We start from the raw sequence: 114,115 nt of genomic DNA on the forward strand, positions 1-114,115 counted from the left end.
CCTATAACCAGTGTGTTTTAGCCTGGTGGGTCGATCGCCTTGTGCCGAGCGATACAGCACAACCCAAGACTACAGAACTACATCCCGAATTGGTGGCGTTGGACGAACTGCCCAGCGCCACAACCCCTTATGCCTGGTGACCATAGCGAGTTGGAACCACCCCTTCCCATCCCGAACAGGTCCGTGAAACGACTCCGCGCCGATGATAGTGCGGATTACCCGTGTGAAAGTAGGTCATCGCCAGGCTCTTACAATGCAAAACCCCTCGACAGCGTGTGCTGCGAGGGGTTTTTGCTTTGGGGCATCGCGTTTGCGATGCCTCCGCGAAGACAGGCTGCATTTTTTCGCCAGCCTGTTCCACAGGGCCACAGGTCGGCGTAATCGAGCTTCGGAAAACTCTCCAAACCTGTCCTATAATAATTGACATTACAACGATTGATCGAGCAACAACATGACGCCAAAGGCACAGCCAGGGCATGGCAGCGGTCAGGTCCTCCCGTTCCGCGAGTCGCTGCTCGCCATGCTGGGCGTTGCCTTCGTGTCGATGCTGGTGGCGCTGGACCAAACCGTGGTTGGCACGGCATTGCCGACTGTCGTTGCCGAGTTGCAGGGCTTCGAGTACTACGCCTGGGTGGCCACGTCTTACCTGCTGTTATCCGTCATCACCGTGCCGATCTTCGGTCGTCTTGGTGACTACTACGGCCGCAAGCCTTTCGTGCTGGCATCCATCGTCGTGTTCTCGGTGGCCTCGGCCTTGTGCGGAATGGCGACGAGCATGCCGTTCCTGGTGGCGGCGCGCGGATTGCAGGGGATCGGTGGCGGCATGTTGGTGGGTACCGCCTTCGCGTGCATTCCAGACCTGTTTCCGGATTCGCACGTCCGGCTGCGCTGGCAAGTGCTGATGAGCGCGGCGTTCGGCGTGGCCAATGCCGTCGGACCTTCGCTGGGCGGCATCCTGACCGAACTGTATGGCTGGCGCGCCGTCTTCTATGTGAATCTGCCGGTGGGCGCGCTGAGCCTGTGGTTCGTATGGCGCTACCTGCCGCATCTGCGCCAGCAATCGCACAGCGGGCCGATCCGGGTCGACTGGCTCGGCGCCTTGCTGATCGGCGTGGGGCTGGGCGGCATGCAGATGAGTGTCGAACTGCTGCCGCAGCGCGGCGTCGACTGGCTGACCGCCGGGCTGCTGGTCGCGGCGATGGCGGCGCTGATCGGGCTGTGGCAATGGGAGCGCCGCTGCGCCAATCCGATCCTGCCGCTGGACATGTTCCGGCATCCGGGCGTGGCACCGCTGTTTCAACTTGCGGTGCTGGTCGGTTTCGCCATGTTCGCGCTGCTGATCTACGCGCCACTGCTGCTTCAGGGCGGGTTCGGATACTCGCCGCGCGAAGCGGGATTGCTGGTGACGCCGCTGGTGGTCTGCATCACGGTCGGCAGCATCGTGAACGGGCGCATCATCACGCGCATCCGCCATCCGAATGCCATGCTGTTTGCCGGCTTCGGCATGCTGGCCGCCGGATGCCTGGCGCTGTCACAGGCCACGCGTAGCATGTCGCATCCGTTGCTGCTGACGATCATGCTGCTGGCAGGGTTCGGACTCGGCTTCATCATGCCGAACCTGACGGTGTTCGCCCAGCAGACGGTGGGCCGGGAACACCTGGGCATTGCCACGGCGATGCTGCAGTCGCTGCGGATGGTTGGCGGCATGGTCGGTACCGCGATGGTTGGCACGATGGTGACGCGTTCCTATACCGCTGGCGTGGAGCATTCGCTGGCGACAGCCAATGCGCTGGACTGGCTCGGCCGCATGTCGGACCCGCAGGTACTGATCGACAAGGCCGCGCAGGCCGGGTTGCTGACCGAACTGCAGCAGGCGGGGCACAATGGCGCCTTGCTGCTGGAGCAGGCGCGTGTTTCGCTTGTAACGGCAATCCATCTGGGGCTTGTCATTGCCGCAGTCGCCGCGCTGGTGGGACTGTGGCGCGCACGACGCGTGCCGCCGGTTAGGCTGGTGCGCGCCGGCCAGCAACCGGCCATGGCGGCCGACTGAAACGGCCGCCGGACGGCGAGCAGCATGCCGGGGCCTTGGAAACGGGAGAATGGATGGAACTGGAGCGACAAAGCCTGGCGGTGCTACAGCAGTTCGGGCGGACCTACCGCGCCTATGCGTCGGCGTTCGAGCAGCGTATCGGGCTGCCGTTGCCGCGCTGGCGCATCTTGTTTGCGCTGCAGACGCAGGAGGATGCGATCGCGCAGAAAGCATTGGCCGAGCGCGTAGGCATGGACCCGGGCGCACTGACTCGGCAGCTCAAGGCGATGGAGGAGCTGGGCTGGGTCCTGCGCAATACTTCCGAGCGCGACAACCGCGTCACGCATGTCACGTTGTCCGCGGCGGGCAGGACCATGGTGGAAGACAAGATGCCCCGGCGATCGGCCTTTCTCCAGGACGTGCTCGAGAACGTCCCCGAGTCGACCATGCTCGAACTGTCGAGAGGCCTGGCCCAGCTGGAGGCCGGCATCGCCGGTGCCGTCGCCCGCGCGACGGAACTGGCGGACGCCGACTGAAGGCATCGCGCGACCGATTTTGCTAAGTCGGCAGCAAGATGCCCTGGCGCGCCGCGCATTCGAATAGCTCGCGATCATTGCTGGCCCCGAGCTTTTGCATCGCGCAATTCTTCTGGCGGCTGATGGTCTTGACGCTGCGGCACAGGATGATAGCGATCTCGCTGACCGAGCGCCCGCTCAGATAGAGCCGGATGACTTCGGTCTCGCGCACCGACAGGCGTTGCGCAATCTGCTGGCCGGGTTCGTGCGGACTGTCCAGGCTGGTCTGCGACAGGATATCGAGCGCCGACTTGCCAGTGTAGTGAAAGCCTCGCTGGATGCGGGCGACGACCGTGATCAGTTCGGACAGCGGTGCGTCCTTCAGCATGAGCCCCTGCACGCGTGCATTGAGAATCGAGCGCAGGATCAAAGGGTTGGTGATCATGGTGAGCACAATCACGCTGACCGAGGGGTAGTGCCGCCGCAGCGTGGAGATCAGCCGGATGCCATCCGAGTCCCTGTGGCCCGGCATGTGATAGTCGGTGATCACGATGTCCGGGCGCAGGGTTTCGACGCTGCTCAGTAGTTCGGTGGCGCTGTTGACCATGCCGCAAACCACCCAGCCCGGCTGCGTCTGCAATTGGTCGCGGACGGCAGCGCAGACGACCGGGTGGTCGTCGGCCAGCAGGATTCTCAGTGTCATGGCGCGGTCCTTGTCGTGGAGATGGCAGCTGTGCTGCGCCCCAAAAAATCGCCGCACGCCATGGCGGCGCGCGGCGCGAAGGACGCATCAACATCTGCGCACGTGCCAGGGTCTCGAGCCAAACGGGAGGCGGCCGCGACACGGCTAGTGCGAGCCCAGAATACTGGCCCGGCAGCCGCGGCGGACTGAGAAAGTTCGCAAAAATTTGCAGACAAACGTTGCGGTGCCGTCGGCGGGATGGCACGGCGATGCGCGTGTGGCGGGGTACGGGCGGATAGCAGGCGTGCGCGCGAAACGGCTCTTACGCGAACGGTGTTTGCGCTACCGCAAACGGATGCGTGCCGGACGCCGCTGCCTGTCCTGCTGGTCGCCGCTCAGGCCGCGGCGGCGTGCCGTGGCGACTCCTGCCGGCTCTTGCGCCGGCCGTCGATGGCCTTGAGCGGATCGCGCAGCACGGCATTGCCCACGTCCATGATGTCGCGCAGCGCGCTCTTGTCGTGTGCGCGTTCAGGGGCCCAGAAATGCAGCGCGGCCCATTCCGGGAAGCTGCTCGGCGGGGCCAGCAGGCGCGTCTTGCGATCACGCGTGACCAGCGGCACGTTGAAATCCAGCACGGGGCAGATACCGCCGGCCGAATGCAGTAGCGTGATCTGCGTATGCCAGGACGGCACCACCGTTTCACGATGTCCCGGCGTGCTGGCCTGGCGTGCGAGGAAGCTGCGCAACGGACTGCCGGCTTCGCAGTCTTCCTGCAGCAGGATCCAGTCGCTTTCCGTATCGTCCGCGCTGCCGGCGCGCATCGCACTGACCAGCCGGCGCGGCGTGGCCAGGATGTTATGCGGCAGAACCTTTTCCGGGTTATGCCCGCCGTCGACCACGAAGGCGCAGTCGAGCTCGCCACTGTCGAGGCTCTCGGACAGCGTGGGGTCGGCGATCACGGGCCTGGTCACGAAGCTGTCATGCGGAAACTGCTCGCACAGCGTGGTCAGGATCTCGGTGATGACCGGGTCGCCAATGGACGAGGAAAACCCGATCGACAGGCGCCGGCCGTGGCGGCTTTTTGCCGGGGGTAGTTCGTTCGGCCGTACCAGCACACTCCACTTTGCCAGGATCTGCCTGGCGGTCTGTTCCAGGCGCAGGGCGTGCGGGGTCGGCTCCAGCGTGCCGTTGCGCTTGACGAAGAGTGGGTCGCCAGTGATCTCGCGCAACCGTGCAAGGCTGTAGGCGACCGTCGGAACGCGGCCTTGCGTGCAGGCCGCTACCGCGCTGAGGTCACGGTACTCCATCACCAGAACAAAGACGTGCAACAACTTCGTGCTGACATGACGCATTCTGACTTCTCCCGATCCATGGATTCTGTTTTCGTTTTTCTTTTATTTCCTGGCACGACAATGTGACAGCTTGGCGCGGCCATTGCATGTCGCGCCGCGAACCTAGCGAACGGGTTCGCGAGCGGAAAAAGGAATTTCCGTGGCTGTGGGAACAGGAACCGGCAAGCGCTGGTTGTGGCGGATCAGGCTACGAAGAAGCATGACACAACTCCTAAATGTGCGACTCGCGTCGACAAATGGCGCAGTGACTCCTCAATCCTTCAGGCCCTTGCTTGCCGACAGTTCTGGATGCGTCACCGGGCGTGTGAGTGCCGGCGTAGAACTGGCGCGCCGCCCGTCTGTTCGCGTTCCGTGGAGCGCTGTTTGCGGGCGTACGAAATTTAGTTGATGCCGAGGAATCTTAATACAACAACTGGAAAGTTCCTAGGAAGTAACTGACATTCCGATATGCAACGCTCACGTTTCACGAGCGCTTGTCCGGACATGAGAACATGGCGCAAAACGGCCGAAAACCGCCGCGCATAAGGGAAGGGCGCATTGCTTGGGCTCGCTCCATCGATCGATGCTCCGGGCAACGACGTGCCGGATTCAGGCGGAAATTCCGGCGGGCGCGACATGCGGCCATTCTGGATTCCAAATTGGAAAAACCAAAGCAGGCGGCCAAGGCAGTCGCATTCCGCTGACGACGATCATCCGTGCATCCTGTGAGGCGTCATGGCAGGCGACGTACGCAAATATTGCCCTCGCACTAAAGCCGGCCTGCACAATTTTCTTAACTCGCCCAGCAAAGACGTTGAATTGCCTTTTGGCTCGGCAGTGGGCTAACGTACGGGGCAGGGTCGGGCTCGGTTACCGGCACGCATAAGACTGTTGCGTAGCGGGAGAGAATCGGTGAACAGACGGTATTCGGAAGAGCAGATCCGCAGCTATCTGGCCGAGGCCGCCAGCGGCGTGCCGGTGCGCGAGTTGTGCGCGCGGTACGGCTTCAGCGATGCGTCCTTTTATGGCTGGCGCGCGCGCTATGGGCAGCCGGGACAGGGCGATGCACGCGAAGGGCGTAAACTGCGCGAGTTGCAGGAGGAGAACACCCGGCTCAAGAGCATGCTGGCGGATGCGCTGCTCAAGCTGGAACTCCTGCGCAACCGGGCGGGCCGCAGCGGCAGCGGGAAGGAACGTTGACCGCAGCCCCGCTACCCTCCCACCTTAGCGCTGATCCCATGCGGATCGAGCAGGCGTCTTGCCTCATCCCAGTCGGGCAGGGCGCTGTCCCGGAGTCATAGATTGAAGAAGTTGATGGGTTGCAAGGTTTCACTGCTGGCCTGTGCAGGGCTGCTTGCCGTACAGGCCTGGGCCGCGCCGGATGCGTCGCTCCCGGCGCCGATGGTTGCGCCCCCGCCGCCCCGCATGCTGGATCCCGCCACGGCAACCGTGGACGCCACCGACGGCACCTTGTCGGTATCGCAGCGCCAGCGCTGCCAGTCGCTGCTGGATCAGATCAACGCGCTTCCCTCGGGGCCGCAGTGGTCGACCGGCAACTCGTCGGTCACCACGGCTGACGGGCGCACGTATCCGACGCTGGAGCGACAGGCGGACCGCAAGCGTCTGGAAGAGGCATACCGCCAGGAATGCGCGCAGCAGCCACGGTGACGACAGCGCGGGCTGCACCAGCCGGTACAAAACGCAGGACCGCCAGGCCGCAATAGCGGCCTGGCGGGACGCGGTCGGTCGACTTGCATTCTCGTGGAGAGCGAACATGCGCCGCTTACGGCATATCATTGCCTGGTGTCTCGCCGGACGGCTGGAAGCGCGTGGCGGATCGCTGACAGACCGCGATGACCCGCCTCGTGCAGTGAGTCAGAACGGGTGCGGGTCGTCGCCGGCCGCGGCATGCGCCGACATGGCGGCCGGCGCCTGCCGGGGCATCGGTTCCAGGTCCGCATAGACTGCGGCCAGGCCGTCGCGGTCGATCAGCCTCAAGCGCCGCTGCCGGACCGAGATCAGTCCCACCGACGCAAATCGCGACAACAGGCGCGACACCGTTTCCAGCGTCAGCCCGAGCAGGCTGGCGATGTCCGATCGCGACATGGCCAGCGTAAGCGGGCCGTCGGCGCCACCGCGACGGCGGTGCTCGGTGTCCAGGTCGAGCAGCAGCATGGCGAGCCGCTGGGCAGCTTTCATCGAGCCGACCGCGACCAGCAGGACGCGCTCGCGTTCGGACTGACGACGCATCACGGCCAGCACGGAATCCCGGAAGGCCGGGTCGGCCATGTGCGTGCGCAGCGCCTCGATCGACACGACACAGCACAGGGTGTCCTGCAAGGCGATGGCGCTGACGCTGTAGACCGGCGCCTCGTTCGGCTCCAGGCCCAGCACATCGCCGGACAGCGAGAATCCCGTGACCTGCCGCCATCCCAGCGGCGATTCATAAACCTGCTTGGCACTGCCTTCCCGCAACGGAAACGATGCAGCCACGGGGCGGCCCTGGCGATAAAAGGCATCGCCGGCGGCTACCGTGACGTGCGCAGGCTGCAAAGGCTTCTGCGCACTGGGCGACCGGTCGGCCGTCGAGGCGTCACGGCAGACATGGCGAAAGAGGCAGAGCGAGCAGGAGGGCGAGTCGGGCATGGGGCGAGGGCGCCTGAGGCGACGGCCTAGTATAAATGCGCGACAACGGCTGCTATCTCCCCACGATCTGTATTCTTTCGTGGTCCTGCTTGAAACTTTTCGATTGGCGTAAAGCCTGGGCCGCCCGTCAAGTGGGCGTCGTCCGACGATGCGAAAACGCTACGCTCGAGGCAGTCGCGGCCGTCGCTGTGTTATGCTGCATCGCAACAATACGCAGAACATCCGGGGGAGATGCATCGCACGCAACCAGGAGTTCTCATGGCCAAGAGCCTTGCCATGGACTGGCAGGCGCAATTCCGGCGATTCAGCCGGGCGCAGGCCCAGACCGAAGCACAAGTCAAAGCGTGGCTGGAACGCGTTGAATCGTTGAGCCATCTGGCGCCGCGGCGCCGTATCCGGACACCGCATGGCGCTCCACTTTCTCCACGGCATCCCGCGCCGCATTTGCCGGGCAGCTGGGAATCCCACCGCCTGAGCCTGGAGCCACTAGCCGGCGAGCTGGTGCCGCGGTTGTCCTATCACCTGTATGTGCCGGCCAGCGCCGGGCAACGCTTCCACAGCCCCTTGCCCCTCGTGGTCATGCTGCACGGCTGCCGCCAGACTCCCGACGAACTCGCCGCCGGCACGCGCATGAACGCGCTGGCCGAGCGTGAGGGCTTCATCGTGGCGTATCCCCAGCAGCCGCTGCGGCGCCAGCTGCAGCGCTGCTGGCAATGGTTCGACCTGGCCGACGGCGAAGGTGGCCGCGAAGCGCATGCCGTCGCGGCGTTGATCGAGACCCTCTCGCGGCGCCTCGATGTGCGCGAGGACCAGGTCTTCGTCGCCGGGATGTCGGCCGGCGCCGCCATGGCCGCAGTGGTGGCCTTGCGCTACCCGCAACTTGTCGCGGCGGTAGGTCTGCACTCCGGGGTCGTGGTGGGCGAGGCGGATAACCCGCACGCCGGTCTGAGGGCCATGCGCCACGGGTCGACCGCCGAACCGGCATGGCTGCTCGACGCCGCCGGGGCCACGCCGGGCGGCCCCGAACTGCCGGCGATCGTGGTGCACGGCCTCGACGACGATGCGGTCCATCCGGTCAATGGCCACCTGCTGGCGCGGCAGTTCCTGGCCTACAACGGCCTGGAAGACGGTCCGGGCGGCATTTCCGCGGCGCGGGCGCGCCTGCCGGCCGGACATTTCCATGAAGCGCGCTTCGGGCGCTGGAGCCGCGATCTGGTCACGCTGGTGGAAGTGGAGGGGCTGGGCCACGCATGGAGCGGCGGAGACGGCGACTATAGCTATCACAGCGCCGTCGGCCCCGATGCCAGCGCGATGATGTGGGAGTTCTTCCGCGGACACCGGCGCTAGCGCGCGCGTACGCCCATAAAAAAAAGGAGGGCGACAAGGCCCTCCTTCCTCTCATTCAGGCACGGGCTCGCATCAGCTGCGCGCCGGATCCTTGACGAACAGCGCCGTTACCATGCCGATAGCGCATACCGCGACCACGTAGTGCGCGGGCGCGAGCGGATCGTTCTTGAGCATCAGCGTGACGACCATCGGCGTCAGGCCGCCAAAGATCGCGTAGGACAGGTTGTACGAGAACGACAGGCCCGAAAAGCGAACCTGCGCCGGGAAGGCATTGACCAGCACGAACGGCACCGCGCCGATGGTGCCGACCAGGAAGCCCGCCAGCGCGTACAGCGGCACCAGCAGGTCGGGCCGGGTATGGACGGTGGTGTAGAGCGCGTAGGCGCTGGCGGCCAGCAGCAGGCCGCCGAAGAACAACGTGCGGCGTGCGCCGAACCGGTCGGCGAGCGCGCCCGATACCACGCAGCCGACCGTCAGGCACAGCGTGGCCACGCTGTTGGCAACCAGGGCCGTGCGCGCGTCGAAGCCATAAAGCTTCTGCAGGAACGTGGGGGTCATCAGGATCACGACCACGATGCCTGCGGACAGCATCCACGTCAGCAGCATCGACACCGCGATGGCGCCGCGGTGATCGCGCACCACCGACTTCAGCGGCATTTCCGCCGCCAGTGCCTTGCGCTTCTGCAGTTCGGCGAAGACCGGCGTTTCATGCAGCCAGCGGCGCAGGTACATCGACGCGATGCCGAATACGCCGCCGATCAGGAACGGCACGCGCCAGCCCCAGTCAGCCAGCTCCGCCGGCGTGAATACCGAATTGATGCCGGTGGCCACCAGCGAGCCGAGCAGGATCCCGGCGGTCAGCCCGCACGTCAGCGTGCCGCACGCATAGCCCACGTGGCGCGCGGGGACGTGTTCCGATACAAAGACCCAGGCGCCGGGCACTTCGCCGCCCACGGCGGCGCCCTGCAGGATGCGCAGCACCAGCAGCAGCACCGGGGCCATCAGGCCGATGGTGTGGTAGGTCGGCATCAGGCCCATCAGCAGCGTGGGCACCGACATCAGCAGGATCGACAGCGTGAACATCTTCTTGCGGCCCAGCAGGTCGCCGAAGTGCGCCATGATGATGCCGCCCAGCGGACGGGCCAGGTAGCCCGCGGCGAAGATGCCGAAGGTCTGCAGCTGCCGCAGCCAGTCGGGTACCGACGGCGGGAAGAACAACTGCCCGATCACCGTCGCGAAAAACACGAAGATGATGAAGTCGTAGAACTCGAGGGCGCCGCCCAGTGCGGCGAGGGAGAGCGTTTTGTAATCCTGCCCGGTCAGTCGTCGCGCGGGCCGGGCCTGCGCGCCTGCGATCGGGGCGGTACTGCTGGTGGTAGACATGAATGGACTCGCATGAATGGCATCTCATGCGAAGCGCACAACACGGGTCGTGGAGGGTGTGGCTGGAAGGGTACAGCGCGGGAGAGGCAGGCACTACGTGGCGGGTAAGCCGCAGGCTTGCGACGAGACGCTTCGCAAAGGCGTAAAGATATCAGATCAGCCCTTGTCTTGTTGACAAGACAAAAGACGATTGCTTTGCTTTGCGTCTAAGCATTGCCATAATGTCAAAAAAAAGTGAAATCCGGGGCACAAAGTGCTGTGCGTCACTCGGAGCGGGGTTGGATTCATCGGGAATGACATGGAAATCAAGAATTCCATCCAGTTCGCCACGGCTACGCCGCGGCGAAAGCTGGCCGTGCGCGCGGCCGGCGGCGTGCTGGCCGCGTTGGCCGTGTTTGGACTCGCGGGCTACTTTGGCGGTCCGCCGCTGATCAAGTCGCTGATTGAGAAAAACGCCACCGAGGCGCTCGGCCGCAAGGTGACGCTGGGGGCGGCGCATGTGCGTCCGTTCGAACTGGCGGCGACGCTCAAGGACCTCACCATCTATGAGCGCGACGGCAAGACCCCCGCCGTGACATTGGGCGAGGTGGAAGCCGACACCTCGCTGGCCTCGGTCTGGCACCTCGCGCCGGTGGTGGACTCGCTGCATATCGACCGCCTGGCCGTGCATGTGACGCGCGAGGCCGACGGCCGCCTGAGCTTTGCCGATATCCAGGACAAGCTCGCCGCCCAGCCGCCGAAGCCGCCCGATGCCAAGCCGGCCCGCTTCTCGGTCAATAACATTGCCGTCACGGGCAGTTCGGTGGCTTATGAGGACAAGGTGGCCGGCTCCGCCGTGAAGGTCGACAACCTGACGCTGACGCTGCCCTTCCTGTCGAACCTGCCGCACGATGTGGAGATCGTCACGCGGCCCACGCTCAGCGCGCAGATCAACGGCACGCCGCTGGCCCTCGGTGGCACCGTCCTGCCTTTTGCCGATTCGCGCGAGACGCACCTGAACGTCAACCTCGACGGGCTCGATGTGGCGCGCTTCATGCCGTTCGCGCCCAGGCTCAAGGATGCGCAGGTCAAGCACGGCCTGCTCGACACGCGCTTGACTGTGGGCTTCCGCCAGCAGAAGGACAAGCAGGACATCTTCGTGTCGGGCACCGCATCCCTGCGCGAGCTGGACGTGCGCACGGCCGCCGGCGCGCCGCTGCTCAGCAATGGCAAGCTGGCGCTCGATATCGACCGCGTGGAACCGCTGGCACAACGCGCCCACCTGCGCAGCGTCGATATTGAGGGGCTGGACGTGGCCGCCGTGCGGCGCGCGGACGGTTCGCTGAACCTGGTCACGGCCTTCGTGCCGCAAGCCGCGCCTGAAGCCAAGGCCGCGCCGCAGCCCGCGCCGGCATCGGCGCCGACGGCGGCAGCAAAGCCGCAAGAGGCGGGGTGGCGCTACGCCGTCGACCGCGTCACGCTCAAGCAAGCCCGCTTCGGCTTCGAAGACGCGCTGGCGCCGTCCGGCCCGGGCAAGCTGGTACTGGGCCCCATCGATGCAGAGGTGAATGGCCTGGCCAGTGCCGAGGCCGACAAGGCCACCAAGCTGCAGGCCACCATCACAGTGGCCGATGGCCAGACCATCACGCATATGGGCGAACTGTCGATGCGGCAGCGAACGCTGGCCGGCACGCTCGAGACCTCGGGGCTGCAGCCGCAGGGGTTTGCGTCCTGGTGGCCGCACGCGCTCCAGGCCCAGTTCGGCAAGACCGCGGTCAACGCGGAGCTTCATTACCGGATGTCGTGGGCGCAGCCCGTGTTCCAGTTCGTGCTCGAAAAGTCGCGGCTGGAATTGGCGCCGCTGCATGTGGCGACGCGCGAGCCGGTGGTCATGCCGGCGGCCGTGGCAGCTTCGGGCCAGCCCGCGGCGCGCCAGGCGCGTGCGGAACGCGTCGAGCGCCGCAACCGCCGCGCGCGCGAGGCCGACACCGAGGGCGCAAACCTGCCTTTGATGCAGGCCGATAAAGTGGTGCTGGACGATATCGGCCTGGACCTGGCCAAACAGACCTTCGAGGCGGGGCAGTTGGCGATCACCAAGCCGCAGATTGCCGCGACGCGCGACCATCGCGGCCAACTGCTGGAAATGGCGCGCATCTGGGCCAGCGAATCGGCACGCCAGACCGAAGCCCAGCGCAAGCAGCCGCCCGCGCCGGCTGCGAACAGCGCGGCACCGGCGGCCGGCGGTGGCTGGAAGGTGCGGCTCGGCAAGGTTGGGCTCGACGGCGGCTCGGCGCGCCTGGCCGACTACGCGCCGGCGGAGATCAACCGCGGCCGCCCGGTCATCCACCAGTACCGCAATATCGGCCTGACCACGGGGGCCATCGCCTGGCCGCTGACCTCGGCGGCGCTGCCGGTCAAGCTGCATGCGGAGTCGGGCAAGCGCGGCGTGATCAATCTGGAAGGCAACGTGCTGCCTGCCGCCCCGGCCAGCCAGTTGCAGCTGGACCTGCGCGAGATCGACCTGGCACCGGTGCAGCCCTACGTGGGCGATCGCCTCAACGCGGCGCTGCGCAGCGGCACGCTGACCGTCAAGGGGCGGCTGGCCGTCAGTGCGCCGCCGGGCAAGCCGATTGCCGCGCGCTTTGCGGGCAACGCGCAGGTGGCCAATGTGCGCACCGTGGACCGCGTGACCGGCGACGACTTCCTGCGCTGGCGTTCGCTGGCGGTGTCGGGCATCGATTTCGACATGGACGACAGCAAGGGCCCGATGCGCGTGGCGCTGAACAATGTCGCGCTGTCGGACTTCTATGCCCGCGTGATCCTGAACGCCAATGGCCGCCTGAACCTGCAGGACGTGATGGCGGGCGGCGCGGCCAAGGGCGAGGCGCCGCCCGCCACGAGCCTGACGCAGGCGAACCCGGCGTCGGCACCGGCGGCATCCGCGCCGGCCGCGGCGCCCCCGGCACCTTCCGCACAGGCGGCCGCGGGTCCGAAGCCGCAGGTGCGGATCGGCGGCGTATCGGTGGACAAGGGCAACATCAATTTCTCGGACTTCTTCGTCAAGCCGAACTACAGCGCCAACCTGACCGGCATGAAGGGCTCGGTGTCCAAGGTGGCGTCGGGCGACCCGACGCCAGCCGACCTCGTGCTCAATGGCCGGCTCGATGACGATGCGCCGGTCAGCATCAGCGGCAAGATCAATCCGCTCGGCGAGCAGCTGTTCCTGGACATTGCCGCCAAGGCCTCCGGCGTGGAACTTACGCGCCTGACGCCGTATGCGGCCAAGTACGCCGGCTACCCGATCACCAAGGGCAAGCTGACCGTCGACGTGGCCTACAAGATCGACCAGGGCAAGCTTGATGCCAGCAACCACCTGTACCTCGACCAGCTCACGTTCGGCGACAAGGTCGACAGCCCGGAGGCGACCAAGCTGCCCGTGCTGCTGGCGGTGTCGCTGCTCAAGGACCGCCACGGGGTCATCGATGTCAACCTGCCCGTGTCAGGCTCGCTGTCGGATCCGGAGTTCAGCGTCGGCGGCGTGATCGTGCGCGTGATCCTTAACCTGCTGGCCAAGGCGATCACGTCACCGTTCGCGCTGATCGGCTCGGCGTTTGGCGGCGGCAGCGGCGAGGAACTTGGCTACGTGGAATTCACGCCCGGCACCGCGACGCTTGCGCCCCCGGCCAAAGACAAGATCGCCACGGTTGCCAAGGCGCTCAACGACCGTCCGTCGCTGAAACTGGAAATCAGCGGCCGCATCGACCCGGCCACCGACGAGGCTGGCGCCCGCCGCGCCTGGCTGGACGCCCGCGTGGCCGAGCAGAAGCGGCGCGACCTGCGCAAGAGCGCGCAGGAAGGCGACGAGGCCGGCGACAGCGAAACGGGCGAGCAGGGCGCCGACGTCAAGGTGTCGAAGCAGGAGTACCCGAAGTATCTCGAAGAGGTCTACAAGCGCACCTCGATGAAGAAGCCGCGCAATTTCGTCGGCTTTGCGAAGTCGCTGCCGCCCGAGGAAATGGAGAAGCTGCTGATGGCGAATGCCACGGTGACGGATACCGATCTCAGGCACCTGGCGGACAAGCGCGCGCTGGTCGTCAAGCAGGCGCTGGAGCGCGACGGCAAGGTGCCGGAAGACCGCTTGTTCCTGACCGCGCCGCGCCTGAGCGCCGAGGGCATCAAGGACAAGGGCACGCCGAACCGGGTGGATTTCTCGATCCGCCAGTAGGCGCTTCGGTGGCCGGCGCCGGCAGGCGCCGGCATCCCTCACGACTCGCCGCTCGCAAAAACCGCGTATCATTCGGCCCGGAAAATGTATCGGGCCGCGTACACGCGGCCGCGCTTAGGAGAAAGTTTTGCAGCAGGATCAGCTTGAAGCAGCAGTGGCCTACAAGACCTGGGTTTGCGTGATCTGCGGCTGGGTGTACGACGAAGAACTGGGCTGTCCGGAAGACGGCCTGGCGGCCGGCACCCGCTGGGAAGACGTACCCGACGACTGGCGCTGCCCGGAATGCGACGTGGGCAAGGCTGAATTCGCCATGATCGAACTGTGACGTTGCCGGCCCGTGCCGGCACGCGGATAGCAGCGGTGGGCTAGTGCCTGGCCGCGTGCCTGCAGAGGCCAGTGCGTTGCCGCGCGCAGCGCCGATAGCGCATTCTGTAGGGGTGGCTGCATCGCCACACCGCAACCAAGACAGTCATGCACAGCAGTACCGCCATTACGGCGGCCATCAGGCCGATCGACATGCGCGGCCCTCCTCTCTCTCGGCAAATACCCGAGCCTTGCGGCTCAGATCAGCAGCGGCAACGCCTCCAGTACCAGCACAGCCACCAGCGCGCCGATGAGTGCGCCCATGGTGCGGCAACTGATACGCAGGAACCTGGCGGTCACCGGGATCGAGCCCATGGCGATCACGCCCACCAGCGCCATCGGGATCAGGAATACAAGATCGTGCGCCTGAAAATGCCACATCATGGCGGTCTCCTGTCTCTCTGTCTTACGACTCCAGTATAGGCAGTGTGTGGCGAATAAACGGCTGCTTGCATCGGGATTGACCCGTATGCGCAACGGCAGTCCTGCTGCGACACCCCGCCCGCGCAACGCGTACCGCGTACCGTCCATGCCACCTGCGGGCATGCCGTGCGGGGTGGAGCGCGGACGCTGGCATCTTTTTCGCCCTGCCGGGTCTAACTGTGCGACCCGCGTGTCCTATCCTGTCCAAATACGCGGGCCTGTCCTGCGATACAGAGAGGCGGAGGTGGCTATGGAACTTCACATGCATTCGCACCACTACGTGCGGCGCTCGCCGGACTGGACCGCAGCCGCGGTATCGGGGCTGGCGGCCGGCGCGTTGCTGCTGGTGCTGGAACTGTTCTGGTCCACGATGGTGTCGGGCGTGAATCCGTGGGGCACCACGCGCATGATCGCCGCGATCCTGATGGGCCGGGATGTATTGCAGACCTCGCTGTTCAGCGTGGGCACCGTGGCGGCGGCACTGCTGATCCACTTCGTGCTGGGCGCGGTGCTGGGGATGGTGCTGGCCATCATCATCGCGCCGTTCCAGCTGGATTCGAGCGTCCGCATGATCCTGCTCGCCGGCGCCGTGTTCGGCGCGGCGGTCTACGTGTTCGACTTCCATGTCATGACGCGCGTCTTCACGTGGTTCGCGGACGCGCGCGGCTGGCACACGCTGGTGGGCCACATGATCTTCGGCATGGTGGCCGCGGTGTGCTACTGGAAGCTCGAAAGCAAGGACGTATCGCATTGAGCGCCAGATGCGGCAACGCACGGCGGCGGCTGATGTGCGCCGCACTGCAGCGTCGCTGATTTTGCCGCGCGCTTTTGTCACTACACGGGCGGCGCGCGACCACAACGGCGGATGGGAGACGATGTCCCATCCGCCGTTTTTTCCATGCCCGCAGCGCTTGTGCGAGACCGCACGGTGGATTGTGCGATGCGCAAAGCGTGGGCGCCCGTGTTGCCTTGCAGTGACCTGACGGCATGCACTAGTCTTATCTCAACCCTGCGTGACTTCCGCATCCCTCGCCCGCGCGAGGAGGAGGGTGGATATGGCGATGGCCATCGCACTCGTAGTCATCGTCGTCGCTTCGGTGCTCTTTCATTTCCTGAGCCCGTGGTGGGCGACCCCGCTGGCGTCCAACTGGAAGCAGATGGACGACACGCTCACCATTACCCTGGTCATCACGGGCATCTTCTTCATCGTCATCAACCTGTTCATCGGCTACATCGTCTGGCGCTTCCGTCATGGTGCGCCGCGGCAGGACGGGCAGAACGGGCATCGCGCCAGCTACCATCCCGAGAGCCGCAAGCTGGAACTCTGGCTTACCCTCGGTACCGCGCTCGGCGTCATGGCGCTGCTGGCCCCGGGGCTGTTCGTGTACGCGGACTACGTGCGCCCGCCGCGCGACGCGATGGTGCTGGAAGTCATCGGCCAGCAGTGGCAATGGGCCTTTCGCTTTCCGGGCAAGAGCGGCCAGCTTGGCACCTCCGACCCGCGTTTCATCAGCGGTACCAATCCGCTGGGCCTCAATCCGGACGATCCGCGCGGGCAGGACAACGTCGTCATCAGCGGGCCGGAAGTGCACCTGCCACTGAACCGGCCCGTCAAGGTGCTGCTGCGCTCGCGCGATGTGCTGCACGACTTCTACGTACCGCCGTTTCGCGCTCGCATGAACATGGTGCCGGGCATGGTGACGTCGTTCTGGTTCACGCCGACGCAGGCGGGGCGCTTTGAAATCCTGTGCGCGCAACTTTGCGGCGTGGGCCACTACAACATGCGCGGCATGGTGGTGGTGGAGGACCAGGCCGCCTTCGACACATGGCTGGCGAAGCAGCCAACCTTTGCGATGACGCTCGCCAAGGCGGCAGCGCCATCGCCGCCGGCGCCGGCCGGGGTGGCCAGCGGCGCCGACGCGGAACTGGCAGCAAAAGGCCACGCGCTGGCACAGAGCAAGGGATGCGCGGGATGCCACAGCGTTGACGGCAACCCCGGCGTGGGACCGACGTGGAAGGGCCTGTATGGGCGGACCGAAACGTTTTCCGACGGCAGCAGCGCCCCGGTCAACGATGCGTTCCTGAAAGAGGAAATCACCGACCCGCAGGCCCGCCTGGTCAAGGGGTTCGGCCCGGTCATGCCCAAGATACCGCTGACCGAAGAGGAAGTCGGTGCCCTGATGGCCTATATCCGCTCGCAGGGCAGCGGCGCCGGCACGGCTGCTGCGCCCCCGGAGTCGGCATCGGCAGGCGCGCCCACCGGGGCCACCGCGGCGGCCGAAACCAGCTCGCAGGCGGCATCGTCGGCATCCGGCACGTACACGACATCGAATGCCGCCGTGGTGCCGGCGACCGCGTCGCCCAAGGCGACGAAGTGAGGAGAGACGCATGGCTTACGCCGATGATGCCGGCCACCACGGACCGCAGAGCTTCTGGACCCGCTACGTCTGGAGCCAGGACCACAAGGTGATCGCCGTGCAGTACACCATCACGGCGATCGTGGTGGGGCTGGTGGGCGTGGCGCTGTCCAACCTGATGCGCATGCAGCTCGGGTTCCCGGGCAAGTTCGATTTCATCGACGCCAACCGCTACTACCAGTTCGTCACCATGCACGGCATGATCATGGTGATCTACCTGCTGACCGCGCTGTTCCTCGGCGGTTTCGGCAACTACCTGATCCCGTTGATGGTCGGCGCGCGCGACATGGTGTTCCCGTTCCTCAACATGCTCAGCTACTGGGTCTACCTGCTGTCGGTGCTCGTGCTGCTGGCCAGCTTCTTCGTGCCGGGCGGCCCGACCGGCGCCGGCTGGACGCTGTATCCGCCGCAGGCCATCCTGCCCGGCACGCCCGGCTATGAGTGGGGCATCATCCTGATGCTGGTGTCGCTGGCCATCTTTATTGTCGCGGCCACCATGGGCGGCCTGAACTACGTCACCACGGTGCTGCAGGCGCGCACCGAAGGCATGACGCTGCTGCGCATGCCGTTGTCGGTGTGGGGCATCTTCATGGCGACCATCTTGGCGCTGCTGGCGTTTCCGGCGCTGTTCGTCTCGGCCGTGATGATGCTGCTCGACCGGACGCTCGGCACCAGCTTCTTCATGCCGGCGATGGTGTCGATGGGCCAGCAGCTCAACTACAAGGGCGGCAGCCCGCTGCTGTTCCAGCACCTGTTCTGGTTCTTCGGCCATCCGGAGGTGTATATCGTCGCGCTGCCGGCCTTCGGCATCGTCTCGGACCTGGTCAGCGTGCATGCGCGCAAGAGCATCTTCGGATATCGCACCATGGTGTGGGCCATCCTGGCGATCGGCGTGCTGTCGGTAGTGGTGTGGGCCCACCACATGTTCGTGAGCGGCATGAACCCGTACTTCGGCTTCTTCTTCGCCACCACCACGCTGATCATCGCGATTCCCACGGCCATCAAGGTCTACAACTGGGTGCTCACGCTGTGGCGAGCCGATATCCATTTCACGGTGCCGATGCTGTTCGCCATCGCGTTCATCAGCACCTTCGTCATCGGCGGGCTGACTGGGCTGTTCCTTGGCAATGTGAGCGTGGACATCCCGCTGTCGAACACCTATTTCGTGGTCGCGCATTTCCACATGGTGATGGGCGTGTCGCCGATCCTGGTGGTGTTCGGCGGCATCTACCACTGGTATCCCAAGGTGACGGGGCGCATGCTGGACGATACCCTGGGCCGCGTGCATTTCTGGGTCACCTTCATCGGCACCTACGCCATCTTTTTCCCGATGCACTACCTGGGCGTGCTGGGCATGCCGCGGCGCTACTACGCGTACGAGAACTACGCCTTCATTCCGGAGTCCGCGCATGTGATGAACATGTATATCTCGATCGCGGCCTTTATCGTCGCGGCGGCGCAGCTGCTGTTCGTCTTCAACCTGGCCTGGAGCGTCTGGCACGGGCGCAAGGCGGACGGCAACCCGTGGCGCGCCGCGTCGCTCGAATGGCAGACGCCGCAGACGCCGCCCGCGCACGGCAACTGGGGCCCGCACCTGCCGGTGGCCTATCGCTGGGCCTATGCCTACAGCGTGCCCGGCGCGAAAGAGGACTTCATCGCGCAGAACGCGCCGCCCGAGGCCGGCGGCGCCGAGCCTGAACCGCACCCCAGACGTGGAGCCGTGGCATGAACGCCGAAGCGGTCTACAAAGTCAGCCGCGACGACTTCGGCGGCAATCCGTCGGGCGGTGGCCACACCCGCGACGAGCACGCCGGCCGTGCGCCCGCGAGCATCGGGCTGTGGATCTTCATGGGCGTGGTCACGGTGCTGTTCGCGCTGTTCCTGACCGCCTATGCCATGCGCATGGACAGCCCCGACTGGCAGCGCATTGCGCTGCCGTGGCAGGTATGGCTGTCCACCGCGCTGCTTGCGGCAGGCAGCGTGGCCATGCAGGTGGCCGTGCGCCTGGCACGCGCGAGCCGCATGGCCGGGGCGCGGCAGGCGCTGTGCCTGGGCGGCGTGGGCGCGGCGGCGTTTGTCGCGTCGCAGCTATGGGCCTGGCAGGCGCTGCAGGCCGCCCATGTCGGTCCGGCGAGCAACCCGGCGGGCAGCTTCTTCTACCTGCTGACGGCCATGCACGGGCTGCACGTGCTCGGCGGCCTCGCGGGCTGGGCTTACGCGTCCGGGTTCCGGGGCAGCGGGGAAGGCGCCGTGCTGCGCATGGTGCTGTGCGCCCGGTACTGGCATTTCCTGCTCGCCGTGTGGGTGGTCCTGCTGGCCGCGCTGGGCTGGCTCACACCGGAGATCGTGCGCTACGTCTGCGGCACCGCGTAGCGCGGAGGAGAGTCCCATGTCTTCGAACGTCTCATCGGAGCCCGCCGCGCCGGGGGCCATGGCCTCGGGCCTGCGTGGCCTGGTGGCGGACTGGTCGTCCGACCAGCGCGCCTTCAAGGTGTCGTGGGGCAAGGCGATGATGTGGATCTTCCTGCTGTCCGACACCTTCGTCTTCAGCTGCTTCCTGACGGGCTACATGACGGTGCGTATGGCGACCACGGTGCCCTGGCCCAATCCCAGCGAAGTCTTCGGCCTTCGTATCGGCGGCCACGACGTGCCGCTGCTCCTGATCGCGATCATGACGTTCGTGCTCATCACCAGCAGCGGCACCATGGCGATGGCGGTCAACTTCGCCTACCGGCGCCAGCGGCGCCAGTGCGCGCTGCTGATGCTGGCGACCGCATTGCTCGGCGCAAGCTTTGTCGGCATGCAAGCCTTCGAGTGGACCAAGCTGATTGTCCAGGAGGGCGTGCGTCCCTGGGGCAACCCGATGGGCGCGGCCCAGTTTGGATCGACCTTCTTCATGATCACGGGCTTCCATGGCTTTCACGTGACCTGTGGCGTGATCTACCTGCTGATCGTGGCGACCAAGGTCCTGCGGGGCCGCTACGAAGTCTCGGGCAACTACCAGGTCGTGGAGATCGCGGGCCTGTACTGGCACTTCGTGGACCTGGTCTGGGTCTTCATCTTTGCATTGTTCTATCTCTGGTGAGGCTTGCCATGGCTTCGACTCCGACTCCCGCCTCGCCCGGCGCCGCGCACGGCCCGGACGACGCCGCGCACACTGGCCAGCAACATCCGATCAGCCTCTACCTTAAGATCTGGCTGCTGCTGTTCGTGCTGTCCACGCTGTCGTACATGGTGGACTACGTGGGCTTCACCGGCTACCTGCGCTGGACACTGATCCTGCTGTTGATGGTGATGAAAGCTGGACTGATCGTCGCCGTCTTCATGCACATGGCCTGGGAGCGCATGGCGCTGATCTGCGCGATCCTGGTGCCGCCGCTGTGCCTGCTGATCCTTGTCGGGCTGATGGCGGAAGAGGCAAACTACACGTTCCTGACGCGCGGCATCTTCTTCCATTGATCCACTCCTCGCACGCATGCACCCTGCCACCGAAGCCATTTTGCGTTTCAACCAGGGCCGCGACCCCGAGCGCTTTACGCGCAAGCTCGCCGCCATCGCCGCCGATCCGTTCGCCTTCTTTCGCGGCACCAATCACCTGTACGTGGCATCGCTCGGCCATGCGGACGCGCTGCTCGACGCGCCGACCACCTACGTCTGCGGCGACCTGCACCTGGAGAACTTCGGCAGTTTCAAGGGCGACAACGGCCTGGTCTACTTCGACCTGAACGACTTCGACGACGCGCTGGTCGCGCCGCTGACCGTGGACGTGATCCGCGTGCTGTCCAGCGTGCTGGTGGCGGCCGGCCAGATCGGCCTGTCCGACGAGGACGCGGAGCGCGCCTGCGAGGCGATGCTGTCCGAGTACGCGGCGGTGTTGGAGGGCGGCAAGCCGCGCTGGCTGGAGCGCGCCACCGCGACCGGCATGGTGGCCACGCTGCTGCGGCGGGTCAAGCGCCGCCGGCGCGGCGAACTGGTCGCGGAGCGCGCCGAGACGCGCAAGGGGCAGCAGCGGCTGATCTGCGACGGCCGGCACGCCTTGCCCGCCGACACCAGGGACCGCAAGCGGGCCTTGCAGGTTTTGGACGCCTATTCCGGCCAGGCGCACGGCCACCGCTTCCGCGCCGAAGACGTGGCGCGGCGCGTGGCCGGCATCGGCAGCCTGGGGCTGGAACGCTACGTGGTGCTGGCGCGCGACGAACACGCCGGCGGCATGCCGCGCCTGATCGACATCAAGCGCGCGGCGCCGTCCGCCTGGCAGGACCTGCCCAACCGCGCGCAGCCGCGCTGGAGCAGCGATGCCAGGCGCGTGGCCGCCACCCAGACGATCATGCAGGCGGCATCGCCCGCGCTGCTGTCGGCGGTGGACAAGGGCAAGGCGTCGTATCTGGTGAAAAGCCTTCAGCCGACCGCGGACCGGGTCAACCTGGCGCACTGCGATAGTTTCGCGTCGCTGCGCGAAGTGCTCGCGACCATGGCCCATGCCGCGGCGTGGGCGCACCTGCGCGGTTGCGGCCACCATGCGGCCGATCGCATCGAGCAACTGCAGGAATTTGCGGCCGGCACGCGCTGGCGCAAAGGGGCGCTGCGGCTGGCGCGGCATGGCCATGCGGTGTCGCTGGCGCAGTGGAAGGCTTATGCGGAGGACTACCGCAAGGCCAGGGGCAGCGCCGTCAGCGAATCCGCCAACGGCGCCCGGTAGCTCATCCAGGCTGGCCGTACAGAAGGACGGGAACTCAGACCTGCGTGATGAACTTGGTCACGAGGTAGCCATCGAAGGTTTCCATGCCGCCTTCGCTGCCGATGCCGGAGTCCTTGATGCCGCCGAACGGCGTTTCCGACAGCGCCATGCCGAAATGGTTGATGTTGACCATGCCGGCCTCCAGGCCGTTGGACACCTCGGTCGCGGTCTTCAGCGAGTTGGTGAAGACGTACGACGCCAAGCCGAACGGCAGGCTGTTGGCGCGGCGCAGCACCTCGGCCGTGTCCTTGAAGCGCGTGACAGGCGCCACCGGGCCGAACGGCTCGTCGACCATCAGTTTGGCGTCGTCCGGCAGGTCGGTCACCACGGTGGGGGCGAAGTAGTAGCCCTTGTCGCCGAGGCGCGAGCCGCCGGCCACGACCTTGCCGCCACGCTGGCTGGCATCGTCCAGGAACTGTTCCATCGACAGCACGCGGCGCTCATGCGCCAGCGGGCCCATCTGCGTGCCTTCTTCGAGCCCGTTGCCGACCTTGATCGAGCCGATCACCTCGGTAAAGCGGGCCAGGAACTTGTCATAGGCCTTTTCCTGCACGTAGAAGCGGGTCGGCGATACGCACACCTGGCCCGCGTTGCGCAGCTTGAAGCGCGCCAGCATTTCGGCGGCCGGCTCGATATCGGCGTCGTCGAACACCAGCACCGGCGAATGTCCGCCGAGCTCCATGGTCACGCGCTTCATGTGCGCGCCGGCCAGCGCGGCCAGCTGCTTGCCTACCGGCACGGAGCCCGTGAACGAGATCTTGCGCACGATCGGCGATTCGATCAGGTAGGTCGAGACCTCGCCCGGCACGCCCCATACGATGTTCAGCACGCCCGGCGGCAGGCCGGCATCGTGGAACAGCTGCGCCAGCGCGACCACGGCGCTGGGCGAGTCTTCCGGCCCCTTGAGGATCAGCGTGCAGCCCGCGCCCACCGCCGCCACGATCTTGCGGATGGCCTGGTTGAACGGGAAATTCCACGGCGTGAAGGCCGCGCATACGCCGATCGGCTCGCGCACCACGATCTGGCGCACATTGGGCTGGCGCGGCGGAATCACGCGGCCGTAGATGCGGCGGCATTCCTCGGCGTGCCAGTCGGCATGCTCGGCGCAGACCAGGACTTCGCCGACCGCCTCGGCCAGCGGCTTGCCCTGGTCCAGCGTGATATTGCGGCCGATGTCCTTGGCGCGCTCGCGGGCCAGTTCGCCCACGCGGCGCAGGATCTTCGAGCGTTCCAGCGGCGAAGTCTTCTTCCAGCTTTCAAAGGCGCGCTGGGCCGCGGCCAGGGCGCGGTCCAGGTCCGCGCGGCTGGCGTGCGGCAGCTTGCCCAGGACTTCCTGGGTGGCGGGATTGAGCACATCCTGCTCGCGCCGGTCGCCGCCCTTGATGAATTCCCCATCGATATAGAGGGCAAGATCCTGGTACATGCGTGTTCTCCTGGTGGTCGTGTGGGACATTCCGGCGGTGCGTGGGTGCGCTGCCAAGTCCGCTAGCTTAACGTGTCGGCGCGGATCGTGCTGGCGATCCGGCCGACCCCCTGGACGGGGAAGTACAAGCGCGTCCATGCGCAAAGCGGCGGCGATGGGGCCGCATCTTCACTACACTTTACGAAAAAGGCCGCACGGGTTCCCTTGTGCCCCCGGCCGCATACCAGGAGCCACGCCATGGATGGAAACTCGGGCACGCGTGCCGGCGGCGAACGGAAACCCATCGCGCTGGCGCTCCAGGGCGGCGGCATGCACGGGGCCTTTACATGGGGCGTCATCGACCGGTTGCTCGAGGACGGCAGGCTCGAGATCGAAGGCATCAGCGCCACCAGCGCCGGCGCCATGAACGCCGCCGTGCTGGCCTGCGGGATGCTCAAGGGCGGACCTGACGGGGCGCGCCAGGCGCTGCATGATTTCTGGCTCGCCATCGCGCGCTCCGCCGAACGCTACAGCCCGTTCCGCTGGGTGCCGTGGATGAAGGGCGGGCACAGCTTCGGCCTGGACAACTCGCCGCTGTATGCCATGGCCGACATGGTGCTGCGCCTGATGTCGCCGTACCAGTTCAATCCGCACAACATGAACCCGCTGCGCGACGTACTGGCCAGCCAGGTGGATTTCGAGGCATTGCGCCGGGAAGGCCCGTGCCACCTGTTCCTGTGCGCCACCAACGTGGAAACCGGCAAGATCCGCATCTTCTCCGGGCAGGACTTGTCGATCGACGCCGTGCTGGCCTCCGCCTGCCTGCCCACGCTGTTCCAGTCGGTGGTCATTGACGGCCAGCATTACTGGGATGGCGGCTACGTGGGCAATCCGGCCATCTTCCCGTTGATCTACCAGTGCAAGACCAACGATGTCGTGATTGTCCACATCAACCCGATCGTGCGCCCGGGCGTGCCCAGGACGGCTGCCGACATCCTCAACCGCGTCAACGAGGTCAGCTTCAACTCGTCGCTGATGCGCGAGATGCGCGCCATTGCCTTCGTGACCTCGCTGATCCAGCAAGGCAAGGTCGACCGGGCCGAGATGAAGGAGATGCGCATCCATTCGGTCCGCAACGACGAGACCATGGCCGCGCTCGGCGTGTCGAGCAAGTACAACGCGGACTGGAAGTTCCTTTGCTACCTGCGCGACAAGGGCCGCGACCATGCCGGCACCTGGCTGGAGCGCACTTATGACCTGGTCGGGCAGCGCTCCAGCGTGGATATCAGCGGCGAATTCCTCTGAGCGCGCCGCAACACGTCCGTCAGTCCGTCAGCCGGGCACCGGCTGAGCCAGCCGCAGCGCCAGGTTGTGCCTGGCACGCGCTTCATAGCGGTCATGGAACAGGTCGGTCAGGTAGAGGCGCGGGCGGGCCAGCAGCCGGCCCAGGTACTTGCGTTCGGCCGCATCGTAGGCCAGGTCGTCCAGGTCCGCGCGCTCGGCGCGCAGCAGCATCCCGTTGCGACGGAACCGCGCCCCGTGGCTGCCCAGCGTCGCCAGGTCGATGTCGACCGCATAGCAAGCGGCCAGCCCGTCGGGAACACCGGCGTGCGTGGTGTCCAGGATCATGGCGGCAATCGCGTCGGCGCCCGCAATCCGTCCGTCGGCGCAGCGCAGGAACCAGTCCGCGCTGCGCGCCTCGTTGTCGCGCGCGCCCGGCACGTAGATGACATCGTGGCACCAGAGCGCAAGTTCCACGGCGTCGGCATCGGGAACCTGCGCCCAGGCCCAGTCGAGGTCGCGCAGGCAGCGGCGCACGTGGTACAGCGTGTGGTAGTAACGGCCCGGCCCCGAGTAATGCCCGCACAGTTGCGCATAGGTGTCGTGCGCGCGCTGGCCGCCGCAGCGCGACCACAGGGACTCGAAGCGGGCCTGGAACCGGGTCATGGGCTTCCTTGGCGGCGGCGCCGGTTCAGCCGACCTCGTCGAGCAAGGCCTTGGCCTGTTGCAGGTCGGGCGTTTCGAAGCCTTCGCGGAAGGCGCCATAGACGCCCGCCAGTACCTGGCGCGCGGCATCGGGCTTGTCCTCCTGTTGCCACAGCCGCGCGAGGCTCAGCGCGGCGCGCAACTCGAGCGACCTGGCGCCCTGCTCGTGCGCAATGGCGACGGCCTTGCGGAAGCAGGCTTCGGCCTCTTCCCGAGGCAGCGGGCCATGGTCGGAGCCGGCAAGGAGCAGTTCGCCCTTCAGGCGCAGCAGCGTGGACGCGTCCAGCCGTTCGCCGGTGTGCTCGGCAAGCGGCATGGCTTCGTCGAGCAGCGCCAGGCCGGCGCGGTATTCGCCCGCCATGCCGTGCGCATCGGCGAGCAGCCCCAGCAGGCTCGGCCTTGCCAGCGATGCGCCGGTCGCGGCATAGGCGTCGAGACCCTGGCGCATCTGCGCGATGCCCGCCTGGTGGTCGCCACGCTCGGCCGCGGCCCAGCCCTGCAGCACCGTGCCCCAGGCCAGGTAGATCGGAAAGCCTTGTTCGCCGGAGATGGCAATGGCGGCTTCGGCAAACTCGCCGACCTTCTGCACTTCACGCCGGCACAGGTGCACCTCCGCCGCGAAGACCAGGCACAGCGCCAGATTGAAGGCGTCGGGACGCTGGCGGGCCAGCGCCAGCGCTTCGAGCGAGCGCGCCCGCGCCCGGTCCGGCAAGCCCTGGTACCAGAGGATCCAGCCCAGCGTGGCCATGGCGTGAACGGTGGGGTCGCGCCCGTAGCCAAGCAGGAAATCATAGGACGACTGGTCGGCCGGCTGCACCGCCAGCACTTGCTCCATGTGGTCGCGGGCGACGCTGATCTGGCCCAGGCGGAATGTGGTGGACCCCTGCACGCGATGGCCCTCGGCGAGCTGGTCGGGTTTGTGCGAGCGCTCGGCCATGCCAAGCAGCCGCTCGCCGAGCGGCAGCGACACGTTGTATTGCGCGCGCAACTGGTAGAACGCCCATAGCCCGAGCTGCGCGGAAAAGACCTGCGACGTGGGTTCGCCCTCTTGGCCCTCTTGGCCCTCTTGGCCTTCTCCGCCTTGTTCGCCCTGTTCGCACAGCGCGAGCGCGCGCCGGTAGTTGGCTTCCACTTCGTCGGCGGCCTGGCCGCGCGTGGCGATCAGCGCGGGCCCCAGCGTCAGCAGCAGGGACAGCTCCTGCCGCACGCGTTCAGGCGTGTCGGGCAGCCGCTTGAGCAGCGCAAGGGCCTGCTTCAGGTGGCCGATCGCCTCGGGCAGGGCGGAGCGTTGCACGGCTTGCTGGCCCGCGCCTTGCAGGTATTCGATCGCCTTCGGCACGTTGCCGCTGAGGCTGTAGTGGTGGGCGAGCTCGCCGCAGTAGTCCTTCAGCCGGCCCTGGAACAGCGACTCGATCGCCAGCGCGGTACGTTCATGCAGTGCGCTGCGCCGCTCGGTCAGCAGGCTGTGGCCGGCGACCTCCTGGGTCAGCGCGTGCTTGAAGGCGTACTCCACGTCCGGAAAAGCCGGTTGCTCGTAGATGAAGTCGGCGGCCTGCAGTGCGGCCAGCAGTGGGCGCAGCGCCTCGTCGTCCTGCTGCGTGACGCGGCGGATGAGGCCCAGCGGGAATTCCTTGCCGATCACCGCCAGCGTCTGCAGCAGTTCCTTCTGCGCCACGGGCAGCCGGTCGATACGCGCGGCCAGCACGCCTTGCACGGTAGTCGGAATGTGCAGCAGGGCCGGCGCGTGTTCGATGCGGAAGTCGCCGGGCAGCCCCAGCAGCACACCTTCCTCGCTCAGCGTCTGGACCACTTCCTCCATGAAGAACGGGTTGCCTTCGGTCTTGTCGAGGATCAGCCGCTTCATCGGGACCAGGCTGCGATCGTCGCCCAGCAGCGCGGTGAGCAGGCCCTGGGCCTCGGCCGGGCCCAGCGGCTCCAGATGGAGCTGCGTGTAGGCGCCGCGCGCATGCCAGTCGTGCGCATACTCGGGCCGGTAGTTCACCTGCAGCAGGATGCTGGCCGCGGGCACATGGTCGACCAGGATGTCGAGAAAGGCCTCGGTCTCGCTGTCGAGCCACTGCAGGTCCTCGAAGATCAGCGCGAGCGGCTGGTTCTGGCTCTCGCGCACCAGCAGCTGGGCGATGGCTTCGAAGGTCCGCTGGCGCCGGATCGTGGCGTCCATGGTCGGCAGCGCCGAATCCGGGTCACTGCTGCCGAGCAGGTAAAGCAGGTAGGGCAGGTGCACCTCCAGCGAGCGATCCAGCGTCAGCAGCCTGCCGGTGACCTTTTCGCGGCAGCCCCGGTCGTTGTCCTGCGCCGTGACCTGGAAGTAGTTCTTCAGCAGTTCGATCAGCGGCAGGTAGGCAAAGGCCTTGCCGTGCGAGACCGAGAAGGTCTCCAGCACCAGGCAGCCCTGCCGCGACCTGGCCTTGAATTCGTGGAACAGGCGGGACTTGCCCACGCCGGCCTCGCCGACCACGCCGACGATCTGCCCGTTGCCGGCCCTGGCCCGCTCCAGCGCCGCGTGCAGCTGCTCCAGTTCGGTCTGGCGGCCGACGAAGCGGGCCAGCCCGCGGTGCGCCGCGACCTGCAGGCGCGTGCGCAGCGCCCCGAGGCCGAGCACCTCGTAGACGGCCAGCGGCTCGCGCACGCCCTTGACATGCGTGGTGCCGAGCGGCTTGAACTCGAAGTAGCCTTCGGTGAGCTTGTGGGTCGACTCGCTGATCAGGATCGACGCCGGCGTCGCCACGCCTTCCATGCGCGAGGCGATGTGGATGGTGTGCCCGACCGGGTCATAGTCCGTGTGCAGGTCGTCCTTGCGGATCGAGCGCACCAGGACCTCGCCGGTGTGGATGCCGACGCGGATCTGCAGCGGAATGCCCAGTTCCAGGCGGACGCGGTCGCTGTGGCGGCGCATCGCCTCCTGCATGCGCAGTGCCGCGTACAGCGCGCGCAGCGCGTGGTCTTCGTGCGCGATGGGCGCGCCGAACAGGGCCAGGATGCCGTCGCCCAGGAACTTGGCGACATAGCCTTCGTAGTGGTGCACGGCCTCCATCATCAGCGTGGCGACGGGGTCGATCAGGCGCCGCGCTTCCTCGGGGTCCAGGTCCTGCGTCAGCGCGGTCGAGCCGGCCATGTCGGCGAACAGCGCGGTGATGGTCTTGCGCTCGCCCTCGGCATCGCCGCGCGCCTCCATGGCCGCGCGTTCGGCAAGGATGCGCTGGGCCAGGTGCGGTGGCGTGTACTGGACAGGCGGGGTGGCCGGCGCCGGCGCGGACGGCCGCCCGGCCGGAGCATCGGCCAGCGAGGCGCCGCAGCCGCGGCAGAACTTTGTCATCGGGCCGGCCGGCTCGCCGCATTGGGGACAGGCACGTGCCAGCACGGCGCCGCACTCCTCGCAGAAGTTGGCCTTTGCGAGGTTCTCGAACCCGCAATTTGTGCAGCGCATATCGCCTCCTGCGCGCCGTGGCCCGGCGCATTCCGGCGCATTCCGGCTCCGATCCATTAGACGCGCGATCCGGGCCTTTGGCAAGGCGGCAACGCGCGGCGTCGGGATCGCGTATGCTGGCAGGCTGACCGCCTCGAGCAGGGTTGACGATGGACGCGAGCATGGACGCGAGCATGGACGCGAGCATGGACGCGACACAAGGACGCGACACAAGGACGACATGAAGCCTGACGCCAGACTGACCACCGGCCCCATCGGCCGCACGCTGCTGCTGTTTTCGCTGCCGGTGCTCGGCAGCAACATCCTCCAGTCGCTCAATGCCTCGATCAACTCGGTCTGGGTCGGGCGCTACCTTGGCGAGGCGGCGCTGACCGCGACGTCGAACGCCAACATCATCCTGTTCTTCCTGCTCGGCGTGGTGTTCGGCATCAGCATGGCCAACACCATCATGATCGGGCAGGCCGTCGGCGGGCGCGACCTGGACGAGGCGCGCAAGATCGTCGGCACCAGCACCACGTTCTTCGTGCTGCTGTCGGTGGCGGCGTCGGTGTTCGGCTACATCTTTACGCCGGACATCCTGGCGGCCATGCAGACGCCGCACGACGCCGCGCCGCTGGCGGTGACGTACCTGCGCATCATCTTTATCGCGCTGCCGTTCATGTACTTCTACAACTTCGTGATGATGACGCTGCGCGGCGCCGGCGATTCGCGCACGCCGTTCTATTTCATGCTGTTGTCCGCGGTGCTCGACGTGGTGCTCAACCCGGTGCTGATCTTTGGCGTCGGCCCGGTGCCAGCGCTCGGCATTGCGGGCTCGGCACTGGCCACGCTGATCGCGCAGCTCACGAGCCTTGCCGCGATGATCGCGCTGCTCTATCGCCGCCGCCATTTCCTGCTGCTGCATCGCGAGCAACTGGCGTTGCTGTGGCCGGACCCGGCCATCATCCGCTCGCTGGTGGCCAAGGGCCTGCCGATGGGCCTGCAGATGGTGGTGATCTCGTCGTCGGCGATCGTGATGATGTCGCTGGTGAATGCATACGGTTCGCAGACCACCGCGGCCTACGGCGTGGCATCGCAGCTCTGGACCTACGTGCAGATGCCGGCGCTGGCGGTCGGTGCGAGTGTGTCGTCCATGGTGGCGCAGAACGTCGGTGCGGGGCTCTGGCACCGCGTCACCCGCATCACGCGCATGGGCATGCTGTTCAACCTGGCGATGACCGGCGCGCTGGTCGGGCTGGTCTACCTGTTCGACCGCAATTCGCTGGGACTTTTCCTCGGCACCGACAACGTGGCCATCGGCATCGCGCAGCAGATCAACGTCGTGGTGCTGTGGTCGTTCATCCTGTTCGGCTTCACCATCGTGATCTTCGGCACGGTGCGTGCGACCGGCGCCGTGATGGCGCCGCTGGTCATCCTGTTCCTGTCGATGTGGGTGATCCGCCTGCCGTTCGCGTGGGCGCTGGGCAAGAGCTGGGGGGCGGACGCCATCTGGTGGAGCTTTCCGCTGGGATCGGTGGTGTCGGTCGTGCTGGCGGTGGGCTACTACCGCTTCGGCAACTGGCGTACCAGCCATATGCTGCCGGTGTCGGCCCATGCACCCGAAGCGGTGGGGCAGGCCCCCGACACCAGCATGGGCACGCCGTGCGAAGACGCGGGCCCGGTATCCGATGCGGACGAAGCGCCGCCCCGTACCGTGGAAACCGTGCGTTGAAAGGCAATCGAAAGTTCGGCATGGCATCGTTGCGCCCGTTGCCGGCTTTTGCGGTAACGGGCGCGTTCGTCCGCATGCTCGCGGACCCTGTCCGCGCGCGCCAGAATGCCTTCCTCAATCCGCGTCGATGCCGCATGGCAATGGCGCGCGTCCGGCTGTCGTAGTTCTCCCTTTCACGCCTTCCAGCCTGGCACCAATACATCATGTCGTGATGCATCAGACAGGCATGCCCATTCGCATGGACATGCCTGTCTGATGCGTAGCGCATTGGTGAATACCCCTAATTGAAGACAACTGAAAGGCGGCTGAAAGATCGCGTCTTTAAGGTTCCGGTCACCGTCGGGGCATGCGCTTGCATGCAGCAATTCGCGCAGCAGAGCCAGCGCGCGACACCGGCAGCATTCGTGAACTTTGAGGAGAATCGTTTTGCGCATACGTAGCCAAAAGGACTTTGCCTCCGGCCTGATGTTTATTCTGGTCGGTCTGGGCTTTTCCTGGGTCGCACGCGGCTATTCCATGGGAACCGCCGCGAAAATGGGCCCCGGATACTTTCCGTTCCTGCTCGGGCTGGTGCTCGCCGTGCTCGGCGCGCTGGTGCTGATCTCGTCGCTGTCGAGCAAGGGCGAGCAAGACCATCTCGCACGCTGGGACCTGAAGACCCTGCTGTGGATCCTCGGTTCCGTGGTGCTGTTCGGCCTGCTGCTGAAGCCGCTCGGCATGGTGCTGTCCGTGTTCGTGCTGGTGCTGGTGTCGTCGATGGCCAGCCACGAGTTCAGCTGGAAGGGCGCATTGCTCAACAGCATCGTGCTGGTGCTGATCAGCCTGGGCGCCTTCGTGTACGGCATCAACCTGCAGATGCCGGTGTGGCCTGCATTCATCACCGGTTAAGGGGAGCGCCGAGATGGAACTGATTGAACACCTTTCACTGGGATTCTCGACGGCGCTGTCGCTGCAGAATCTCGCCTACGCGTTCCTGGGCTGCGTGCTCGGTACGCTGATCGGCGTGCTGCCGGGCCTGGGGCCGCTGGCCACCATCGCCATGCTGCTGCCGGTGACCTACACGCTGCCCCCGGTGGCCGCGCTGATCATGCTGGCCGGTATTTACTACGGCGCGCAGTACGGCGGCTCGACCACGGCCATTCTGGTGAACCTGCCCGGTGAATCGTCGTCGGTGGTGACCACCATCGACGGCTACCAGATGGCACGGCGAGGACGCGCGGGCGTGGCGTTGGCGACTTCGGGCCTGGGCTCGTTCTTCGCCGGCTGCGTGGCTACGCTGATCCTGGCCGCGTTTGCCACGCCGCTGTCGGAGCTGGCATTCAAGTTCGGCCCCGCCGAGTACTTCTCGCTGATGGTGCTGGGCCTGATCGGTGCCGTGGTGCTGGCGTCGGGTTCGCTGCCGAAGGCCGTGGCCATGATCGTGCTGGGCCTGCTGATGGGCCTGATCGGTACCGACGTGAACTCGGGCGCTGCGCGCTTCTCGTTCGATGTGCCGGAACTGACCGACGGCATCGACTTCGTCGCGCTGGCCATGGGCATGTTCGGTTTCGCGGAAATCATCGCGAACCTGGAACAGAAGGAATCGCGCGAAACCTTCACCGACGCGGTTACCAATCTCTGGCCGACCAAGGAAGACTTCAAGCGCATGGCGCCCGCCGTGCTGCGCGGCACGATGCTCGGTTCGGCGCTGGGCATCCTGCCGGGCGGTGGTGCGGCGCTGGCTTCGTTCGCGGCGTACTCGCTGGAGAAGAAGACCTCGAAGTACTCGCACGAGTTCGGCAAGGGCGCCATCGAAGGCGTGGCGGGTCCGGAATCGGCCAACAACGCCGCGGCACAGACCTCGTTCATCCCGCTGCTGACGCTGGGCATTCCGCCCAACGCGGTGATGGCGCTGATGGTCGGTGCAATGACCATCCACAACATCCAGCCCGGTCCGCAGGTCATGACCAGCAACCCGGCGCTGTTCTGGGGCCTGATCGCCTCGATGTGGATCGGCAACCTGATGCTCATCATCCTGAACCTGCCGATGATCGGTATCTGGGTGAAGCTGCTGACCGTGCCGTACCGCTTCCTGTACCCGGCCATCCTGGTGTTCTGCGGCATTGGCGTGTACTCGGTCAACAACCAGACCTTCGACGTCTTCATGGCGGCTGGCTTCGGCGTGCTCGGCTACCTGTTCCTGAAGCTCAAGTGCGAACCGGCGCCGCTGCTGCTCGGCTTCGTGCTGGGACCGATGATGGAAGAGAACTTCCGCCGCTCGCTGCTGCTCTCGCGTGGTGACTTCAGCGTGTTCGTGACCCGTCCGCTGTCGATGGGCCTGCTGATCGCCGCTGCGGCGCTGGTCGCGGTGGTGGCCCTGCCGTCGATCAAGGCCAAGCGCGAAGAAGCGTTCCAGGAAGAGTAGCCCCGGCGCTCCGGAACCACGCCGTCTCGCTGCGGCGTGCATCAAGCAAGTATTCGGGGTGCCTTCGTGCACCCCGTATTTTCTTGCGGCGCAGCCTGGCTGCGCCAAGTTCGCTGAAGTAGAGAGTGCCCGACTGCGGCAGCAGTCATGGGCCGCGCAAGATGAACAGGAACTCCGCTCCGGCCCTTCACCGGATCCCGGCATCCGGTGTCGTGGGGTGGGAGCTTCGCCGGCGCTCATGAAACCGTTTTCCCTTGACCGGGTCCTTTCCCGGATTTTCATCCTCAAGCTCGTCCACGCAAGTCCGTCGACCGTCATGAACCTGGTCGACCGGCTGCGCGAGTACGGCATCGAACTGAACATCCGCTCGCTGCGCCCGATCCTGCGCAGCCTGATGATCGCGCGTGCGATCACGGCCGAACTGGTCGAGGGCAGCGGCCGGGTGTACTGCATCACCGACAGCGGCCGCGACGAACTGGATCGCTACCTGTCCCATCTCGACATCCTCAAGCGGGATGGCGGTGCCGACGGCTGAGACGGCTACGTCCACACAAGAAAAATGGGCCCGCTTTCGCGGGCCCATTGCATTTGCAGCCTGGCGTTGAAGGATTACTGGCTCGGTTGGGTCACCAGTTCCAGGCCAGCCTGCGATTCGTCATCGCCGCGCGCGACCAGCACCTTGATGCGGTTCGGCAGCGTAGCCTTGATGCCGTCCACCGGAATCGTGGTGATCAGCCAGTCGGCATTGTTGGCCAGCGTCAGCGTGCCCGAATCGAAGATCACGGTCTTGCTGCCAGCCGTGGTGATGCGCAGCCGGTAGGTGCCGCCGTTCAGGTTGATCGAGTCCTGGCCCGATGCAGGTACCGCGGACTTGAATGCCACGGCGGAGAACGTCGGGCCGACGGAGTTCAGGTCAACGGCCGGCACGGTCACGTAGATGTCCACGTTCTGCGCGTTGAACGATGCGTTCAGTGCCCTGACACGCGCCTTGTCCGAGAACAGGCCCACTTCGAACGGGTCGTCGATCTGGATCACGTCCGCCGCGGTATCGCTGCCTGGCATGGCTACTGCCGTGTACTTGTGGCCCGTATGGGTGTTCACGGTCGTATGCCCCAGCTCCGTATTGGTGCCGGCCACGTTGAAGGCGAAGAGCTGGTTGCCTTCGTCGACCGTGCGATAGGTCGACACGAACTTGTAGGGCTCGTTCAGCAGATTGGTTTTCACGCCGTTCTGCAAGATGTCGACGTTCGGGCCGCCCGGTATGGCATGAATCAGGCGGACCGTTGGCTTGCTGAGGCCGACGCGGGCGGCAATGCCGTCGTCACCGCCTCCGCCGCAAGCAGACAGGACGGCCGCACTTGCGATCGCGAGGCCAAGGATAAGACTGGTTTTTCTTGAGCGGAACATAAGATCACCTCTCTCCATTGCGTTGGTTTGGGGCGAGTGCCAGGACGGCCGCGGCGTTGCGGCGGCTGCATAGGGCAGGGGATGCCCTTCAGGCCGTTGACGCCGTTTCGCGAGTCAGGTGGCCTTATTGCAACGATAGAAAGGAACTTTCAGCGGAGGCACCCGCAGGTATCCGAAACCGGTGTCGGAGGATTCCCACAGGAGAAGGGGATGGGACGGTATGCGCGGCGCTGTCGTGACTGGCGCGCACGACAACGTATCCCGAGATTGGGGCTAGTTCCTGGGCCAGGCCATCACCACCTGGTTCCTGCCATTTCTCTTGGCCTCGTACAGCCCCGCATCGGCCACTTCGACCAGCCGGCTGCTGGGCTGGTCCTCTTCCGGCACCAGCACCGCCGCGCCGATGCTGACAGTCAGGCGGCCGCCCGCGCCCAGCCCGTTGTGGGCGATGCCGAGCGCTTCAACCGCACGCCGCGCCTTTTCCGCGAGCAGCCGCGCGCCGCCGGGCGAAGTCGAAGGAAGAATCATCGAGAACTCTTCACCGCCGAAACGCGCGGGCAGGTCCGCGGGCCGCGAGCAGTTGTCGCGCAGTACGGCGGCGACGCGCCGCAAGACCTCGTCGCCGGCGACGTGCCCGTACGTGTCGTTGTAGGCCTTGAACGCATCGACGTCGATCATCAGCAGGGCGAGCTGGCTCTTGTCACGCTGGGCCCGCTTCCACTCGGCGTTCAGGTATTCGTCGAAGTAGCGGCGATTGGACAACCCCGTGAGGCCGTCCGAGTTGGTGAGCCGCTGCAGTTCGAGGTTGGTCTCGAGCAGTTGCTGCTGGCTTTGCCGCAGCGCGCGGTAGGCCTCGTCGCGCTGCAGCAGGTTCAGGTACGAGCGCGAGTGATAGCGGATGCGCGCGATCAGCTCGATGCTGTCCGGCAGCTTCACGAGGTAATCGTTGGCGCCCGCGGCGAAGGCCGCGCTCTTCGTCGCCGCCTCTTCCTTGGTGGACAGCACGATGATCGGGATATCGCGCGTGGCGGCGTAGTCGCGATAGCGGCGCACCAGCGTCAGGCCATCCACGCCGGGCATGACCAGGTCCTGCAGGATCACGGTGGGGCGGGTGCGCTCGGCCACGGCCACGGCGTCATCCGGCGTCGCGCAGTAGTGGAAATCGATGTCGGGCTCGGAGGCCAGGGCGCGGCGCACGGCTTCGCCGATCATGGCCTGGTCGTCCACCAGCAGCACCATGACGGGATAGCTGTGCGCTGGGGTAGTGTCGGTGATGGCGTGGTTCTCGAGTTCTTGCATGCTGGCTTCCTGGATGGCTCGACCCCAAAATATTCCTGGATGAGGCATCGGCGATCTTCTGTCGTCTTGTCTGTTGTCTTCGCTACGGTGCCGGCCACAGGCGGCTGCAGGCCTGCACCAGGCGCGGCGCAACGGCCGCGAGCGGCAGGATCTCGCTGGCGGCGCCGATGGCCGCCGCCGCCTTCGGCATGCCGTAGACGGCGCTGGTGGCCTGGTCCTGCGCAATCGTCAGGCAACCCTGGTCGCGCATGGCCTTCAACCCGCTGGCGCCGTCGCGGCCCATGCCGGTGAGCAGCACGCCGATGGCTTGTCCGCGCCAATGCTCCACCACGCTTTCAAAGAACACGTCGATGGACGGCCGGTAGAGATAATCGCTGGGCTGCTCGGTATAGGCCATGCGGTTTGACCCCAGCAGCCGCAGATGGTTGTTGGTGCCGGCGATCAGGACCGTGCCGGCCTGCGGCACTTCGCCGGCGGCGGCTACGCGCACCGGCAGCGCGCACTGTCCATCGAGCCATTCCGCCATGCCGGCTGCGAAGGCTTCGTCGACATGCTGCACGGCCACGACGGCCGCGCAGAAATCCGCGGGCAGGGCGGACAGCAGCGTGGCCAGCGCCGCCGGGCCGCCGGCCGAGGCGCCGATCGCCACCAGGCGCGCCGCCGCCGGCCGGCCTGTCGCTTCGGCCACGGCGGGACGCGGTGCCACGCGTCCCGTCACCAGCCGCCCGACATTGCGCATCTTGCGCAGCAGCGGGCCGGCGGTCAGCCTGGCATCGGATTCGGTCAGCGTTGGTGTGTCCACGGCGTCGATGGCGCCATGCCCCATGGCGTCGAACACCTGGTTGGCATTGCGGCCGAGGTCCGTGGTGACCACCACGATCGGGCACGGCGTGGCCGCCATGATGCGGCGCGTGGCCTCCACGCCGTCCATGACCGGCATCAGCAGGTCCATCAGGATCAGGTCGGGGGGGTGCGAAGCCGCGAGCTCGATCGCCTGTTCGCCGTCCCCGGCGACCCATGCAATCTCGAAAGCGGGATCCAGCGCGATGGCGCGGCGCAGCGCGGCCACGGCCAGGGCCGAGTCATTGACGATGCCGACTTTCATGGACTTGCCTCGCCGATCAGGTCGTGCACCGCATCGAGCAGCGCAGCGTCATGGAAACTGCCTTTTGCCAGATAGTAATCCGCGCCGGCCTCCAGGCCACGCTGGCGATCCTGCTCGCGGTCCTTGTACGACACCACCATCACCGGCAACTGCTGCAGGCGCGGCTCCTTGCGGATCAGCGTGACCAGTTCGATCCCGTCCATGCGCGGCATGTCGATATCGGTGATGACCAGGTCGAAGGGCTCGGCGCGCAGCACGTTCCAGCCGTCCATGCCATCCACGGCGACCACGACATCGTAGCCGCGCCCGGCCAGCAGCTTGCGCTCCAGCTCGCGCACGGTGAGCGAATCGTCGACCACCAGCACGCGTTTGCGCCGCGCCTGCGTGGCGGCCGTACCGGCCTGGCGTACAGGCTCGATGCGTCCGTCGCTGACGAGTTTCTCGACCGAGCGCAGCAGGTCGTCCACGTCGAAGATCAGGACCGGCGTGCCGTCATCGGTCAGGGCGCCCGCGGCAATGTCCTTGATCTTGCCCAGCGCCGGCGCGAGCGGCTGCACCACCAGCAGGCGTTCGCCCAGCATGCGGTCGACGGCAATGCCGTACACGCGGTCCTGTTCGCCGAGGATGACGACGGGAATCTCGTCGCCGTCGAGCGCGCGTTCCGGGCGCTGCAGGACCTGCGCGGCACCGACCAGCCCGACTGCGCGGCCCGCGTGCTGGAAATGCTGGTGGCTCTCGGTCTGCGCCACGTCCTGCCGGGCCACCGTGGCGGCGCGCAGGACATGGCCCAGCGGGAACGCATAGGCTTCGCCGGCCACCTCCACCAGCAGCGCGCGCACCACCGACAGCGTCAGCGGCAGCTCGAGATGGAACTGCAGGCCGCCCCCGGGCGGCTGCGCCAGGCGCAGACTGCCGCGTACGCGGCGCACCATCTCCTGCACCGCGTCCAGGCCGACGCCGCGGCCCGAGACTTCGGAAACGGTCTCGCGCAGGCTGAAGCCCGGCAGCAGCAGGAACTCGAGCAGCTCGGCCTGCGACAGCCGCGCGGCGGTGTCCTCGCTCGCCAGGCGCCGCCGCACGATCGCGTCGCGCAGCGCTTCGAGATCCACACCCGCGCCGTCGTCGCCGATCTCGATCACGAGCCGGCCGGCATTGTGCCGCGCCTGCAGCAGGATGCGCCCTTCGGCGGGCTTGCCGGCGGCCACGCGCACCGCGGGCGGCTCGATGCCGTGATCCACGGCATTGCGCAGCAAGTGCGCCAGCGGCGCGTCCAGGGCCTCGAGGATGTCGCGGTCCACCTGCGTGCCGGCGCCGACCAGTTCCAGATGCGCCGCCTTGCCGAGAGAGCGCGCAAGGTCGCGCACCATGCGCGCGTAACCTGCCAGCCCGTCGGACAGCGGGCGCATGCGGCAGGCCAGCGCGGTGTCGTAGAGACGCCGCGCCAGCCGCGCGGTGCGGTGCTCGTACTGGTCCAGCTCTTCCTGCCGCTGCGACAGGTCTTGCGCGCCGTCTTCCAGCAGTTGCCGCGCATCGGACAGGGCGGCCATGGCGCTGGCATCGGCGCCGCTGTCTGCCAGCGCGTCGCGCAGCGTGTCCAGGGCCTGCAGCGCACGCGCCTGTTGCCGGCGCGCCTGCAGCATGGCCCGGCCGAACGGGCGCAGCCAGTGCGATTCCACCATGGCCTCTCCCGACAGCGCCAGCAACTGGTCGAGCGACTCGGCGCCGACGCGCAGCATGCGCTCGTGCGATTCCGGGGCGGCGCCCGGTGGCACGGTTGGCTGGGGCGGCGCGGCGGGGGTGGGCTCGGCGGGCTCGGCTGGCTCGGCGCCGGTCGACGCAACCGGCGGCTCCGTCGCAACCGGTGCTGATGCGCCTTCTCCGCCGGGCAGCGCCTGCAAGCGTTGCACCACGGCCAGGATCTCGGCGCGGCCCTGGCGGTCGGCCCAGGCCGGGTCGCCATCAGGTGGCTGGCCGATCCGCTGCAGCAGGTCGGTGCCTTGCAGCAGCGCGTCGATATGCGCGGCGCTCAGTGCCATGCCGCCTTGTGCTGCCACCAGGCAGTCTTCCATGGCATGCGCCAGGTGCACCCCGCCATCGAGCCCGACAATGCGCGCCGCCCCCTTGATCGAATGCGCCGCGCGCATGCACGCGTCGAGCTGGCTGGCGGCGGCCGGATCGCGTTCCAGCGCGAGCAGGCCCGCATTGAGCACCTCCGCCTGGGATTCGGCTTCAAGCGCGAACAGTTCGAGCAGCGAAGCGTCGCGCAACTGGTCGGGATTCATGCCAGGCTCCGGGTCAGTGCCTGGCGCACCAGCGCGGCATCCAGCAGGCCGACGCTACGGCCCTGTTCTTCAAACAAGGCCTGGCTGTAGCGCGTGGAAGCCCGCGCCAGCGTAGCCGGCAGCGGCCGCAGCGCACTGCCGGGCACGCGGCGCACGCCGCTGACTTCGGCCACCGGCAGGGCGATGGCGCCGCGGCCCTGGCCGAGCACCAGGAAGCGCTGTCCATGCCGCGCGTTCGCCGGGGCATCGGGTGCCTCGCTCATGCCGAACAACCGGGCCAGCGACAGGCAGGCCAGCAGGCTGCCGCGCACGCTGGCCAGCCCCAGCACCGCGGCGTCGCGGCGATGCGGGAGCGAATGCACGGAGCACGGCGCGGTGACTTCGCCAATGGCCTCGGTGGGCAGGGCCAGCCATTCCTCGCCGACGCGGAACACCAGGCAGGACAGGCCGGTGCCGGACGACGCCGCATCCGGTTCGCGGTCGGCCGGTGCCTCGGGCAGCCCGGTCATGGCGTGTGAATCGAGCAGGACGGTGGCCGCGCGGGAATAGGTCGGGCAGTTGCGGCAATGGATGTGCGTGGCCAGCAGCGTGCAACTGCCGTCGCCCCGCACGCCGATGCGGCGCCAGCAGTCGTCGACAGGCGTGTTGGCGGAAAGAGTCAGGTCGTCAGCCATGGCTAGCCGGTACGGGTATGGCGCTGGGCGCGCTGGCGCAGGCGCGCGGCGCCGGCGGGGTCGCCCTCGGCTTCGAGCCGCGCGGCCAGGTGATAGAGGGCCTCCTGGTGGCCCGGGTCGAGATAGATCGCGCGGCGATAGGCGTCGCGCGCGCTCGGCGTGCGGCCGGCAGCGTCATGGAGCACGCCCAGCAGGCAGCAGGCATCCGCGCTCGGGCCCTGGCTGGCGATCAGCGCTTCGCAGGCCGTGGTGGCGGCATCCAGTTCGCCGCGATCGGCCAGCGCCGAGATGCTGGCGAGCGCGTCAGCCGGCTCGGCGGCGCGAGGCGGTGCGGGTGCGCGCCGGGGCGGCGTGGGGCGCGCATGAACCTTGGCCGGCCTCGGCGGCATGCGTGCAGGCGCGGCCGCCGGCGCGGTGCTGCCCTGGATCGGACGCACGGTCCGTGCTTCCTCCGTGCGCGACTGGCGGAACGCGAAGGCGAGCGGCACACCGGCGGACTGCAGCCCTTGTGCGCTGAGCAGGCTGGCTTCGGCCGGGCCCACGAAGATCATGCCGTCGCTCGCGGTCAGCCGGGCCAGGGTCTGGACGGCTCGCCGCTGCACGTCGGCATCGAAATAGATCAGCAGGTTGCGGCAGAAGACGAAGTCGTAGGGCGCCTCGCCGGCCAGCAGGTCGGGGTCGACAATGTTGCCCAGGCGCGGCTGCACCAGTTCGCGCACACGCGCGTCCAGCGCGAAGCCGCCCGGGCAGGGCTTGAAGTAGCGGTCGCGGAAATCCAGCACGGCGCCGCGGAAGGCATTGTCGCCGTAGAGGCCGGCACGTGCGCGCGCCAGGGCGCGTGCGCTGATATCCAGCGCGTCGATGCGGAAACGCGCGGGTGCAATGCCGGCGTCGAGCAGGGCCATGGCGATGGAGTAGGGCTCTTCGCCGCTTGCGCAGGGCAGGCTCAGCACGCGAATCTGCCGCGTGGGGTCGCCGAATACGCGCTCGGCCGCAAAGCGCCCAAGCGCCACCAGGGCCTCGCGGTGCCGGAAGAACCAGGTCTCGGGAACCACCACGGCTTCAATCAGCGCCTGGAACTCGTCGGGGTGGCTGTGCAGCAGGTTCCAGTAAGCTGCCACATCATGCGCCTGCAACGCGGCCTGGCGCTCGCGCAGCGCGCGTTCGAGCGCGCCGGGGCCGATCGAGCGCGCATCCAGCCCGATGCGCGCCTTCAGCAAGGCCTCGATATGGGTGGCAGTGCTCATGGCAGGCACGCGTCCTGCGCCGCGTCGAACAGCATGGCGTGGACATCGTCGGGCAGCAGCGCGTGGACCCGCACCCATTGCACCAGGCCGCGCTGTTCATCGTCGCGCACCGGCCCCAGGTAGCGAGCCGTGCCGGTGTCGATGCCCGTTTCGATGAACGATTCCGGCGCGCAGCGCAGCGTCTCGGTGGCCTGCTCCAGGCGCAGCCCGAGCAGGCGCGGCGCATCGCCTTCGCGGCGGCGGTAATGGACCAGCACGGTGCGCGTGCTGGTGCGCTGCGCCGACGCCACGCCCGTGGCCAGCGCGCACAGGTCGATCACAGGCACCGCCTGCCCGCGCCGCGACAGCACGCCGGCCACCCAGGCAGGGCTGCCGGGAATCTGCTTGAGCGCGGTCAGAGGCAGCACCTCGGCGACCTCGGTGGCATCGATCGCATAGTGGTCATGGCCAAGCCGGAACAGCAGGAACAATTTCATCGGCGCGTGGCCTCCCGCCCCACGGCGCTATACCTTGAAGCGTGAAACGCCGCTGCGCAGCTCGTTGGCCACCAGCGTCAGCTCGTCGATGGCCTGGCCCGACTGGCGCAGCGACTCGACCGTCTGCTGCGCGGCTTCGGACAACTGCATCAGCGCCTGGTTGATCTGCTCGGCGCCACCAGCCTGCGCCTGCATGCCTTCGTTGACCATCTGCACGCGCGGCGCGAGCGACTGCACCTGCCCGATGATCTGCGACAGCTGGTCGCCGACCTGGGTTACGTCCGACATGCCGCGGCGCACTTCTTCCGAGAACTTGTCCATGCCCATCACGCCGGCGGCCACGGCGGACTGGATCTCGCGCACCATCTGCTCGATATCGTAGGTGGCGACGGCGGTCTGGTCGGCCAGGCGGCGGATCTCGGTGGCCACCACCGAGAAGCCGCGGCCGTATTCGCCGGCCTTCTCGGCTTCGATCGCGGCATTGAGCGACAGCAGGTTGGTCTGGTCCGCCACCTTGGCGATGGTGGTGACCACCTGGTTGATATTGCCGGCCCGTTCGTTGAGCGTGGCGAGCTTGGCATTGACCGAGCCGGCCGCGTCCATCACGTGCTGCATGGTGGCTTCCATGCGCGACAGGCCGACCTGGCCCGTGCCGGCGAGCCCGGCGGTCTGCTCGGCCGCGTTCGAGACCTCGTTGATGGTGCGGACCAGGTCGCGCGCGGTGGCGGAAATCTCGCGCGAGGTGGCGCCGATCTGCGTCGTGGTCGCGGCGGTTTCCGTGGCGGTGGCCTGTTGCTGCCGCGCGGTCGCGGCAATCTCGTTGACCGAGGTGGTGACCTGGATCGCGGAGCGCTGGGCCTGGCCGACCAGCGAAGTCAGCTCGCCCGACATCTGGTTGAAGCCTTCCTCGACGTCCTGGAATTCGTCGCCGCGCTTCAGTGCCATGCGCAGGCGCAGGTCGCCGCCGCGGATGCCGGCCAGCAGGCCGACGATCGAGCGCATCGGCACCGTAATGGCGCGCAGCAGCAGGTAGCCGCAGATGACCGCCACCGCCAGCGCGACCAGCAACGCCACCTCGATGCCGATCTTGGCCGAGCTGACGGCCGCATTGATGCCGTGCGCGGAACGCTCGTTCACGGCATTGTTGTCGTCCACCATGGCCTGCGCGAGCTTGCGCACATCCTGCCAGGCCTGGTGGGCATCGCCGCGCAGCAGCGCTTCGGTGGAATCGACGCCTTTCCCGCTGGTCGCTTGCAACAGCGGCAGCGCCACCTGCTCATACCTGGCCTTGGCCGCCTTGTACTGGCTGAAGGTGGCGCGGTCGTTGTCGCGGGTGATGGTGGTCTCGTACTGCTGCTCGAGCCGCTCCAGCCGCGCGCGGACGTCGGCCACTTGCTGCTGGTAGCCCTGGCGCTGGCTGTCGCCGGTGGCCTTGACGGTTTCCCAGGCCAGCACATAGATCTCGCCCCAGGCGCCGCGGATGCTGGTGCTGTATTGGAGGCCCGGCAGGGCGTCCCTGAGCATCAGGTTGGTTTCCCGTTCGATCGACGAGAGCCGGTTGTAGGCCACAACCCCCATCAGTGCCATGACCAGCAGGATGAAGGTAAAGCTTGCCAGGATGCGCTTGCGGATGGTCCAGTGGTTCAAGGCTTGGTTCCCGTTTTCCGTGTTTTTCTTCAGGGCAGCCGCGGCGCCCGGCCGGCAGTGCGGCAATGCGCGGTAGGGTACTGTAACCCCGGGGCGGTTTCAACGCCGCGAGCCCGGCAGGAGCCGGGCGTTGCTACGCCGCATTGGCGCGCACGCCGGAATTCCCGAAGCGCTTGCTTTTTTCATGGTTTTCGTCACACTTCCCTGAATTGCAGATCTGGTAACAATGTCGATAATTGCAAAAGAGGCAGGGATGGTGGCCAAGTCGGGGGCGAAAGCGGCTGGCGCTTCGCCAGACGGGGAGACCGATCCGCTGACCGGGGTCGGGAATCGGGGGGGATTTCTAAAGCGGCTGGAGGCACGCCTGCAAAGCGAGGCGGTGCCCCGTTGCGCATTGCTGTTGATCGGCATTGACGATTTCCGCGCCTTCAATGATATGCACGGCCATGCCGAGGGCGACCTGATCCTGCAAGGCGTGGCACGCCGGCTGCGCGACGCATCGCCGCGCGATGCCGTGATCGCCCGCATCGGCAGCGACGAGTTCTCGGTGCTGCTGCCTTCCATTTCGGATCCGACCCTGGTTCGGCACGTCTGCGCCGCAATCCTTTCCATGCTGTCCTCGCCGCACGAATACAGCGGACGCCGCCATCACGTCCTTGCCAGCGTGGGCGCGTGCGTGCTGCCCGCCGCCGGCGATCTCGCCTCCGACGCGCTCGCGGCGGCCAGCCTGGCGCTGGCCCGTGCCAAGCACGATGGCGGGCGCACCATCCGGTTCTTCAAGCCGCAAATGCGCCAGGACGTGACCACGCGGCTGTCGCTGGTCCAGGCGCTGCACGAGGCTTACGCGCAGCGCCAGTTCGAGCTTCACTACCAGCCCCAGGTCGACTTGCGCGACGGCCGCATCATGGGCGCCGAGGCGCTGCTGCGCTGGCGCCATCCGACGCGCGGCCTGCTCGCGCCGGCCAGCTTCATCGATGCGCTGGCGGCCAGCAGCATGGCCAGCGACGTGGGCATGTGGCTGCTGCAGACCGCCTGCGCGCAGGCGCGGGCGTGGGCGCTGACCTTGCCCCAGGCCCCGCGCGTGGCCATCAACCTGTTCGCCGCGCAACTGGCCGAAAGCCGGCTGGTGACCGAGGTGCGCCACGTCTTGCGCGCGCTGGAACTGCCGCCGTCCAGCCTGGAAATCGAGATCACCGAGACCATCGCGCTGCAGCAGGGCGACGAGGTGTCCGACCAGCTCCAGGCGCTGCGCCGCGACGGCGTGACCCTGACCTGCGACGACTTCGGTACGGGCTACGCCTCGCTGAGCTTCCTCAAATCGTTTCCGGTGGACCGGCTGAAGATCGACCAGTCCTTCGTACGCAACGTGACGCAGGATCCGGTGGATGCCGCCATCGTCCGCTCCGTCATCAACGTCGGGCAGAGCCTGCAGATCGGCGTGGTGGCGGAGGGCGTCGAAACGGTCGAGCAGCGCGACTTCCTGCTGGCCAACGGCTGCTGGGAGGCGCAAGGCTATCTGTACAGCCGGCCCGTCCCCGCGGAGCGGCTTACGGAGCACTTGCGCGAGCAGTCAGGGAACTGACACCGGATTCGCGCGCGGCCGTTGTTGCCAGGGCGCCGGCGGTACCGGGACACGGCGAGAGTCAAGGAGTTGTTTCCACCTTTGACGGCCGCTTGCCCTGCCGCCTTCATCCGTACCGCCGGTTCCGGCCTCCATCGTGCTTCGCCGGCACGCATCCTTCCGCCATGCCGCGGCCAGAGGAAATAACCGCTTACAAAGTCTTGTCCGCGCCGGACTCCCGGGGACGTTGCTCCATGTATGGTGACATCAGGACGGCCGCCGGCCGCCGTGGGCCTTGCGCCGTGGGCCTTGTTCTCCCAGCTTCTCGAATCCATGTATCGCTCACCTGCGCCTGACCGCAATTCCGCCATTGGCCCTCGCCGCCTGAAGGCCAGCGTCACACCCTGGCTGCCCATGCTGGCCGTGACGGCCGGCCTGGTCCTGACCTTCGCGCCATGGCCGGGTCATGCCCAGCCTTCGCCGCTGGGCGAGCCCGGAGCGGTGGTCGAGCAGACCGATCCGCCATCGCGCGTCGCAACCCTGACCGAGGCGGCGGGCAACCTCAGCTTTGCCCCGGCCGGCTCTGACGAGTGGGCCGCGGCCAGCCTGAACCGGCCGATCACCACCGGCGACCGCCTGTGGGTCGACAACGGCGGCCGTGCCGAGATGCATGCCGGCGCCGTGACCGTCCGCCTGGGCAGCGCGACGGCCGTCAGCGTGCTAAACCTGGACGACAATGCCACGCAAGTCAAGCTCACGCAGGGCACGCTGCAGTTGCGGGTGCGCGCGTTGCCGCAGGACCAGCCGGTGGAGATCGACACGCCCAACCTGGCCTTCGTGCCGCGCGAGCCGGGCGACTACCGGCTGGACGTGTCGCCCGATGGCAGTGTCACCACCGTGACCATGCGCCATGGCCGCGCCGTGATCTATGGCGACAGCCGCTCGCTGGAGATGAGCCGCGGCGAGCGCATGAGCTTTGGCGGGACCGACCTGGCCGATGCCGGTCCGGGCAACCTGCCGCCCGAGGACGACTTCGACCGCTGGACCGCCGCGCGCGATGCGCGCGAAGACGCGTCGCCCACGGCCCGCTACGTGCCGCGCGACATGCCCGGCTATGCCGCGCTGGACGATTACGGCGACTGGCAGGAAGACGCCGGCTACGGCGCGGTATGGTTCCCGCGCGCGGTGGATACGGGCTGGGCGCCATACAGCACCGGCCACTGGGCCTGGGTCGCGCCGTGGGGCTGGACCTGGATCGACGACGCACCCTGGGGGTTTGCGCCGTTCCACTACGGACGCTGGGCCTATATCGGCAGCCGCTGGGGCTGGGTGCCGGGACCGCGTGTGCCGCGGCCGTGTTACGCGCCGGCGCTGGTCGGCTTTGTGGGCGCCGGCCCCAACTGGAGCGTGCGCGTGGGCGGCGGCCCGGGCGTGGCCTGGTATCCGCTTGGCCCGCGCGACGCCTACCGCCCCGTGTACCGCGCGAGCCCGGCCTATGTCACGCGGATCAACCGCGTGAACGTGAATTACCTGTCCAACGACTACCGCTTCCGCGGCGAGCAGCGCCCGAACCGTGATGTCCCGGGCGCGATGCGCGGCATGCCGGCGCGCAATTTCGTCGAAGGCCGGCCGGTACCGCGCAATATGCGCGGCAATGAATGGCGCAACCTGCCGCAGGGCGAGGCCCGCGGCGCGCCGCCGGTAGCGCCGGTCAAGGGCAGCCTGCTCGGCGCGGCGCCAGTCCGGCAGCTTCCGCCGCAGGCGCGCCAGGGGTTCGAACGCCAGGCGATTGCGGCGCGCCCGCCCGGACAGCCCGCGCATGACGAACTGGCCCGGCGCTTCGCCCGCGAAGGCGGCGTGGTGTCGGGCGCCGGCCCGGTATGGCGCGGCGGCGACACGCGGCCACGCGGCCGGGACGCGCAGCAAGTCGCGCCGAACGTGCGCATGAGCCAGGCTGCCGTGGCCGCCCGGCCCGCCATACCGCCGCAGCGCCACGACGACGATGCCGGGCGGCGCCCGCCTGCCGGTGCCGAACGCGGCGCCCCGGCGATGGGCGGCGATCCCTGGCGTGGCAATGGCCGCGGTTTCACCACGCGGCCTGACCAGGTGCAGGGGCTGGTCCAGATGCCCGACGCCCAGCGCCAGGGGCAGGAACTCCAGCGCCAGCAGCAACAGGTGATGCAGCGCCAGCAGATGGAGCAGCAACGCCAGCAACAGGAGCAGCAACGGCAGGGCGCCGACCTGCGCCGGCAGCAGCAACAGGCGCAGGAGCGCCAGCAATGGGAACCGCAGCGCCAGGGCCATGAAGCGCAAGACCAGGCGCAGGCGATGCAGCGTCAGCAGCAACAAGCCATGCAGCGCCAGCAAATGGACACGCAGCGACAGCAGGCAGACCAGCAGCGCCAGCAACAGGCCGTGCAGCGCCAGCAGATGGAGCAACAGCGGCAGACGCAGGATCAGCAGCGCCAGCAGTCAGAGCAGCGGCACATGATGGAGTCGCAGCGCCAGCAGGCGGAGCAGCAACGGCAGATGGGCGACCAGCAGCGCCAGCAACAGGCCGTGCAGCGCCAGCAGATGGAGCAACAGCGGCAGATGCAGGATCAGCAGCGCCAGCAGTCAGAGCAGCGGCACATGATGGAGTCCCAGCGCCAGCAGGCGGAGCAGCAACGGCAGATGGCTGACCAGCAGCGCCAGCAACAGGCGGCCCAGCGCCAGCAGATGGAGCAGCAGCGCCAGATGCAGGAGCAACAGCGCCACCAGCAGGAGCAGCAGCGGCAGATGGCTGACCAGCAGCGCCAGCAACAGGCGGCCCAGCGCCAGCAGATGGAACAGCAGCGCCAGATGCAGGAGCAGCAGCGGCGGGCACAGGAGCAGCAACGCGCCGCGCAGGAGCAGCAGCGCGCGATGCAGCAACAGCAGCAACAGCAGCAGCAACAGCAGCGTGCCATGCAGGAGCAGCAGCGCCAGCAGCAGGATCAGCAGCGGCAGATGCAGGAACGCCAGCGGCAGCAGCAACAGCAGCAACAGCAGCAGATGGAACAGCAGCGCCAGCAGCAGCGCGCTCAACATGACCGCGGGCATCAGGAAGCCCGCAACGACGGCCGCTAGCGGAACGGCGACAGCGCAAGGCAATGCGGGCCGTCAGGGTTGCACCCTGACGGCCCGCATCGTTATGTCAACGCCTTACTTCGCCAGTTCCGACAGGCGCACCGGCGAGATCTTGCCGTTCTGCACCCAGCCCACCACGGTATCGGCGACCGAACCGCCCTTGGCATCGATGCCTTCCACCTCGTTCGGGTTGGCGTCCTTCGGCAGCGCCTTGACGGCTTCCGGCATCTTCGCGCGGATGGCGACGGCATCGCTGGTGGTGCCGGCCAGCTTCATCGCGCCGGCCAGCGCATACACCATGGTGTAGTTCAGCGACATTTCTGTCGTGGCATCGCGCCCGTCATGCAGCTTCTTGTACTTGGCATTGAACGTCTGCGCGGCCGGGCGGCCGTCGTTGACCAGCGGCAGCACGCCGATCGAGCCTTCCAGCATGGCCAGGCCGTTGGTGACCTTGGCCATCTCGTCCATCTTGGCCTGGTCCATGATGATGAAGCCGCCCTTGAAGCCCAGTTCGCGCGCCTGCTTCACCACCAGTGCGGTCGGCTCGGACGGCCCGCCGACGAACATCACGTCCGGCTTGTCGGTGATGGCGCGCGACACGCCGCTGTAGAAGTCGGTGGCCTTGGTATAGGACATCGGGTTGTTGCCGACGACCTTGCCGCCCGCGCCTTCCCAGGCCGGGACAAAGGCCTGCACCCATGCCTTGGCGTAGTCGTGGTCGGCCGGCGCCAGCGCCACGTTCTTGCCGTAGCGCTTCATCTGCGCCTTGATGAAGGGCTCGATGTAGCCGGTGTAGGCGGGCGGGATGCGGATGGTCAGCTTGTTGCCGGCGTCGGTGATGCGCGGCACGCTCGAATAGGCCATGACCAGGAACTTCTCCTGCTCGTTGAAGGCCTGCAGCGCGAAGATGCCGCCCGAATGCGGCACGAACACGGCCGGCGTCTTGTGCTGCTGCACCAGGCGGCGCGCGTTGATGGCGGCCTCGGCGGGCGAGTACTTGTCATCGAGCGCCACGACTTCGAGCTTCACCTTCTTGCCCTTGACCTCCAGGCCCGAGGCGTTGATCTCGTCCACGGCCATCTGCACGCCGGACAGCACGTTCTTGCCATACAGCGCCGCGCCGCCTGATAGCGGGCCGGTGTAGCCGATCTTGACGACTTCCTGGGCCAGCGCGGCGCCGGAGGCCAGCATGGCGGCGACGGCGGTGGCGGCCAGCGGGAAGATGCGGCGGATGATGTTGCTCTGCATGTCTGTCTCCTTGATGGATACTTACTGCGCTTGTCCAGGTTGATAGAAGCGCGGCTTCCTAGCCGCCGATATACGCCTTGCGAATCCCCTCATCCTTCAACAGCGAATCGCGATCGCCCTCCATCACGATGCGCCCGCTCTCGATCACATACGCGCGATGCGCGATCCCCAGCGCCGCGTACGCGTTCTGTTCCGCCAGCAGCACCGTGGTGCCCGCGCGGTTGATGCGCTGGATGATCTCGAACATCTGCTTGACCACCAGCGGCGCCAGGCCCAGCGACGGCTCGTCGAGCAGCAGTGCGCGCGGACGGCTCATCAGCGCGCGGCCCAATGCCACCATCTGCTGCTGGCCGCCTGACAGCGAACCTGCGGGGTCGTCCTTCTTCTGCCGCAGGATCGGGAACATCTCGTACACCTCTTCGAGGGTCTTGCGAATGCCGGCCGAATCGCGCCGATGCACGTAGGCGCCCAGCGTCAGGTTCTTCTCGACGCTCATGGCCGGGAACAGCTTGCGGCCTTCCGGGCAATGCACGAGTCCCGCCTGCACGATCTGCGACGGCTTCATGCCCGACAGCTCGCGGCCGTCGAAGCGCATGCTGCCGCCGCTGATGCGGTGGATCGCGCTCATCGCCAGGAAGATGGAACTCTTGCCTGCACCGTTGGCGCCGAGCAGCACCACCAGCTCGCCGGCGCCGGCATGCAGCGTGATGTTGTCCAGGGCTCGGAAGCTGCCGTACGACAGCGAGACGCGTTCAAGCTGCAACATGGTCGGCTCCCAGGTAGGCCTCGATGACATGCGGATCCTGCTGGATCTGCGCCGGCGTGCCTTCGGCGATCTTCTCGCCGTAGTTCAGTACCATGATCTTGTCGGCCAGGCGCATGATCATGTCCATCTTGTGTTCGATCAGGCAGACCGTCTTGCCGTGGCGGACCATCTTGCGGATCAGCTCGGCCAGGCCCACGGTTTCCTCCGGGTTGACGCCACCGGCGGGCTCGTCGAGCAGCAGCAATTCAGGGTCGGTGGCCAGCGCCAGCGCAAAGGCCACACGCTTGCGCGCTTCCTGCGTGATATCGGCGGCGATCTCGTGGGCCAGATGCGTGAGGCCGACGAAATCGAGCGCGGCTTCGGCCTTGTCGCGGCACAGGCGCTCTTCTTCACGCAGGCGGCGCGTGTTGAACAGCACATCGCCAAGGCCCGAGCGCGTGCGCAGGCGGTGGCCGACGATCAGGTTGTCCAGCACCGTGGCGCGGTCGAACAGCGCCGTGGCCTGGAACGTGCGCGCCACGCCGAGCCGCGCGATCTGGTCGGCGCGCAGGCCGGCCACATCCTGCCCCTTGAACAGGACCTGCCCGGAACTTGGCGCGTGCGTGCCGGCGATCAGGTTGAAGAACGTGGTCTTTCCAGCGCCGTTGGGGCCGATGATGGCGTTGATATGGCCCTGCTCGAAGGTCACGGAGACATCGTTGACCGCGGTCAGGCCGCCAAATTTCTTGGTCAGGTTGCGGATCTCAAGCACGGTCGGCTCCGGCGGTGGTGGCTACGGGTGCGGCAGTAGGGGATGCGGCAGGCTGGCGCTTGCCGCGGCGCGCGGCGGCGGCCTTGCGCGCCTGCTTTTTCAGCCAGGAGCCGACGATGCCGTCCGGGAAGAAGATGATCAGCAGGACCAGCACCGGGCCGAATACCAGCATGCGGTAGTCCTGCAGGAACTGCAGCGTCTGCGTGACCCACGGCACCAGCACCGCGCCCAGCAGCGGACCGAACAGCGTGCCGGTGCCGCCGACCAGCATCGCCATCACCATGTCGAAGGTCAGGTCGGTGCGCGCGATATCGGGGCCGAGGAACCGCACCTGGCCCGCGTAGAGCGCGCCCGCGAAACCGGCATAGCCGACCGACAGCACGAACGACAGCACCTTGGTGCGCATCAGGTTGATGCCCAGCGCCTCGGCCAGCGCGTCGCTGTTGCGCACGGCCATGAAGCTGCGGCCCAGCAGCGAGGTGACGATGCGGTGCATCAGGAAGGTACCGATTACCAGGAAGGCCAGCACCAGGTAGTACTGCGCCGGCACGCTGTCGAACGTAACCGGGCCGATCGCCGCCGGCACCGGAATGCCGATCAGGCCCACGGTGCCGTGCGTCAGGCTTTCCCACTTCTCGATCAGCAGGTAGATGATGTAGCCGATGCACATTGTGAAGATCGAGAAGTAATGGCCCTTCAGCCGCAGCGACACCAGGCCCACGACGTAGCCGACGGCCATCGACACTACCCCCGACAGCGCGAAGGCCAGCCAGAACGGCACCTGGTGGTCCACAGTCAGGATGCCGAGCGTGTAGGCGCCGATGGCCATGAAGCCGCCGTGCGCGAGGTTGAGCTGGCCGGTGTAGCCGGTGATGAGGTTCAGCCCGAGCGTGGCGATGGCGTAGATGAAGGCCAGCGTCATCACGGTCAGGTAGTAGCTGTTGGGCGTGATCAGCGGGAACGCGATCGCCAGTGCCAGCAGCAGGATCCAGCCGGTCTTGCCTTGCAGTGCTTTCATGGTCGTATTCCTCAGGCCGCCTTGCCGGCGAACAGGCCTTGCGGCCGGATCGACAGGATCACCACCAGCAGCACGAAGGCGATGATGTCCTTGTAGTCGGTCGAAACATAGAAGCCGCCGAAGCTCTCGGCCATGCCGATGATGAGCCCGCCGGCAATGGCGCCCGGGATGCTGCCCATGCCGCCCAGGATGATGATGACGAAGGCCTTGGTGATGACCAGGTTGCCCATGCTCGGGTAGACCAGGTTGATCGGTGCGTAAAGCGTGGCGGCGATGGCGGCCAGCGCGCCCGAGATGGCGAACACCAGCAGCGTCACGCGCGTGGCGTCGATGCCGACCAGCGCGGCGCCTTCGCGGTTCTGCGCCATGGCCATGATGGTGGCGCCGGTCATGGTCCGCGTGAGGAACAGGTGCAGCAGCACCATCAGCGCGAACGCTGCGGCGATGATCAGCAGGCGCTGCAGCGGCGCGGTCAGGCCGAACAGGTCGACCACCTGCCCGTAGGGCGTCGGCATGCGGTGGAAATCCGCGCCCCACAGCGCCTGCGCGCCGGCTTCCAGGAACAGCAGGATGCCGATGGCCGCGATCATGTCGTGCAGCTCGGGCGCGTTGCGCAGCGGATGGAACACCAGCCGGTCGGCCAGCATGGACAGCATCGCCACCACCACGGCCGCGCCGAGCATCGCCAGCCAGTAGTTCAGGCCGAGCGTCGTCATCAGGTAGTACGAGACGTAGGCGCCGGCCATGTAGAACGCGCCGTGCGCGAAGTTCGGCACGTGCAGGATGCCGTAGACCAGCGTCAGGCCAAGGGCCACCAGGCTGTACACGCCGCCCAGCGTCAGGCCGTTCAGGATCTGTTGAAGGAACAATGCCACAGGCTCACCTCGTGAAGTTCACGAAACAGGGCACGCGCCGGCCGCAAGCGGGCGCGTGGGTTCATGGCGGCAGCCCGTGGGCCGCCGCGCATGTGGAAGAGGGGATCAGTCGAGGATCTGGGCCCCGGCGAGCGGTGCCGGGTCCGGGTGGGCGCCTTGCGCCAGTCGGGTGTGGTGCTCGCGGACAGATGCGTACTGCGGGTGTTGCATGGTTTGTCTCCTATGCGATGCGGTCTGCGCTGTTGCGCCGCGGTGCCGGTCGTGGCCAGCGACGCCGTTGCGTGGAAGTGATAATTCCCGCACGGTCGTTCGTTTTCATCGACTTTTGCATGGGGTCGAAGGGGAGTCAAGGAAACTGGCCCAGTATTCCGCACAGCGAAATAGCGATGCGCTTACGGGGCTGCGGCAGGCATGCGGTCTAGAGGAAATCCCTGATCGCCTTGGCTGGCGAGGGCAAGCGGGCCCCTTTTGCGGCGGCCGTCCGCCCTTCATGGCACCTATGACGCCTATGTTTTCCCTGCATAGCCGGCTTCGGCAGTGCCGGAACTGGTATCAAGTAAAGCTCGCCCATTCGCAGCCCTGCATGAAGCGCTCCACCTCCATCCCGGCCCCGCCGCCCGATGCCGCCCACGTCATGCCCGCCATGCCTTGCGGTGCGGCGGAGCCCGCTGAAGACCGCAACTTCGTCACCGCGCTGGCGCGCGGCATGGAGTTGCTGCGCGCGTTCGGGCCGCATGACGACTACCTGGGCAACGCCGAGCTGTCGCGCCGCACGGGAATCCCGCGGCCTACGGTGTCGCGCCTGACCTATACGCTGGCCTCGCTCGGCTACCTCGCCTATATCGAGTCGATGGAGAAGTACCGGCTGGGGCAGGGCGCGATGGTGCTGGGGCATCGCTATATTTCCGGCGCGGGCATTCGCGACATCGCGCAGCCGCTGATGCAGTCGCTTTCGTTCGCGACCGACTGCACCGTTGCGCTGGCCATGCCCGACCGCCACGCGATGGTCTACCTTGAATCGTGCCAGCCGCGCGGCGCGCTGGTGATCCGGCTGGCGCCCGGCGCGCGCCTGCCGATGGCCACCTCGGCCATGGGGCGTGCATGGCTGGCGGGGCTCGACGAAGCGCACCGCGAAGCCGCGCTGGCCGAACTGGAGCGCCACTACGGCACGCGCTGGGCGCCGGTGCGCGGCAAGATCGAGCGTTCGCTGCGCGACCACGCGCGGCGCGGTTTCTGCGTGGCCCATGCCGAGTGGGACCGCACCGTCAGCGGTGCCGCGGCGCCGCTGCGGCTCGAAGGCAGCGGCGAGGTGCTGGCGCTGAATATCGGTGGCGCCGCGGCGCGGCTGTCACCCGAAATCCTGGAAGGCAACCTGGGCCCGCGCATCCGCGACCTGGCCCAGACGCTGCAGGCGCGGTTGTGGCAGGCCGGTGCCGGGCAGCAAGGATCGACACGACCCGCGCCGGCAACACCCGACGCGCGTGAAGCCAACTGAAAGACAACACAGACACGAGGAGACACACGCATGCAAGTCAAAGACAAGACCGTCGTCGTGACGGGCGGTGCCACGGGCATCGGCCGTGCGCTGGCCCTGGCCTTCGCGCAGGCCGGGGCGCGCGGCGTGGCCATCGCCGATCTCAACGCCGCCGGCGCTGCCTCGGTAGCGGCCGAAGTGCAGGCGGCCGCGCCGGACTGCAAGGTGTTCGGGCAGGCGGTGGATGTCGCCGATGCCAGCGCCGTGCAGGCGCTGACGGACGAGGCGACGCGCCGCTTCGGCCAGGTCGATGTGTTCTGCTCCAACGCCGGCATCATCCTGCGCAAGGGGCTCGACGCCAGCGCCGGGGAATGGCAGCGCATCTGGGACATCAACGTCATGGCGCACATCCACGCGGCCAAGGCGGTGCTGCCGCAGATGCTCGAGCGCGGCGACGGCTACTTCGTCAATACCGTGTCGGCCGCGGGGCTGCTGTCGCAGATCGGTTCGGCGCCGTACGCGGTGACCAAGCATGCGGCCATCGGCTTCGCGGAATGGCTGTCGATCACTTACGGCGACCGCGGCATCAAGGTGAGCTGCATCTGCCCGCAGGGCGTGCAGACCAACATGCTGTTCGGCGAGAACGGCGAGCGCAAGGGCTTCCTGCAGCAGGGCTCGGTCACGGCCGAGCATGTGGCCGACGCCACGCTTGCAGGCATGGCCGACGAGCGCTTCCTGATCCTGCCGCACCCCGAGGTACTGGAATACTATCGCCGCAAGGGACAGGACTACGACCGCTGGCTGCGCGGCATGCGCCGCCTGCACGAGCAGGTCATGCAGGAGTTCGGCGGTAGCGCCGTGTAGTCCCGGATTCTTCCACAGAACAGCCGGCGCCCACGCAGGCGCCGGACAGCCAGGAGACAACCGATGCGAGTCAGTTCCGTTGCCGTGGCCGCGCTCGCCGCTGCCGCTGTGTTCAGTGCCCCCGCCGCGCAGGCGCAGGCGTATCCGAACAAGCCGATCCGGATGGTGGTCGGGTTTCCCAGCGGCGGCGCGCCCGACACGCTGGCGCGCATCGTTTCCGAGAAGATCTCGCCCGCGTGGGGGCAACCGGTCGTGGTGGACAACAAGCCCGGTGCCGGCGGCAATATCGGCGCCGAGGCCGTGGCCCATGCGCCGGCCGACGGCTACACGCTGGCGATGGGCACCGTGGGCACGCACTCGATCAACGGCGCGCTCTACAGCAAGATGCCGTATGACATGGTCAAGGACTTCGCGCCCGTGATCCTCGTTGCCACGACCCCCAATGTACTGGTCGTGCATCCGGACGTGCCGGCGAAGAACGTGGCCGAACTGATCGCGATGGCCAAGGCGAAGCCGGGAGGCCTGACGTTCGGTACGCCTGGCGTCGGAACCTCATTGCACGTGGCCGGCGAGATGTTCAACGCGATGGCCGGCGTGAAAATCACGCACGTGCCCTACAAGGGCCGGGCCATGGCGATCCCCGACCTGCTTGGCGGCCACATCACGATGATGTTCGACAACCTGCCGTCGGCGCTCCCCGTGGTGAAGGAAGGCAAGCTGCGCGCGCTGGGCATCACCAGCGCGAAGCGCTCGCCCTCTGCCCCGGACATTCCCACGCTGGCCGAGCAGGGCCTTCCTGGCTTCGAGGCGGACTCCTGGTTCGCGATCTTCGCGCCGGCGAATACGCCCAAGGATGTGGTTGCGAAGCTCAATGCGGAACTGAACCGGATCTATTCGCTGCCCGACGTGCAGGCAAAGCTCCGGACGCTCGGTCTGGAGCCGGTCCTTGGTACGCCCGAGCGGCTGGCGAGCTACCAGCGGGCGGAGATTGGCAAGTGGGCGAGGGTGGTGAAGGAGTCGGGGGCCAAGGCGGAGTGAGTGGGGGAAGGGACGGCCCAATGGGTAAAGACGGTACAGGGCATAGCCACACTACCTGCGGCGTAGCACCAGCATCTGCGCCGTTGATGTCGTTCCGCCTGCCGGCTAGTGAGACGCGTAGCAGCCGAAGGCGATGATGCGATAACGCTCGCAGTGTCGGGCCACGGACAGTTTCGGGGCTGATTCAATCATTGTGTGAGAGCCTGCATACGGACGCGCTCCACGCGGCAGGCAGCGCCGCACGCTCTGAAGCGAGTACCCGTACGAGATTCTCCGCACACTACGATCAATATTCGCCCGTTAGGGCAAGTCAACGCGTTTCTTGGTTACTTCTTGTCGCTTGGACAAGAAGTGACTCGCCGGCTCCGCCGGCGAAACAGCGGCGCCAGCCAAGAACGACGCCCCGCAATTCGCCGAAGAACCTTATTTAACCGCCCCCACAGTGAACCCCGCCACAAAGCGATCCAGGAACAGGTTGTACAGCAAAGCCACCGGCACGCTGACAATCAGGCAGGCCCCCATCAGCGAGCCCCAGAAGTAGACATCGCCGCGCACAAGGAACGTCGGCACGCCCACGCTGACCGTGTATTGAGAAGAACTGGTGATGAAGGTGAGCCCATAGACGAACTCCTGCATCACCAGCGTCAGCGTGAAGATGACGACGGTCAGGATGCCCGCGGAGGACAGCGGCACCACCACCTTCAGGAAGGCGCCAAAGCGGCTCAGGCCGTCCATCATCGCCGCCTCTTCGATATCGCGCGGGACGGCCTTGAAGAATCCCATCATCAGCCACGTGCAGAACGGCACGGTGAAGCCGGGATACACCAGGACCAGCGACCATAGCGAATCCTGCAGCCCCAGCGCCACCACAATGCGCGAGAACGGGATGAACAGGATCGTCGGCGGAATCAGGTAGGTCAGGAAGATGGCGACCGCCAGTTGCCGGCCGTGCCGGCCCGACAGGCGCGCCAGGCTGTAGCCGGCCGGCACCGCAAGTGCCAGCGTGATCAGCACCACCAGCACGCCGACCAGCAGCGTATTGAATAGCCAGCGCAGGTACTGCGTATCGTGGAACAGCACGCGCAGGTTTTCCAGCGTGGGCGGCTGGTTGAACAGGAAGGGATTGTTGGCCGTGTTGATCAGGTCGTGCACATCCTTGAAGGTGGTCACCAGCATCCAGTAGAACGGAAACGCGCAGAACACCGCAAAGACGGCCAGCGTCGCGAAGGCGAGCACGCGGGCGCCGCGCGCGCGCCAGTGCGGCCCGAACGCTCTGCCTGGCGCGCGGATGTCGGTGCGTGCGGCGGCCATGTCAGGTCACCTCCGCGCGGTGGGCCACGGTCAGCAGCAGGACCACCACGGCCACCAGCAGCGGAAACAGGAACAGCGAGATGGCGGCGCCCCCGGCCAGGTCCCCGCCCTGGATGCCGGTGAAGAAAGCCAGGCTCGCCAGCACCTGGGTGGTGTCATAGGGCCCGCCCCGCGTGAGCACATAGATGATGATCATGTCGGTCAGCGTGAACACGATGCCGAACAGCAGCGCCACCACCATCACCGGCATCAGCAGCGGCAGGTCGATGCGGAACAGGCGCCGCCAGAAGCCGGCGCCGTCCATGGCAGCCGCGTCATGCAGGTCTTGCGAGATGCCCTGCATGCCGGCCAGGATGATGACCGTGGCCAGCGGCAGCAGGCGCCAGACGTCGACCACGATCACCGATGCCATGGCCAGCGCGGGCTGCCCCAGCCATACCGGCCAGACGCCGGGGCCAAATACGCCAAGCGCGCGCAAGGTCCAGTTGATGACGCTGTAGATCGGGTCGAAGATCCACAGCCAGCCGATCGAGCCCAGCGAGATGGGCGCCACCCACGGCAGCAGGATCAGCAGGCGCACCAGCCATTTGCCGCCGAAGTCATGTGCCAGCGCCAGCGCCAGGATCTTGGCCAGGACCACCACCAGTGCCTGCGACACCAGCGTGAAGACCAGCGCGTTGCGCAGCGCGTGCCAGAACGTCGCGCTATGCACGACGCGGCGGAAATTCTCCAGCCCGACGAAATGCAGCGTCTGGCTGCCGACGCTGGCGTCGGACAGGCTGTACCAGATCGACAGCAGGAACGGAAAACCCAGCAGCAGCGCGACATACACAAGCGCGGGCGCCAGCATCAGCGCTCCCAGCCAGCGTTCCCCGCGCGCAGCCCGGTCGGTGCTGCCATGGCCGAAGGCCAGCGTGGCGGGCTGTCGGGCGGTCATGGTGCCCCAGCGCCCAGGCTTGCACCGGAGCCGGCATCGAAGCGGCGCAGATCCGCGCGGCGCACGGCGAACGGATGGCGCGTGCCGGCCTGCAACGGCAGGTTCACCGTGCAGGGGATCCGCGAGATGACCTTCACCGGCGGCTGCGGCGGTTCCAGCAGCCCGTACACCAGGCGATCCGAACCCAGGTTTTCGATGCGCACGATATTCAGCGGGTAATCCTGCAGCGGCTCGTCCGCGGCAAAGATCTCGCGCGGCAGGAAATGCTCGGGCCGGAAGCCGGTTTCCACATCGCCGGCGGCCACCAGGTTCATCGGCGGCGAGCCGATAAACGTGGCGACGAAGTGGTCGGCCGGCCATGCGTAGACCTCGGCCGGCGTGCCGAGCTGGTGCATGCGGCCGTGATCGAGCACGGCGATGCGGTCGCCCAGCGCAAGCGCTTCGACCTGGTCGTGGGTGACGTAGATGGTGGTGGTCGCCAGGCTGCGCTGGATCTGCTGCAGCTCCTCGCGCGCCGTGGTCCGCAGCTTGGCGTCGAGGTTCGACAGCGGCTCGTCCAGCAGGAAGGCCACCGGGTCGCGCACCACGGCCCGGGCCAGCGCCACGCGTTGACGCTCGCCGCCAGACAGGTGGCGCGGCTTGCGCGCGAGCAGGTGGTCGATGCCGAACAGCGCTGCCGCCCATCGGACCTTTTCGTCCACCTGCGCGCGCGGCGTGCGCCGTGCCTGGAGCGGAAAGGCGATGTTGCTGGCCACGGTGAGGTGCGGATAGAGCGCGTAGCTCTGGAACACCATCGCCATGTTGTGCTGGCGCGGCGGCAGCCCCGTGACGACGCTGCCATTGACCAGCACGTCGCCGGAGGTGGGCGTCTCCAGGCCGGCGATCATGCGCAGCAGGGTGGTCTTGCCGGAGCCGGACGGGCCCAGCAGCACCAGGAACTCGCCTTCGCGCACGGCCAGGTCGATGTCGTCGACGGCATTGCCGCCATCAAAGCGCTTGGTGAGGGAGCGCGTTTCGACCGTAGCCATGATGCGTCGGTGCAGAGGTGAAGCCGGCTGTCATACCAGCCCCCGGGATCGCCATTTGGCAAAGATCTGCTTGCAGGCCGCTTCGGCATCGCGGATGGCGTCTTCCGGCGAGGCGTCGCCGGTGGCGGCCCGTGCAAACATGCTGTTGATCACCCACGTGTTGAAGATTTCGTCGATCGCAGCGTTCGCATAGCCGGGATAGCCGACATTGGTGGCCTGCTCCATCAACGTGCCCAGGACCCGGTACTTGTCGCGCGGCTTCGCCTTGGCGTCGTCGTTGATCAGCGCTTTCAGGTCCGGCACGGTGCTGGTGAAACACGGGAAGTTGTAGAACTCGCTGGCCACGAAGCCCTTGTGGAAGTTGTCGATATAGTCGACCAGGAACTGCTTCGCACCATCGATGTTCTCGGCGAATTTCCAGACCACGTAGCAGTCCATCACGTGCTCCAGGCAGATGCGCCTGGCCGGCCCGCGCAGGGCCTGGGCCAGCCAGATGTCGGGCGTGACGGGCAGGTTCTTGTTTTCGCCCTCGCGCGTGATGGAGATGGCGTTCAGGCACAGCGAGATCTTGCCGGCCAGCATGGCGCGGTTGTTCGAGGAGGGATCCCAGGCAAGTACCTCGGGCGTCATGGTGTCGCGGTAAAGCGCGCGCACGAACTTGACGGCTTCGAGCGTATTGCGCGAGTTCAGCACCAGGTTGCCGTGCTCGTCCTGCACCGAGCCGCCATAGGCATAGAGGATCGTACGCATGGCCATGGCGGTGTCCAGCTCGGCCGAGAGGCCGATGCCGACCGGGATGCCCTTGGACTGCTTGATGCGGCGGCCGGCCGTCAGCACGTCTTCCCAGCTGTCCGGCGCCTTCAGCCCGGCTTCATCCCAGAGGTCCTTGCGATAGTTGACCGGATCGGGCACGAAGCTGTCGGAGAAGGCGAAGTACTTGCGCGTCTTGGGGTTGAGCGTGCTGCGGACCGCCAGTTCCACCGGCTTGCCATGCTTGCGCTGGCATTCCTCGTAGATCTCGCGGTGGTCGATTACCTGCTCCTCGTACACCGGCGGCGGCGACAGGAACATGAAGAGGTCGTGCCCTTTCCGGGCCGAGACTTCGGCCGCGGCGCGCGTCGCCAGCGCGGGAATGCCGACGTGGTCGACGATGACATCGGTGTCGTGGCGCTGCCCCCATTCCTTGACATAGGTGCCGTCGAACCAGGTGTCGTAACCCGGCACGAAATGGTTCCACTGCAGGATCTTCAGGGTCCGCTTTGCGGCGGCGTGCACGGGACGTGAAGTGCCCAGCGTGCCAAGTTCGGCAGCCAGGGCCGCCGCTGCCGCCGCGTGCAGGACACGCCGCCGGGCCGGGCTGGGCAAGGTGCGGGGGGATGCGGGCCGGCGCAGATAGCGGGTTGTGGCCAGGCTTGCCTCGTTCTTCATGGCTGCCTCCGTGCAAGGGGAAAAGACGTCACGCGCGTCGGGGCCGTCCGGCTGCACACGGACAGCGTTGGTGGCTGCTCAGTGAGGTGGTGGCTGCGTGGCATCACGCTTGTGCAGGGCGCGTGTGCACGCCGGCATCCTGGCCCGGGTGCAGGCGTGGAATTCGGGGATCACCCCGAGCGCCGTGACACGGGCTCCGGCGTCGCGGGCGAAGGCGATGCCCTGGCGGAACGCGGATTGGGGAACGGGCGGACCGTCAACAGGGAGCGGCAGGTGCTGGAACATAACAGCCTCCAGTCAAGCAAGGCGGCACTCCCCCGGTCTGGTGCCGGGCGCCGACGTGACATAACCGGCGCCCTTGTTCCAGTATAGGCAATGACCAATGACGTCAGGCGTCGGGTTCCGGGGTGGCCTGGGTGCGCTGGGCGGGGTCGGCATCGCGTAGCCGGCTCAGGCTGATCGCCGCGCCCAGCGTAGCCATGGCCACCGCCACATAAAGCGCGAAGCGCGCGCCACCGGTCTCGTCCAGGCTGAACAGCAGCGCCACCACGGCCGTGCCGGTGGTCTGCCCGAGCAGGCGCGTGGTGGCCTGCGCTCCGCTCGCGCCGCCGCTGCGTTCGGGCGGCGTGGCGCCGATCATGGCGCGATTGTTGGGCGACTGGAACAGGCCGAAGCCAAGCCCGCACATCGCCATGCGCCAGACGATATCGAGGCTGCTGGCATCGCGGCCGAGCCATGCCAGGCCAAGCAGGCCGGCAGCAAGCAGCGCCAGCCCTAGGCCCGCCAGGATGCTGGCGGGATAGCGGTCCGAGAGCCGGCCCGACAGCGCCGCCATCAGCGCCACCGTCAACGGCCAGGGCGTGATCAGCAGCCCGGTTTCGTGCAGCGAGCGGCCCAACTGGTACTCGAAATAGAACGGCAGCGCCACGAACGCCAGCATCTGCGTCATGAAAGAACAGAACGACGTGCCGACCGCCAGCGTGAAGGCCCGGCTGGCAAACAGGTCCACGGGCACCAGCGGTGCCAGGCGGCCGTGCTGGCGGCGCACCAGGATCCAGCCCAGCACGATGGTAAGGCCTACCGCGGCGGCACCGGCGTAGCGCAGGCCGCCATGGCCGAGACCATCGACGCCGAGGATAAACAGGCCGAACACCAGCGCGGACAGCGCGGCGCTCGGATAGTCGAAATCGCGCGGCTGCGGCGCCGTTGCCGGCAGCGCGCTGCGGCTGAGCGCCAGCGCGAAGATCGCCACCGGCACGTTCACGGCGAACAGCCACTGCCAGCTCGCCAGCGACAGGATCAGTGCCCCGAGCGAAGGGCCCACCGCCGTGGTTACGCCTACCACCAGCGCATTGAGCCCGATACCGCGGCCCAGCCGTGTCGGCGGATAGATGAAGCGCACCAGCGCCGTATTCACGCTCATGATGCCGGCCCCGCCCAGGCCCTGCAGCACGCGCGCCGCGACCAGCATGGGCAGGTTGACTGCCAGCGCGCACAGCAGCGATCCGACCAGGAAGGTGGCCAGCCCGGCGCGGTACACACGCTTGTATCCCAGGATGTCACCCAGCGACGACAGTGGCAGCAGGCACACCGTGACCGTGAGCTGATAGGCGTTCACCACCCAGATGGTGTTCGACGGCTCGGACTGCAGCTGGCGTGCGATCGACGGCAGCGCGATATTGGCAATGGAGCCGTCCAGCACGGCCATGATCAGCCCGCAGAAGACGGTGAGGATGGCCCAGCTGCGCTGCGGCTGGGGGAGGCCTTGATGTAACGACATGGGGAAGACAATGGCGGCAAGGACGCGCCCGCGAGGCCGGGTGCGGCGCGGTCATTATCGGCGCCCGGGGCGTTGCCCGCAAATCGGCGGATTGTGGTAGAGGTCCCGCCGCCGGAATCAGGGGCTGTCGGGCGCGGCGGCCGCGGGGCCGTCGCTGGCGTAGCGCAGCGCCAGCGCCTGCAAGGCCTCGCCGGCTTCGGCAATGGCCGGACTCCAGTGGCGGGAGCCAAGACAGAGCTGCTCGACGGCGCGGCAGCGGGCATGCAGCGCCGTCTGCAGGACGATCCTGAAACCGCTCGCGGCGCGGTGCGTCCAGGCCTGGAGTGCGTGCAGGTCCCTGGCGGCCAGGATCTGCGCAAGCTCGGGCAAGTCGGTTTGCAGCTGCTCGCGCAGCAGGCGCGTATAGCGCTCCTGGTCGGCACAGGCGTCCGGCAGCTTGCGCGCGTGCAATTCGCGCAGGGCTTGCAGCGCGTCGCCCAGCTCTCGCAATGACGCGGGTTTGGTGATGTAGCCGCTGAAGCCGCGCTGCTGCCAGTCCTCGGCCTGCTCCTGCTGGGCCAGCGCGCTGAACGCCAGCACCGGCAGGTCGGGATGCAGGGCGCGCAGGGCATCCAGCAGGGCGTAGCCGTTCATCAGCGGCATATGGATGTCGGTCAGGACGGCATCCACATGGGTCGACTCCGCGACCGCCAGCGCCTGCTTGCCGTTGTCGGTGATGATGGGACGGCAGCCCAGCGCGCGGAGCTGCTCGCCGATCACCGTCTGGTTCAGCGGATTGTCCTCGGCAACGAGAATGTCCAGCCCGGTGATGTCTGGCAATGGTCGCCACGCCGGCGCGACGGGCTGGCCGGGGTCACCCGCGGCGGGTGACGGCGCGGGGCCATCCTGCGGGCCCGCGGCGGCGAATGCCACGCTGGCGAGCAGGGCGTCGTGGCTGAAGCTCGTTACCTCGAAGATGCCGGGCGCACGTTGCCGGGGCCGATGGGGACCGTCCGGCGTCAGCCAGACCACGGGCGCGGCACTCAGCGCCTGCAGCGCAGCGAAGGCCTCCGGATGGTATTCCTCCGTGGCGACGATGACTTGCGGATGGTGGCTCTCCAGGTGCTCGCGCGCGGCGGCCAGCGATGCCAGCAAGTGGGTTCGCCAGCCCACCGTGGCCAGCCAGGCTTCCAGGCATTCACCGGTCCTGGTGTCAGGGGACAGCACCATCACGCTGCCGCGCCGTGCGGGCGCGGCATCCGGTCCGTTGGCCGTCGCCGCGTCGTCGTCGGCGGGCGGCAAGGGCACGGCAATGGTGAAGGCGCTGCCCACGTCCTGCACGCTCTGCACGCCAATGCTCCCGCCCATGAGTTCGCACAGCCGCGCGCAGATCGACAGGCCCAGGCCGGTGCCACCGTGGCGGCTGGTGGCGACGGCATCGCCTTGCACGAACGGCTGGAAGACGCGTTCGGTCAGTGCGGGCGGCATGCCGATTCCCGAATCGCTGACGCGGCAGGTCAGCATGGGGCGGCCCAGCGCGTCCGGGCCGTAGCTGCCGCCGAGCGTGATGCGGCCGCTCGTAGTGAACTTGAAGGCGTTGTTCAGCAGGTTATTGACGACCTGCGTCAGGCGCATGCGGTCCCCGCACACTTCGCGATCCAGTTGCGGTTCCAGTTGCAGGCTGAGCCGGATACCGCGTTCGGTGGCCATCGGCGCGTATGTCAGCGCCAGGCCTTCAAGTGCATCGGTCAGCCGGAAGGGCTTGCTGAACAGTTGCAGCTTGCCGGCATCGATCTTCGAGAAATCGAGGATGTCGTTGACGATGCGCCGCAGCCCTTCCGCGGCGGTGCCCAGCGCCTGCAGCCGTGGCGCGTGGCTTTCGAGTCCGGGGCTGCGCGCGAGCAGTTCCAGGTTGCCGATCAGGGCATTGAGCGGCGTGCGAATCTCGTGGCTCATGGCGGCGAAGAAGCGCGAGCGCGCGCGCATCATGGCCTCGGTAGAGTGCTGTGCCGAACGCAGTTGCTGTTCCAGCGCCTGCTGGGTCGTGACATCCTGCACGGCACAGAACAGGACCTTGTCGTCGCGGTAGCGCGCGGGCGCACAGGTGATCTGCAGGTAGCGCTGCACGGTGTCGTCACCGTCGTCTGGCGCGGACACTGTGAAGCGCGCGATCGGTGCAGGCTGGCCGGCTTCGGTGGCCGGTGGCTGGCGTTCGAAGCCCTCTGTCACGGATGCGGGCAAGGTGTCGCGGTGATTCAGCCGCAGCAGTGACTGGGCCAGCTGGTTCGATGTCAGCACGAGGTAGTCGCGTTGCCGGACGATGCACAGGCCGACAGGCGTCGCGCTGACGAGGATCTGGTTCAGGATCTCGTTTTCCAGCGCGCGCGCTGCCTCCGAATGGGTCCGGCGCAACAGCTGGCGGTCCCAGTAGCGCGCACTCAGGACGATGGCGCCGGTCAGCAGCAGCCCCACGCCGAGGATCACCGCCAGTTCCGGGGCGAGCGCCGGCACCAGCAAGCCGTACGGCACGAAGCAGACCAGCGTGCCGAACGCGGGCTTCAGCGGCTGCACCATCAGCACGCCGCGTCGGGTGTAGTGCGACAGGTTGCGTGGTGGTCGTCGCGCTAGCGACATGGCGTCGCGGATCACCGGTGCTTCGACGGGCAGGGCCGGGGCGGCGACGTCGATGACCTCGTCGGCCGGATCGAGCAGGGCCAGCAGCGCGGTGTCTCCGCGCCGGTCGAGCTGCGCCAGGAAGTCTCCGACCGGCACGCATGCCGCGAGCAGGACGGTTGGTGTTTCGCCCGAATAAGCCGCGCCGACGCTCAGCATGACCATGGCACCTGTGAGCGGATCCCGGATCGGGCCGGCCCAGACCTGCCCGTCGGCAGGCGGCATCGCATGGCCCGTGCGGTCCAGCATGGCCTGCGTGATGGTGTCGCGCAGGGTGTCGATCAGCGCGGGCCGGATCGGCATCGCGGCTTGTGCGGCAGGGCGCTGGCGCGCGAGGACGGCGGCGCTGTCGTCCTCCAGCGACAGGACATAGACCGGGTGGTCCAGCCCGAAGGCCTGCTGCGTGGCCAGCGTACCGAGCGCAATCTGCTGCAGGCGTGCAAGCCGCGCGGGTAGCGATGGCCCCCAGGTGTGCCGCGTGGCGGCCGTCGCGAGCAGGTAGTAGTCGTGCCCCAAGCCGTGCTCCGCCAGCGCGTCGGCAACGCGGGCAACGCCGGTCGCGCGGACGGACGCTATCGCGGCCGGATCCGGCATCTGCGCAGGACTCGATTCACGATAGCGGCGCACGCTCAGGATGCTGCGCTTCACGAAGGCCGCCTCGCTTTCCAGGCGCTCCGAGAGGGTGGCGGCATAACGGGTAACCTGGCTTTGCTGACGGCTCAGGTGCTTGTCAGTTTCCAGCGCCGCCAGCACGATGCCGGTGAATCCCACCAGCGCGATCAGCACGGCAATGGTCGCCGAGTAAAGATGCTGTTGCCGGCGGGCCTTGTCGGCGAGCGCGTCGAAGGCGCTCTCCAGCGACACGCGGGTACTGTCCAGAAGCTGCTGCATGGGCGCTCAGATCAGACCGTTCTCGTAGGCGTAACGGATCAGGTCGGTATTGGTGTGCACGCCGAGCTTGCGCATGGCGACTGTCTTCTGGCTGGAGATGGTGCTGACCGAACGCCCGAGCTTGGCGGCGATGACGTTGAGCTGCATGCCCTGCGCATAGAGCCTGATCACTTCCAGTTCACGCATCGTGAGATCGGTGGCGGGGGCATCCACCATCGCCGCGTTGTCGAGGATCGCGCGTATGGATGGCGAGTAGTAGCAGCTGTCGCTGCTCATGACATGGGCGCAGGCGCGCAAGGTCTCATCGAGCTCGTCTTCCTTGCTGACAAAGGCGCGCGCCCCCAGCCTGATGGCGCGCCGGATGATCGCCGCATTCGACTGCGCGCTGACCACGACGATGCGCGTGCCGCGATGGCGCCGCGCCAGCCGGTGGAGCAGGTTGAAGCCGTCCAGCGTGGCATTGCCGTGGCCCATGCAGAAGTCGGTAATCGCGATGTCGGCCGGCTGCCTGTCGAGCGCCTGCACCAGTTCGGAGCCGCTCGTGCAGGCGCAGGCGACCTCGAAGCGTGCGGATCGCTGCAGGCAATCACGCAGCGCGGTGACGACCAGCGGGTGGTCGTCGGCAACGGCGACGCGTATGAGCGGTTCGTTCATGGCAGGCCTCCGGCACCGGCGCGCGGATCATGGCGACGCGCGCGGTTTCTGGCAGGGGGGAGGGCGGAGCAGGGGTAAGGGGTGCTGCGTTGCGGCCGGCGGGAAGACCCCGGCCGATGCCTACAGTCAAGAAACATTTGACGATGACCTCGGTAATTGTGGACGCCAACCGGCAATGGCCGATTGAGACGAGCTATTGCATCCCTACAATCCCCGAGATTCTGGCTATCTTATATGCGCCGTTGAATCGTATTTCGGCTAGTTTATTTCGCGCTTTAAGGGTCGCCCGATGCTGGCGTGCACGAATGCTGAGGCAGCGCAATCCTGATGTGGCGTGGCAGGCGCGGGCGCGGTATCGGCCTTGCCACCTTGCCGCGTACGCCTAGAATGAATTCGGCAACACGAAGGATGCCTGCCGGCACGTGTGTGCCGCCCGGCGGTGCATGCCCCCACGCCCTTCATGGCGAAGACCGGGCGCAAGCGCTGAACCCCCGAACCAACAACTCACGGCGAGTCGATGCATGCCACCGGCATGCCATCCGTTTTTTTTGTGTCGCGCGCCCTGCGTGACGCACGCTCCCGCTGCGCGCATGCGGCGATCTCATGACCTGACGGAGGATGCCATGGCTACGAGACCGTTTTCCGATTTTTCCCCGGAGGAACAGCAACAGTTCGCGCAGGTATGCAGGCAGATGGGCATGGTCCCGGACGACTTCGACATCACCGACGAAAGGAATGGCGATGCGCTGCGCCGCATCAGCGTGCGCCGGCTGAGCACGGACGCTGGCAGTGCCTATGAAGCCGGCGCGGGTGGCGAATGGGTCGAGGAATTCGAGAGCGATCTCGAATGCGGCCTGTTTGGCCGGGTGACCGTGTAGCGGATAGCGGAACGCGCCGGCGCTCAGGCGGCGGCGCCCGCCGCCTTGCGGTCGAGATCGCGGTGATACATGGTGTGGCGGTACAGGCCATAGCAGCTGGTTGCCGTGAAGCCGAGCTGCTGCACGAACAGGCCATAGGTGCCCGTCACCAGCGCAAAGACGCTCCAGACCAGGTTCGAGCACAGGTACGCGATCCACCCCCAGCGCGACGCGCGGTTGTGCAAGGCCACCAGCAGCGACCCGCTCATGGCCAGGGCGCAGCCTGACCATTCAAGTCCGTTGAGCAGATTGGGAACGATTTGCGGGGCGAAATCCATGTCGCGTGTCTCCTGATTTTGTGTTCATTTTTTGCATACAATCGGCCGCGAACTTTAGCGGGGAACGCAGGCGTGTGCAAGTGTTTTCAGGTTTGCATGGAAGGTTGGAATCTGCGGCGCAAGACCCGTATTGGCCGCAGGACCGTCAATTCGCGAACAGATTGGGACAAAGCTGGAACTCAGGACCGGCCGCGATCGGCGGCGCGCGCCACCACCGACGCACCGGCGCTCAGTTCCTTGAGCAGCGCAAGCGATGCCTGGCCGGCGGTGCAGAACGGGTCCAGCTCCGAGCGCGCCGAGAATTTGAGCAGGGTGGCGGTGTTGATGCGGGCGGCGTTGACATGGCCCATGGCCCAGCCGGCGAAATCGCGCTGGCAGATGTCTTCGAAGTGCAGCAGCACGATGTCATGGTGGCGCGGATCGCGCGTGATCGCCTGGAACAGGTGGGACACCTCCTGGCGTTCGCCCTCCAGCGCTTGCAGGAAGACGCCATTGCCATGGCACAGCACGCCGGTGATGCCATGGCGCGGGTTGCGTTCCAGGGCGGTGGCCAGGATGGCGTCGAGCATGGCGGCGTCGATTGCCTGGCGGGCGCGGCTGGCATAGAGCAGGCGGACGAGCATGCGGCGGCTCCGGATGGTGGCGCTATTTGCCGTTGCGGTTGAGCAGCGCGAGGAACTCCCGGCGCAGGCTGCCGTCCTTCAGGAAGGAGCCGCGCATCACGCTGTTGGTCATCTTGGCGTCGGTATCGCGCACGCCGCGCCAGTGCATGCAGAAATGCTCGGCCTCCATCACGATGGCCAGGCCGTCCGGGTTCATCTTCTCCTGCAGCAGGTCGGCCACCTGGGCCACGGCTTCTTCCTGGATCTGCGGCCGGCACATGATCCACTCGGCCAGGCGCGCGTACTTGGACAGGCCGATCAGGTTGGAATGCTGGTTCGGCATCACGCCGACCCACAGCTTGCCGATGATCGGGCACAGGTGGTGCGAACACGCGCTGCGCACGCGGATCGGCCCGACGATCATCAGTTCGCTGAGCTGCTCCACATTCGGAAACTCGGTCACCGGGGGCGGCTTGGCGTAGCGCCCCGCGAAGATTTCCTTCAGGTACATCTTGGCGACGCGGCGCGCGGTTTCGCGCGTGTTGTGGTCCTGGTCCACGTCGATCACCAGCGCGCGCAGCACCTCTTCCAGGCGTGCCTGTACTTCTTCCTGGAGCGCGTCGAGCTCGCCCGGCTCGATATAGCGGGCGATGTTGTCGTTGGCATGGAAGCGTTCCCGCGCGGCCAGCAGGCGCGAGCGGATGCGATCCGAAATGGCGGACGATAAGCCGGACTCGCCGCGCGCCGGACTGGCGCCGCCAGAGGTCTTCTTCGCGCCGTGATGCGCCGCGTCCTTGTCTGTCATGGAGAGCCGCTTCAGTGTAGGAAAAGGGCGGATGGGTGCTGCCCGCCCCGAGCCGGCCAGCGTGGTGCACCGTGCTTCACTATATGGCAGATGTCCGGCCCCCACAACCTGAGGCAGAGCCGGCAAGCGATGCCCGGTGCACACCGCGCAAGGCCTCCGTGAATTGTTGATGACAACGCTAAAGTGCGGCACGCAAGCCGCCGACAAGCGCACATAATGCCCGAACCGCGGCGCCTGACCGGCAGCGGTTCTTCCGCCCGACGGGGTATCTTCCAGGGACCACCGAGTGATCTTGCCGATTGCGTTTCCGTGCAGCAGCCTGATGTTGCTTCATGTCGCCACGGTGCCGCTGCCCCAGCCGACGATGGAAGCGGGGGTGGTGGAGCATCACAGCCGCGCCGTGCGCGTCAGTGCGCCGCGCCTGCGCTGGGAGGCAGCGCTGTCCCAGCGCGCCAACCCGGTCCGGTTCGGCCCCCACGACTGAAGCCGCGCCAGGCGGCCGGCGGCGCTCAGCGTGCCAGCGCGAGTACCGCCAGCGTCGGCACCATGGCTGCCGGCATGACAATGGCGCCGAGCCGCAGGAACTGGCTGGCACTGACCATATGGCCGTCGCGGCGCAAGGCGGTCAGCCAGAGCAGCGTGGCCAGGGAGCCGGTCGCCGACAGGTTCGGTCCGAGATCGATACCCACCAGCACCGCGCCGGTCACGGCATCGGACGCATGACCGGCCGCCAGGGCCGATGAGGCGATCAGCCCGGCCGGGAGGTTGTTGGCGACATTGCCCACCAGCGCCACGGCACCGCCGATCCCCAGCAATCCGCCGAGGCTGTCGCGCTGCGACGCCGCCTGGATGACCCCGGCAAGCCAGTGGATGACGCCGGTATGCTCCAGCGCCGCCACCATCACGAACAGGCCAGCCACCATCGGCAGCACGCCCCACGAGATTTCCCGCAAGGCCGGCCCCAGCAGGTCGCGCCGCGTCGCGCACACCACCAGCAGCGTGGCCACGCCGGCCGCGCACGTGGGCCAGCCCAGGTCGCTGCCGCGCAGCGAGGCCACCAGCAGCGCCAGCCCGGTCAGCACGATGCCAAGCGCGGTCAGCCATGCCTGCAGGCTAAGCGGCGGCACCGGCACGTCGGCGTCGATCCGTTCGGCCAGCGCCGTGCGCTGTGTCCAGTACAGCGCCGCCAGCGTGGCCACCACGGCCACCAGCGATGGCAAGGCAAAGTGGGCCAGCCAGCCGGCCAGCGGCGGCATGCGCGTGCCGAAGATCACGAGGTTGGCCGGATTGGAAATCGGCAGCACGAAGCTGGCCGCGTTGGCGATAAACGCGCAGGCGAACAGGTGCGGCAGCGGATTCCTGACCCTGGCCGCGCGCGTGGCGGCCAGCACCGCCGGTGTCAGCACCACGGCGGTGGCATCGTTGGACATGAACGCGGTGACCAGCGTGCCGAAGCCGTAGACCAGCAGGAACAGCCTGCGCGACGAGCCGCGCGCGCGCCGCACGGCCAGTGCGGCCACGTGGTCGAACAGTCCGGTCTTGCGCGCCAGTTCGGAGATCACCATCATGCCGGCCAGGAACAGGTAGACATCCAGGCCACGCGCGACGGCGGCCCATGCGTCGGGCACGGCCAGCAAGCCGCTCAGGCAAAGGATCAGGGCGCCCGCAACGGCCCAGAAGGCCTCGGGCAGGCGCAGCGGGCGCATCAGCACGCCAGCCGTAGTGAGGGCGGCGATCGACCAGATCCATACCGCGCTGACGCTAGACATTGTGGTTCTTGTTGTTGGAGGGTTGGAAGGGGCGGGGACTAAAGGCTCGTCCGGTTGTCGCCGCGCGGGGCGGGCTGGCCGGGCAGGCCCACGGCTTCGCTGTTCACGGGGGCGGCGGAAGCATCCTGTGCCGAATCGGACGCGACTGGCGGCGCGGGGAAGCCGAGCGAGGCGATCCCCTTGCCTTCGGCGTATTCGGCATACATCCAGTCGCCCGTGCTGCGCACCACGCCGGACGGGGGCGCGGCGTCGGCCATCGGGATGCCTGCGAGGCGGCCTTCCATATACGACGCCCACATCGGCAACGCGGTGGTGGCACCGAATTCGTGGGCGCCCAGGCTGTGGTTGTCGTCAAAGCCCATCCATGCCACCGTGACCACATTGCCGGCGTAGCCGGCGAACCAGCCGTCGGCGGCGTCGTTGGTCGTGCCGGTCTTGCCCGCGATGTCCCCGCGGTGCAGGTAGCGGCGCACGCCGGCGCCGGTGCCGTCGTCCACCACGCTGCGCAGCAGGCTGTCCATCACGAAGGCATTGCGCTCGCTGATGACGCGCGGCGGCTGCGCTTCGGTATCCGCGGCGAACAGCACCTTGCCGTCACTGTCGGTAATGCGCGAGATCAGGTACGGCTCGACCCGATGGCCATGGTTGGCGAATACCGAATAGGCGGCCGCGAGCCGCAGCGGCGATGTCGTGCCGGCGCCCAGCGCAAGCGGCAGGAAGCGCGGCAGCCGCCTGGGCGAAAAGCCGAAGCGGCTGGCGAACTCCACCGCGTACGGAATGCCGATGGCCTGCAGCGTGCGGATGGCCGGCAGGTTGCGCGAGTCCGCCAGCGCCTGGCGCACCGTGACCGCGCCCAGGAAGCGGCCGTCGTCATTGGACGGCTGCCAGCGCGAGCCGTTGTCCAGCGGCGCGTCATTGATGAGCGTGCCCGGCGACATGCCGCGCTCCAGCGCCGCCGCATAGATGAACGGCTTGAAGGTCGAGCCCGGCTGGCGCAGCGCCTGGGTCGCATGGTTGAAGCGGTTCGCGCCGAAATCGGCGCCGCCGACCAGGGCCTCGATCGCCCCCGTGTCGCCTTCCAGCGAAACCAGCGCTGCCTGCGGGGCGCTGTCCGGACCGGCGATGCGATGCCGCTGCCCGTAGCCGTCCAGCCCGCGCCGCACGGCGTCGTACGCCATGGTCTGCCGCACGGACGACACCGTGGTGTAGACATTGAGGCCGCGCGTGTAGGCTTCATCGCCGAACCGGTCGCGTGCGAGCTGGCGCGCGAGTTCGGCGACATATTCGGCGTGTCCGGCGAACTGGCCGGCACTGTCGGGGGCAATATCAAGCCGGGCGGAACGCGCTTCGCGGTACTGGTCCTGGCTGATCATGCCCAGCGCCAGCATCCGTCCGAGCACGTACTCCTGCCGGCGCTTGGCGCGCGTGAAGTTCGCCACCGGGTTCATGGTGGATGGCGCCTTGGGCAGCCCCGCCAGCATGGCGGTTTCGGCCAGCGAAAGCCCGTCCAGCGGCTTGCCGAAATACGCGTGGGCCGCGCTGCCGAAGCCGTAGGCATGCTCGCCCAGGTAGACCTGGTTCATGTACACCTCCAGGATGCGGTCCTTGGAGAGCGTATGGTCGATCTTCCAGGCGAGCAGGATTTCGTACCACTTGCGCGAAAGCGTCTTCTCGCGCGACAGGTAGAAATTGCGCGCCACCTGCATGGTGATGGTGGAGGCGCCCTGCGCATAGCCGCGTCCCAGGTTGGCCAGCGCCGCGCGGAAGATGCCCGGGATATCGATGCCGTCGTGCTCGTAGAACTGGTCATCCTCGGCGGCCAGCAGCGCCTGCGTCATCTGGCGCGGCATCTTTTCGAACGGGATGAATTCGCGGTGCTCGCTGCCGAATTCGCCGATCTGCACGTTGTCGCTGGTGAAGATCCGCAGCGGTACGTCGGGGCGGTACTCGCGCAGGGCATCGACGGGCGGGAGTTGCCGCAGGCTGACCACCGCGGCGAAACCGGCGAGCAGCACGCCGGCTGCAGCCAGCGCCAACGCGGCGCCACCTGCCTTGACTGCAAATTTTTTCATGCGCGCATTCTAGCGGAACCGGGCAAGCGGAAGCGGCACACCGGTCTCGTCGTGGTCTGGCGGCGCTGCGCGCGGGGTATCCGGGAGCGGGGCATGCTGCACCTGGCGCGCAAAGTCGCAAAGTGTCAGCCAGGTTTCCTGGCGCTCGACGATGCTGAAGTGATCCGTGCCGTGCATCGTCTGCAGCGTCACGGGTCCGGGCCACGCCGCGACAAGCCGTTCGGAGCAGGCATGCGGCACCACGTCATCGGCCTCGGCCAGCAGCACCTTGGTGCTCTGCACCACTTTTTTGCAATGTGAAATGGAATCGAAATGGTGGCGCATCAGCTGCCGCAGCGGCACGAAGGGGAAGCGCTGGCGCACCAACTCCAGCATCGAGTCATAGGGCGTGATGAGCTGCAGGCTTTCGAAATCCTGCAGGTCGGCGAGCTGGATGGCCACGCCCGTGCCCAGGCTGCGGCCCACGACGTGGGCCCGCGTGCCGGGAAAGACGCGGCGCAGGTGCAGCAGGAACTGGCTGGCGTCCGCGACGGCAGCGGCTTCGGAAGGCTGGCCGTCGGAATGCCCGAGGCCGCGGTAATCGAATGTGGCGAAGCCCATGCCTAGCGGGATCCAGCGCGCAAATTGCAGGGTGTCGAGCACATCCTCGCCGCGGCCCGGCAGGTAGAACAGGAGGTCCCGCACCGTGTCGCCCGGTGCATGGTAGATGTAGCCGCGCAGTACGCCGCCCGGCACCAGGTGCGAATAGCCGACGATGCCGTCGGGCAAGTCGCGCGGCGGACGGCGGCGCGCGTCGAATAGCAGGCGCGCCTGGTTGACCGTGAGGTAGGTCCAGTAGCAGGCAAAACCGCCCGCGGTCACCAGGGTGGCGGCCAGCGCGCGGCGCATGAGGGATGACATGTCTGGGTCCCGAATCCGTGGCGCTCGGGGGCGCCCCACGTGGAGCCTAACCGATTTTTGCGCAAGTCGAGGCGCGTTCCCCTGCCAGCCCGTTCAGTTCTTGTACGATACGGCTCATAACGCCGCGCCACCCCAGAGCGCCGGCAGGAGCCCAAGGCATGAGTGAACAGAAGCACGAACAATTGCGCGCCGAGGAGGCGCAGGCTATGCAGCGTGTGGTCGATGCGACCCGTCAGGTGCAGGTCGCCTTTGCCGCCCTGCAGTCCCAGTATCCCCCGGAGGGCAGCGGCAAGCCGTCCAAGATGGCGCTGCAGACATTCGACGCCGCGCTGCAGGCGCTGGAAGACGCCCAGGCGACCTTCGATGAAATCCTGAACGACCTGCTTGACGAGGAGCGGTAGTCGCGCGTCGTGAAGGCGCAATCCCCGGGCAGCGTCGTTGTCGCGGACTCCCGCCGAGGTCGCGTGCGTGACTGGGAGGCGGGCCGGATCCGCCAGGCGCTGGAGCGCCATCGCGGCAACATCAGCCCGGTAGCGCGCGAGCTGGGGGTGTCGCGCAATACGATCTACCGGCGCCTGCGCGGCGCATCGTGGCGCGGGACTACGGGGCAGTACTGCGGTGCGCTCCTACAGCGCAGGCTGCATGGCCAGCAGCGCGGCCTCTTCGTCGCTGAACAGTTCCGAGCGCGTCAGGAAACGCTGGCCGCTTCCGCTCTCCAGCGAGAACATGCCGCCCGCACCGGCCACGACATCGATCACCAGCCGCGTGTGCTGCCAGTACTCGAACTGCGCGCGCGTCATGTAGAACGGCACGCCACCGATCTCGCCGAGGCGGACGTCGGCATCGCCGACGATCAGGTCGCCGGCGGCGAAGCACATCGGCGCACTGCCGTCGCAGCAGCCGCCGGACTGGTGGAACATCAGCGGACCATGCCGCGCGCGCAGCGCGCCGATCAGCGCCAGCGCGGCGGGCGTGGCGACGACGCGTGGCACGGGACTGCCGGTTTCAGCGTGGGCTTGCGGCATGGTCGCTCCCTCAGCGCGAGAAATCGAGCACCACGCGGCCCTCGACCTTGCCGTCACGCAGGCGGCCGAGCACATCGTTGACGTCTTCCAGCTTTGCGGTCGACACCGTGGCCTTCACGTCGCCGTGCGCGGCGAAGTCGAGCGATTCCTGCAGGTCGCTGCGCGTGCCGACGATCGAACCGCGGATGGTGATGCCCTTGAGCACGACGTCAAAGATCGGCGTGCCGAAATCGCCGGGCGGCAGCCCGTTGAGCGCGATGGTGCCGCCACGCCGCACCATGCCGATCGCTTGCGAGAACGCCTTGGGCGAGACCGCGGTGACCAGCACGCCATGCGCGCCGCCGATTTCCTTCTGCAGCCACGCGGCGGGGTCCGTGTCGCGCGCATTGACCGCCACCTCGGCGCCGAGCCGCCGCGCCAGGTCGAGCTTGGCGTCGTCGATGTCGACCGCGGCCACGCGCAGGCCCATGGCCCGTGCATACTGCACGGCCACATGGCCCAGCCCGCCGATGCCGGAGATCACCACCCACTGGCCCGGACGCGTGTCGGTGACCTTCAGGCCCTTGTACACGGTGACGCCGGCGCACAGGATCGGCGCGATCTCGACAAAGCCGACCTTGTCAGGCAGCAGGCCCACGTAGTTGGGATCGGCCACGACGTACTCACCATAGCCGCCGTTGACCGAGTAGCCGGTGTTCTGCTGTTTCTCGCACAGGGTTTCCCAGCCTTGCAGGCAGTGCTCGCAATAGCCGCAGGCGCTGTACAGCCACGGAATGCCGACGCGGTCGCCTTCCTTCACGCGGCTGACGCCGCTGCCCACGGCGGATACGTAGCCGACGCCTTCATGGCCGGGGATAAAGGGCAGGGTGGGTTTGACCGGCCAGTCGCCGTCGGCGGCGTGCAGGTCGGTATGGCAGACACCGGAGGCCTCGATCTTTACCTGGACCTGACCGGGGCCGGGTTGCGGCACGGGCACTTCATCGATCGTGAGCGGGGCGCCGAAGGCGCGCACCACCGCAGCTTTCATCATCGCTGGCATATCGACTCCTGGTTGGATGCGGTGCCCGCAGAGGCGGGCACCGACGCGATCATGGCACGCGTCTGGCGGACCGGGAATGCAATTTTTCCGCCAAAACGCGATGCCTTGCCCATCGTCAGAAGAAGCCGAGGGCGTTCGGGCTGTAGCTGACCAGCAGGTTCTTGGTCTGCTGGTAGTGGTCGAGCATCATGCGATGGTTCTCGCGGCCAATGCCGGACTGCTTGTATCCCCCGAATGCGGCATGCGCGGGATACGCGTGGTAGCAGTTGGTCCACACGCGGCCGGCCTGGATGCCGCGGCCCATGCGGAACGCGCGCGCGCCATCGCGCGTCCAGACGCCCGCGCCGAGGCCATAGAGCGTGTCGTTGGCAATGGCCAGCGCTTCCTCTTCATCCTTGAAGGTGGTGACCGACACCACCGGCCCGAAGATTTCCTCCTGGAAGATGCGCATCTTGTTGTGGCCCCTGAACACGGTGGGCTTCACGTAGTAGCCGCCCGCCAGGTCGCCGTCGAACTGGTTGCGTTCCCCGCCCGCCAGGCATTGCGCGCCTTCCTGGCGGCCCAGGTCGATGTAGGACAGGATCTTCTCGAGCTGCTCGGCCGACGCCTGCGCGCCGATCATGGTGCCCTTGTCGAGCGGATGCCCCTGGCGGATCGCCGCCACGCGCTTGAGCGCGCGTTCCATGAAGCGGTCGTAGATCGATTCCTGGATCAGCGCGCGCGACGGGCAAGTGCAGACCTCGCCCTGGTTCAGCGCGAACATGGCAAAGCCTTCGAGCGCCTTGTCGAAGTAGGCGTCGTCGGCGGCCAGCACATCCTCGAAGAAGATGTTGGGCGACTTGCCGCCCAGCTCCAGCGTGACGGGGATCAGGTTCTGCGATGCGTACTGCATGATCAGCCGGCCCGTGGTGGTCTCGCCGGTGAACGCGACCTTGCTGATGCGCGGGCTCGAGGCCAGCGGCTTGCCCGCTTCCAGGCCAAAGCCGTTGATGACGTTGAGTACGCCCGGGGGCAGCAGGTCGCCGATCACCTCCATCAGCACGAGGATGGACGCAGGCGTCTGCTCGGCGGGCTTGAGCACCACGCAGTTGCCCGCGGCCAGTGCCGGCGCGAGCTTCCACGTGGCCATCAGCAGCGGGAAGTTCCACGGGATGATCTGCCCGACCACGCCGAGCGGTTCGTGGAAATGGTAGGCGATGGTCTCGGCGTCGATCTCCGAGATGCCGCCTTCCTGCGCGCGGATGCAGCCGGCAAAGTAGCGGAAGTGGTCGACGGCCAGCGGCAGGTCCGCGGCCATGGTCTCGCGGACCGGCTTGCCGTTGTCGATGGTTTCGGCCACGGCCAGCAATGTCAGGCTGGCCTCGATGCGGTCGGCGATACGGTTCAGGATATTGGCGCGCTCGGTGGTCGAGGTGCGGCCCCAGGCCGCCTTGGCGGCGTGCGCGGCGTCGAGCGCGGCATCGACATCTTCCTGCTTCGAGCGCGGCACGCGCGTGAACGGCTTGCCGGTGATCGGCGTGATGGCTTCGAAGTACTCGCCGCCTGCCGGTGGCACCCAGGCGCCGCCGATATAGTTCTCGTACTGCTGCTTATAGGGGTTGCTGACGCCCAGCTGGGCGATCTCGGCCATGTTCATGTCTCGCTCCGTCTTGTGAAATCGTTGGGGCACGGCGATGCGCCGCGCGCGAGGCAGATATCGCAAGAGGTGTGCCGGAGCCGGGATCGGCGGCGAAACTGGCGTGGATGCGAGGGTTTGGAGGTGTCTGGTGCCGGCGCTGTGGCGTCAGCTGTGCCAGTGTGGCGGGACTGCTGTGCCACGCTGGCGCAGCTGTTCCAAAACGGAACAGTGGTCTCGCGGCTGCGTCAGCGCGGCTGGAACACGAGGATGGCCATGCCGAGGAACGCAACGCCGACGCCCGCAAGGTCCCATGCGCTGGGACGCAAGCCATCGACCAGCCATAGCCAAAGCACGGCCACGCCGATATACACGCCGCCGTAGGCCGCATACACGCGCCCCGAGGCATCGGGATGCAGGGACAGCAGCCATGCGAACAATGCCAGCGACAGCGCGCCCGGCAGCAATACCCAGGCGCTCGCGCCCTGGCGCAGCCACAGGTAGGGCAGGTAGCAGCCAACGATTTCGGCAATGGCGGTGAGCAGGTAGAGCGCGATGGTTTTCATGCGGCAGCGTGGTCTCGGGCCAGGTGCCGCACTGGGTAGTCGCGGGACTGGGACTCGATGATCAATCGCGCAGTATACGGGCACGCCTGTCTCCGTCTGGCCGTCGGCTGGCCTATGCTTGGATCGAAGATTCTTCGACTGATCAGGAGATGGCGATGTCCCTGCGCTTGCTGCGTGCCGTACTGGCTGCCGGCATTCTGGCCATGTCGGTCACCACAGTGTGTGCCCAGGGCACAGTGCCGCCACGCGTCCAGAGCTATCCAGTGCCGGCCGGCGCGCATCCGCACGACGTTGCGCCTGCGCCCGATGGCGCGGTGTGGTACACGGCCCAGAGCACGGGCGAGCTTGGGCGGCTGGACCCCGCAACGGGCAAGACCATCCATATTGCCCTCGGCGAAGCGTCCGCGCCGCATGGCGTGATCATTGGACCCGATGGCGCTGCATGGGTCACGGATGGCGGTCAGAATTCGATTCTCCGGGTCGATCCCGGGAACCATGGCGTCAAGCGTTTCCCGCTTCCGTCGGGACAGGCCAATGCCAACCTGAACACCGCGGTGTTCGATACGCGGGGACATCTGTGGTTCACCGGGCAGAATGGGGTCTATGGCGAACTCGATCCGGCCAGCGGCCGCATGCGCATGTTCGACGCGCCCCGCGGGCGGGGTCCGTACGGCATCGCCGTCACGCCGCGAGGCGATATCTACTTTGCTTCGCTGGCCGGTGACTACATTGCCCGCATCGATACGGCCTCCGGTGCCGCGCACGTCATGATGCCGCCTTCGCCACGGTCCGGGCCACGCCGCATCTGGTCGGACTCGAAGGGCGTGCTATGGGTCAGCGAATGGACCGCGGGCAAGCTTGGCGCCTACGATCCCGGCACGGGGCGCTGGCGGGAATGGACGCTGCCTGGCGCCAGCCCCCATGCCTACGCGATGTATGTGGATGAGCAGGACAAGGTATGGCTCAGCGACTGGGGCAAGAACGCCGTCCTGCGCTTCGACCCGCAGACTGGCCGGTTCGAGACCTTCGCCAGTCCGAGACCGGATGCCAATGTGCGCCAGATGCTGGGGCGTCCGGGCGAGGCCTGGGCGGCGGAATCCGGCACGGATCATCTGTTGGTGTATCGCTTCGGCGCTGGTGCGGCTAGATGAGTGTTTTCGTCAGCGAGCGGACTGCGCGTCAGGTGACTGTCAGGTAACGGTAACAAGATTGCGCACCTCACCTGCGCCGCCGGTCGCCCCCATACGTATCCACGATGATCATCGTGCGGTCCAGCACTCCCTGGTCGTCGAAGTAGACACTGAAGTGCGCGGGCTGGTATCCGCTTGCATAGAGCCGGTACGACCATGCCTCTCGCTTCATCAGCGGGTAGTACTGGACCGGCTCGCGCGGCATGCCGAAGCGTTCGGCGATGTCGCGCTTGGTCCATACGCCGGGCCTGGCTTCGTAGATTTCTTTCTCGGTCAACATCTGGCGGAAACTGGCGAGCCTGCCGTTACCATCAAAATCGGCGGCGTAGACCTCGAACCCGAGCGGCTGGTGCGAATAGATCCAGCGCACGCTGCCGTCGGCGAGCTTGTAGACCTCCGTGGGTTCGCCGAATGTCTCGCGCACGGAGCTTTCGGGGCTACCGACCATTTTCTGCGCGGTCTGGATCGGTTGCAGGGACGCACAGGCGGACAGCGCGAGCGCGGTGCATGCCACCCAACTGGCTACGCGATAGGCCATGGCCATTCTCCATTGCCGAATGGTGGTGTTTTTCGGCGGATACCCGATTCAAGCATAGTCGCCAACATTCCGGAATCCGCCCCTGCGCCGCCATTGTGTTCCATAAACAAAATACCCCGCACATGGCGGGGTATCAGTTCGTGACTCGGCTTCCCGGGAGGGGGCAGGCTTACTGCGGGCCGAGCTTGCGGATCAGCGCGTCGAGCTGCGCCATTTCCTCTTCGTTCAGGTCCGTCAGCGGTGCGCGCACCGGGCCTGCGTCGTGGCCGACCAGGCGGGCGCCGGCCTTGACGATGCTCACCGCATAGCCCTGGCGGCGGTTGCGGATGTCCAGATAGGGCAGGAAGAAGTCGTCGATCAGGCGGCCGATGGTGGCATGGTCATCTGCTGCAACAGCGCGGTAGAAATCCATCGCGGTGCGCGGGATGAAATTGAACACGGCCGACGAGTACACCGGCACGCCCAGCGCCTTGTAGGCCGCGGCATAGACTTCCGCGGTCGGCAGGCCGCCCAGGTAAGCCAGGCGGTCGCCCAGCTTGCGGCGTACGCGCACCATGGCTTCGATCTCGCCGACGCCGTCCTTGAAGCCGATCAGGTTGGGGCAGCGGTCTACCACGCGTTCCAGCAGGTCGGCGCCGATGCGCGAGTTGGCGCGGTTGTAGACGATCACGCCGATGTTGACCGCCTTGCAGACTTCTTCGATGTGGTTGGCAATGCCTTCCTCGCACGCTTCGGTCAGGTAGTGCGGCATCAGCAGCACACCCTTGGCGCCCAGGCGCTGCGCTTCCTGCGCATAGGCGATGGCCATGCGGGTCGGGCCGCCGGCGCCGGCCAGGATAGGCACCTTGCCGGCGCAGGTTTCCACCGCGGTCCGGATCACATTGGAGTAGTCGTCCGGCGTCAGCGAAAAGAACTCGCCAGTGCCGCCCGCGGCGAACAGCGCCGATGCACCGTAGGGTGCCAGCCATTCCAGGCGCTTGACGTAGGTCTCGGGGCGGAAGTTGCCTTGCGCGTCGAAGTCGGTGACTGGGAAGGACAGCAGGCCTTCGGAAATGATCTGCTTCAGTTCTTGCGGTGTCGTCATGTCTCTCATCCTGGGCCGAGGCCGGCAATTTGATGATGGATAGGGCAGGGCGGTGTTCCGCAGTCCTGCAGTGGTGTTATCAATGTACGTCATCGTACAACTAGAGATCGAAGAAGACAAGAGGGAACGTCACGATGCTGGGGAAAACCCCGTGTGTGGACACGCTGCAGCCTACCTGCGCGGCTATGAAGATTGCCGGGAATCCCATGGCTTGTAAGGAAATTCGAAAGGCGGTAATGAAAGAAATGCGGCGATTTCAGGGTAAACGCGCACTACGATCTACGGGTCGTCTCCTTATAATTCAAGTCATATGACGACATATCTCAGTTGGCCTTTGACGGGTTTGCTGGCATATGGCCACAGGAGACCCGATGAACGCAAGCCATACTCCCACTGCCACGACGGCCGCTGCCGGCAGTGCAGCCGCCGCGCGCCGCACCAATGTCCGCTACTGGATCCTGGCGATGATCTTCATCGTCACCACGGTCAACTATGCCGACCGTGCCACGCTGTCGATCACCGGCCCCGCGATGCGCGAAGCCTTCGGCTTCAGTGCCGTGCAGATGGGCTATATCTTTTCCGCCTTCAGCTGGGCCTATGTCATGGCGCAGATCCCCGGCGGCTGGTTGCTTGACCGCTTTGGCGCGCGCCGCATCTATGCGGTCAGCATCTGCCTGTGGTCGGTATTCACGCTGCTGCAGGTCTGGGTGGGCGTGTTCGCCTCGATGGGCGCGGTGATGACGGCGCTGTTCATGCTGCGCTTTGCCGTGGGCCTGGCCGAATCGCCGGCCTTTCCGGCCAATGCCAAGGTCGTGGCGAGCTGGTTCCCTACGGCCGAGCGCGGCACGGCTTCAGCCATCTTCAACGCCGCGCAGTACTTCGCGGCGGTGGTGTTCACGCCGCTGATGGCATGGGTGACGCACAGCTGGGGCTGGCACCACGTCTATATGTGGATGGGCGTGTTCGGCATGGCGCTGGCCGTGCTGTGGCTCAAGGTCATGCGCAGCCCGGCCGATCATCCGGCGGTCAATCGCGCGGAACTCGAGCATATCGAGCAGGGCGGCGGCCTGATCCACATGAATGAAGGGGCAGGGCGCGCCACCGGCAAGGCCGCCGCGCCGGCGGGCTGGTTCTATGCGCGCCAGCTGCTGAGCAACCGCATGCTGGCGGGTGTGTATCTCGGCCAGTACTGCATCAACGTGCTCACGTACTTCTTCCTGACCTGGTTCCCCGTGTACCTGGTGCAGGCGCGCGGCATGTCCATCCTCAAGGCAGGCTTCGTGGCGTCGCTGCCGGCGATCTGCGGTTTCCTCGGCGGCGTGCTGGGCGGCATGATTTCGGACGCACTGCTGCGCCGCGGGCATTCGCTGACCATTGCCCGCAAGGTGCCCATCGTGGCCGGCATGCTGCTGTCGGTCAGCATGATCGCCTGCAATTATGTCGATGCCGAATGGCTGGTGGTCGGCTTCATGGCACTGGCCTTCTTCGGCAAGGGCATTGGCGCGCTGGGCTGGGCCGTGGTGGCGGACACCGCGCCCAAGGAAGTCATCGGCCTGGCGGGCAGCATCTTCAATACGTTCGGCAATATCGCCGGCATCGTCACGCCGATCGCGATCGGCTATATCCTGAGCGTCACCGGCTCGTTCAACGGCGCGCTGGTGTTCGTCGGGGTCCACGCACTGGTCACGGTGCTGAGCTACCTGGTGATCGTCAAGGACATTCGCCGCGTGGAACTCAGGCACCCGCAATAACCGCAGGAAACACAGCATGTCCGAACATGATTCGCGCGGCCCGGCCGCCCAGCCGGTCCAGGCGCCGCTCTATATCCGCATCCATCCGGCAGACAATGTGGCCATCGTGGCCAACGACGGCGGCCTGCCGGCAGGCGCCGAGTTCCCGTGCGGGCTGGTCCTGCAAGAGGCCGTGCCCCAGGGGCACAAGGTCGCGCTGTCGGACCTGAAGCAGGGCGCTGCGGTGATGCGCTACAACGTGGTGATCGGCTACGCACTGAAGGACCTGCCGCGCGGCAGCTGGGTCAACGAACGCGTGATCGAGATGCCGGTGGCGCCGGGCCTCACCGACCTGCCGGTCGGCACGCGCCTGCCGGCGCCGCTGCCGCCGCTGGAAGGCTATACCTTCGAGGGCTTCCGCAATCCGGATGGGTCGGTCGGCACGCGCAATATCCTGGCCATCACCACGACCGTGCAGTGTGTGTCGGGCGTGGTCGAGCATGCCGTGCGGCGTATTCGCGAAGAGTTGCTGCCGCGCTATCCCAATGTCGATGACGTGATCGGGCTGGAGCACACCTACGGCTGCGGCGTGGCCATCGACGCGCCCGATGCCGTCATCCCGATCCGCACCCTGCGCAATATCGCGCTCAATCCCAACTTCGGCGGCACCGCGATGATGGTCAGCCTCGGCTGCGAGAAGCTGCAGCCGGACCGCCTGATGCCGGCGGGCACCATCCCGATCCAGACCGGCGCGGGCGAAGTGCAGGTCGGCGTGGTGTGCCTGCAGGACGAGCAGCACGTCGGCTTTGCATCGATGATCGCGTCGATCATGACGATGGCCGAGGCGCACCTGGAGCGCCTGAATGCGCGCCGGCGCGAAACGTGCCCGGTGTCGGAACTGGTGGTCGGCGTGCAGTGCGGCGGCAGCGATGCGTTCTCCGGCGTGACGGCCAATCCGGCGGTGGGGTTTGCCACGGACCTGCTGGTGCGCGCCGGCGCCAGCGTGATGTTCTCAGAGGTCACCGAAGTGCGCGACGGCATCGACCAGCTCACCGCTCGCGCCGCCACGCCTGAAGTGGCCGAGGCGATGATCCGCGAGATGGCCTGGTATGACCGCTACCTCGAACGCGGCCGCGTGGACCGCAGCGCCAACACCACGCCTGGCAACAAGAAGGGCGGCCTGTCGAACATCGTGGAAAAGGCTATGGGCTCGATCATCAAGTCGGGCAGTGCGCCGATCACTGGCGTGCTGTCGCCGGGTGAGAAACTCAAGCAGAAGGGGCTGATCTATGCGGCCACCCCCGCGAGCGATTTCATCTGCGGCACGCTGCAGCTGGCCGCCGGCATGAACCTGCACGTGTTCACGACCGGCCGCGGCACGCCTTATGGCCTGGCCGAAGTGCCTGTCATCAAAGTCGCCACGCGCAGCGACCTGGCGCGGCGCTGGCATGACCTGATGGACGTGAATGCCGGCCGCATCGCCACCGGCGAAGCCACCATCGAGGATGTGGGCTGGGAACTGTTCCACCTGATGATCGACGTGGCCAGCGGCCGCAAGAAGACGTGGGCGGAGCACCACAAGTTGTATAACGCGTTGGCGTTGTTTAATCCGGCTCCGGTGACCTGACTTGGGGCGCCGGCCGGGCGATACGCCCGCTGGGGTGGACGGCTGCAATGGCCGATTTGCTGCCGTTCGACCAAGGGAAGGCGTTGGCCGTAGCCGGGCCAGGAGCGGCCCTTCACGCATTTTCCATTGCGACCACTCGGGCGGCCGCCCTTGGCCCGCCGTTGCAGGCCTATTCGAGGCAACCAGTTGGCGCGGAGCGAGCGAACTGCGAAAGGCTGGAGCAGCTCGCTCCGCGCCTGCAGGCCCAGCCTTCGATGGCGGGAGCAGGTCCCGACCCGTCGGGTACCAAAGCGGAGCGGTGGCTCTGCGATGTCGCCAGCGGCCGACCGCTCCGAGAGAAGTTCGCCGGCGCTGCGGCGAATCAGTGCCTGCCCTGCATGCATGGCACCGCGGTCTCGAAGGCTGACGTCGACATGTAGCGGCCCGCCGGGTAATAGTCGCCCATCACCTCGCGCTCATCGCCCGGCTTTGAGATGGCCTGTACCGCATGGGGAAAGTCCTTCGTCCCAAGCATGTGCCGCAGTTGCACCACCGAGACATCGGCGTCGCCAGCGCCATCCCCGTCATCTGCCATTGGCAGCCAGGCAATGCCGCATTGTGCGATTGCATTGCTCGGACGGTCTTCCTTGCGGCTCACCACGATAGTGTAGAAGCCATCCGGACCAACCGGCACCTGCTCATCATAGACGCAGCCATTTACCCGTGTATTGGCAAAGCCCTGGTTCGAGCACATGGACCAGTACCTGAGTTCGCCCGTGCCCATCACCGCATCCCCGTTGGCGGTGCGCGGCGCAGTTGGCGCCTTGCCGCGAATGACGAACACCTTGCCCAGCTTGCGGTTGACGATGGTGCGGATGTACTGGTTGTCGAGGTTCGGATAGAAGCCCCCAGTACTCTTCTTTGGGCTAGCCAGCGGTTTCCCGGTGTACAGGCTGTAGAGATATTCTCGGTCGTACTGGATATACCAGGTGGGCGGGTTGGTTGCCGGATACGCAGGCTGATTCTTCTCCCTGCCTACCTCCCTGGCGATGGCAACAAGTTCGCGGTATTTCTCCCTCGGGACCGCGAGCGCTGCCGGATCGATCTGCATCGGCTGCTGGGCGCGCAAGGCAGGACACGCCGCATCACCCCTCAGCACCCGGCCGTCCGCGAGTGTCAGCACGGGAATGGGCAGTCCGACGCCTCCAGTCTCGTCCATTTGCTTGTCTCGCGCATAGATGCGATAGAGGAGTTGCTGTTGACCGGATCCATACTTCGGGGCGTGCAATGTTGTGCGCTGCTGCCCGAGCAGGTTCATGCCCACAGGCTGGTCGGCCGGAGGCGCTGCGTCAACTACCGTCAGCGAATATCCTCGTGCTTCAGCATTGCGATTTGCCCCGGGCAGGAAGGGATTCACCGCACCCGCTGCGGGCCTGATTAGATAGTCGGCAATCGATTCGACAGGAACGCCGGCGCCGTCATAGCTGATCAGCGACATATACCGCGAGTGCGGAAAGTTGCCTTCAATGGAAAGCCTGGCGCCCTCGGGAATTGAGAACGTCGCGCTCCAGTAAAACGTGGCGGCATCAGGGTATGCGATATTAATGTACGGATCGGCACTGACCGGACCACGCGACCAGAAGCAACTGCGCGGGCCGGGAGCCACATTTTTGGCAACATCGGCGACCGCAGCCCCATCGGACCTCGACGGCCGCGATTGCGCGGCTACCGTGCCAACTGCGCCGCAGGCAGCGGCAAACGCCAGTGCCATGGCGATTCGGCGGCGGACTTGATGGCATGCGGCCGAATTGACCGATCTCGAACCAGAATGCTGTTTCACGACTCGTCTCCTTGCTGTTGTCAGGCGTTCCGGCCAGCATGGCCAGACTGGAGGGCATGCTACATTTGAAGGGCCCTGCCACTTGTCGCCCAGGCGACAACTCATCTCGTTTCTTGTCCATGCCCACCCCTGGTGACTTCACTGATCAAGAACTCCGACGCATCCTTGTAAGCAATGCGTGGTTTGCGAATCTGCCCACAGCCTTGCAGGACAAGCTCATTTCCCGCGGGACAGTGCGCACCTTCACCAAGAGGGCGGTGATTTCCGCGCAGGGAAGTACGCCTAAGGCGATGGGCGCTGTGCTGGAGGGCCACGTCCGCGTTACGCGCGTGCTGGTTGGCGGCGAGGAGAACCTCTATCACGTAGGGGATCCCGGCTTCTGGTTTGGCCCATTGGCACTGATTACCAATGCGAGGACCACCGTGGCAGTGATAGCTGACACGGACGTCCGGATATTCTTGCTTTCCAAGGCGCAATTCGAGCGAATCGCAATGGAAGATCCGATCTTCTACCGCTATCTCGCACTGTTCATTGCGCAGCGCTATGCCAGCATGCTGCGCTACATCTCGGATTCAAAGCTGATTTCACCGGAAGAGCGTGTTTGTTCAAAGCTGGCGGAATTGCTGCAGCTACAGAGCCCTGGCAATGGACAAGTTGGTCCTGTCACCGTCAAGGTGTCCCAAGTGGACCTGGCTGCAATAGTCGGCGTGTCGCGCCAGACGTTGAATGAGCTTTTGAAGAAACTAGAGAGGCGCGGGTTGATCGAGATTGCGTTTCGAAGCATCCGGGTGGTGAATCCGGTGCTGTTGCGGGGCAACGATGACTACTGGTAATCATATCGTCCACAGGTAACGCCGATCCTTGGCTTCGTTACCGGTGGCGCCCACGGTCCAATTGCCGGGTTAGAGGGAAGTGTCACCATCGGCAAGTTCGGACTACTACGTCGAGGGCGAATACCTGACTGGGACGGGCGAGACGTCGGCGTCTACCTTCAAGGATGCCTTTCACGATCGGTTCGTGGCTCGGTCTTCGACGGGTTTCCTTGCCCTCGCGACGGCGTGGGAAATCCGGTCCCTAACGACGCCGATCGCCTGCTTGAGTGCGTAGACATCCTGGAAGTAGCGCTGCGGCAGCTGTATCTGGCTGGCGTGCGCATCGATGTTCTCGATCTCTTCGCGCCATTGCGCGACCTGTTCCGCGGTCGGCTTTTCGCTTCTCCAGATTTCATCTTCCAGCGCCTTGATCTCGTGGTACCAGACTACGAGCCGGTTCTTGTACCGCGCCTCGATCATGCGCGGCAATGCTTGCAGCAAACCGAGCAGCAAAGCCATGAAGGGCAGCAGAATCAGCAGGCGCCGTTCGATGAAGCTGGCAAGCCAGAAAGGCAGGTAGCGCTGCAGGAAGGGGCGTCCGGACTTGAAGTAGCGCGTGCTTTCGTCCGAAATCGGAAACTCGCTCGTATTCAGGTTGGGAAACGTACCCAGCCGTGTGAAGTAGTCCTCGCCGCCATGCACGGACCGAGCGGCCTCCAGCAGCAGGTAGACCAGGGCGGGGTGCAGGGTGTCCTTCGAGACCAGCAGGGCCGTGGCGGCCAGCAGCGTGACGTCCGCCTGCGGAAGATCCTTGGCGATGCTGGTCGATGCGCGCGGGAACGTGAGCTTGGAGAGAGCGGGGAATCTCTGCACCAGGGCGTCGGCCTGGGCGAAGTTCATCAGCTTCAGGTCGCTATTCAGCAGCTTCTGCTGCATCTCGGCATCCGGCCTGCCGATGAAGAAGGCGGCGTCGAGTTCGCCATTGCGCAGGCTTTGATAGGCCTGGCCGGCGTCCATTTCCAGCAGCGTGCTGTTGCTCGCGTTGACATCACTATGGTTAAGCAATACGCGCGAGACATTCAGCAGGCCGCTGCCGGGCACGCCGATCGAGATCCGCTTGCCACTGAGCTGTGCGAGCCGGTCGATCGTGGCCTTGCCACGATAGAACACCCAGATCGGCTCGTAGGAAACGGCGGCGATGGTCTGCAAGTGGTCGGTTTCCTGCGGGGTAGTGGTGCCCGACTGGATAAAGCCGACGTCGTATTCGCTGTTGGGATCGGTCAGCCTGGAATAATTTTCGACCGACCCGGCTGAACTGCGGATATCCAGCGTGATGCCATCACGTTTGAGCAGTGGGGCATAGCGATCCGCGAATCCGCGGTAGATGCCCTTGTCCGCACCGGTCGTGATCACGACGGTGCGCTGGATGGCGGGTTCAACGACGACCGCCACGCCCCAGCTCAGTGCGGCGACCAGCACGATGGCGGCGGTGACGACAAGGCGCCGGCGCATCGGTGTCATGGGCGCCTTCTGGCTGCGTCGGAGCGCTGGGTTGGGCCTGGGCATTGCTTGGCTCTCTTGTCAGGTTTGCTTCTGTGTCGCAAGGCTTGGGGCGCCATACGATATCAGATTGTCCTGTCCGAGGCCGGCGGCGGCGTGAGGGGAGGCCTCGCGTCCTACTCCGTCTCGATATTCAGCGCCGAGATCATCTGCTCGCGGCGCGCCAGCGCGCGTAGCGATCGTTTGCCAAGCTTTGTCGCCGCCAGATTGAGCAAGCCTTCACAGAAGATCAGGTAGGCGCCCATGCTGTTGCTGAAGAAGCTGGGTCGGAAATATGGATACCGCAACCTAGGGTTTTCCCATGGCAAGCGCGGCCAGTATTGCTGCTCGGTCGATGGCCCGCCGCCTGCGGGGTGATGCAGGCGACTCACGCCCTGTTATCCTCGCGATACGACTCTCCTGTGCTGCCGGAAGGAGAGAGACAGGGGGAAGGGATTTGCAGACCGTCGACAATACGAACCAGGGCAAGCCCGGCGCAGTGCATTGGGTGGTGAAGATGAACCACCGCAATCGCACCGCGTCGTGGTGGATCGTCTTCCTGATTTTTGCCGTGCATTTCCATGCCACGGGACAGGGCACGGTGGCGTGGGCGCTGATGGCGCTCCAGTTCCTGGTCTATCCGCACGCGGTTTACCTGGTCGCCAGGTATGCGAGCGATCCGCTGGAAGCCGAGCTCAACAACCTGCGCCTGGATGACTTTTGCTTCGGCCTCTGGACCGCATGGCTGGGCTTTCCGCTATGGATTACCTTCCTGCTGGTCATATGCGGCTGCATCAACCTGGCGGCGTTCCGCGGGTTTCGCGGGGCGCTGCAGGCGGCGGCATTGTCGGCTGCGGGGGCGGCCGTATCGGTGGCGGCGTTCGGCCTGAAGTTCGAGCCCGACACGACGATGCCGGTCACGGCCCTGAGCATGGCTTGCCTGACGGTCTATCTGCTGCTGTTTGCCCGCGGTGCCTATTTCCGGGCGCTGAGCCTGAGCGAAACGCGCCACAAGCTGCGGCTCAGCGAACAGGCGCTGCAGGGCCAGCTGGAGGCCGTGCAGGCGTTGCAGGCCCGGCTTACCGAGCAGGCCAACCGCGACCCGCTCACCGGCCTGTACAACCGGCGCTACCTCAACGATTCGCTCAGGCGTGAGTTTGGCGCGGGCGCCGGCCAGTCCGCGGCGGTGCTGCTGGTCGATATCGATCATTTCAAGCAGATCAACGACCGCTTTGGCCACTCGGCCGGGGACCAGGTGATCCGGCACGTGGCCACGCTGCTGCAACAGCAAGCGCGCGCCAACGATGTGGTGTGCCGCTACGGTGGCGAGGAATTCCTGGTGCTGCTGCCCGGCATGGACGCCGGGGCTGCCATGGGCCGGGCAGAGTGGTACCGGCAGAAGGCCTGCGTGCCGGGATCGGTCATCGAAACGGATGGCGTGGTCGTGACACTGTCGATCGGGGTTGCGGGTACCTCGGACAAGGCGATGAGCCCGGAGCTTCTGATCGACCAGGCGGACAAGGCCTTGTACCTGGCGAAATCGGGCGGGCGCAATCGGTCCGTGCTGTTTGCGCATGCCGATGCCGGCGCGCCTATGTCATGAGCGGATCGATTGCGCCCGCCTGGCGCGCGATAGCGCAGGCCAGCGTCGCTGCACTGTCCTGCAACGGCGACGGCAATGGCGGCTGCGCGCCGGGGCGCCGCAGCGGACTGTCCGGCATGTTGATCAGGTAATGCGCCTCGCGCCGCAGTTGCGCGGCGAAGCTCGCCACCACTGGCGGCATCGGGGAATCGGCACGGTAGACCAGGCAGACGGTGTGGCTCGGTAGCGGGTCTTCGATCGGCAGGACAGCCAGCCCGTTCGTGCCGGCCAGCCGGCCCTGCATGAGCTGGCGCGCCACCATGCACAGCAGCCTGCGGTCCTGCAGCAGGGCCTGGATGATGCCGAAGGTGTCGCAGCGCACGGCCACGCGCGGCAACGGCAGGTCCTGCGCGCGGAAGGCGTCCATGATGGCCGCTCCGGGCCCGTGCATGCGGCAGGTGGTCAGTATCCACTCGGAACCGACCAGTTCACGCAGCGTGCGCGCATGGCGCAGCGGATGGTCCGGGTGCGCGACCACGACGGAGTCGTTGTTGTAGAGCGGCTCGCAGATGAAGTCATGCTCGATGCCTTCGTCGGGAATGGGGCTCACCGCCACGTCGATCAGGCCCGCGCGCAGATCCTGCAAATGCACCGCATAGCGGCCGCTGTCGATGTTCACCTGGACTTCCGGATGCTGGCGGCGGAAACGGTTCAACGCGGCGGGCAGCAGCAGGTGCGCAGGACCACCGGTGACGCCGATGCGCACCGTGCCGGTCCGCGCTCCGAGCATCTGCGTCATCTCTTCCGTGGCTCGACGCGCCTCGGCGGCTATCAGCCGCGCACGGCGCAGAAAGGCCTCGCCATAGTGCGACAGCACGGCCCCGCGCGTCGTCCGCGTGAGCAACGGCACGTGCAGTTCCTCTTCCAGCTGGCGAATGCTCTTGGTAAGCGCCGGCGCCGACACGTCGCGCGACCGCGCGGCGGCGCGGATGCTGCCGCCTTCCGCCACCGCGATGAAATCCTGGATCTGGCTGAGTCGCATGCGGGCAATCCGGTTTCGAATCAGTGTCGGCTGTACCTTATGGCGTACCCGTAAAAGGGGCAAGGTCATGGCTTATATTTCCAACATGTGGAAATAGATTCCACTTTTTGACACTGGGCGGCGCGCTGTCCAGACTGGTTAAAGAGGAAACGCCATGAACCTGCCCGTCGAACAATTCATTGCCGAGCGCCGCCGCGAGGATCCGTCCTTTGGGGGCTTGCTGGCCAAGGGTTTTGCCTTGCTGCGCTGCTTTATCGACGAGCCGCGCCCGCTTGGCAATGGCGAACTCGCGCAGCGCCTGCAACTGCCGCGCGCCACGGTGTCGCGCATTTGCCGCACGCTGTTCGAGCTGGGCTATCTTGATTGGGATCCCAAGCTCGACAAGTACTTCGTCAGCGCGCAGGTGCTGGCGCTCGGCTACCCCTACCTGACCGGGCTGCCCGTGCGCCACGTGGCCCGACCGCTGATGCAGGAACTGGCCGACCGCATCGAGGGCGCCGTGTCGATGGGCGTGGCGCACCGGCTCGACGTGACCTACCTGCAGTCCTGCACCCACAACGAAGGCACGCCGGCCCGCCCCGGCACTGGCGCCGTGCGCTCGGTGCTGAGCACCGCCATGGGCCGCGCCTACCTGTGCACCTTGTCAAAGGCGGAGTTCGAAACGCTGATGACGGCCGCGAGCGAGGAGCGGCCCGACGAATACGCGGCCTTCTACGACACGCTGTGCCACAACGTCGCCCACTACCCGAAGCGCGGTTTCGCGATCAATGAAGGGGATGCGGGGATCGGCGTGCACGGCGTGGGCGTCTACTCGCGCATCCGCTACCTGAACCGTCCGCTGCTGTTCAACTGTGCCGTACCCGGCTCGCAGGTGAAGCGCGGGATGATGGAAAAGAAAGTGGCGCCGCTGCTGAGGGAGATGGTCCGATCCATCGAGGCCGCCAGCGGCCTGCACCCGTAGCAGCCGCCCCCTGACCACAAGACCTGGAGACTTCCGTATGGTTGACCTGAATTCCCTGCTGTACCCGCGTTCGATCGCGGTGGTCGGTGCGTCCACCCAGCCGGACAAGGTGGGAGGCATGCCGATCCGGCTGCTGCGCGAACTGGGCTATGCGGGTCGCATCTATCCGGTCAACCCGTCCGCGGCCGAAGTGCAAGGCCTGCGGGCGTATGGTTCGCTGTCCGATATCGGCGAGGCGGTGGACCTGGCCATCGTCGCGGTGCCGGCGGTTGCCAGCGAGGATGTCATGGCGCAGCTTGCCGGCAACGGCACGCGCGCCGCGGTGGTCTTCACCTCGGGCTTCGCCGAGGCAGGCGAAGCCGGCGTGCAGAGGCAGGCCCGGCTCGCAAGCAGCGCGCGCGAGGCCGGCGTAACGCTGCTCGGTCCCAACTGCCTGGGCGCAATGAACCTGCGCGAGCGCATGTTCGCCACGTTTTCGCCGATCGCGCTGAGCGGCACGCCGCCGGTCGGCGAAGTCGGCCTGGTGAGCCAGAGCGGCGCGTTCGGCGCCTATGCGTATGCGCTCGCGCGCGAAGCGGGCCTGGGCCTGAGCCATTGGGTCACGACCGGCAACGAGGCGGGGCTGCAGGTGGCCGATGTGATCGCCTGGCTGGCCGATGATCCGAATACGCGCGTGATCCTGGCCTACATCGAAGGCTGCCGCGACGGCACGCGCCTGCGGCGGGCACTTGCCGCCGCGCGTGCGGCCGGCAAGCCCGTAGTGATCACAAAGGTCGGCACCACCGCGGCCGGCGCGCGCTCCGCGCAATCGCACACGGCCAGCCTGACCGGCGAAGACGCGGTGTACCAGGCGGTGTTCGACGCGTACGGCGTACACCGCGCGCATACGCTGGAAGAGTTTTTCCGGCTTGGCTACGTGCTGTCGCGAGGCCGGCGGCCGTCATCCTGGCAGCGCCCGGACGGGCGCAAGGCCGGTGCCGCCACGCCGCTGGCGATCGTCACCGTGTCGGGCGGCGTGGGCATCATGATGGCCGACCGCGCCGAACAGCTGGGCCTGCCGCTGCCACCGATGCCGGACGCGGCGGCAGCGGCCCTGTGTTCCGCCATTCCGTTCGCCAGCACGGCCAACCCGATCGACGTAACGGGGCAGGTGGTGGCGCAACCGCGTGTCTTCATGGATGCCATGGCCAGCGTGGCACGCAGCGGGGCCTACGGTTGCGTGACCGCATTCCTGGCCGGTGGCGCCAATGCCCCGCGGCTGTGGCCGGAGCTGCAGCAGACCATCGGCGCGCTCGCCGAAGACCCTGGCGCGGCGCCACTGCTGCTGGCCGGCATCGTCGACGACGACAAGCGCGCGTGGCTGGAAGCCCGCGGCTGCCTTGTTTTCCGCGAGCCCGGCCACGCGGTGGAGGCGGTGGCCACGCTGGCGCGTGCAGCGGCCATGGAAGGGGAGCGCGGCGCGGCCGATCAACCTCCGCAACCCGCATCGCACGCCGGTCTGTTGCGCGATGTACCGCCCACGGCTAGGGCGCTGTCCGAGTACGAGGCCATGCAACTGCTTGCTGGTGCCGGGGTGCCGGTGGCCCCGCATGACCTGGCGCGCGATGCTGAAGAAGCCGTGCGCATTGCCGCACGCCTGGGCTACCCCGTGGTGGTGAAGCTGTGTTCGCGCGACATCCTGCACAAGAGCGATGTGGGCGGCGTGGCACTGAATCTCGCCGATGCGCAAGCCGTGCGCGACGCCTTTGGCCGCATGGCGCAGGCCGTCGCCGGCGTGCGCGCGCACAGCGGCGCGCAAGTCCCGTTCGAAGGCGTGCTGGTGGCGCGCATGGTGCGCGGCTGGGGCGAGGTGATGGTGGGCGTGCGGCGCGATCCGGTATTCGGGCTGGTCGCGCTGGCGGGCATCGGCGGCACGGCTGTCGAGATTTTCCGCCAGACCGCCTGCGGCCTGGCGCCGCTGTCGCCTGCGCAAGCGCGCGACATGCTGCGCCAGAGCAAGGCCGCGGCGTTATGCGAAGGACACCGGGGTCATCCGCAAATCGACCTGGATGCCGCCGCACAGGTACTGGCCAGCGTGTCCAGGCTCGCTGCAGAACTGGGCGAGCGGCTCGATACGATCGAGATCAATCCGTTCATCGTCACGGCGCGGGGTCTGGTAGCCGCCGACGCCGTCGTGACGCTTCGCCAGGGCAGTCCCGCCGCTCCATAGCGACACAGGGAGCGCATCGCAACACGATGCGGTGGCAAGGATGCCCGCACAGACGGGCGCCTGCTCCGCGGCAGTACCCTCAAAACATCAAAGGAGACAAGCATGCATTTGCAGACGCACTTGCCGGCACGGCACATGGTGCTGCGCGGACTGGGCGCGCTCGCCGTGACCGCAATCTGCGGGGTGGCACCCGGCGCGCATGCGGGCCCCTATCCCGACAAGCCGATCCGGCTGGTCGTGCCGTTTCCCCCGGGGGGCGGGACCGATGTGGTGGGCCGGCTGCTGGCGGCGGGACTGTCGAAGGAACTCGGGCAGACGGTGGTGGTGGAGAACGTGGCGGGTGCCACCGGCACCATCGGCTCGGCGCAGGTCGCGCGTTCCGCGCCGGACGGCTACACGCTGGTACTCGGTATCTCCGCCACGCATGCGATTGCGCCGGCCATCTTCCCGAAGCTGCCGTATGACCCGCTGCGCGATTTCGTGCCGGTCAGCCGGCTGTTCTACGGCGGCAATGTGCTGATCGCCGGCCCCGGCTTCACCGGCCGCGATCTGCCCGCGCTGATCGCCGCGGCGAAGCGCCCGGGCGCAGACCTCACCTATGGCTCGTGGGGCACTGGCTCGGGCGGCCACCTGGCTGGCGAGAGCCTCAACGTACTGAGCGGCATCCACCTGCGCCACATCCCGTACAAGGGCGTCAACCCGATGCTGACCGATGTGATCGGCGGCACGCTGCCCGTGGCCATGTCCGACCTTGCCGGCACGCTGCCGCTGATCCGCGGCGGCAAGGTGAGGGCGCTGGCCGTCACTGGCTCCGAGCGCTCGCCCGCGTTGCCGGACGTGCCGACCTTTACCGAAGCCGGCGTCGCGTTCGGCGTCGATAGCTGGTTCGCCTTGTTCGCACCGGCGCGCACGCCGTCCGGCATCGTCGACAAGCTGGAGCGCGCCACGGTAGCCGCCATGGCCAATCCCGCCATCAGGGCACAGGCCGATGCATTGGGCATGCGCTACGCGCCGCAGCCACGCAGCGCCTTCGCCGCGCAGATGCGCAGCGATGTGACGGCCTGGGCGGCGCTGGTCAAGTCGAGCGGTGCCGCGCAGGAATGAAACGCTGCCCGCACCCGTTCCCGATTCACATTTTCCGGAGTCCCGCATGAACCATCCCGTGCCACAGTTCTTCTCCACCCCCGTCTACGGGTCCAGCCAGGAAGCGCTGGTCGCCGCGGCTGCCTTGCCGGTCGTGATCTACGGCTATCCGCTGATCGAGACCTTGCGCACCTGCCGCGTGCAGACCGCCGTCAGCACAGCCACCGGCTATGGCCGCGCGCCGGTCAACGCGCTGTCCGCCAGCGAGCGCCAGTGGACGCATGAAGACCGCGACGTCGTCACGCCCGCCAATGACCTGCTTTATTTCTGCGGCTGGATCAACCTGGCCGACGGCCCGGTCACGCTGCGCGTGCCGCCGCTGCCGGAGCGAGAGCGGTATTACGTGGTGGAGCTGCTGGACGCCTGGACCAACAACTTCGAGAACCTGGGCCCGCGCAATGTACCGGCCGAAGGCGCCACCGTCACGCTGGTCGGGCCCGGCCAGACGGCAACAGGCAGCCATGTCGTGGCCTGTCCGACTTCGCTGGTCTGGCTGCTGGGCCGCGTGCTGGTGCAAGGCCCCGGCGACCTCGCTGCCGCCCATGCCTTCGAGTGCGGCTTTGCGCTCGACGCGCCGGGCAAGGCGTTGCCCCACTGCGTGCGCGCCTGGAGCGATACCGGCAATGAGGCGCTCGATTTTTTCCAGAACCTGTTCAACGCGCTGCGCGAGATCCCGCCGGCCGAACGGGAGCAGGGCGTGCTGACGCTGCTGCGCAAGGCAGGCCTGAAAGCAGAGGACGAGTTGGACATCGCCGCGCTACGCGCTGAAGTCCGTGCGGGCCTGGAAAACGCGTACCGCCAGGCCATGCAGCTGGTCGAGGCGCATACGCGCAGCCAGGGGCGCAAGAGCTGGGGCTACAGCCTGAAGCTGGGTGTCTATGGCGATGACTGGCTGCAGCGCGCCTGCACCGCCATGAAAGGCCTCGGCGCGCTGCGGGCCGACGAGGCGATCTACGCGATGGCCGACTTCGACGCGGACGGTGAGCGATTGCACGGGGAACACACATACGAGTTGCGCTTTGCGCCCGGCATGCTGCCGCCCGCGCAGGCCTTCTGGTCGGTCTCGCTGTACGGCGAGGACCGCTTCTTCAGCGCCAACGAGATTGGCCGCTACGCGGTTGGCGATCGCACGCCCGGCCTGCGCATGGAGCCCGACGGCAGCCTGGCCATTCCCATCTCGCACAAGCGGCCGGGCCATGCCGACAACTGGCTGCCGGCGCCTGCAGGCCCGTTCTACCTGATCCTGCGTCTTTATCACCCGGCACCGGCCTTCATCGATGGCCAGTACCGCATCCCGGCTGTACGCCGCATTTCCTGATGAGCGAGGGACGATGAACACTGACTCGATAGCGCGATTATCGCGCCGCGCCATGCTGGCACGCGTGCGGGACCTGTTGCTTCTGGGCGCGGCGCCGGCACTGGCACCGTTGGCAGCGCTGGCGCAGGGGTATCCTGCACGGACGGTGCGGCTGATCTCCCCGTACGGCCCCGGCGGGTCCAACGATACGTCGGCCCGGCTGCTGGCCGAAGCGTTGAGCCGCAAGTACGGCCAGCAGTTCGTGGTCGAGAACAAGCCTGGCGCCGGCACCCGCGTGGCCAACGAGACGCTGGCACGCGCCGCGCCAGACGGCTACACGCTGCTGTGGGCGGCCGCGCCGTTCGCCATCAACACGGCGGCGGGCCTGCCGCAGCAATACGACATCCACAAGGATTTCACCGCGGTGGGCCCCCGTGTGATCGGCCCCATCTTCCTGATCGTCAAGGCGGATTCACCGCTGCGCTCGGTCGCGGACTTCGTGCGGATGGCGCGCGCAAAACCTGGCGGCGCCACCTTTGCGTCGCCCGGGGCTGGCTCGGGGCCGCACCTGACGGCGGAGCTGTTCGCGGCCCAGGCGAAGTTCAAGGCGCTGAACGTCCACTACCGCGGCGACGCGACTGCCTACACCGAACTGCTGGCCGGGCGCGTGGATGCCACGCTGACTGCCATCACATCGGCGCTTCCGTTCATCAAGGCGGGCCAGTTGCGCGTGCTGGCGGTGGCATCGGAACAGCGCACGCCGGTCTATCCGGATGCGCCCACCTTTGCCGAACAGGGCTTTCCCGGTGTGGTCGGCTATGGCTGGTTCGGCCTGATGGCGCCGGCGCGCACGCCCGCCGCCATCGTTCAGCAGCTCAACCGCGATGCCAGCGCCGTGCTGGCGGACAGCGACGTGCGCAACAAGCTGGCCGCGCTCGGCTTGCAAGCCGAGCCGGGCGACAGTGCCACGTTTGCGCGCTTCATCGATGCGGAGGTCAGCAAGTGGAGCGCCGTCATCAAGAGCAGCGGCGTGGTGCTGGAATAGGATAGCCGCGCCCCTGGGCGCGGGCTGCGCGGCGTGGCTCAGTGAAGGCCAAAGGTATCGGTCTCGCCGGTCTCCAGCATGTCCGCGGCGGCGCCGTACAGGCTGCGCGAGACATAGCTCCTGACCTGGCCGGCGCGCTGCCGCAGCCATGCGGCCTTGAGCCGGCGCGCTTCGGCCAGCGTGGGCGCATCGCCCGGCGCCAGCGCCAGCACGTCGATCACGTGCAGCGCGAGCTGGGTGTCGCCGCGTGCCGCGAGTGACTGCGCATGGCGGATCAGCGCGCCGTGGTCGGCCACGGCGGCGGCAATTTCCGCTGCGCAATCTTGCGGCGCTGCCGGGTGCAGCGTGGTCGCGTTGCGGTCCCACCAGCCGTTCTCGGAGCGATAGATATCGCGCGCGATATAGCTGGGATCGCCATACGTGGGCCGCATCCATGGCGTGTCGAACAGCTCCGGCGGCGGCTTGAGCGCGGCGAGCATCTGGCGCTCGTTGCAGCCATCATTCATCAGCCGGACGACCTCGGCGCGCAGCCAGCGCAGCGCGCGCGCCGTGTGGGTCAGCACGCGCTCGCATTCGTCCGCACCGCGCAGCGTGGGCCCGAATTCGCGCACGACGGTGCGCGGCTGCAGCGCGGCCATGCGCTCCAGCGTCTCGGCCCAGCGCACGGTGTCGCGCAGCGTGCGGAACGGTGTGCCGATGTTGGGAATGGAATCGATGACGGCCGGGCCGCCGTACAGCAGCCGGCGTCCCGGCAGCCATACCGCGACGGCATCGTCGGTCTCCGACGGTGCCCACCGGATCTCCGCGCGGGCATCGCCGTGGCCCAGCGTCAGGCCATCGGCAAAGGTCTCGGTCGGCGCGGTATGGCCCAGCTTGCCCGCCAGCGCACCGGCGGGCCGGCGGAACTGGATCTCGGCCATGCGTTCCTGCATGCGGCCGGTTTCGCGGTAGCGCGCCTGGCGCGCCAGCACGTTCACGTGGGCGAGCAAACGCGGCGTGGCATCGCCGCGCGCCGCGGCGTGCTCTTGCCACTGCCGCACGCCGGCGTTGTAGCCCATATGCCCGTGGCTGTAGCAGATCGCCAGCACCGGCAGGCTGGTCTGCGTGCGCAGCGCGTCGATCATGCCGGCGGTGACGCGGCCGCCCGGGCCGCTGTCGATCACCAGCAGGCCACCACCGACGTCCGCAACAAAGCTCTGTCCCTGGCCGTGCAGCAGCCAGACACCATCGTCGACGGCTTCGATGCCGGTGCCGGTCACCAGTGCGACGGCCTTTTCCTCGAGATCCTGCATGCGTGACTCCTTAGCGAAAACTGGGTTTGCGGCACCCCTCGTGCCTTGCTGTGGCGGTTTCCTCCAGCGGTAATTTCAGTCGAGGCGACGGCGCATGGCGATTGGGGAAACTCCGCGCCGCACCTCGCCGTCGCTCGCCAGCCCAGCGCTGGCGGGGGATGGCAGCCGTTCACCGCGGCGCCGTGTGAACCGCTGGTTGGCAGCCGGCGTTGCGCGGCAGTTCCCAGCCGGCGCCCGCTGCGCTATGGCAGCAGCAAGGGCCGGAGGGCCGTGGGGTGCTAACCGCAGGTTTACGCCAGCGCGAACCTGACAGCTGCCCCGATCCATGTGTTTGCCGCATGATCTTTTCGCATCATCGCAACGCCGGCCGCGCCGGCATGGAGTGGATCGCATGGCAAGCCGTCAAGACCTGCCGCTGGCAGGCATTCGGATAGCGGAGTTCGGGCAGTTCATCGCGGCGCCAGGCGCCGCCATGATGCTGGCCGACCTCGGGGCGGACGTGGTCAAGGTGGAAGCGCTGCGCGGCGACAGTGCGCGGCGCTTCGACGGCACCAGCGCGCAGAGCCCGATGTTCCTGGCGTACAACCGCGGCAAGCGCGGCATCGCGCTGGACCTGCGCAGCCGCGGCGGCGTGGAAGCGGCGCGGCGGCTCGCGCTGGCCAGCGACGTTGTGTTGCACAACACGCGCCACGGCGTGATGGAAGCGCTGGGGCTGGATGCCGGCACGCTGCGCGCCGCCAGGCCCGACCTGATCCATGCGTCCATCAGCGGCTTCGGCACGCGCGGGCCGTCGCGCTCGCGGCCCGGGCTCGACATTGCCGCGCAAGCCGAAAGCGGCATGATGTCCGTGACCGGCGAAGCGGGCGGGCAGCCGTTGAAAGCCGGCTTTGCAATGATCGACGCAGCCACGGCGCTTGCCGCCGGGAACGCCATTCTCGCCGCACTGTTCCGCCGCCTGCGCACCGGCATGGGCGAAACCATCGAGACGTCGCTGCTGCAGGTTGGCGTGCAACTGCAGGCGCAGCTCTGGGCGGAGTACCAGTGTTCCGGCGCGCTGCCAGTACGTAGCGGCAACAGCCAGCCCAAGGCGGCGCCTGCGGCCGATGTCATCGCGGTAGCCGACGGGCATGTGGTGCTGTCCGCGTATCTGGACGAGCACTGGGCACGGCTGTGCGAAGCGATCGGCAGTCCCGCGCTCGTGCAGGATCCGCGCTTCGCCAGCAATGCGTTGCGCGTACAGAACCGCGCGGCGCTGCTGGCGGTGCTGCACGATGCGCTGCGCCACCTGAGCGGCGACGCCGCGCGCGCCTTGCTCGAACGCCACCAGGTTGTCGTCGGCGTGGTGCGCGATTACCACCAGGTCGGCGCCAGCGCCGACGTGCGCGCCAGCGGCATCCTGCGCAGGGTTGGCACCGGCGAGGGTGGCTGGCTCGAACTGCCGGGGTTGCCGTTCACGATGGCGAGCCTGCCGGAGGACGACATTCGCGTTGTGCCGAAGCTGGGCCAGCACACCACCGAAGTGCTGACCGAGCTTGGCTACGATGCCGTCGAGGTCGACGCGCTGGTGCGCGCCGGCGCCATCGGCATCGGCAGCGCGCAAGGAGAGCTCGCATGAGCGCAACCGAAACCCCGGCGCCGGTGCTGCTGGAGCGCCATGCCGGCTGGACCGAGATCGTGCTGAATCGGCCCGCGCGCCGCAATGCCGTGGATGGCGCGCTGGCGTGCGCATTGGCTGCGGCGATCGACATTGTCGATGCCGACGCGTCCACCCGTGCGGTCGTGCTGCGCGGTGCCGATGGCGCATTCTGCTCGGGCCTCGACCTGCCGGCGCTGCAGGCCGAGCCGGACGGGATGGCGAAGTTCGCGCAGGTCTGGGAGCGCGTCCACCTGTCGCTGCTGCAAAGCCGCAAGGCATGGATCGTGGCGCTTGAGCGCCATGCAATCAACGGCGGCGCGGCGCTGGCACTGGCCGGCGACCTGATGGTCTGCGGCGCCGGCGCCTTCCTGCAGATCGGCGAGATCCGCCTTGGCATGGCCGCGCCGCGCAATGCGGCATGGCTCGCGCTGCGGCACTCCGAAGCGGTGGCGGCGCGGTTGTGCCTGCTGGGCGACAGGGTGCCCGCTGCGGAGTTGTTGCGGCTCGGCATCGCAACGGAAGTCACCGCCGACGCGCAAGTACTCGAGCGCGCGTGCGGCATGGCAGCGACCATTGCCGCATTCCCCGCAGACGGCGTGGCCGCGATCAAGCGCGGCATGCGCACCGCCAGCACGCGCATGTCGCTGCCGCAGTGGCTCGGCGCGTGCCGCGATACCCATGACTGAAGCGAGATCCTGCATGAGCGAATCCACCATCCATGACAGCGAAGCCGCGCTGCACGAGTTCCGTCGTGAGGTGCGCGCCTTTGTCGTCCAGGCATTGCCGCACGCCGTGCGTGAGAAGGTGCGCCTGGGCCTGGAAGTCAGCAAGGACGAGATGATCGACTGGCAGCGCCGGCTGGCAGAACGCGGCTGGCTTGCACCGCACTGGCCGCGCGACTGGCACGGGCTGGGCTGGAGCGCCGAGCGGCGCGCCGTGTTCCAGGAGGAACTGGTGCTCGCCCACGCGCCCGAGACTGGCGGTATCTCCATCGAGATGATCGGGCCGATACTGATCCGCTATGGCACGCCGGCGCAGCAGCAGTATTTCCTGCCGCGCATCCTCAGCCTGGAGCACTGGTGGTGCCAGGGGTATTCGGAGCCCAACGCCGGCTCCGACCTCGCCTCGCTGAAGACGCATGCGGTGCGCAAGACGCGCGCGGACGGCACCGAGGTCTATGTCGTCAACGGCAGCAAGATCTGGACGTCCTACGCGCAGTACGCGGACTGGATCTTCTGCCTGGTGCGTACCGACAGCGCGGCGCGCGCGCAGCAGGGCATCAGCTTCCTGCTGATCGACATGCGCAGCCCCGGCATCAGCGTGCGCCCGCTGGTGGGCATCCACGGCTGGCACCTGTTCAACCAGGTGTTCTTCGACGATGTCGAAGTGCCGGTGGACAACCGCGTCGGCGACGAGAACGCGGGCTGGTCGATTGCCAAGTCGCTGCTTGAACATGAGCGCCTGAACCTCGCCCGCGTGGCCGAGAACCGGCGCCGCCTGGCCAAGGTACGTGCCATTGCCACGGCGCTTGAAGAGGGTGGGCAGCCATTGACGGAGCGGCCGTGGTTTGCGCGCCGGTTCCGCGAACTGGACGTGCGGCTCGAAGCGCTGGCCGCGACCGTGCTGCGCTTTCGCCGGCGGGCTCGCGCGGGGGAGCGGCTCGGGCCCGAGACCGGCATGCTCAAGCTGCTCGGCAGCCGCCTGATCCAGGACATCGAGAACCTGGCGGTCGACGCGCTGGGTCCGGACACCCTGGCCTACGATCGTGCCGCGCATTTCGAACCGGCGGCGCCACGCCCCGGGCAATCCGCGTATGCGGCAGCCGCTTCGGCCAGGCGTTTCGTGACGCGCGGCTACACCATTGCCGGCGGCTCCAGCGAGATCCAGCACGAATTGCTGGCCAAGCAGGTGCTCGGGCTATAGCCCCCCCGGCCACCCTCAGTTTGCGAAAGAAACGGACCATGAGCGATTCCCACGATCACGACCACGATCACGACCCCGACGACCGCCGCATGCTGCAGGAAAGTGTGCAGCGCTATGTCGAACGTGACTACGGCTTTGAACAGCGGCGCGCGGCGCTGGCCGAGCCCGGCGGATTCTCGCGCCGGCACTGGCAAGCGTTTGCCGGCTTCGGCTGGCTCGCGCTGGGCCTGCCCGAAAGCTGCGGCGGATTCGGCGATGCCGCGGACCAGGCCGCGCTGGCGCAGGCGCTTGGCAGCGCGCAACCCGCCGAGCCGTGGCTGGCCAATGCCGCGTTGTGCGGGCCGCTGCTGGCCGGGTGCGGCGACCCCGCCCATGCCGCCACCGCCGCGGCGATGGCGGACGGACGCACCATGCTGGCGCTGGCCGCGTGGGAGCCGCAGGGTCGCTATGACGCGTTCGACGTCGACACCACCGCCCGGCCGCCGGGCGATGGTGCCGGCCCGGCCGGCTGGACGCTGGATGGCCGCAAGACGCTGGTCCTCGGCGGCGGCAGCGCGGACATCCTGCTGGTACTGGCGCGCACCAGCGGCCAGCGCCGCGAGCGCGACGGCCTGACGCTGTTCGCCGTGCCGGCCGGCTCGCGTGGCGTCGCCATCGAGCCACTGCCGACGTATGACGGCCGACAGACCGCTCATGTCACGCTCAGTCGCGTGAGCGTTGCCGACAGCGCGCGCATCGGCGCCGTGGGCGGCGCGTGGCCAGCGGTAGACGCGGCGATCGATCGCGCCACCACCATGGCTTGCGCCGAAGCCGTGGGCACCATGGCGCGCGCGTTTGCGCTGACCCGCGATTACCTCGCCACGCGCGAGCAGTTCGGACGTCCGCTGTCGGCGAACCAGGTGATCCGCCACCGGCTGGTGGACCTCTATGTCAGCGTCGAGCAGGCGCGCGCCATCACCGAGGCGGCTGCTGCCGCGCTGCACGACAGTCCGCCCGCGCGGATGCGCGCGGTCTCGCTTGCCAAGGCCTTCGTCTCGGTCGCGGGGCGCGCACTCGGCGAAGACGCGGTGCAATTGCACGGTGCGGTCGGCATGACCGACGAGATGGAAATCGGTCATTGCTACAAGCGGCTGGCCGCGCTGGCCAACCTGTTCGGCGACGCCGACTGGCACTACGAACGGCTTTCAGCCCTCGATCACGCGACGCAGGCGCTTGCCGCCTGAGTCGCTTTGCCTGGGCGCTGCGCGCCCTCTGACGACACGCCGGCAACGCACCGGCTTGGGCGGCCAATGCGCCGCAGTGGAGACCCTATCATGTTCAGCCATCACACCGGTACCCGCTGGGCCGGCGCGGCGCTCGCCGTGCCGCTGGCCCTGGCCAGCGCCGCCGCTGCGCACGCCGAGGCGCCGTATCCCAACCGGCCGATCCGCATGGTCCTGCCATCGGGCGCGGGCACCGTGACGGACCAGACCGCGCGGCTGATTGCCGAGCGCCTGAGCACGGCGCTCAAGCAACCCGTGGTGATCGACAACCGCCCCGGCGCCAACGGCATCATCGCCAGCGAGACCGTGGCGCGTGCAGCGCCCGACGGCTACACGTTGCTGTTCACGTACTCGGCAACGCTGACGGTGAATCCGTGGACGACGCCGGCGCTGCCGTATGACCCGCTCAAGGACTTCACGCCGATCGCGCGTCCCAGCGCGCCCGGCGGCAACCTGCTGGCGGTCAGCGCCAGCGTGCCGGCGCGCAACCTGCAGGAGTTCCTGGCCTACGTGAAGGCCAGCAAGACCGAACTCGCGTACTGCTCATGGGGCGTGGGCTCGGGCGGCCATCTGGCGATGGAGTACCTGAAGGCCAAAACCGGCCTCCGCCTGCGCCATATCCCGTACAAGACCGCCACCCAATGCAGCAACGACCTGGCGGCCGGCCACGTGACCATCGGCATCACGGATTCGATCTCCTCCATCCCGCTCCTGAAGTCCGGCCGTATCCGTGGCATCGCGGTCTCGGGCCCGGAGCGGCTGCTGCCTACGCCTGACGTACCGACCATGACGGAGCAGGGCGTGCCGTTCCAGCAGGCGAGCTGGGTGGCGCTGTTCGGGCCCAGGGGCCTGCCGGCACCGATCGTGACGCGGCTCAACGCCGAGGTCAACCGCATCCTGCAGTCGCCGCAAGACCGTGCACGCTTTACCGCGATGAACCTGAAGCCGGCCACGCCGACGAGCGCGTCGGAACTGGCCACGCTGGTCAGCGCCGACCTGGCCGCATGGGGCGAGGTGGTGAAGGTGGCCGGACTGGAGGCGCAGTGAGCGCACTGCAAGACAACCAGCAACGAGAACGGGAGAGTTCGAGCGTGAAGGCCAGACAGTGGGTGGCAATCGGGATGGGGATGACGGGCGCGGCGCTGGCCGCCGGCAATGCGGCGGCGGGCACGATGCAGCTGTTCGGCGTGGTGGATGCCTCGATCGAATACGCGAAGGGATCGGAAAGCGTGGTGCGGATGCGTGAAGGCCAGCAGGCTGCGTCGCGCTGGGGCATCCGCGGGATCGAAGACCTGGGTGGCGGGCTGAAGGCGAACTTCCTGGTCGAATCGGGCTTCAATATCGACACCGGTACCGAGTTCTTCGGCAACAACCGGCTGTTCGGGCGGCAGGCCTACATGGGCCTGTCGGATGGCTGGGGCGAGTTCCGGCTCGGCCGCCAGTACACGCCATCGTTCTATGCCCTGCTGCGGCTCGACCCGTTCCTGCTCAATGGCGCGGTGTCGCCGTTCAACCTGCTCAGCGCCACGGCATCGCAGGGCACCGGGCAAGTGGCCTATGGCGCGCGCTTCGACAACGCGGTGCAGTATTTCTCGCCAAACTGGGGCGGCTTTTCCTTCACCGCCGCCGTGGCGCCGGGCGAGGTGCCCGGCGCATCGCTCTCGGGCCTGAACTTCGGCATGAACGCCACTTACGAGGCAGGGAACGCCTACGCGTTCTACAGCTACCAGGGCATGTACACGGGCGCCAACGTGCCGGTCGATCCGTCGCTGACGTCGAACCATTTCGTCGGCGGCTCCTACAGGTTCGCGCCGGTCGAGGTCGGCTTGCTGTTCAATGCGGCAAGCAGCAACCGACCCGATACCCGTTCGGCCCGGCACTATGGCGTGACGCTGAGCTGGACGGTGACGCATCAGGACACGTTCAAGGCTGCCGCAGTCAAGCGGCAGATCCTGGGCGGGGGCCAACGGCCGCTGGCAGTGACGCTGGGCTGGGACCATGACCTGAGCAAGCGCACCACGGCTTACCTGCGCGCAGTGCTCGTGCACAACAGCCCCGGTGGCAGCGTGACCAACAACAGCATCGCGATCGATCCGGGCAGCGGCGACGATGCCCGGTCCGTGAGCGTCGGCTTGCGGCACCGGTTCTGAAGACCGTCAGCCCCGTGCGGGCTGGCCGTCCTTCAGGCGCCACAGATCGAGCGGATTGCCGTCCTGCAGCGCGGCGGGAAGCAGTTCCGCCGGCACGTTCTGATAGCACACCGGCCGCAGGAATCGCTCCATCGCCGTGGTGCCGACCGAAGTCGTGCGCGTATCGGAAGTGGCCGGGAAGGGGCCGCCGTGAACCATGGCGTACGACACTTCCACGCCGGTCGGGAAGCCGTTGAAGAGCACGCGGCCGACCTTGCGCTCCAGCACCGGCAGCAGCCGGGCTGCCAGCGCGTAGTCGCCCTGGTCAGCCTGCACGGTGGCAGTCAGCTGGCCTTCCAGTTCGCGCGTGACGGCGAGCATGTCCTCGACATCGCGGCAAGTCACCAGCACGGTGGACGGGCCGAACACTTCGGCGTGCATGCGCGGATCGGCGACAAAGCGCTGCGCCGTGGTCTCGAACACTGCCGCGCGGGCCTGGTTCGGGCCGGTGCTGGCCTGGCCGCTGGCGGTACGCGCGAGGCCATCGATGTTCGCCAGCTTGCCGATGCCTTGTTCGAACGCGCGCTGGATGCCCGGCGTCAGCATGGTGCCGGCCGGCTTGGCCGTCACGGCGGAGCCGGCCGTGGCGCGGAAGGCATCTAGCGCCGGGCCTTCCAGGGCCAGCAGCAGGCCGGGGTTGGTGCAAAACTGGCCCACGCCGAGCACCAGCGAATCGGCCAGGTCGCGCGCAATCGCTTCACCGCGCGCCGCCAGGGCTGCGGGCAGCAGGAAGACCGGGTTGATGCTGCTCATCTCGGCATAAACCGGGATCGGCTGGGCCCGGTTGCTGGCAACCTGCATCAGCGCCAGTCCGCCGGCGCGCGAGCCCGTGAAGCCTACGGCCTGAATGGCCGGGTGGGCCACCAGTTCGGTACCTACGGTGTGGCCCGCGCCGGTCAGCAGCGAGAACACGCCTTCCGGCAGGCCGGCATCGGCCACCGCCTGGCGGATCGCGCGGCCGACCAGTTCGGAGGTGCCCGGGTGTGCGGGATGCGCCTTGGCCACCACCGGGCAGCCAGCCGCCAGGGCCGAGGCAGTATCGCCGCCGGCCACGGAGAAGGCCAGCGGGAAGTTGCTGGCGCCGAACACGGCAACCGGTCCGATGGCGATCTTCTGCATGCGCAGGTCCGGCCGCGGCGGGGTGCGCTCGGGCAGCGCGCTGTCGAGCGTGGCTTCCTGCCAGCGGCCGGCGCGCAGCACCGTGGCGAAGAGGCGCAGCTGGCCCGTGGTGCGACCGCGCTCGCCTTGCAGGCGGCCGATCGGCAGCGCGCTCTCGGCATGGGCGCGCTCGATCAGCGCATCGCCAAGGGCTTCGATCTGGGTGGCAATCGCCTCGAGGAAAGCCGCGCGCTGCTCGGGCGAAGTGGCGCGAAAGATATCGAACGCCGCTTCGGCCAGCTCGCAGGCACGCGCCACGTCGGCGCTGCGGGAGCCGTGGAAGACCGGTTCCAGGGTCTCGCCGGTGGCCGGGTTGACGGCGTGGAAGGGTTCGTCAGTGCCGCGCACGGCGCTCGCGCCGATCAGCATTTCGCCGGTAATGGTCATGTCTGGATTTCCTGCAAAGGGAAGAGAGGTGCGGGGGCCGCGGTCAAACAGGCCGGTCCGGTCCGTTGGTGACGCCGCTTGGTGTCATCTCGTAAGACATCATATGACATGAGATGGTTGGCCGCAACCATGCGGGCAGCGGCCGGCTCAGGCGGCGGCGGAAGCCTTGCGCAGCCGCTCGCGGCTGTTGGTCAGGTGCATGCGCATGGCGGCCTTGGCAGCTTCCGGATCGTGGCGCTCGATGGCGTCGTAGATATTCTCGTGCTCGATATGCACGCGCTCCAGGTACTGCGCGCGTTCCTGGCTGTTCACCTGCAAGCGGCTGCGCGGGATCAGCATGGTGCCCAGGTGGCCCATGATGTCCGTGAAATAGCGGTTGCCGGTGGCGCGGGCAATGGACAGGTGGAAGTCGAAATCCGCGCTGACGGCATCGCTGCCCTCGGTGGCGCTGCGTTTCATGGCGTCGAGCGCGCGGCGCATGCTGGCAAGCTGCTCGTCGCTGCGGCGCGTGGCGGCCAGGCCGGCGGCCTCGGCCTCCAGGCTGACGCGGAATTCGAGCATGGCCAGCACATCCATGGCGGTGCCCATGGTCGCCAGGTCGATGCGGAACGGCGAGGCCGTCTCGGCCGGGCGTGCCAGCACGAAGGTGCCGATGCCATGGCGCGTTTCCACGAACCCGCTGGCCTGCAGGCGCGACAGCGCTTCACGTACCACGGTGCGGCTCACGCCGAAGCTCGTCATGACCTCGGACTCGGTCGGCAGCTTGTCGCCGGGCTTGAGTTGCCCCTCGCGGATGCGCTCGGTGAGGCCGCTCACCACTTCCTCGGCCAGCGTACGGCCGCGGCGGCGCAGGGGGGCGGGAGTCGAGATCTGGGCGTCGGACATGAGCGTGGGCAGGCGTAGGGAAATTGCGGCCTTGACCGGGCCGGAATGTGGTCATTATACTCGGTCATAAGTTATACGACGACTGATAACGGACTGCGATAAAAGGATCCGCAGTCCGCGATCTGCCGATATAGGGATGCCGCAGCCGACGCCGCTGCGGCACCGAAAGCCAATCAGATTCCGGAGACAGCCCGCATGAACGCATCGCAAGCCGCCATCCACGGCAACCAGGCCGCTACGCCGGTGGTGACTGAACTGACCGTCGTGCCGGTTGCCGGCCACGACAGCATGTTGATGAACCTGTCGGGCGCGCATGGTCCGTACTTCACCCGCAACATCGTGATCCTCAAGGACAGCGCCGGCAACACCGGGGTTGGCGAGGTGCCGGGCGGCGAGGGCATCCGCCAGACGCTCGAGGACGCGCGCCCGCTGGTGGTGGGGCAGGGCATCGGCCAGTATCAGGCGATCCTCAACAAGGTCCGCGCCACGTTCGCCAGCCGCGACGCGGGCGGCCGCGGCTTGCAGACGTTCGACCTGCGCATCACGATCCACGCCGTGACCGCACTCGAAGCCGCACTGCTCGACCTGCTGGGCAAGCATCTGCAGGTGCCGGTGGCCGCGCTGCTGGGCGAAGGCCAGCAGCGCGATGCCGTGGAGATGCTGGGCTACCTGTTCTACGTTGGCGACCGCAAGAAGACCTCGCTCGACTACCGCACCGAGCCCGACGCCGGCAACGCATGGTTCCGCGTGCGCAACGAAGTCGCGATGGACGCCAAGGGCGTGGTGCGCCTGGCCGAGGCCGCCTACGAACGCTATGGCTTCAACGACTTCAAGCTCAAGGGCGGCGTGCTCCGCGGCGACGAGGAGATGGAGGCGATCATCGCGCTGCACGAGCGTTTCCCGAAGGCGCGCGTGACGCTCGATCCGAACGGCGGCTGGCTGCTGAAGGACGCCATTCGCCTGTGCCGCGACAAGCACGGCATCCTGGCCTACGCGGAAGACCCGTGCGGCGCCGAGGAGGGCTACTCCGGGCGCGAGATCATGGCCGAGTTCCGCGCCGCGACCGGGCTGCCTACCGCCACCAACATGGTCGCCACCGACTGGCGCCAGATGGGCCACGCGGTACGGCTGCAGTCGGTGGACATCCCGCTGGCCGACCCGCACTTCTGGACCATGCAGGGTTCGGTGCGCGTGGCGCAGATGTGCGCCGAGTGGGGCCTGACCTGGGGGTCGCATTCGAACAACCACTTCGATATCTCGCTGGCGATGTTCACCCACGTGGCCGCCGCCGCGCCGGGCCGTGTCACCGCGATCGACACGCACTGGATCTGGCAGGACGGCGAGCACCTGACGCGCGAGCCGCTGAAGATCGAAGGCGGCCTGGTGCAGGTGCCCAGGACGCCGGGGCTTGGCGTGGAGCTGGACATGGACGCGCTGGCGCGTGCCAACCGCCTCTACCAGGAGAAGGGACTGGGCGCGCGCGACGACGCCATCGCCATGCAGTTCCTGATCCCGAACTGGAAGTTCAACAACAAGGCGCCCTGCATGGTCCGCTAGTGTCCTGAGTCAGAAATTCGTTGAAGAAATAAGTCTGCCGAGAAGGCGTGCGAGGCTAGGAGCCAAGCGCAGCAAGGCTGAAGCCTTGCGAGCATTGGCGACGACGCATCGCGCGACTTATCGGCTGACTTATTCAACGAATTTCTGAAACAGGACACTAGGAATGCGTGGGTCGCGATCTCGTACCGGCCAGTGCCATACAAATACCAGGAGGAGACAACAATGATCGATTTTTCCACGCTGCGCCGCATTGCCGGCGCGGGCATGGTTCTGGCCGCTGCGGCGGCCGCATCCGTGGCAAGCGGCGCGGCCATGGCGGCCAGCCAGGCCTGGCCGCAAAAGCCGGTTTCGGTGGTGGTGCCGTTCCCGGCGGGCGGCTCGACAGACACCATCGCGCGCATGCTCGCGCCGCCGCTCAACGAGAAGCTGGGCCAGCCTTTCGTCATCGATAACCGTCCCGGCGCCACGGGCGCGATCGGTGCGACGTTCGTCAAGCGCGCGCCGGCGGACGGCTACACCATGCTGGTGGCGTCGATCGGCGTGTTCGCGGTGAATCCGTTCCTGCAGAAAAACCTGGGCTACGATCCGGCCAAGGATTTCGACCTGCTCACCGTGGCGGTGCGGGCGCCCAACGTGCTGGTCGCCACACCGAGTTTCCCGGCCAAGAATCTGCAGGAACTGGTCAGCTACATGAAGAAGAACCCGGGCAAAGTCGCCTTCGCGACATCGGGTGCGGGTTCGTCCGACCACCTGACCGCCGCGCTGTTCTGGCAGAAGAGCGCCACCGAGGGTCTGCACGTTCCGTACAAGGGCGGCGCGCCGGCCATCTCCGATCTGCTGGCCGGACAGGTCGACGTGTCGTTCCAGAACATCAACGCCGTGCTGCAGCATATCCGTACCGGCAAGCTGCGCGCGCTGGCGGTGACGTCGGACAAGCGTGCCGCGGTGTTGCCCAATGTGCCGACCATGGCCGAAGGCGGCGTGAAGGACGTCGAGGTCTATTCGTGGCAGGGTGTCGCCGCACCGCGCGGCCTGTCGCCCGAGGTGAAGAACCGCCTGCACGGCGCGCTGGTCGGCGCGCTCAACGAGCCGAAGATGCGCGAGAAGCTGGCCGAAAGCGGCTTCGAGGTGGTGGCCAACACGCCGGAGCAGTTCGCGCAGTTCGAGAGCCAGGAGCTCAAGCGCTGGAAGACGGTGATCGAGCAGGGCAAGATCACGATGGATTGAGTTGGACCAACAAGGAACGCTTGGTTGCTCCCCTCTCCCATGCCTGGGAGATGGGAGCAACCTGGCTCCTGGCAGTTTCCGGGGCGGCCGTCAGGCCGCCCTTGCCATGTCCGCCGGCTGCGCGGCGATGCCCATTTCACGCAGCGTCTCGCCGATCGCCGTCACCACATTGCGCATTTCGTTGTCGTCGATCGCGCCGATGCATCCCACGCGGAACGTCTCGACCTCGGTCAGCTTGCCCGGATAGAGGACGTAGCCGCGCGCACGCACCTTCTCGTAGAACGTCCTGAAGTCATAGCGCGCGTCGGCCGGGGCGTGGAACGTGACGATGATCGGCGCCTGCACGTCCGGCGACAGGAACGGCCGGAAGCCCAGCGAAGCCATGCCCTTCACCAGCGTCTCGCAGTTGCGGCGATAGCGCGCGCCGCGCACCGGGGTGATTTTCGGGCCGCATGCGTGACGGTCACAGCAGTTTTCACTGTCGGGAAATTCCTGCACGGTGGTAAAGTGTTGCCCCGTTGATACATTCATCGCAGTTCTGCAATGTATTAACAATTGCGTTGGTCGGGGTTGTTCCACGGATCGCGCAATTCTTACGGCACGCAAGCCGGGCACGCATCCGGCGCGGCCGCTCTTTCCAGCACAGCAGAGACATCCCGTGAATTCTCCCTCCCTCGACGCATTCCTGGCCGGCGTAGCCCGGCGCGACCCCGGCCAACCCGAATTTCTGCAGGCCGTGAAAGAAGTCATGGTGACGCTTTGGCCGTTTGTCGAGCGTCACCCGCGCTATGCCGACCAGGCGCTGCTCGAGCGCCTGGTCGAACCCGAGCGTGTGATCCAGTTCCGCGTGGCGTGGACCGACGACCAGAACCGCGTGCAGGTCAATCGCGCGTTCCGCGTGCAGCACAGCTCGGCCATCGGTCCGTTCAAGGGCGGCATGCGCTTTCACCCGACGGTGAACCTGTCGGTGCTGAAGTTCCTCGGCTTCGAGCAGACCTTCAAGAACGCGCTGACCACGTTGCCGATGGGCGGTGGCAAGGGCGGTTCGGACTTCGACCCGAAGGGCAAGTCGGACGCCGAGGTGATGCGCTTCTGCCAGGCTCTGGTGACCGAGCTGTTCCGCCACCTGGGTCCGGACACTGACATCCCTGCCGGCGACATCGGCGTGGGTGCGCGCGAAGTCGGCTTCATGGCCGGCATGATGAAGAAGTTGTCGAACCAGTCTGCCTGCGTGTTCACGGGCAAGGGCCTGGCGTACGGCGGCAGCCTGATGCGCCCGGAAGCCACCGGCTACGGCACGGTGTACTTCGCGCAGGAAATGCTTCACCGCCGCGGCATGGGCTTCGACGGCCTGCGCGTGCTGATTTCCGGCTCGGGCAACGTTGCGCAGTACGGCGCTGAAAAGGCCATCGAACTGGGTGCGAAGGTGCTGACGCTGTCGGACTCCGGCGGCGTGCTGCATTACCCGCAGGGCATGACCACCGAACAGCTCGCCGAAGTCATGGCGTTCAAGAACGAAGAGCGCGGGCGCTTGTCCGACTTCGCCGCGCGCCACGGCCTGACGTTCGAGGCAGGCCGCACGCCGTGGCATGTGCCCGCCGATGTGGCGCTGCCGTGCGCGACGCAGAACGAACTCGACGGCAACGACGCTGAAACGCTGCTCGGCAATGGCGTGATTTGCGTGGCGGAAGGCGCGAACATGCCTTCCACGCTGGAGGCCGTGGATCGCTTCGTCGACGCGAAGATCCTCTACGCGCCGGGCAAGGCCAGCAACGCCGGCGGCGTGGCCACGTCGGGTCTGGAAATGTCGCAGAACGCCATGCGGCTGTCGTGGCACCACGCGGAGGTCGACGAGAAGCTGCACGCGATCATGAAGGATATCCACCAGAACTGTATTCACCATGGCCAGAAGGACGGAGGCTATGTGAACTACGTGGAAGGCGCGAATATCGCGGGGTTTGTGAAGGTTGCGGATGCGATGCTGGCGCAAGGGGTGATTTGAGCTTGGCGTTCCTGGCGGGCGCCGCATTTTTTTGTGGCGTCGCCGGCTGGGGCTCCATCCTTGGCAATGGATGGTTTGTCGCTCTTGGCATGCGCTGCTGTTTCGCCGGCGTAGCCGGCGACCTACTTTCTTGTCCGAGCGACAAGAAAGTAGGCAAAGAAACGCGTTTACTTGCCCTAACGGGCGAATATTGATCGTAGCGTGCGAAGAATTTCGTACGGGTATTCGCTTCAGAGACTGCCCGGCTGCCTGCCGCGTGGTGCGCGTCCGTCTGCAGGCTCTCGGGCAATGACTGAACGAGCCCCGAACCTGTCCGTGGCCCGACACTGCCCGCGCTGTCGCATCATCGCCTTCGGCTGCTGCGCGGCTCAGTAGTCGGTTGGTCGGGGGCATCATCGGCGCCAGTGCCGGTGCTTCCGTTTCTTCTCTTCCCTTTCTTTTCCTTTCCTTCCCTCGGTTTTCACTGAGTGCGCCGCAGCCGTAGGCATCCTTCCGATGGCGTGGTTAGGAGGGAGCCGCCTGGTAATCCGGATTCGCTGGGGGATAACCCGACTCACCACTCCCCACCCCTTCAAGCTATCATCCCCCTCGACAGGCCCGCGCCTGTCAAAAAACAAGCGGCTCCGGACTACCCTCCGACGCCGTGCGACATCGCAGGAGAGACCGGCTCGCCGCCAAGGCGGGTCCGGCGCCGACGGAGCAACCGCCCCGGAAACTCTCAGGCACCGAGGACTGTGGCGTCGCAAGTACAGATCTGGAGAGAGGCGCTACGGCGCCCACCGAAGGGGACGGCATGGTCATCGGCCATGTCCAAGCTCTCAGGTACCACGGACAGATGGGG

Annotated in this window: 92 protein-coding genes, 1 rRNA gene, 3 pseudogenes and 1 riboswitch; of the genes and pseudogenes, 48 read left to right on the top strand and 48 right to left on the bottom strand. The window is 67.0% G+C overall.

What is annotated here, in order from left to right; translation table 11 throughout:
- Positions 1-132: 132 nt before the first annotated feature.
- The 3 genes from rrf (at position 133) to AC3FKH_RS15660 (ending at position 2,565) form a co-directional block, all read left to right on the top strand.
- A 5S ribosomal RNA gene (rrf, locus tag AC3FKH_RS15650) occupies positions 133-246 on the top strand.
- Between the two features lie 205 nt (positions 247-451).
- Positions 452-2,050: an MFS transporter gene (locus AC3FKH_RS15655; protein ID WP_488676808.1), complete on the top strand. Its 1,599-nt coding sequence runs from the start codon at positions 452-454 to the stop codon at positions 2,048-2,050.
- Positions 2,051-2,103: 53 nt separating this feature from the next.
- Positions 2,104-2,565, top strand: a complete 462-nt coding sequence (locus tag AC3FKH_RS15660) for a MarR family winged helix-turn-helix transcriptional regulator (protein ID WP_488676809.1) — start codon at positions 2,104-2,106, stop codon at positions 2,563-2,565.
- Positions 2,566-2,587: 22 nt separating this feature from the next.
- Here the strand turns inward: AC3FKH_RS15660 and AC3FKH_RS15665 are convergent, their stop codons facing one another.
- Positions 2,588-3,247: a response regulator gene (locus tag AC3FKH_RS15665; RefSeq protein ID WP_488676810.1), complete on the bottom strand. Its 660-nt coding sequence runs from the start codon at positions 3,245-3,247 to the stop codon at positions 2,588-2,590.
- A gap of 374 nt (positions 3,248-3,621) precedes the next feature.
- A complete protein-coding gene (locus AC3FKH_RS15670) occupies positions 3,622-4,578 on the bottom strand; it encodes a LysR substrate-binding domain-containing protein (protein WP_488676811.1) in 957 nt (318 codons plus the stop codon).
- 891 nt (positions 4,579-5,469) lie between these two features.
- Between AC3FKH_RS15670 and AC3FKH_RS15675 the strand changes: the two genes are divergently transcribed.
- Together AC3FKH_RS15675 and AC3FKH_RS15680 are read left to right on the top strand one after the other, a co-directional pair.
- The gene (locus AC3FKH_RS15675; protein WP_483712045.1) at positions 5,470-5,757 is read left to right on the top strand and encodes a transposase; all 288 of its coding nucleotides are present in this window, start codon (positions 5,470-5,472) and stop codon (positions 5,755-5,757) included.
- Positions 5,758-5,871: 114 nt separating this feature from the next.
- On the top strand, positions 5,872-6,225 hold the full coding sequence (locus AC3FKH_RS15680) for a hypothetical protein (RefSeq protein WP_488677045.1): 354 nt from the start codon (positions 5,872-5,874) through the stop codon (positions 6,223-6,225).
- Between the two features lie 207 nt (positions 6,226-6,432).
- Here the strand turns inward: AC3FKH_RS15680 and AC3FKH_RS15685 are convergent, their stop codons facing one another.
- The gene (locus AC3FKH_RS15685) at positions 6,433-7,203 is read right to left on the bottom strand and encodes a Crp/Fnr family transcriptional regulator (RefSeq protein ID WP_488676812.1); all 771 of its coding nucleotides are present in this window, start codon (positions 7,201-7,203) and stop codon (positions 6,433-6,435) included.
- Between the two features lie 258 nt (positions 7,204-7,461).
- Here AC3FKH_RS15685 and AC3FKH_RS15690 point away from each other — a divergent pair, with 258 nt between their 5' ends.
- Entirely contained in the window at positions 7,462-8,550 is a 1,089-nt protein-coding gene (locus tag AC3FKH_RS15690) for an extracellular catalytic domain type 1 short-chain-length polyhydroxyalkanoate depolymerase (protein ID WP_488676813.1), read from the top strand.
- Between the two features lie 72 nt (positions 8,551-8,622).
- On the opposite strand, the gene AC3FKH_RS15695 is transcribed toward AC3FKH_RS15690, so the two are convergent.
- The gene (locus AC3FKH_RS15695) at positions 8,623-9,933 is read right to left on the bottom strand and encodes an MFS transporter (RefSeq protein ID WP_488676814.1); all 1,311 of its coding nucleotides are present in this window, start codon (positions 9,931-9,933) and stop codon (positions 8,623-8,625) included.
- A gap of 298 nt (positions 9,934-10,231) precedes the next feature.
- Here AC3FKH_RS15695 and AC3FKH_RS15700 point away from each other — a divergent pair, with 298 nt between their 5' ends.
- Both AC3FKH_RS15700 and AC3FKH_RS15705 read left to right on the top strand, forming a co-directional pair.
- Positions 10,232-14,137: a DUF748 domain-containing protein gene (locus AC3FKH_RS15700; protein WP_488676815.1), complete on the top strand. Its 3,906-nt coding sequence runs from the start codon at positions 10,232-10,234 to the stop codon at positions 14,135-14,137.
- Positions 14,138-14,264: 127 nt separating this feature from the next.
- Positions 14,265-14,462: a rubredoxin gene (locus AC3FKH_RS15705; protein WP_483732684.1), complete on the top strand. Its 198-nt coding sequence runs from the start codon at positions 14,265-14,267 to the stop codon at positions 14,460-14,462.
- A gap of 236 nt (positions 14,463-14,698) precedes the next feature.
- Here AC3FKH_RS15705 and AC3FKH_RS15710 read toward each other — a convergent pair whose 3' ends face one another.
- Complete coding sequence (locus AC3FKH_RS15710) at positions 14,699-14,881, bottom strand: hypothetical protein (protein WP_211958527.1); 183 nt, start codon at positions 14,879-14,881, stop codon at positions 14,699-14,701.
- Between the two features lie 292 nt (positions 14,882-15,173).
- On the opposite strand from AC3FKH_RS15710, the gene AC3FKH_RS15715 reads away from it, so the two are divergent.
- The 7 genes from AC3FKH_RS15715 (at position 15,174) to AC3FKH_RS15745 (ending at position 22,039) form a co-directional block, all read left to right on the top strand.
- Positions 15,174-15,677, top strand: a complete 504-nt coding sequence (locus AC3FKH_RS15715) for a hypothetical protein (RefSeq protein WP_488676816.1) — start codon at positions 15,174-15,176, stop codon at positions 15,675-15,677.
- Between the two features lie 301 nt (positions 15,678-15,978).
- Positions 15,979-17,301: a cytochrome c oxidase subunit II gene (locus AC3FKH_RS15720; protein ID WP_488676817.1), complete on the top strand. Its 1,323-nt coding sequence runs from the start codon at positions 15,979-15,981 to the stop codon at positions 17,299-17,301.
- A gap of 10 nt (positions 17,302-17,311) precedes the next feature.
- A complete protein-coding gene (ctaD, locus tag AC3FKH_RS15725; protein ID WP_483712037.1) occupies positions 17,312-19,069 on the top strand; it encodes a cytochrome c oxidase subunit I in 1,758 nt (585 codons plus the stop codon).
- Entirely contained in the window at positions 19,066-19,713 is a 648-nt protein-coding gene (locus AC3FKH_RS15730; RefSeq protein ID WP_488676818.1) for a bb3-type cytochrome oxidase subunit III, read from the top strand. The genes ctaD and AC3FKH_RS15730 overlap by 4 nt, the downstream gene beginning before the upstream one ends.
- 16 nt (positions 19,714-19,729) lie before the next feature.
- Complete coding sequence (locus tag AC3FKH_RS15735) at positions 19,730-20,425, top strand: heme-copper oxidase subunit III family protein (RefSeq protein ID WP_488676819.1); 696 nt, start codon at positions 19,730-19,732, stop codon at positions 20,423-20,425.
- An 8-nt stretch (positions 20,426-20,433) separates the two neighbouring features.
- Positions 20,434-20,799, top strand: coding sequence for a cytochrome C oxidase subunit IV family protein (locus AC3FKH_RS15740; protein ID WP_488676820.1), 366 nt, complete (start codon positions 20,434-20,436; stop codon positions 20,797-20,799).
- A 16-nt stretch (positions 20,800-20,815) separates the two neighbouring features.
- Positions 20,816-22,039: a DUF2252 family protein gene (locus tag AC3FKH_RS15745; RefSeq protein ID WP_488676821.1), complete on the top strand. Its 1,224-nt coding sequence runs from the start codon at positions 20,816-20,818 to the stop codon at positions 22,037-22,039.
- Between the two features lie 34 nt (positions 22,040-22,073).
- On the opposite strand, the gene AC3FKH_RS15750 is transcribed toward AC3FKH_RS15745, so the two are convergent.
- Positions 22,074-23,501, bottom strand: coding sequence for an NAD-dependent succinate-semialdehyde dehydrogenase (locus AC3FKH_RS15750; protein ID WP_488676822.1), 1,428 nt, complete (start codon positions 23,499-23,501; stop codon positions 22,074-22,076).
- A 237-nt stretch (positions 23,502-23,738) separates the two neighbouring features.
- Between AC3FKH_RS15750 and AC3FKH_RS15755 the strand changes: the two genes are divergently transcribed.
- Complete coding sequence (locus tag AC3FKH_RS15755) at positions 23,739-24,785, top strand: patatin-like phospholipase family protein (RefSeq protein ID WP_488676823.1); 1,047 nt, start codon at positions 23,739-23,741, stop codon at positions 24,783-24,785.
- Between the two features lie 27 nt (positions 24,786-24,812).
- On the opposite strand, the gene AC3FKH_RS15760 is transcribed toward AC3FKH_RS15755, so the two are convergent.
- Both AC3FKH_RS15760 and AC3FKH_RS15765 read right to left on the bottom strand, forming a co-directional pair.
- Positions 24,813-25,427: an HD domain-containing protein gene (locus tag AC3FKH_RS15760; RefSeq protein WP_488676824.1), complete on the bottom strand. Its 615-nt coding sequence runs from the start codon at positions 25,425-25,427 to the stop codon at positions 24,813-24,815.
- 25 nt (positions 25,428-25,452) lie between these two features.
- Positions 25,453-28,914: an adenylate/guanylate cyclase domain-containing protein gene (locus tag AC3FKH_RS15765; protein ID WP_488676825.1), complete on the bottom strand. Its 3,462-nt coding sequence runs from the start codon at positions 28,912-28,914 to the stop codon at positions 25,453-25,455.
- A gap of 220 nt (positions 28,915-29,134) precedes the next feature.
- Here AC3FKH_RS15765 and AC3FKH_RS15770 point away from each other — a divergent pair, with 220 nt between their 5' ends.
- The 4 genes from AC3FKH_RS15770 to AC3FKH_RS15785 all read left to right on the top strand — a co-directional run bounded on the left by AC3FKH_RS15770 (position 29,135) and on the right by AC3FKH_RS15785 (position 33,564).
- Positions 29,135-30,625, top strand: coding sequence for an MATE family efflux transporter (locus tag AC3FKH_RS15770; protein ID WP_488676826.1), 1,491 nt, complete (start codon positions 29,135-29,137; stop codon positions 30,623-30,625).
- Positions 30,626-31,051: 426 nt separating this feature from the next.
- A complete protein-coding gene (locus AC3FKH_RS15775; RefSeq protein WP_488676827.1) occupies positions 31,052-31,513 on the top strand; it encodes a tripartite tricarboxylate transporter TctB family protein in 462 nt (153 codons plus the stop codon).
- A gap of 13 nt (positions 31,514-31,526) precedes the next feature.
- A complete protein-coding gene (locus tag AC3FKH_RS15780; protein WP_483712027.1) occupies positions 31,527-33,029 on the top strand; it encodes a tripartite tricarboxylate transporter permease in 1,503 nt (500 codons plus the stop codon).
- Positions 33,030-33,267: 238 nt separating this feature from the next.
- The gene (locus AC3FKH_RS15785; protein ID WP_483712026.1) at positions 33,268-33,564 is read left to right on the top strand and encodes a transcriptional regulator; all 297 of its coding nucleotides are present in this window, start codon (positions 33,268-33,270) and stop codon (positions 33,562-33,564) included.
- Positions 33,565-33,638: 74 nt separating this feature from the next.
- Here AC3FKH_RS15785 and AC3FKH_RS15790 read toward each other — a convergent pair whose 3' ends face one another.
- The 8 genes from AC3FKH_RS15790 to AC3FKH_RS15825 all read right to left on the bottom strand — a co-directional run bounded on the left by AC3FKH_RS15790 (position 33,639) and on the right by AC3FKH_RS15825 (position 43,166).
- Positions 33,639-34,436 (bottom strand): DUF4397 domain-containing protein, encoded by a 798-nt coding sequence (locus tag AC3FKH_RS15790; RefSeq protein ID WP_488676828.1) that lies wholly within the window; start codon positions 34,434-34,436, stop codon positions 33,639-33,641.
- A gap of 273 nt (positions 34,437-34,709) precedes the next feature.
- The gene (locus tag AC3FKH_RS15795) at positions 34,710-35,735 is read right to left on the bottom strand and encodes a diguanylate cyclase (protein ID WP_488676829.1); all 1,026 of its coding nucleotides are present in this window, start codon (positions 35,733-35,735) and stop codon (positions 34,710-34,712) included.
- Positions 35,736-35,817: 82 nt separating this feature from the next.
- Positions 35,818-36,840: a chemotaxis response regulator protein-glutamate methylesterase gene (locus tag AC3FKH_RS15800; protein WP_488676830.1), complete on the bottom strand. Its 1,023-nt coding sequence runs from the start codon at positions 36,838-36,840 to the stop codon at positions 35,818-35,820.
- Positions 36,837-39,122: a hybrid sensor histidine kinase/response regulator gene (locus AC3FKH_RS15805; RefSeq protein ID WP_488676831.1), complete on the bottom strand. Its 2,286-nt coding sequence runs from the start codon at positions 39,120-39,122 to the stop codon at positions 36,837-36,839. The genes AC3FKH_RS15800 and AC3FKH_RS15805 overlap by 4 nt, the downstream gene beginning before the upstream one ends.
- The gene (locus AC3FKH_RS15810) at positions 39,119-39,796 is read right to left on the bottom strand and encodes a chemotaxis protein CheW (RefSeq protein ID WP_488676832.1); all 678 of its coding nucleotides are present in this window, start codon (positions 39,794-39,796) and stop codon (positions 39,119-39,121) included. The genes AC3FKH_RS15805 and AC3FKH_RS15810 overlap by 4 nt, the downstream gene beginning before the upstream one ends.
- A 2-nt stretch (positions 39,797-39,798) precedes the next feature.
- The gene (locus AC3FKH_RS15815) at positions 39,799-41,043 is read right to left on the bottom strand and encodes a CheR family methyltransferase (protein ID WP_488676833.1); all 1,245 of its coding nucleotides are present in this window, start codon (positions 41,041-41,043) and stop codon (positions 39,799-39,801) included.
- Positions 41,040-41,519, bottom strand: a complete 480-nt coding sequence (locus AC3FKH_RS15820) for a chemotaxis protein CheW (protein WP_488676834.1) — start codon at positions 41,517-41,519, stop codon at positions 41,040-41,042. The genes AC3FKH_RS15815 and AC3FKH_RS15820 overlap by 4 nt, the downstream gene beginning before the upstream one ends.
- A 27-nt stretch (positions 41,520-41,546) precedes the next feature.
- Positions 41,547-43,166: a methyl-accepting chemotaxis protein gene (locus tag AC3FKH_RS15825; RefSeq protein ID WP_488676835.1), complete on the bottom strand. Its 1,620-nt coding sequence runs from the start codon at positions 43,164-43,166 to the stop codon at positions 41,547-41,549.
- A gap of 253 nt (positions 43,167-43,419) precedes the next feature.
- On the opposite strand from AC3FKH_RS15825, the gene AC3FKH_RS15830 reads away from it, so the two are divergent.
- Positions 43,420-44,748, top strand: a complete 1,329-nt coding sequence (locus AC3FKH_RS15830; protein ID WP_488677046.1) for a putative bifunctional diguanylate cyclase/phosphodiesterase — start codon at positions 43,420-43,422, stop codon at positions 44,746-44,748.
- A 312-nt stretch (positions 44,749-45,060) separates the two neighbouring features.
- Positions 45,061-47,835: a DUF6600 domain-containing protein gene (locus tag AC3FKH_RS15835; RefSeq protein ID WP_488676836.1), complete on the top strand. Its 2,775-nt coding sequence runs from the start codon at positions 45,061-45,063 to the stop codon at positions 47,833-47,835.
- 75 nt (positions 47,836-47,910) lie between these two features.
- Here the strand turns inward: AC3FKH_RS15835 and AC3FKH_RS15840 are convergent, their stop codons facing one another.
- From AC3FKH_RS15840 to AC3FKH_RS15860, 5 genes are read right to left on the bottom strand one after another with little or no spacing between them, the layout of a single operon-like run.
- Complete coding sequence (locus tag AC3FKH_RS15840; RefSeq protein ID WP_488676837.1) at positions 47,911-49,083, bottom strand: ABC transporter substrate-binding protein; 1,173 nt, start codon at positions 49,081-49,083, stop codon at positions 47,911-47,913.
- 58 nt (positions 49,084-49,141) lie between these two features.
- The gene (locus AC3FKH_RS15845; RefSeq protein WP_483712015.1) at positions 49,142-49,849 is read right to left on the bottom strand and encodes an ABC transporter ATP-binding protein; all 708 of its coding nucleotides are present in this window, start codon (positions 49,847-49,849) and stop codon (positions 49,142-49,144) included.
- Entirely contained in the window at positions 49,836-50,600 is a 765-nt protein-coding gene (locus AC3FKH_RS15850; protein ID WP_483732658.1) for an ABC transporter ATP-binding protein, read from the bottom strand. Before AC3FKH_RS15850 ends, AC3FKH_RS15845 begins: the two co-directional genes overlap by 14 nt.
- Positions 50,593-51,618, bottom strand: a complete 1,026-nt coding sequence (locus tag AC3FKH_RS15855) for a branched-chain amino acid ABC transporter permease (protein ID WP_488676838.1) — start codon at positions 51,616-51,618, stop codon at positions 50,593-50,595. Before AC3FKH_RS15855 ends, AC3FKH_RS15850 begins: the two co-directional genes overlap by 8 nt.
- An 11-nt stretch (positions 51,619-51,629) precedes the next feature.
- On the bottom strand, positions 51,630-52,493 hold the full coding sequence (locus tag AC3FKH_RS15860) for a branched-chain amino acid ABC transporter permease (protein ID WP_488676839.1): 864 nt from the start codon (positions 52,491-52,493) through the stop codon (positions 51,630-51,632).
- Between the two features lie 583 nt (positions 52,494-53,076).
- On the opposite strand from AC3FKH_RS15860, the gene AC3FKH_RS15865 reads away from it, so the two are divergent.
- The 3 genes from AC3FKH_RS15865 (at position 53,077) to AC3FKH_RS15875 (ending at position 55,869) form a co-directional block, all read left to right on the top strand.
- Entirely contained in the window at positions 53,077-53,988 is a 912-nt protein-coding gene (locus AC3FKH_RS15865) for an IclR family transcriptional regulator (RefSeq protein WP_488676840.1), read from the top strand.
- Positions 53,989-54,018: 30 nt separating this feature from the next.
- Positions 54,019-54,831: an SDR family oxidoreductase gene (locus tag AC3FKH_RS15870; RefSeq protein WP_483732654.1), complete on the top strand. Its 813-nt coding sequence runs from the start codon at positions 54,019-54,021 to the stop codon at positions 54,829-54,831.
- A 63-nt stretch (positions 54,832-54,894) separates the two neighbouring features.
- Positions 54,895-55,869, top strand: a complete 975-nt coding sequence (locus AC3FKH_RS15875) for a tripartite tricarboxylate transporter substrate binding protein (protein ID WP_488676841.1) — start codon at positions 54,895-54,897, stop codon at positions 55,867-55,869.
- A 423-nt stretch (positions 55,870-56,292) separates the two neighbouring features.
- Here the strand turns inward: AC3FKH_RS15875 and AC3FKH_RS15880 are convergent, their stop codons facing one another.
- The 7 genes from AC3FKH_RS15880 to AC3FKH_RS15910 all read right to left on the bottom strand — a co-directional run bounded on the left by AC3FKH_RS15880 (position 56,293) and on the right by AC3FKH_RS15910 (position 66,550).
- The gene (locus AC3FKH_RS15880; RefSeq protein WP_488676842.1) at positions 56,293-57,180 is read right to left on the bottom strand and encodes a carbohydrate ABC transporter permease; all 888 of its coding nucleotides are present in this window, start codon (positions 57,178-57,180) and stop codon (positions 56,293-56,295) included.
- A gap of 1 nt (position 57,181) precedes the next feature.
- Positions 57,182-58,117 (bottom strand): carbohydrate ABC transporter permease, encoded by a 936-nt coding sequence (locus AC3FKH_RS15885; protein WP_488676843.1) that lies wholly within the window; start codon positions 58,115-58,117, stop codon positions 57,182-57,184.
- Positions 58,114-59,145, bottom strand: a complete 1,032-nt coding sequence (locus AC3FKH_RS15890; RefSeq protein WP_488676844.1) for an ABC transporter ATP-binding protein — start codon at positions 59,143-59,145, stop codon at positions 58,114-58,116. The genes AC3FKH_RS15885 and AC3FKH_RS15890 overlap by 4 nt, the downstream gene beginning before the upstream one ends.
- A 30-nt stretch (positions 59,146-59,175) precedes the next feature.
- A complete protein-coding gene (locus AC3FKH_RS15895; RefSeq protein ID WP_488676845.1) occupies positions 59,176-60,573 on the bottom strand; it encodes an ABC transporter substrate-binding protein in 1,398 nt (465 codons plus the stop codon).
- A gap of 388 nt (positions 60,574-60,961) precedes the next feature.
- Complete coding sequence (locus tag AC3FKH_RS15900; RefSeq protein WP_488676846.1) at positions 60,962-62,353, bottom strand: MFS transporter; 1,392 nt, start codon at positions 62,351-62,353, stop codon at positions 60,962-60,964.
- A gap of 117 nt (positions 62,354-62,470) precedes the next feature.
- The gene (locus AC3FKH_RS15905; RefSeq protein ID WP_488676847.1) at positions 62,471-65,896 is read right to left on the bottom strand and encodes an ATP-binding protein; all 3,426 of its coding nucleotides are present in this window, start codon (positions 65,894-65,896) and stop codon (positions 62,471-62,473) included.
- Between the two features lie 6 nt (positions 65,897-65,902).
- Positions 65,903-66,550, bottom strand: coding sequence for a response regulator (locus AC3FKH_RS15910; protein WP_488676848.1), 648 nt, complete (start codon positions 66,548-66,550; stop codon positions 65,903-65,905).
- Between the two features lie 623 nt (positions 66,551-67,173).
- Here AC3FKH_RS15910 and AC3FKH_RS15915 point away from each other — a divergent pair.
- Positions 67,174-67,428 carry a hypothetical protein gene (locus AC3FKH_RS15915; RefSeq protein WP_483712005.1) on the top strand — a complete coding sequence of 85 codons (255 nt, stop codon included), beginning with the start codon at positions 67,174-67,176 and terminating at the stop codon, positions 67,426-67,428.
- Positions 67,429-67,451: 23 nt separating this feature from the next.
- On the opposite strand, the gene AC3FKH_RS15920 is transcribed toward AC3FKH_RS15915, so the two are convergent.
- From AC3FKH_RS15920 to folE, 3 genes are all read right to left on the bottom strand, one after another.
- Complete coding sequence (locus tag AC3FKH_RS15920; protein ID WP_483712004.1) at positions 67,452-67,745, bottom strand: nicotinamide mononucleotide transporter; 294 nt, start codon at positions 67,743-67,745, stop codon at positions 67,452-67,454.
- Positions 67,746-67,924: 179 nt separating this feature from the next.
- Entirely contained in the window at positions 67,925-68,368 is a 444-nt protein-coding gene (locus AC3FKH_RS15925; protein WP_488676849.1) for a BLUF domain-containing protein, read from the bottom strand.
- 22 nt (positions 68,369-68,390) lie between these two features.
- Positions 68,391-69,152: a GTP cyclohydrolase I gene (gene folE, locus AC3FKH_RS15930; RefSeq protein ID WP_488676850.1), complete on the bottom strand. Its 762-nt coding sequence runs from the start codon at positions 69,150-69,152 to the stop codon at positions 68,391-68,393.
- Between the two features lie 322 nt (positions 69,153-69,474).
- Here folE and AC3FKH_RS15935 point away from each other — a divergent pair, with 322 nt between their 5' ends.
- On the top strand, positions 69,475-69,636 hold the full coding sequence (locus tag AC3FKH_RS15935; RefSeq protein ID WP_488676851.1) for an arsenite efflux pump ArsB: 162 nt from the start codon (positions 69,475-69,477) through the stop codon (positions 69,634-69,636).
- A 25-nt stretch (positions 69,637-69,661) separates the two neighbouring features.
- Here AC3FKH_RS15935 and AC3FKH_RS15940 read toward each other — a convergent pair whose 3' ends face one another.
- From AC3FKH_RS15940 to AC3FKH_RS15950, 3 genes are read right to left on the bottom strand one after another with little or no spacing between them, the layout of a single operon-like run.
- Positions 69,662-70,921, bottom strand: a complete 1,260-nt coding sequence (locus tag AC3FKH_RS15940; RefSeq protein WP_488676852.1) for an arsenic transporter — start codon at positions 70,919-70,921, stop codon at positions 69,662-69,664.
- A gap of 38 nt (positions 70,922-70,959) precedes the next feature.
- A complete protein-coding gene (locus AC3FKH_RS15945) occupies positions 70,960-72,993 on the bottom strand; it encodes a penicillin-binding protein 1A (protein ID WP_488676853.1) in 2,034 nt (677 codons plus the stop codon).
- Positions 72,994-73,002: 9 nt separating this feature from the next.
- Positions 73,003-73,893 (bottom strand): alpha/beta hydrolase, encoded by an 891-nt coding sequence (locus tag AC3FKH_RS15950; RefSeq protein WP_488676854.1) that lies wholly within the window; start codon positions 73,891-73,893, stop codon positions 73,003-73,005.
- 158 nt (positions 73,894-74,051) lie between these two features.
- Between AC3FKH_RS15950 and AC3FKH_RS15955 the strand changes: the two genes are divergently transcribed.
- Together AC3FKH_RS15955 and AC3FKH_RS15960 are read left to right on the top strand one after the other, a co-directional pair.
- On the top strand, positions 74,052-74,294 hold the full coding sequence (locus tag AC3FKH_RS15955) for a hypothetical protein (RefSeq protein ID WP_483732642.1): 243 nt from the start codon (positions 74,052-74,054) through the stop codon (positions 74,292-74,294).
- 60 nt (positions 74,295-74,354) lie between these two features.
- Positions 74,355-74,474 (top strand): annotated as a pseudogene (locus AC3FKH_RS15960) (helix-turn-helix domain-containing protein); the annotation flags it as partial.
- Positions 74,475-74,519: 45 nt separating this feature from the next.
- Here the strand turns inward: AC3FKH_RS15960 and AC3FKH_RS15965 are convergent.
- The 4 genes from AC3FKH_RS15965 to AC3FKH_RS15980 all read right to left on the bottom strand — a co-directional run bounded on the left by AC3FKH_RS15965 (position 74,520) and on the right by AC3FKH_RS15980 (position 78,138).
- Positions 74,520-74,918: a DUF779 domain-containing protein gene (locus AC3FKH_RS15965; RefSeq protein WP_488676855.1), complete on the bottom strand. Its 399-nt coding sequence runs from the start codon at positions 74,916-74,918 to the stop codon at positions 74,520-74,522.
- Between the two features lie 10 nt (positions 74,919-74,928).
- A complete protein-coding gene (adhP, locus tag AC3FKH_RS15970; protein ID WP_483732639.1) occupies positions 74,929-75,957 on the bottom strand; it encodes an alcohol dehydrogenase AdhP in 1,029 nt (342 codons plus the stop codon).
- A gap of 115 nt (positions 75,958-76,072) precedes the next feature.
- On the bottom strand, positions 76,073-77,593 hold the full coding sequence (adh, locus tag AC3FKH_RS15975; protein ID WP_488676856.1) for an aldehyde dehydrogenase: 1,521 nt from the start codon (positions 77,591-77,593) through the stop codon (positions 76,073-76,075).
- Between the two features lie 227 nt (positions 77,594-77,820).
- Positions 77,821-78,138 carry a YnfA family protein gene (locus AC3FKH_RS15980; RefSeq protein ID WP_488676857.1) on the bottom strand — a complete coding sequence of 106 codons (318 nt, stop codon included), beginning with the start codon at positions 78,136-78,138 and terminating at the stop codon, positions 77,821-77,823.
- 155 nt (positions 78,139-78,293) lie between these two features.
- On the opposite strand from AC3FKH_RS15980, the gene AC3FKH_RS15985 reads away from it, so the two are divergent.
- Positions 78,294-79,289, top strand: coding sequence for a Vgb family protein (locus AC3FKH_RS15985; protein ID WP_488676858.1), 996 nt, complete (start codon positions 78,294-78,296; stop codon positions 79,287-79,289).
- 67 nt (positions 79,290-79,356) lie between these two features.
- Here AC3FKH_RS15985 and AC3FKH_RS15990 read toward each other — a convergent pair whose 3' ends face one another.
- Together AC3FKH_RS15990 and kdgD are read right to left on the bottom strand one after the other, a co-directional pair.
- Complete coding sequence (locus AC3FKH_RS15990; protein WP_488676859.1) at positions 79,357-79,866, bottom strand: hypothetical protein; 510 nt, start codon at positions 79,864-79,866, stop codon at positions 79,357-79,359.
- A 169-nt stretch (positions 79,867-80,035) separates the two neighbouring features.
- On the bottom strand, positions 80,036-80,950 hold the full coding sequence (gene kdgD, locus AC3FKH_RS15995) for a 5-dehydro-4-deoxyglucarate dehydratase (protein WP_488676860.1): 915 nt from the start codon (positions 80,948-80,950) through the stop codon (positions 80,036-80,038).
- A 371-nt stretch (positions 80,951-81,321) separates the two neighbouring features.
- Here kdgD and AC3FKH_RS16000 point away from each other — a divergent pair, with 371 nt between their 5' ends.
- Together AC3FKH_RS16000 and garD are read left to right on the top strand one after the other, a co-directional pair.
- A complete protein-coding gene (locus tag AC3FKH_RS16000) occupies positions 81,322-82,701 on the top strand; it encodes an MFS transporter (protein ID WP_488676861.1) in 1,380 nt (459 codons plus the stop codon).
- A 16-nt stretch (positions 82,702-82,717) separates the two neighbouring features.
- A complete protein-coding gene (gene garD / locus AC3FKH_RS16005) occupies positions 82,718-84,307 on the top strand; it encodes a galactarate dehydratase (protein ID WP_488676862.1) in 1,590 nt (529 codons plus the stop codon).
- A gap of 361 nt (positions 84,308-84,668) precedes the next feature.
- Here the strand turns inward: garD and AC3FKH_RS16010 are convergent, their stop codons facing one another.
- Positions 84,669-86,126 (bottom strand): hypothetical protein, encoded by a 1,458-nt coding sequence (locus AC3FKH_RS16010; RefSeq protein WP_488676863.1) that lies wholly within the window; start codon positions 86,124-86,126, stop codon positions 84,669-84,671.
- 38 nt (positions 86,127-86,164) lie between these two features.
- On the opposite strand from AC3FKH_RS16010, the gene AC3FKH_RS16015 reads away from it, so the two are divergent.
- Positions 86,165-86,959 (top strand): Crp/Fnr family transcriptional regulator, encoded by a 795-nt coding sequence (locus AC3FKH_RS16015; RefSeq protein WP_488676864.1) that lies wholly within the window; start codon positions 86,165-86,167, stop codon positions 86,957-86,959.
- A 171-nt stretch (positions 86,960-87,130) separates the two neighbouring features.
- On the opposite strand, the gene AC3FKH_RS16020 is transcribed toward AC3FKH_RS16015, so the two are convergent.
- Positions 87,131-88,459, bottom strand: coding sequence for a TAXI family TRAP transporter solute-binding subunit (locus AC3FKH_RS16020; RefSeq protein ID WP_488676865.1), 1,329 nt, complete (start codon positions 88,457-88,459; stop codon positions 87,131-87,133).
- 155 nt (positions 88,460-88,614) lie between these two features.
- A pseudogene (locus AC3FKH_RS16025) lies at positions 88,615-88,761 on the bottom strand (MurR/RpiR family transcriptional regulator); the annotation flags it as partial.
- A gap of 173 nt (positions 88,762-88,934) precedes the next feature.
- Between AC3FKH_RS16025 and AC3FKH_RS16030 the strand changes: the two are divergent.
- A complete protein-coding gene (locus AC3FKH_RS16030; protein ID WP_488676866.1) occupies positions 88,935-90,080 on the top strand; it encodes a sensor domain-containing diguanylate cyclase in 1,146 nt (381 codons plus the stop codon).
- Here AC3FKH_RS16030 and AC3FKH_RS16035 read toward each other — a convergent pair.
- The gene (locus AC3FKH_RS16035; protein ID WP_488676867.1) at positions 90,070-91,101 is read right to left on the bottom strand and encodes a LysR family transcriptional regulator; all 1,032 of its coding nucleotides are present in this window, start codon (positions 91,099-91,101) and stop codon (positions 90,070-90,072) included. The genes AC3FKH_RS16030 and AC3FKH_RS16035 overlap by 11 nt on opposite strands.
- A gap of 154 nt (positions 91,102-91,255) precedes the next feature.
- Between AC3FKH_RS16035 and AC3FKH_RS16040 the strand changes: the two genes are divergently transcribed.
- The 5 genes from AC3FKH_RS16040 (at position 91,256) to AC3FKH_RS16060 (ending at position 97,756) form a co-directional block, all read left to right on the top strand.
- Positions 91,256-92,062, top strand: a complete 807-nt coding sequence (locus AC3FKH_RS16040; RefSeq protein ID WP_488676868.1) for an IclR family transcriptional regulator — start codon at positions 91,256-91,258, stop codon at positions 92,060-92,062.
- Between the two features lie 37 nt (positions 92,063-92,099).
- Positions 92,100-94,271, top strand: a complete 2,172-nt coding sequence (locus tag AC3FKH_RS16045; protein WP_488676869.1) for an acetate--CoA ligase family protein — start codon at positions 92,100-92,102, stop codon at positions 94,269-94,271.
- A 102-nt stretch (positions 94,272-94,373) separates the two neighbouring features.
- The gene (locus AC3FKH_RS16050; RefSeq protein ID WP_488676870.1) at positions 94,374-95,375 is read left to right on the top strand and encodes a Bug family tripartite tricarboxylate transporter substrate binding protein; all 1,002 of its coding nucleotides are present in this window, start codon (positions 94,374-94,376) and stop codon (positions 95,373-95,375) included.
- 46 nt (positions 95,376-95,421) lie between these two features.
- A complete protein-coding gene (locus tag AC3FKH_RS16055) occupies positions 95,422-96,732 on the top strand; it encodes a DUF1254 domain-containing protein (RefSeq protein WP_488676871.1) in 1,311 nt (436 codons plus the stop codon).
- Positions 96,733-96,784: 52 nt separating this feature from the next.
- Complete coding sequence (locus AC3FKH_RS16060; RefSeq protein WP_488677047.1) at positions 96,785-97,756, top strand: tripartite tricarboxylate transporter substrate binding protein; 972 nt, start codon at positions 96,785-96,787, stop codon at positions 97,754-97,756.
- Positions 97,757-97,794: 38 nt separating this feature from the next.
- Here AC3FKH_RS16060 and AC3FKH_RS16065 read toward each other — a convergent pair whose 3' ends face one another.
- Complete coding sequence (locus AC3FKH_RS16065) at positions 97,795-99,048, bottom strand: alkyl sulfatase dimerization domain-containing protein (RefSeq protein WP_488676872.1); 1,254 nt, start codon at positions 99,046-99,048, stop codon at positions 97,795-97,797.
- A 391-nt stretch (positions 99,049-99,439) separates the two neighbouring features.
- Here AC3FKH_RS16065 and AC3FKH_RS16070 point away from each other — a divergent pair, with 391 nt between their 5' ends.
- The 6 genes from AC3FKH_RS16070 (at position 99,440) to AC3FKH_RS16095 (ending at position 106,019) form a co-directional block, all read left to right on the top strand.
- Positions 99,440-100,663 (top strand): CaiB/BaiF CoA transferase family protein, encoded by a 1,224-nt coding sequence (locus AC3FKH_RS16070; protein ID WP_488676873.1) that lies wholly within the window; start codon positions 99,440-99,442, stop codon positions 100,661-100,663.
- Positions 100,660-101,370: an enoyl-CoA hydratase/isomerase family protein gene (locus tag AC3FKH_RS16075; protein ID WP_488676874.1), complete on the top strand. Its 711-nt coding sequence runs from the start codon at positions 100,660-100,662 to the stop codon at positions 101,368-101,370. The genes AC3FKH_RS16070 and AC3FKH_RS16075 overlap by 4 nt, the downstream gene beginning before the upstream one ends.
- 13 nt (positions 101,371-101,383) lie before the next feature.
- Positions 101,384-102,607: an acyl-CoA dehydrogenase family protein gene (locus AC3FKH_RS16080; protein ID WP_488676875.1), complete on the top strand. Its 1,224-nt coding sequence runs from the start codon at positions 101,384-101,386 to the stop codon at positions 102,605-102,607.
- Positions 102,608-102,645: 38 nt separating this feature from the next.
- Positions 102,646-103,830 carry an acyl-CoA dehydrogenase family protein gene (locus AC3FKH_RS16085; protein WP_488676876.1) on the top strand — a complete coding sequence of 395 codons (1,185 nt, stop codon included), beginning with the start codon at positions 102,646-102,648 and terminating at the stop codon, positions 103,828-103,830.
- A gap of 90 nt (positions 103,831-103,920) precedes the next feature.
- Positions 103,921-104,916: a Bug family tripartite tricarboxylate transporter substrate binding protein gene (locus AC3FKH_RS16090; RefSeq protein ID WP_488676877.1), complete on the top strand. Its 996-nt coding sequence runs from the start codon at positions 103,921-103,923 to the stop codon at positions 104,914-104,916.
- An 80-nt stretch (positions 104,917-104,996) separates the two neighbouring features.
- A complete protein-coding gene (locus AC3FKH_RS16095; protein ID WP_488677048.1) occupies positions 104,997-106,019 on the top strand; it encodes a porin in 1,023 nt (340 codons plus the stop codon).
- A gap of 6 nt (positions 106,020-106,025) precedes the next feature.
- Here AC3FKH_RS16095 and AC3FKH_RS16100 read toward each other — a convergent pair whose 3' ends face one another.
- Both AC3FKH_RS16100 and AC3FKH_RS16105 read right to left on the bottom strand, forming a co-directional pair.
- The gene (locus AC3FKH_RS16100) at positions 106,026-107,603 is read right to left on the bottom strand and encodes an aldehyde dehydrogenase (NADP(+)) (RefSeq protein WP_488676878.1); all 1,578 of its coding nucleotides are present in this window, start codon (positions 107,601-107,603) and stop codon (positions 106,026-106,028) included.
- A gap of 147 nt (positions 107,604-107,750) precedes the next feature.
- On the bottom strand, positions 107,751-108,488 hold the full coding sequence (locus AC3FKH_RS16105; protein WP_488676879.1) for a FadR/GntR family transcriptional regulator: 738 nt from the start codon (positions 108,486-108,488) through the stop codon (positions 107,751-107,753).
- Between the two features lie 195 nt (positions 108,489-108,683).
- On the opposite strand from AC3FKH_RS16105, the gene gudD reads away from it, so the two are divergent.
- Positions 108,684-110,045 carry a glucarate dehydratase gene (gudD, locus tag AC3FKH_RS16110; protein WP_488676880.1) on the top strand — a complete coding sequence of 454 codons (1,362 nt, stop codon included), beginning with the start codon at positions 108,684-108,686 and terminating at the stop codon, positions 110,043-110,045.
- Between the two features lie 264 nt (positions 110,046-110,309).
- Positions 110,310-111,272 (top strand): Bug family tripartite tricarboxylate transporter substrate binding protein, encoded by a 963-nt coding sequence (locus tag AC3FKH_RS16115; RefSeq protein WP_488677049.1) that lies wholly within the window; start codon positions 110,310-110,312, stop codon positions 111,270-111,272.
- A 90-nt stretch (positions 111,273-111,362) separates the two neighbouring features.
- Here the strand turns inward: AC3FKH_RS16115 and AC3FKH_RS16120 are convergent.
- Positions 111,363-111,707 (bottom strand): annotated as a pseudogene (locus AC3FKH_RS16120) (2-aminoethylphosphonate--pyruvate transaminase); the annotation flags it as partial.
- A 223-nt stretch (positions 111,708-111,930) separates the two neighbouring features.
- Here AC3FKH_RS16120 and gdhA point away from each other — a divergent pair.
- The gene (gdhA, locus tag AC3FKH_RS16125; protein WP_488676881.1) at positions 111,931-113,274 is read left to right on the top strand and encodes an NADP-specific glutamate dehydrogenase; all 1,344 of its coding nucleotides are present in this window, start codon (positions 111,931-111,933) and stop codon (positions 113,272-113,274) included.
- Positions 113,275-113,918: 644 nt separating this feature from the next.
- A riboswitch (glycine riboswitch) is annotated at positions 113,919-114,019 on the top strand.
- Positions 114,020-114,115: the final 96 nt, after the last annotated feature.

The organism is Cupriavidus sp. 21MJTG02-4, from assembly GCF_057798975.1.

Excerpts from the sequence above, each read along its gene's own strand:
- AC3FKH_RS15655 (WP_488676808.1), top strand. The coding sequence starts at position 452 with ATGACGCCAAAGGCACAGCCAGGGCATGGCAGCGGTCAGGTCCTCCCG.
- AC3FKH_RS15660 (WP_488676809.1), top strand. The coding sequence starts at position 2,104 with ATGGAACTGGAGCGACAAAGCCTGGCGGTGCTACAGCAGTTCGGGCGG.
- AC3FKH_RS15665 (WP_488676810.1), bottom strand. The coding sequence starts at position 3,247 with ATGACACTGAGAATCCTGCTGGCCGACGACCACCCGGTCGTCTGCGCT.
- AC3FKH_RS15670 (WP_488676811.1), bottom strand. The coding sequence starts at position 4,578 with ATGCGTCATGTCAGCACGAAGTTGTTGCACGTCTTTGTTCTGGTGATG.
- AC3FKH_RS15680 (WP_488677045.1), top strand. The coding sequence starts at position 5,872 with ATGGGTTGCAAGGTTTCACTGCTGGCCTGTGCAGGGCTGCTTGCCGTA.
- AC3FKH_RS15685 (WP_488676812.1), bottom strand. The coding sequence starts at position 7,203 with ATGCCCGACTCGCCCTCCTGCTCGCTCTGCCTCTTTCGCCATGTCTGC.
- AC3FKH_RS15690 (WP_488676813.1), top strand. The coding sequence starts at position 7,462 with ATGGCCAAGAGCCTTGCCATGGACTGGCAGGCGCAATTCCGGCGATTC.
- AC3FKH_RS15695 (WP_488676814.1), bottom strand. The coding sequence starts at position 9,933 with ATGTCTACCACCAGCAGTACCGCCCCGATCGCAGGCGCGCAGGCCCGG.
- AC3FKH_RS15700 (WP_488676815.1), top strand. The coding sequence starts at position 10,232 with ATGGAAATCAAGAATTCCATCCAGTTCGCCACGGCTACGCCGCGGCGA.
- AC3FKH_RS15710 (WP_211958527.1), bottom strand. The coding sequence starts at position 14,881 with ATGTGGCATTTTCAGGCGCACGATCTTGTATTCCTGATCCCGATGGCG.
- AC3FKH_RS15715 (WP_488676816.1), top strand. The coding sequence starts at position 15,174 with ATGGAACTTCACATGCATTCGCACCACTACGTGCGGCGCTCGCCGGAC.
- AC3FKH_RS15720 (WP_488676817.1), top strand. The coding sequence starts at position 15,979 with ATGGCGATGGCCATCGCACTCGTAGTCATCGTCGTCGCTTCGGTGCTC.
- ctaD (WP_483712037.1), top strand. The coding sequence starts at position 17,312 with ATGGCTTACGCCGATGATGCCGGCCACCACGGACCGCAGAGCTTCTGG.
- AC3FKH_RS15730 (WP_488676818.1), top strand. The coding sequence starts at position 19,066 with ATGAACGCCGAAGCGGTCTACAAAGTCAGCCGCGACGACTTCGGCGGC.
- AC3FKH_RS15735 (WP_488676819.1), top strand. The coding sequence starts at position 19,730 with ATGTCTTCGAACGTCTCATCGGAGCCCGCCGCGCCGGGGGCCATGGCC.
- AC3FKH_RS15740 (WP_488676820.1), top strand. The coding sequence starts at position 20,434 with ATGGCTTCGACTCCGACTCCCGCCTCGCCCGGCGCCGCGCACGGCCCG.
- AC3FKH_RS15745 (WP_488676821.1), top strand. The coding sequence starts at position 20,816 with ATGCACCCTGCCACCGAAGCCATTTTGCGTTTCAACCAGGGCCGCGAC.
- AC3FKH_RS15750 (WP_488676822.1), bottom strand. The coding sequence starts at position 23,501 with ATGTACCAGGATCTTGCCCTCTATATCGATGGGGAATTCATCAAGGGC.
- AC3FKH_RS15755 (WP_488676823.1), top strand. The coding sequence starts at position 23,739 with ATGGATGGAAACTCGGGCACGCGTGCCGGCGGCGAACGGAAACCCATC.
- AC3FKH_RS15760 (WP_488676824.1), bottom strand. The coding sequence starts at position 25,427 with ATGACCCGGTTCCAGGCCCGCTTCGAGTCCCTGTGGTCGCGCTGCGGC.
- AC3FKH_RS15765 (WP_488676825.1), bottom strand. The coding sequence starts at position 28,914 with ATGCGCTGCACAAATTGCGGGTTCGAGAACCTCGCAAAGGCCAACTTC.
- AC3FKH_RS15770 (WP_488676826.1), top strand. The coding sequence starts at position 29,135 with ATGAAGCCTGACGCCAGACTGACCACCGGCCCCATCGGCCGCACGCTG.
- AC3FKH_RS15780 (WP_483712027.1), top strand. The coding sequence starts at position 31,527 with ATGGAACTGATTGAACACCTTTCACTGGGATTCTCGACGGCGCTGTCG.
- AC3FKH_RS15785 (WP_483712026.1), top strand. The coding sequence starts at position 33,268 with ATGAAACCGTTTTCCCTTGACCGGGTCCTTTCCCGGATTTTCATCCTC.
- AC3FKH_RS15790 (WP_488676828.1), bottom strand. The coding sequence starts at position 34,436 with ATGTTCCGCTCAAGAAAAACCAGTCTTATCCTTGGCCTCGCGATCGCA.
- AC3FKH_RS15795 (WP_488676829.1), bottom strand. The coding sequence starts at position 35,735 with ATGCAAGAACTCGAGAACCACGCCATCACCGACACTACCCCAGCGCAC.
- AC3FKH_RS15800 (WP_488676830.1), bottom strand. The coding sequence starts at position 36,840 with ATGAAAGTCGGCATCGTCAATGACTCGGCCCTGGCCGTGGCCGCGCTG.
- AC3FKH_RS15805 (WP_488676831.1), bottom strand. The coding sequence starts at position 39,122 with ATGAATCCCGACCAGTTGCGCGACGCTTCGCTGCTCGAACTGTTCGCG.
- AC3FKH_RS15810 (WP_488676832.1), bottom strand. The coding sequence starts at position 39,796 with ATGGCTGACGACCTGACTCTTTCCGCCAACACGCCTGTCGACGACTGC.
- AC3FKH_RS15815 (WP_488676833.1), bottom strand. The coding sequence starts at position 41,043 with ATGAGCACTGCCACCCATATCGAGGCCTTGCTGAAGGCGCGCATCGGG.
- AC3FKH_RS15820 (WP_488676834.1), bottom strand. The coding sequence starts at position 41,519 with ATGAAATTGTTCCTGCTGTTCCGGCTTGGCCATGACCACTATGCGATC.
- AC3FKH_RS15830 (WP_488677046.1), top strand. The coding sequence starts at position 43,420 with ATGGTGGCCAAGTCGGGGGCGAAAGCGGCTGGCGCTTCGCCAGACGGG.
- AC3FKH_RS15835 (WP_488676836.1), top strand. The coding sequence starts at position 45,061 with ATGTATCGCTCACCTGCGCCTGACCGCAATTCCGCCATTGGCCCTCGC.
- AC3FKH_RS15840 (WP_488676837.1), bottom strand. The coding sequence starts at position 49,083 with ATGCAGAGCAACATCATCCGCCGCATCTTCCCGCTGGCCGCCACCGCC.
- AC3FKH_RS15845 (WP_483712015.1), bottom strand. The coding sequence starts at position 49,849 with ATGTTGCAGCTTGAACGCGTCTCGCTGTCGTACGGCAGCTTCCGAGCC.
- AC3FKH_RS15855 (WP_488676838.1), bottom strand. The coding sequence starts at position 51,618 with ATGAAAGCACTGCAAGGCAAGACCGGCTGGATCCTGCTGCTGGCACTG.
- AC3FKH_RS15865 (WP_488676840.1), top strand. The coding sequence starts at position 53,077 with ATGAAGCGCTCCACCTCCATCCCGGCCCCGCCGCCCGATGCCGCCCAC.
- AC3FKH_RS15870 (WP_483732654.1), top strand. The coding sequence starts at position 54,019 with ATGCAAGTCAAAGACAAGACCGTCGTCGTGACGGGCGGTGCCACGGGC.
- AC3FKH_RS15875 (WP_488676841.1), top strand. The coding sequence starts at position 54,895 with ATGCGAGTCAGTTCCGTTGCCGTGGCCGCGCTCGCCGCTGCCGCTGTG.
- AC3FKH_RS15880 (WP_488676842.1), bottom strand. The coding sequence starts at position 57,180 with ATGGCCGCCGCACGCACCGACATCCGCGCGCCAGGCAGAGCGTTCGGG.
- AC3FKH_RS15885 (WP_488676843.1), bottom strand. The coding sequence starts at position 58,117 with ATGACCGCCCGACAGCCCGCCACGCTGGCCTTCGGCCATGGCAGCACC.
- AC3FKH_RS15890 (WP_488676844.1), bottom strand. The coding sequence starts at position 59,145 with ATGGCTACGGTCGAAACGCGCTCCCTCACCAAGCGCTTTGATGGCGGC.
- AC3FKH_RS15895 (WP_488676845.1), bottom strand. The coding sequence starts at position 60,573 with ATGAAGAACGAGGCAAGCCTGGCCACAACCCGCTATCTGCGCCGGCCC.
- AC3FKH_RS15900 (WP_488676846.1), bottom strand. The coding sequence starts at position 62,353 with ATGTCGTTACATCAAGGCCTCCCCCAGCCGCAGCGCAGCTGGGCCATC.
- AC3FKH_RS15905 (WP_488676847.1), bottom strand. The coding sequence starts at position 65,896 with ATGCAGCAGCTTCTGGACAGTACCCGCGTGTCGCTGGAGAGCGCCTTC.
- AC3FKH_RS15910 (WP_488676848.1), bottom strand. The coding sequence starts at position 66,550 with ATGAACGAACCGCTCATACGCGTCGCCGTTGCCGACGACCACCCGCTG.
- AC3FKH_RS15915 (WP_483712005.1), top strand. The coding sequence starts at position 67,174 with ATGGCTACGAGACCGTTTTCCGATTTTTCCCCGGAGGAACAGCAACAG.
- AC3FKH_RS15920 (WP_483712004.1), bottom strand. The coding sequence starts at position 67,745 with ATGGATTTCGCCCCGCAAATCGTTCCCAATCTGCTCAACGGACTTGAA.
- AC3FKH_RS15925 (WP_488676849.1), bottom strand. The coding sequence starts at position 68,368 with ATGCTCGTCCGCCTGCTCTATGCCAGCCGCGCCCGCCAGGCAATCGAC.
- folE (WP_488676850.1), bottom strand. The coding sequence starts at position 69,152 with ATGACAGACAAGGACGCGGCGCATCACGGCGCGAAGAAGACCTCTGGC.
- AC3FKH_RS15935 (WP_488676851.1), top strand. The coding sequence starts at position 69,475 with ATGTTGCTTCATGTCGCCACGGTGCCGCTGCCCCAGCCGACGATGGAA.
- AC3FKH_RS15940 (WP_488676852.1), bottom strand. The coding sequence starts at position 70,921 with ATGTCTAGCGTCAGCGCGGTATGGATCTGGTCGATCGCCGCCCTCACT.
- AC3FKH_RS15945 (WP_488676853.1), bottom strand. The coding sequence starts at position 72,993 with ATGAAAAAATTTGCAGTCAAGGCAGGTGGCGCCGCGTTGGCGCTGGCT.
- AC3FKH_RS15950 (WP_488676854.1), bottom strand. The coding sequence starts at position 73,893 with ATGTCATCCCTCATGCGCCGCGCGCTGGCCGCCACCCTGGTGACCGCG.
- AC3FKH_RS15955 (WP_483732642.1), top strand. The coding sequence starts at position 74,052 with ATGAGTGAACAGAAGCACGAACAATTGCGCGCCGAGGAGGCGCAGGCT.
- AC3FKH_RS15965 (WP_488676855.1), bottom strand. The coding sequence starts at position 74,918 with ATGCCGCAAGCCCACGCTGAAACCGGCAGTCCCGTGCCACGCGTCGTC.
- adhP (WP_483732639.1), bottom strand. The coding sequence starts at position 75,957 with ATGCCAGCGATGATGAAAGCTGCGGTGGTGCGCGCCTTCGGCGCCCCG.
- adh (WP_488676856.1), bottom strand. The coding sequence starts at position 77,593 with ATGAACATGGCCGAGATCGCCCAGCTGGGCGTCAGCAACCCCTATAAG.
- AC3FKH_RS15980 (WP_488676857.1), bottom strand. The coding sequence starts at position 78,138 with ATGAAAACCATCGCGCTCTACCTGCTCACCGCCATTGCCGAAATCGTT.
- AC3FKH_RS15985 (WP_488676858.1), top strand. The coding sequence starts at position 78,294 with ATGTCCCTGCGCTTGCTGCGTGCCGTACTGGCTGCCGGCATTCTGGCC.
- AC3FKH_RS15990 (WP_488676859.1), bottom strand. The coding sequence starts at position 79,866 with ATGGCCTATCGCGTAGCCAGTTGGGTGGCATGCACCGCGCTCGCGCTG.
- kdgD (WP_488676860.1), bottom strand. The coding sequence starts at position 80,950 with ATGACGACACCGCAAGAACTGAAGCAGATCATTTCCGAAGGCCTGCTG.
- AC3FKH_RS16000 (WP_488676861.1), top strand. The coding sequence starts at position 81,322 with ATGAACGCAAGCCATACTCCCACTGCCACGACGGCCGCTGCCGGCAGT.
- garD (WP_488676862.1), top strand. The coding sequence starts at position 82,718 with ATGTCCGAACATGATTCGCGCGGCCCGGCCGCCCAGCCGGTCCAGGCG.
- AC3FKH_RS16015 (WP_488676864.1), top strand. The coding sequence starts at position 86,165 with ATGGCCAGACTGGAGGGCATGCTACATTTGAAGGGCCCTGCCACTTGT.
- AC3FKH_RS16020 (WP_488676865.1), bottom strand. The coding sequence starts at position 88,459 with ATGACACCGATGCGCCGGCGCCTTGTCGTCACCGCCGCCATCGTGCTG.
- AC3FKH_RS16035 (WP_488676867.1), bottom strand. The coding sequence starts at position 91,101 with ATGCGACTCAGCCAGATCCAGGATTTCATCGCGGTGGCGGAAGGCGGC.
- AC3FKH_RS16040 (WP_488676868.1), top strand. The coding sequence starts at position 91,256 with ATGAACCTGCCCGTCGAACAATTCATTGCCGAGCGCCGCCGCGAGGAT.
- AC3FKH_RS16045 (WP_488676869.1), top strand. The coding sequence starts at position 92,100 with ATGGTTGACCTGAATTCCCTGCTGTACCCGCGTTCGATCGCGGTGGTC.
- AC3FKH_RS16050 (WP_488676870.1), top strand. The coding sequence starts at position 94,374 with ATGCATTTGCAGACGCACTTGCCGGCACGGCACATGGTGCTGCGCGGA.
- AC3FKH_RS16055 (WP_488676871.1), top strand. The coding sequence starts at position 95,422 with ATGAACCATCCCGTGCCACAGTTCTTCTCCACCCCCGTCTACGGGTCC.
- AC3FKH_RS16060 (WP_488677047.1), top strand. The coding sequence starts at position 96,785 with ATGCTGGCACGCGTGCGGGACCTGTTGCTTCTGGGCGCGGCGCCGGCA.
- AC3FKH_RS16065 (WP_488676872.1), bottom strand. The coding sequence starts at position 99,048 with ATGCAGGATCTCGAGGAAAAGGCCGTCGCACTGGTGACCGGCACCGGC.
- AC3FKH_RS16070 (WP_488676873.1), top strand. The coding sequence starts at position 99,440 with ATGGCAAGCCGTCAAGACCTGCCGCTGGCAGGCATTCGGATAGCGGAG.
- AC3FKH_RS16075 (WP_488676874.1), top strand. The coding sequence starts at position 100,660 with ATGAGCGCAACCGAAACCCCGGCGCCGGTGCTGCTGGAGCGCCATGCC.
- AC3FKH_RS16080 (WP_488676875.1), top strand. The coding sequence starts at position 101,384 with ATGAGCGAATCCACCATCCATGACAGCGAAGCCGCGCTGCACGAGTTC.
- AC3FKH_RS16085 (WP_488676876.1), top strand. The coding sequence starts at position 102,646 with ATGAGCGATTCCCACGATCACGACCACGATCACGACCCCGACGACCGC.
- AC3FKH_RS16090 (WP_488676877.1), top strand. The coding sequence starts at position 103,921 with ATGTTCAGCCATCACACCGGTACCCGCTGGGCCGGCGCGGCGCTCGCC.
- AC3FKH_RS16095 (WP_488677048.1), top strand. The coding sequence starts at position 104,997 with ATGACGGGCGCGGCGCTGGCCGCCGGCAATGCGGCGGCGGGCACGATG.
- AC3FKH_RS16100 (WP_488676878.1), bottom strand. The coding sequence starts at position 107,603 with ATGACCATTACCGGCGAAATGCTGATCGGCGCGAGCGCCGTGCGCGGC.
- AC3FKH_RS16105 (WP_488676879.1), bottom strand. The coding sequence starts at position 108,488 with ATGTCCGACGCCCAGATCTCGACTCCCGCCCCCCTGCGCCGCCGCGGC.
- gudD (WP_488676880.1), top strand. The coding sequence starts at position 108,684 with ATGAACGCATCGCAAGCCGCCATCCACGGCAACCAGGCCGCTACGCCG.
- AC3FKH_RS16115 (WP_488677049.1), top strand. The coding sequence starts at position 110,310 with ATGGTTCTGGCCGCTGCGGCGGCCGCATCCGTGGCAAGCGGCGCGGCC.